This is a genomic window from Planctomycetota bacterium (genome assembly GCA_033763975.1).
Lineage (GTDB): Bacteria > Planctomycetota > Phycisphaerae > Phycisphaerales > UBA1924 > RI-211.
In genome coordinates this window covers 57672-173014 of the sequence record JANRJM010000013.1, presented here as the reverse complement: position 1 = coordinate 173014, position 115343 = coordinate 57672, and the positions used below count along the sequence as shown (strand labels likewise).

Sequence of the window (115343 nt, the reverse complement as noted above, 5' to 3'; positions counted from 1 at the left end):
GGCTACATGTTCGTCGCCGCCCTGGGGCTGCACCTGCCCGTGGCGCTGCGCGCCCGAAGCCTCGCGGCGTGGGGTGCGCGCCTCGCGCTGCTCCTCACCTGGGCGGGCATCTTCGCCACCGGCACGCGCGGCGCCATGATCTCGGGGCTGCTGCTCTGCGCGTTCGCGGGCGTCTTTGAGTTCTTCCGGCGCTGGCGCCTGGGCACGCGCCCACTCCGCGCCCGCCTCGCCGTCGGCGCGGGCATCACGCTCGCGCTCGCTTCCCTGGGCGCCACGCTCGCCGTCGCGTCCGAGCACCCGGGGCGGCGTATCCGCGAGGGCGTGGTCGAAGTCCGCCGCGTCATCGTCGAGCGCGACGTTTCCACCTTCACCGGCGCCCGCGTGCAGTTCGCCCTGTGGGCGTGGGAACTCTGGACGCAGCACCCCGTGCGGGGCGTCGGCGCGGGGGGCTACGAGCAGGCGGTGCGGTCGATGCTCGAGGCGCGCGCCGAAGCGCCCCGCACGCCCCACATCGCCCCGCAGGCGCACAACGGGCCGCTGCACGCCGCCGCCACGCTCGGGCTGGTCGGGCTCGCGCTCTTCGTCTCGATCGCGTTCATCGCGCTGCGCGCGTCGGTCCGCCTGGCGCACCTGCCCGGCGCGATCCCGCTCGACGCCTCGCCCGCATGGGCGCTCGTGGGCGTCGTGCTCATCCTGCCCTTCGACGTGCCGTACGTGAACTCTCCGCCCGCCGCCCTGCTCGCCGTGCTTTTCGCGCTCTCGCTCAGGGGCCCGGCGCGATAGCGGCCGCGGGCGATTCTCCGACGTGGGCTACTCGTCCCCGCCCAGGCTCTGCGGCCCGAACTTCCCCGCCACCCGCTCCATGTACCCCGCGCCCTTGCGCTCGTACTTCGTGAACCCCATGCGCTCCAGGTTCTTGTTCGACAGCGCCGCCTTCCCCTTGATGTCCGACCACTTCCCCGCGATCGCCGGCGCCACGATCGCGCGGCGGCACGGCACGCCCGTCTTGGGCTGCTTCGTCAGCGCCTTGTCCTTGATCGACTGCACGATCTCGAACGTTTCGCCCGTCGGCGTCCCGTCCTTGCCCAGCAGTTCGTACACGTACGTCGGCATGCCGCGATCGTAGCGAGCGGACCCGCCCGCTCCATCGCGCCCGCGGGCGCTCACACGCGCAGCACGCGCCCGGACTCCACGTCCATCATCCGCCAGCCCGTCAACTTGCACAGCTTCATCAGCACCGGGAACGCCGTCTCTTCGTCGTTCATCGTCGCGATGACCTGCGTCACCGGCTCCACGCTCGTGGGGATCTCCACCACCATCCCGGGGCCGTACAGCCGCTCGAGCCCCATCCCGCCCGGCGCGCTCCCGTCGCCCGACGTGTTGAACCCCGCCAGCGTGTCGCGCACCTCGCGCACCTTCCCCAGCGGCGGGGCATCGCCCGCGCCTTCCTTCCCCATCAGCACGATCTGTCGTGATTTCTTCCGCGCCACGAGAGGTTCCCGGCCGCGCTACTCCTCGTCGTCGGGCGTCGACGCGTCACGCGCGTCCATGATCTCCACCGCGGCGTCGAGCAGCTGCCCCAGCGGCACCGGCTTCTGAAGATAGCGGTCTACCCCCAGCGACGACGCGTACGCCTCGTGCCGTCGCCCCTCGTTCGCCGTCACCATGATCACCGCCGGCGCGTCCTCGTACCCCTTGATCTTCTCCAGCACCAGAAACCCCGACCGCCGCGGCAGCATCATGTCCAGCACCACCAGGTCCGGCACCTCGCCCTGGCAGATCCGCACCGCCTCGTTCCCGTCGGTCGCCACCTGCGTCAGCGCTCCCTCGGCCTGAAACGCCGCGTCCATCGACTCCAGCACGTCAGGATCGTCGTCCACGATCAGCACCTTCACGTCCGCCAATCGCCCGGTCTCGGTCATGGTCGATCCCCTTGCCGCGTCCTGCGTCCACACCGCCGCCGCGATGCAACGCCCCCGCGAGGTACCACACTCTACCACGCGGCCAATATTGAAGTTCCGTGTTAATCTCGTGAAGTCTGCAAACTATCGGGCCTCCTCCGTGGATTTTTCTTGGTTCCTCCAGGAGCTCCAAGTACCTTTGGAGGTGCCAGATGCGCCCGTGCGGAACAACCCGATTGGTGGCCGGCCTCGTCGCCTGCGTGGCCTCGTCCGCACGCGGGCAGTCGTTCCAGCTGGTGGGCCTGCCGCAGGGGTACACCGGGACGCTCAGCGCGGGTGTCTCTGCCGACGGGTCGGTCGTCGCGGGCTGGAGCACGAACTCGAACGGACGCGGGCCCGGATGGTCTTGGACCGCGGATGCAGGCCGCATCGATCTTACCGGTCCCGGGTTCCAACCCAACACCGGCGCACTCGGCATCAGCGGCGATGGTCGGTATCTCGTTGGGCGCAACGGCCCGTCGCCCTCCTCGCAACCCGCCACCGCGTACCGGTACGACCGCGAGACGGGGGTGCTGCACCAGTTGGGCGTGCTTGAGTCGTACACGCGCTCCGTCGCGAACGACGCGAGCTTCGATGGCTCGGTCGTCGTCGGCACGCTCGGCCGCGGCTCGACCATCGAGGGTGAGCAGGCGTTCCGCTGGACGCCCTCGGGCGGCATGCAGCCGCTGGGCTTCACGCGTCCCGGCGAGCACTTCATCAGCCAGGCCAACGCCGTCAGCGCGGATGGAAACACCGTCGTCGGCGAGAGTGCGGGCTTTGGGAGCGAGGCGTTCGTGTGGACATCCGAGTTGGGGATGCGAGCATTGCCACCTGTATCGATGCCAAACGCCGGGTCCTCCATCGCGTTCGGAATGAACGCCGATGCGAGCATCATCGTCGGGCTCGGCGGCACGTCCGGTCGACACCCGATTCGGTGGCAGGACGGCCTCGCGTCCAATCTCGGTCTGCCGACGGGATTTGTTCGCGGCTCCGCCCGCGCCACCAGCGATGACGGCTCGGTGATCGTGGGCCAGGTCGTCGGCGGCGCGAATGTGCAGGCCGCCATCTGGACGCCGCAGACCGGACCGATTGTGCTCAGCGAGTATCTTGGGGGAATAGGCGTGCAACTTCCGCCGGGCCTGACCCTGTACAACGCAACAGGTGTCTCCGCCGATGGCCTGACCATCGTCGGGTACACCACTGGTACCGTCGGTCAGGGTTTCGTCATCACAATCCCCGCGCCGACATCCCTGATCGTGTTCACACTTGTTCCCGCCTTTGTGTTCCGGCGGCGTTCCCGTTCATAGTTCATATCCGGAGACTCCCGATGCGATACGGCGGGTGGCATCAACCCCTGCACAGCTCGTGCCACTCACTTCCGTCCGGAAGTCAGTGTGCAGGGATCTCCCGCTGAAGCACGCACCGACATTTGCGTAGCGCGGACGTCAGTGGCACGGAATCATCGCCGAACTCTCGTTCCTACCGCTGCAATCTCGCCAAGTCCGCCCGATCCGCGTCGCTGCGATCAACGATTCCCCGCACCGCCTCCGGCGTCATCCACGGCAGGGCTTCCAGCTTCGCCCGCAGGTGCGCGGGGAACGGCTTCCCGCTCCGCTCGTGCAGCGGGCGGCTTCGCCACACGCGGTGCATCCAGAAGTACTGCTCGGGGGCGTTGCGCACCATGGTCTCGATGCCGCGCCGGTACCGGGCGGTGAGGTAGTACAGCGGGTCGGGCTGTCGCATGTAGTCGTCGGGCCCGAACGTGTCGACGATCTCGATGACGTAGCGCAGGCTGCCCTCGCCCCAGCGTTCGCGCGGGTCCGGGCCCGGGCACGTCTGCCACACGCCCGGGGGCGGGTCCTCGCCCTCGGGCAGGCGGCGCGAGGCCCCGCAGATGATCGTCGCCCCGGTCTGCAGCGCGAGCATGCCGATCGACTTGTACGTCGAGGTCAGGCGGCCGAAGAACGGCACGAACACCCCTCGGTCGCCCCCCGACTGGTCCGCCACCAGCCCGATCGGGAACCCCGCCCGCACCAGCGGCGGGAGTGCCTTGACCGCCCCGAACTTGCTCACCAGCGTCAGCCCGCGGCGCATGCGCGTCTCGCGCATCCAGCGGTCCAGCGGGCGCAGGTCCAGCGGGCGGTACACCGCGTGCATGGGAAAGCCCAGCATCGAGACGGCGTACCCCATGAGCTCCCAGTTGCCGCAGTGCCCGGTCACGAGGATGCACGGCCGCGTCGAGAGCATGTGCTCGAGCGCGCCGCCGATCTGCGTGAAGATCAGGTGTCGCGGGAACCCCTCGCTCGTGATGAGCCGGGGCGTATACATGAACTCGACGCCGAGCTGGAAGAGGTGCTGATAGGCGCCCACGGCCGTGCGCCGCACCTGCTCGTCGGACCACTCCGGGTACGCGTCCCGCAGGTTGCGCACCGCCCGCTGGAAGCGCGAGGGCTGCAGCCCCGGGTAGAGCGTGCCGAGCGATCGCGCGACGTGGCGAGCCGGGTCGAGGCCGATCACCAGCGGGCCGAACATCGCCGATCGGATGAGCGCCGCGGCCGGCCACTCGATCCACGGCGGGGCGTGTTTCTTGGTGCGGCCCACGCGGCGGGGCTCGCGGGCGCTACCGCGCCGCCTGCGAGGGCGAGGGGGTCTTGCCGACGAGGGTGTACAGGCGGTTCTCGTTCAGGATCGGCACGCTGGTCGCCTGCGCCTGACGCTCGAGGTCGCGGTAGCGCTGCACCTCGCGCTCGCGGCGCTGGAACTCGAGCACGACCTCCAGCGGGGCGTCGCTCGAGGGGCGCACCGGCGAGAGCGGGGCCGCACCCAGCACCAGGAAGTCGGCGTCGCCGGTGAGGTCGGTGATGACCTCCCCGCCCCACGCCGAGATCATCGCGGCGATGTCCGCACGCTCGAGCTCGGTCGCGAGCCCGTCGCGGTTCGCGTCGAAGTTGCCGAAGACGACGAACTTGTACTGCTTGTTGGGGTCGTACACGGCGTTGGCCACCACGTCGCCCTTCACCACCGGGTTCCCGCGCACCTCGCTGGTGATGCGCCCCGTCGAGGACGTCTCGCCGACGTTGATCACCTCGATCGTCGCCTTCCCGCGCGGGTAGTTGCCCTCGGCGTCCGGACGCAGCGCCTGGGGCGTGGCGTACACCGAGAACGTCATGCCCAGCACGACGTTGTTGCGGCGCCCGATCGACAGGAACACCTGGCGCGTGCCGGGCTCGACGCCGATGACCTCCGCGTCGACCAGCGCGTACTCATCGCCCGGGCGGACGACGCCCTGGTTGCGCTGCCCGCGCAGGGCCGCGAGCTGGTTCTCGAGGATCAGCTTCGACTCGGTGAGCTGCTGGATGGAGTCGGCGAGGCGCTTCTCCTCTTCCGCCGCCGCCTGCTTCACCTTGTCGAGCTCTTCGTCGACCTTCTTCTTGTACTCGTCGGTGCCCGCGCGGTAGGCCTCGATCTCGTCGCGGTACTGCGTCACCTGCGCCGTGAGCGCGTTCACCGTGTCGCGGTGGCTCTTCTCGATCGTTGCAACGCGGGCGACCTCGGCCTGCTGGTTGGCGATCGCCGCCCGCCGGGCTTCGTCGGCCTGGGCGAGCTGGCTCTGCAGCGTGTCGACCTGCCCGCGCTGCGCGTCCAGGAGCGTCAGCAGCGAGGACGACTCGGCCCCGGGCACGCCGGTCAGCTTGTTCGCCAGGTCCGAGGGCCGATCGCGACGCGAGCCCGTCACGCGGGCCATGATCGCCTCCTGGCTCTCGACCAGGTAGCCCACCAGGCTCTTGTTGCCGGCGCGCTTGGCTTCTTCCACCAGGTTTCGCACGTCGTCGCGGTTGCGCTCGTCGGGGCGGACGACGTCCGCCTGGTCCTGCTGGAGCTGCTGCACCTTCTGCAGGGCGCTGCTGTGCTTGCCGTAGAACACGACGAACGCCACGAAGAAGCCCAGGGACGCCAGCCCCAGAACTACCAAGGTCGCGACGAGTCCGAACGATCCGCTGGTCCTGGATGCCATGATCCGTGCTCCGATTCCGTGGTCGCGCCCCGCCCCGGTCGTCGCGCGAGCAGACGCGCATCTCCCGGAAAGGGGCCAGCATAGGCCGTCCGCACGAGAGCCCGTACGGGTTCCCGCCGTCCGCCGCGCCCGCCGGAACGCCGTCCGCCCGGGGTCGCGTAGTGTGCCCGAATCCCGCTCCGGCGTCAACCCGGCGCGCCAGGCCGCCGTTCCCGCGCCCGGCCCGCCCCGCCCCACCCGGGCGTTCTCCTGCCCGCACGCGGTATGCTCCCCCCTATGCGCGCCCTGTGGACAATCCTGCTCCTGTTCGGTTCCAACGCCTTCATGACCACCGCCTGGTACTACCACCTCAAGCAGGCGCGCTGGGGCATGCTGGTCGCCATCGCCGCCTCCTGGCTCATCGCCCTCCCCGAGTACTGCCTCCAGGTGCCCGCCAACCGGCTGGGGCACTTCCAGCACGGCGGGCCCTTCACCGCCCCGCAGCTCAAGGTCATCCAGGAGGCCATCACCCTCCTGGTCTTCGTCGCGTTCTCCACCATCGTGCTGCGCGAGAAACTCCGCTGGACCGACGCCGTCGGCTTCGCGCTCGTGTTCCTGGGCGTCGGGGTGTCCGTGCTCGGCCCGCGCCTGTTCGGGAGCGCGTCGTGACCGGGCACGAGCCTCGCACCGCGCGGGCCACCTTCCTCCGCGTGGGCGCGGGGGTCGTCGCCGGCGCGTTGGTCTACGCCCTGCTGGGCGCCGCGCTCTCAGAAGAAGGCCGGCGCGTTGCCGCCCTGGGCGTCTGCATCGCGCTCTGGTGGGTGACCGAGGCCCTGCCACTCGAGGCGACCGGGCTGGCGCCGATCGCGCTCTTCCCGCTCTTCGGCGTCGCGACCGTCGAGCAGGCCGCCGCCCCCTACGCCAACCCCGTGATCTTCCTCTTCCTCGGCGGGATGATCCTCGGGCAGGCGATGGAACGCTGGAACCTGCACCGGCGCGTCGCGCTGTGGGCCCTCGCGCAGGTCGGCGCCGCCCCGTTCATGCTCATCGGGGGCGTGCTGGCCATCACCGCGTTCCTGAGCATGTGGGTGTCGAACACCGCCGCCGCCGTCATGATGGCCCCCATCGCCGCCAGCATCGCGGGCATCATCGCTTCCCCCGCGCCCGGCGCCCGCCGCGGCATCCCCCTCGGCGCCGCCCTCCTCCTCGCCGTCGCCTACGGCGCCAGCATCGGCGGGCTGGGCTCGCTCATCGGCACGCCTCCCACGGCCCAGTTCGCCGCCTTCATGCAGCGCGAGCTCGACCGCCCCGTGTCCTTCGGCGAGTGGCTCCGCTTCGGGCTGTGCATCGTGCTCATCATGGGCGTCGCGGCGTGGGGCGTGCTCTCCCTCCTCTGCGCCGAACGCACCGACCCCTCCAGCCGCGCGGGCGTGCGCGACGAGATCGCCCGCCAACGCCGCGACCTCGGCGCCTGGACCATGGGCGAGCGCGTCGTCCTCGGCACCTTCCTCGTCGCGGCCTTCGGCTGGCTCGGCGCCCCCGCGCTCGCACGCGCCCCGGATCTCGCGGGCACGCTCATCGCCGACGTCTGCTCGCGGCTCAAGGACTCGGTCGTCGCCATCGCCGCCGCCCTCGCGCTCTTCATCCTCCCCGGCTCGCTGCGACCCTTCCGCCCCGTGCTCACTTGGCACGAGGCCGAACGCGTGCCCTGGGGCGTGCTCATCCTCTCCGGGGGCGGGCTGTCATTGGCCGACGCGCTGAGCCGGCACGGCGTGGACGCCGCCCTGGCCGGCGCGCTGGCGCCGCTCGCGGGCGCGCCGCTGCTGGTCTTGCTGTTCGTGCTCGCGTGCGGGGCGATCATCCTGACCGAGTTCGCGAGCAACACCGCGCTCGCCGCCGCCGCGTTGCCCGTCGCGCTCGCCGTCGCCCGCTCCATGGACGTCCCGCCGCCCCTGCTGCTCGTCACCATCGTCGTGGCGGCGAGCCTGGGCTTTATGATGCCCGCCGGCACGCCCCCCAACGCCATCGTCTACGCCACCCGGCGCGTCACGATGCGACAGATGATGAACGCCGGCTTCCGCCTCGACCTGCTCGCGGCCGCCCTCGCCCCCGTCGCCGTCTACGCCGCCTGGAAACTCGGCCTGCTGCCGGGAACCTGAGCGCCGTTCCTCAGCCTCTTCTCGATGCCTTGCTCTTCCGTGACCATCCCGCGCTTCCGAGCCGTTCCTGCTCTTACGGCTGGAACTCGATGTAGCCCTGCCGGTTCCCGCGGATCACACCCAGCCGCGCGCCGGGCCCGAAGTCGGACGAGCTCACGAGCTGCGCGAACTGCTTGACGTTGGTCACGGTGGTGCGATTCACCTGCACGATGATGTCGCCGGGCTCGAGCCCGGACCTCGCCGCGGGCGTGTTGGGGCGCACGTCTTCCACCAGCACGCCCCGCACGTTGCGGTACCCCATCTTGCGGGTCTCGTCGAGCGTCAGCGTGCGCGCGGTCATCCCCATGTCCCCGAAGTCCGCCTGGCCGAGCTCCGACACCGACGACGCGAAGTCGCCGACCTCCGCCGCGAGCGTCACCGTCTTGTCCGCCCGGCGCACTTCCAGTTCCGCCTTGGAGCCCGGGCGCGTCACCGCGATCGCGTTGCGCAGGCGCACCTCGTTCACCCACTGCCCCTGGTACCGCACGATGACGTCACCTTCCTTGAGGCCCGCCTTCTCCGCCGGGCTCTCCGCCACCACGCGGCTCACCAGCACGCCCCGCGACTGATCGCTCCCGCGCTGCGGGTTCATCGGCGCGTCTGTCAGCTCCACCCCCAGCCACCCGCGCACCACCCGCCCGTTCGCCAGGATGTTGTCCACCACCGCCCGCGTCGTCAGGCTGGGAATCGCGAACCCCAGCCCCTGGAACCCGCCCGACCGCGACGCGATCGCCGAGTTCACGCCCACCACCTCGCCCTGCAGGTTCAGCAGCGGGCCGCCCGAGTTCCCCGGGTTGATCGCCGCGTCCGTCTGGATGAAGTCCTCGTACGTCCGCCCCGTCTCCCGCGGCGTCAGCGACCGCCCCTTCGCCGAGACGATCCCCGCCGTCACCGTGTTCGAAAACCCGAACGGCGAGCCGATCGCCACCACCCACTCGCCCACCTCGAGCGCCTCGCTGTTCCCCAGCTTCAGCGGCCTCACCATCTGCGGCGTGTCGCCGAAGTTCACGCGGATCACCGCCAGGTCCGTGCTCTCATCCCGCCCGACCACCGTCGCGTCGTACTCGCGCCCGTCCGCCGCCTTCACGCGCAGCGCGTTCGCCCCCGCGATCACGTGGTTGTTCGTCACCGCCGTGCCCTGGTCGTCGATCAGGAACCCCGACCCCTGGCTCACCGGCACCAGTTGCGCCTCGCCGACCTCCATCGGCGTGCCGAACCAGTCGTACCGCACCCGGCGCTGCTTCGCCAGCGCCATGATGTGGATCACCGCCGGCTCCGCGTGCGACGCAACCGACTTGAACGCGTTCGACAGGCTGTTCGCGAACGCCAGGTCCGCCGCCGGCACCGGGGGCGTCATCTCCGGCTGCCCCCAGGCGCCCGTGCTCGTCAGAGCCGCGATCACCGGAATCATCCACCGAGTGTTCTTCGTCATGGTCGTTCCTTGGGAACCGGCCCGAGGCCTTGTCGCCCCGCGCGCCTCACCCTCTGATGCTTGTGCTCGCTGAGATGCGCTCTTCCTGAGACGCAGGCGGCGCGGAAGAGTTCGAAACCCATGAAAACCATTGGTATCTGATCACGTTCCGCGGACATTCCCGAACAGATCGATGTGCAGGCGTGGGCAGTACCGCCAACCGCGTTCCATACAGGCACTTGCGATCGCACGCCGCGGCGCGGCGTCCGTCGGGGTCACCCCTTCGGGCATGAGCAGGACGTCGTCGGGCGACCACCCGCGGAGGCGGGCGAGCAGGGCGTCGATCTCGGCCAGGTCCGCATCGAGCGAGCCCGGCGCGACGACGAACTTGAGTTGCCGCCCGGGGCACCGGTCGAGCAGCGCCTGGAGCACCGGCAGGTTGATGCGGCGTTGTTCGTGCAGGCGTCGCCACGTGCCGCCCGGATCACGCGGGTCGCCCTCGCGGGGCGTGGAGTTCGCGAGTTTCGGGCTGATGGACATCAGGTCGCACGCCACGGCGCGGTCGATGGTGCCGGCGGTCTCGATGGTGATGTGCATGCCATGCGCGCGCAACGCCGCGGCGAGGGGCTCGATCTGCGCGAACATCATGGGCTCGCCGCCGGTCAGGACGGCGTGGCGAACACCCGACCCCCGTGCTTCCGCGAGGAGATCATCGAGCATCCGGATGGACGGCTCGGGATTCCAGCTCGCGTACGGGGTGTCGCACCAGGCGCAGCGGAGGTTGCATCCGCTCATCCGGATGAAGAACGACGGCACGCCGGCGAGCTTCCCTTCGCCCTGGATGGAGCGGAACGTCTCGGAGATGGGAAGGGAAAGAGGCAAAGGGGCAAATGGCAAATGGGCAAAGGGGCAAATGGCAAACGGACAAATGGGCAAATGGTCAAATTGTCAAAGGTGAAATGATGCAAGTGCGGGGTCGGGGAGGCCGGCGTCGGCGAAGCCGCGGGCGCGGATGAGGCAGGAGTCGCAGTGCCCGCAGGGCCCGCGTGGCGAGGGGTCGTAGCAACTGGTGGTGAGCGAGAGGTCGACGCCGAGTTCGACGCCGAGGCGGATGATGTCGGCCTTGGTGCGCTCGATCAGGGGCGTGTGGACGCGGAACTGCCCGCCCTCGACGCCGCGCTTGGTGCCGAGGTTGGCGGCGTGCTCGAACGCGCGGATGAACGCCGGGCGGCAGTCGGGGTAGCCCGAGTAATCGATCGCGTTGACCCCGATGAACAGGTCGTCGGCGCCGAGCACCTCGGCGAGCCCGGCGGCGAGCGACAGCATGGTCATGTTCCGCGCGGGGACGTACGTGATGGGAATGTCCGAGGCTTCGTGGTGATGCGCGCCCGGCGCGTGGGCCCGGTCCTTGGGCACGGCGATGTCGCCGGTGAGGGCAGATCCGCCGACGGCCCGGAGGTCGAGCGCGATGGTGCGGTGCGAGGCGACGCCGCAGGCGTGGGCGATCTTCGCGGCGGCGGCGAGTTCGACGCGGTGACGCTGGCCGTAGTCGACGCTGAGCGTGTGGCAGGCGAACCCGTCGCGCCGGGCGACGCCGAGCGAGACGGCGGAATCGAGGCCTCCGGAGAGCAGGATGACGGCGGGGCGGGCGGTCACTGGGAGAGGGTACGAGGGCCGTGTTCGGAGTGCGGGGCTGCGAGTTTGCGGAGCGTGCAGGCGTTGGGGGGGCGGCCGTCGGCGCGGGTCTTGCGTTCGTAGTTGGTGCCGACGAGTTCGTCGTCGTCGACCCAGGTGGGCGCGGTGAAGGGCAGGCGTTCGAAGGGCGGGCGGTCGAGCGGGAGGACGGCGCGGACGCGCTCGTCGGGGGGGGCGGTCCAGCGGGCGACGAAGGCTTCGTACCAGGCCCAGAGGGCCGGGTGGTCGGTCACGAGGCGGAGTTCGCCGCCGGGAACGAGCACGCGCCAGGCGTCGGCGAGGAAGCGGTCCTGCACGACGCGGTTCTTGTGGTGGCGGGACTTGGGCCACGGGTCGGAGTAGTAAAGGTGGATGGTGCGGACGATCGAGTCCGGCACGCGCCAGCGGAGGAACTCGGTGGCGTCGGTGTGCAGCATGCGAACGTTGGAGAGGATGCGCCGGCGGACGCGGTCGGCGGAGTAGAGGTAGAACTCGCGGGCCCACTCGATGCCGAGGTAGTTGGTGGACGGGTGGGCGACGGCCTCGCCGAGCAGGAACGTGCCCTTGCCGCTGCCGATCTCGATCTCGAAAGGAGCGGCTGGGGACGGGAACCACGCGCGGGGGTCGAGGCGCCCGGCGAGCGGGTTGGTGATGGCCTCGTCGGGGAGCGGGGGGAGTTCGTCGCGCGAGATGCCCACGACGCCGGGGGCGTCGTCGAGTTGGCGGCCGTGTCCGAGCCCGAAGGACATGACGGAGGATACCGGGGTGCCCGGACGAAGCTCCCGATTCGGCGAAGCGGCTCGTGGGGGCGCGGAAAGCCGGAGAAGACGCGCGGCGCGCGGGTATGACCGGGGATGAGTGCTCGTGGGCAGGCCGTTGTGGTTCTGGGTGAGATCGAGCGACTCGATGCGCAGGATGTTGATCACGTCGAAGGCCGTTTCGCGGACAATGACGAGGTCGGGGTTCCGGATGCCGATGGTGCGACCGCTTTCGAAGGTGATACGGAACGGGCGGAAGGGCGGGAACCGGGGTACAAGACCCCGCACGGAGTGCGGGGGTACCCAAGCGGGGGTACCCAAGCGGGATAGCCAGGTACACGCAGGCACGGGGATCACGACATGTGCGGGATGCGGGCGCGTTCGATGACTTCGAGCGTCTCGCGGAGCATGCGCTCTTCGCGGAACATCGTCCACGCGCGCTCGCGGCAAGCGGCGCCGGCGGCGAGGCGCGCGGCGGCGCGGGGGCGTGGCGTGCGGGGCTACGCGGCGCGGGCGGCGCGGGCGCGTTCGTGCCAGTGAGCGACGAGGGCGATAAGTCGGGCGCGGTCGATGGGCTTGGTGGCGTGGTCGTCGCAGCCGGCGGCGAAGCACTCGTCGCGCTCTTCGACGCGGGCGTGGGCGGTGAGGGCGATGATGGGGCGTGCGTAGCCCTGACGGCGGAGGCGGCGGGTGGCTTCGTAGCCGTCGAGGTCGGGCATCTGCATGTCCATGAGGATGACGTCGAAGTCGCCGGCGAGGGCGGCGTCGACGGCGCGCTGACCGGTGTCGACGACGGTGACGGCGGCGCCCGCGCGCGAGAGGACGTGGGTGAAGAGGTGCTGGTTGTCCGGGCCGTCCTCGGCGAGGAGGACACGGGCGGCGAGGCGATCGGGGGTGCGGGAGGGGTCGGCGGGAGCGGCGGGGGGGTGGGTGAGGGGTTCGGCCTCGACGGAGAAGGAGAAGGTGGAGCCGGCGCCGGGGGTGCTGGAGACGACGATGTCGCCGCCCATGATGCGGGCGAGGCGCTGGGAGAGGGCGAGGCCCAGGCCCGTGCCGCCGAAGCGTCGGGTGGTGGAGTCGTCGGCCTGGGCGAAGGGGCGGAAGAGGCGTGCGATCTGCTCGGGGGAGAGGCCGATGCCGGTGTCGCTGATGTCGACGAGGAGGCGCCCGGGGGTGGCGAAGGAGACGGAGATGTCGACGCGCCCGGCGTGGGTGAACTTGATGGCGTTGCCGACGAGGTTCAGGAGGATCTGGCGGACGCGGACGGGATCGGCGGCGATGAGGGGGGGAACTTCGGGGGAGACGCTGGTGCGCAGTTCGAGGTGCTTCTGGGCGGCCGATGGAGCGAGGGCTTCGACGACATCGGCGAGAATGTCGCGTGGGTCCGTGGCGCGGCGCTCGATGCGGAGTGCGGCGGCGTCGGCCTTGGCGAAGTCGAGGAGGTCGTTGAGCAGGACGAGCAGGTGCGAGGCGTTGCGCCGGATGATCTGGGCGTAGTCGCTGCGCTGCGCGGGGGTGTGGGAGGTGTCGAGCAGGAGTTCGGAGAAGCCGACGATGGCGGCCATGGGCGTGCGGATCTCGTGGGAGATGTTCGCGACGAAGAAGGTCTTGGCGCGGTCGGCGGCGGTGGCGTCTCGTTCGGCGCGCCGGGCGCGCGCGACGGACGCGAGCAGGAGTTCGGCCAGGGCGGCGCCGGCGAGGACGAGGGCGGCGAGGAAGGCGATGTAGAGGATGACGGTGCGGCGTGCGGCGGCGATATGATCGGCCCAGAGGGCAGCTTCGAAGTCGACGCCCAGCACGGCGTCGACGGAGCCGTCGGGCGCGTACATCGGGTGATAGGCGCTGACCCACGTTCCCCATCGGTCGGAGGTGGGGTGGGGGTCGAAGAGCGACTCACCCTCGAAGGCGCGGCGGAGGGTGTCTTCGGCCTCGGGGAAGACCTCGCCGACGGGGGTGCGGGACTCGCGCGGGCCGCGGTGGACCCCGTCACGGTCGTAGTCGGTCTCGGAATCGGCGGCGAAGTAGATGACCTGGTCGGCGCGGCGTTTGAAGGTATAGATGTCGGCGACGCCGGGGTTGGCGCGGAGCCAGCGGACCTGCGCGTCGATGACGGCGAGGTAGGTGGGGTCGTCGGGCGGGGTGGAGTCGGTGAGGCGGTGGTGGCCGAGGCGTTCGAGTTCCTGGGCGTAGGTGGGGGCGAAGCCGCTGACCTCGCGCCGGATCTGATCCATCGCGACCCGGCCGGCGCGGGTGGTGAGGGGGAACCCGGCGGCGAAGACGAGCAGGAGGAGAATGGCGGCGGCGAAGCGGACGCGCCGGGTGGGGGGGCGCGGGAGCGCGCGGACCACCGCGCCCGCGACGACGGCGCAGATCCCCAGCAGGATGATGTAGTCGGCGTGCGGCTGCATGAGGTGCGGGTGAGGGAGTATCGGCGGCGGGTCGGGCGAGGGTGAGCAGGACCGGGAACCACAACCGGATCGGGGGTTCGTGCGTACAAGCATGGGTCGGGTATTCGGCGTGTCGGGGCGGAACGACTCTGGCCCGGCGGTGTGAACGGGCCGATACTTGACATGGTCGGATCGGGTTCTCGGGGCTGCGTTCCGGACCCCGGGGCATCGTGACAAGTGCGTGATCGACGGATCGATGGCTCGCACAGGAGCCCCTGGGGGCTCGCACGGGAGCCCGTTTGGGCTCGCACGGGAGTGCCGGAGCATGCAGGAATATCGCGCGAATCTGGGACGTGACGGCGGTGCACGGGACGCGGGCGGCGCGGGCGTGCCGGTGGCGGGCCGGGACCTGGCGGCGGCGGTGGAGTCGCGCCTGGACCGGCGCAAGTTCCAGGATCACCACTGGACGGGCACGTTCTGGGAATATCTGGACACGTGCGCGCAGAACCCGGGCGTGGCGCGCAACGCGTACCAGCGCCTGTACGACGCGATCATGAGCCACGGGAGCGAGCGGTACCGCGCGTTCAAGAAGGAAGTGGTGCGGTACACGTTCTTCACCGACCCGTTCGACAACGGCGCGGACGCGATCTTCGGGCTTGATTCGGCGCTGATGCAGCTGGTGGACTGCCTGCGCTCGGCGGCGGAGGGGTACGGGACGGACAAGCGCATCCTGCTGCTGCACGGCCCGGTGGGGAGCAGCAAGAGCACGATCGCGCGTCTGCTGAAGAAGGGGATCGAGCACTACTCGCGGACGCCCGAGGGGGCGTTGTACTCGTTCTCGTGGCTGCTGAACGAGCAGTGCGAGGTGTCGCCGATCGGCGCGGGGCAGCGCGAGGCGCAGAAGACGCACGCCTTCCCGTGCCCGATGCACGAGGACCCGCTGGTGCTGATCCCGCGCGAGGCGCGCGAGGACGTGCTGGCGCGCCTGAACGAGGCGTACCGCCCGGTGCACCACGGGGGGCGGCTGCGCCTGACGGGCGAGCCCGACCCGTTCTGCCGCAAGGTGTTCGAGGACCTGATGTCGTTCTACGAGGGCGACTGGCGCAAGGTGATGGACCACGTGCGGGTGCGCCGGATCGTGCTGAGCGAGAAGGACCGGGTGGGGATCGGGACGTTCCAGCCCAAGGACGAGAAGAACCAGGACAGCACGGAGCTGACGGGGGACATCAACTACCGCAAGATCGCGATCTACGGGAGCGACAGCGACCCGCGGGCGTTCAACTTCGACGGGGAGCTGAACATCGCGAACCGCGGGGTGTGCGAGTTCATCGAGATCCTGAAGCTGGACGTGGCGTTCCTGTACGACCTGCTGGGGGCGACGCAGGAGCACACGATCAAGCCGAAGAAGTTCGCGCAGACGAGCATCGACGAGGTGATCCTGGGGCACACGAACGAGCCGGAGTACAAGCGCCTGCAGAGCAACGAGATGATGGAGGCGTTCCGCGACCGGACGATCAAGATCGACGTGCCGTACAACATCCGCCTGGACGACGAGGTGCGGATCTACGAGAAGGACTTCTCGACGCAGCGGATCAAGGGGATCCACATCGCGCCGCACACGCTGGAGGTGGCGGCGATGTGGGCGGTGCTGACGCGCCTGGAGGAGCCCAAGAAGGCCGGGCTGACGCTGCTGCAGAAGCTGAAGCTGTACAACGGGAAGAGCATCCCGGGCTTCACCGAGGACAGCGTGCGCGAGCTGCAGGAAGAGACGGTGCGCGAGGGGATGAACGGGATCTCGCCCCGGTACATCCAGGACAAGATCAGCAACACGCTGGTGGGGCGGCAGGCGCTCGAGGACAAGGGGATCAACCCGTTCATGGTGCTGAACGAGCTGGAGCACGGGCTGTCGCACCACTCGCTGATCAGCGACGAGAACACGCGCAAGCGCTACCGCGAGTTGCTGTCGGTGGTGAAGGAGGAGTACGAGGACATCATCAAGGGCGAGGTGCAGCGGGCGATCAGCGCGGACGAGGACGCGATCCGCCGCCTGTGCGCGAACTACATCGAGAACGTGCGCGCCTACACGCAGAAGGAGCGCGTGAAGAACAAGTACACGGGGCGCGACGACGAGCCGGACGAACGCCTCATGCGCTCGATCGAGGAGAAGATCGACATCCCCGAGGGGCGCAAGGACGACTTCCGCCAGGAGATCATGAACTACCTCGGGGCGCTGGCGCTCGACGGGAAGAAGTTCGAGTACAACACGAACGCGCGCCTCTACCGCGCGCTCGAGCTCAAGCTCTTCGAGGACCAGCGCGACACGATCAAGCTCAAGAACCTGGTGAGCAGCGTCGTGGACGACGAGACGCAGAAGAAGATCGACGTGGTGAAGCAGCGCCTCATCAAGAACTTCGGGTACAACGAGACCAGCGCCACCGACGTGCTCAACTACGTCGCGAGCATCTTCGCACGCGGCGACAGCAAGGCCCGGTAGGACGCCCGTGAGCCCCCGCTCAGGCGGGGCGCGGGCGCGGGCTCATCGCCCGGGCGCACGCCCGGCGATGCATGCGCGTGCTCATCCTGGGAGGCGGGATCGGGGGGCTGGCGGCGGCGCTCGCGCTGCGGGCGCGGGGCGTCGGCGCGGGCGTCATGGAGCGGGCGAGCGCGTACCGCGCGGCCGGGGCGGCGATCACGCTCTGGCCCAACGGCGTGCGCGCCCTGCGGGCGCTCGGGCTCGACGGGGCGGTGCTGGCGCGCGGGTGGCCCCTGCGGGTGTCGCGCGTGCGGCGGGCGGACGGCTCGGTCATCTCGGTCACGCCGGTCGAGGGCGTGGGCGAGCGCGCCGGGGCGCCGACGATCGGCGTGCACCGGGCGGCGCTGCAGGACGTGCTGCGCGGGGCGTTGCACGACGGCGCGGTCGTCATGGGGCGACGGTGCACGGGGCTGCGCACCGACGACGCGCACGCGCACGCGCGGTTCGCCGACGGGGCCGAGCACGCGGCGGAGCTGGTGATCGGCGCGGACGGGCTGCGCTCGGTGGCCCGCGGGTTCGTCGCGGGCGACGAGCCGCCCCGCGACGCGGGGTATGCGCTCTGGCGGGGCGTGTGCGCGCTCGATGACGCGGGGCTGCGCGCGGGCGAGGCGTTCGAGACGTGGGCGCCGGGCGTGCGGTTCGGGATGTTCCAGATCTCGCGCGAGGACGTGTACTGGTACGCCGGGATGCGCGACGCGCCCGAGGGCGGGTACGCGGATGCGCTCCCGACGCTGCGCCGGGTCTTCGGCGGGTGGCACGAGCCGATCGCGCGGGCGCTCGAGATGACTGATCCGGAGCGGGCCGTGCGGACGCAGATCCGCGATCGCCCGGTGCCCCGCGTGTGGCATCGCGGGCGCGTGGTGCTGCTGGGCGACGCGGCCCACCCGATGACGCCCGACCTTGCGCAAGGGGCGTGCACCGCGATCGAGGACGCGGTGGTGCTGGCGGAGGAACTCGGGGCGGCGGGCGCGGGCGGGCCGGTGACGCGCGAGCGCCTCGACGCGGCGCTGACGCGGTACGGGCGGCGGCGGCGGGCGCGGTGTGCGCGCCTCTCGGCGCAATCGCGCCGGCTGAGCGCGCTCTCGCAGTGGGAGCACCCGCTGGCGTGCCGCGTGCGCGACATGGCGGCGGGGCTGGTGCCCGAGTGGCTCGCCGCCCGGGCGCTGCTGCGGGTGGTCGGGTGATGGGGCGGGCAGCGGCGCGGGTTCAGGCGGGGGGCGGGCCGGGGCTGTCGAGGATGATGGTGACCGGGCCGTCGTTCACGAGCGCGACGCGCATCTCGGCCCGGAAGACGCCCGTCTGCACGCGCACGCCCCGGGCGCGCACGAGGTCGGCGAGGCGCGCGAAGAGCGGCTCGGCGTGCTCGGGGCGCATCGCGCGGTCGAACGACGGGCGGCGGCCCTTGCGCGCGTCGCCCGCCAGCGTGAAGTTCGGCACCAGCAGGACGGCGCCGGCAACGTCGAGCACCGAGCGGTTCATCTTGCCCTCGGCGTCTTCGAAGATCCGCACGTGCGCGAGCTTTTCGGCGAGCCACGCGGCGTCGTGCTCGGTGTCGGCGATGTCGAGCCCCACGAGCACCAGCAGCCCGTGATCGATCGACGAGACGACGGCGCTCTCGACGGTGACGCTGGCGGAGAGCACACGCTGCACGACGGCCCGCATGGGGCGATTGTTGCGGGCGGGCGGGGTGCGGGCGGGCGGGGGGCGCGCTCGCGGTGCTCAGGGTTGCGGGCGGGCGGCTTCGCGGAGGGCGGCGTCGAGCACGGGGTCGCGCTTGGCGACGAGGTCGCGCGCGGTGGTGTTCACGGTGATGTCGGGGTCGATGCCGCGTCCCGGGGTGGCGGGCAGGCCGGTGACGGAGCGGATGGCGGGGATGCGGAGCTTGAACCCGCTGTGAGGGAGGGGGAGGAAGAGGATGACGCCGGCGGTGGGGCCTTCGACGGAGCCGCCGGTGGGCTCGCCGATGAGGGTGGCGTTGCGTCGGTCGCGCAGGCCGGCGAGGCAGAGGGTGGCGCCGGACTGGTTGGCGGGGCCGCAGAGCGCGATGACGCGGCCCGTGAAGGTGGGGAGCAGCGGGTCGAACGACTCGGGCTGGGCGTTGAGCTGGAAGTAGCCGTTGTCGAGGGGCGTGAACGCTTGGTCGGGGAGGGAGAGGACGGAGCGGTCCCAGGTTTCGAGGCGGTCGGTGAGGTCGCCGAAGCGGTAGGTGCGGACCCAGGCCTTGCCGGAGATGGTGAGGGGCTCGGCGAGGAGGAAGCGCAGGAGGTCGATGGCGGCCGAGTCGCTCCCGCCGCCGTTGTCGCGGAGGTCGATGATGAGCGTGCGGGCGTGCTCGTCGCGGAGGCGTTCGAAGAGCGGGCGGTAGATGTCGGCGGGCGCGATGTTCTTGCGGTAGGCGACGAAGGTGCCGATGCGGAGCAGGCCGACGCCGGGCGCGGGGAAGGAGAGGGAGACGGCCTCGTCGAGGTTGGCGGGGGCCGGGGGGCCGAGGAGTTCGGCGCGCCGGGCGCGCGTCACGAGCGGGACGTCGACGAGGCGCGACACGCTCTCGGACGGCGCGCGGACTTCGATGCGGGCCGGGTTGGCGATCGGCTGCACGAAGGGCGCGAAGTGGTCGAACTCGCAGTCGTCGAGGTCGCTCATGCCCCCGAGCGCGAACCAGCGGGACTCGTCGGTGAAGCCGTCGGCGGGCACGAGCGAGACGAGGCGGCCCATGAGCGTGACGCTGGGCACGCCGTCGATCGAGCGGATCTCGTCTCCCGGGCGGATGTCGGGCGTGGCGCTGGCGAGCACGACGGTGGCGCCCGCGGACGTTCCGAGGCGCAGCGGGAGGTAGGAGGGTGCGTCGGCGCGCCAGGCGGCCCACGGCGCGGACGGCTCGACCTTGGTGTGGCTGCAGCGGATGAGGGCGGTGATCTCGGAGAGGCGGGTGTAGAGGGCGCGCTCGTTCATGCCCTGCGACGCCTCGCGGGCGAGGCGGTCCCACGCCTCGTCGAGCGCGGCGCGGGGCGTGTAGCGGTCGTAGCCGGGGTGGATGGTCTCGAGTGCGCGGCGGGCGAGGGCGATGTCGTCGCCGGCCGCGGGGATGGGCGGGTCCGGGGGTTGGGCGATGGCGGGGGAGAGGAGCAGGACGAGGGACGCCGCCGCGGCGAGGAGGTGGAGCATGGCGGTGGGTTCGCCCGGCGCGTGCGTCGGATGCGGGGACGGTGCTAGCGGAGGCGCTTGCCGAGGATGCAGGAGCGGTAGTTGGTGTAGGGCCACTGCCAGTGCTCGATGAGGCGGTAGCCGCGCTTCATGTAGAAGTCGTAGAGCTCGCGGTCGGGCTCGGCCATGCTGCAGGCGAGTTCGGCGGCGTCGTTCTCGCGGGCGCGTCGTTCGACGGTCTCGAGGAGGAGGCGTCCGACGCCCCGACCCTGGATGTCGGGATCGACGCCGAACTGCGCGAAGTGGGCGACGTCGGGGCGGCGGAAGAAGGGGGGGAAGGTGACGTGCTCGTGCTCTTCGAAGAGGATGACGCCGGCGATGCGTTCGGGTGCGCCGGGGTGGTCGGTGATGAGGGCGAGGTAGCACTCGCTGTTGGCGGCGCGTTCGGCGGTGGTGCGGTCGTCCTGTCGCCCGGCGAGCGGGGCGAGGCCCATGGCGACCTGCTTGGCGTACGCGCGGTGCAGCAGTCGCGTGATCGCGGGGATGGAGTCGGTGGGGAGCAGCCGCCGCACCGTGACGGGCGGGGCCGGCAAACGCTGCCCGGCGGTCGCGCCGGATGCGTCGGACGAGGCGTGCGTCATGTGAGGGGATGATAGGGGTGGGCGGGGCGGTCCAGACAGTCAGCGCCGCCGGCGCAGGGAGGCGGCGACGAAGAAGATCCCGAGCGCGGCCGCGCTGTGCGGCGCGGGGACGATGACGCGGAATGCGGCGTACGGCTTCTCGTCCTGCTCCCAGGAGCCTGACTCATCCCCGCGCCACACGAGCGTGCCAACGTTGGTAACGCTGCCGATGTACCAGTCGGTGCGCTGCGCGAGGCTGACGATGGGCTGACGCACGACGAGGAAGTACGGGGATCCGCCGGACAGCGAGGGCCCATTGGCAATGTCGACGGAGGTGAACGAGAGCGAGCCGGGGGGCGTGACCGGGAGGTTGATCGGCCATTCTCCCAGGCGTGCGCCGGGAAGTCCCGCGTCGTCTGCGTAGAGCTGCACGACCGGCGCGGGCGTGAGGTTGTTGCGCACGGCGGACAGGGTGATGCGCTGAACGGGCCCGGAATCGCGGGAGATGAACCGGAACCCGATCTGCTCGACATTGGTGGAGTTGGTGTACGGCACGGCGTAGAACAGGTTGGTGCTGTGGGTGCCGGCGGGCGTGTACGTGTCGAACGCGACCTGCGCGCTCGAGAGAGTGGTACCGCATGCGAGCACGACGATGGCGGATGCGTGGCGCACAATCAGCTCCTCTGGGATGCTCGCCGGGGCGCGCAGTCGCGCAGGTCTACGCGACGCTCCCGGTCCGCCCGCGGTCACGGCTCCGGTGAGGAAAGACGCGACCGCGCCGGGAAGGTTCCCGGAGTTCGGCTATGTTTTTGGCGTGAAGGGCCATGCTCAACGCGCGCACGCGGCGGGCGAGATCCCCGCGGTGGCGCCCGCGACCAGCGGGGCGCTGCGCCTGCGCGTGCGGTACGTCGAGTGCGATCCGATGGGGGTGGCGCACCACGCCGCGTACGTGCCCTGGCTGGAGGCCGCCCGGACGGAGTTGCTGCGGACGTCGGGCGTGTCGTACGCGCAGCTCGAGGCGCTGGGCGTGTTCCTGGTCGTGGTGAAACTGGACGTGCGGTACCGGCGTCCGGTGCTGTACGACGACATCGTGGAGGTTCGCACGCGCGTGCGGGGCGCGGGCAGGGTGAAGATCGAGCACGAGTACGACCTGGCGGTGGTGGAGCGCGCGGGTGCGCCGCTCGACGAGGTCGTGGCGGCGGCGTTCACGACGCTGGCGTGCGTCGACCGCGAGGGGCGCGTGGCGGAGGTGCCGGCGTGGCTGCGGGGCGGGGCGTGAGCGGGTCGGTGTACGACGGACTGACGCCGCGCCACGCGGTGTGCGAGGCGTGCGGGCAGCACCTGGGCGGCACGGAGGTGAAGGGTGGCGCGCTGGTGTGCCCGGAGTGCGGGCACGCGAACGTGATGGGTCTCCCGCCGCCGGGCACGCACGCGGCACGCCTGCGCCGGGTGCGCGCCCGGCGGACGGTGGTGCGTGTGCTGATGATCGGCGTGCTGGCCGCGGGGCTGGTCGCGGTCGCGCTGCTGATGTGAATCGCGTCAGGTGAGGTGCTCGATCGCGCGGTCGACGTTCGCGACGGGGCAGAGTTCCAGCCCGCGCACGGTGTGTGTGATGCCCGGGGGGCAGAGCAGGCGGGCGTAGCCCAAGCGGGCGGCCTCGTGGACGCGTTGTTCCATGCCCGGCACGGGGCGGATCTCGCCCCCCAGGCCGACCTCGCCGACGCACGCCGTGCGAGGCGAGAGCGCGCGGCGCAGGTGGGCCCCGGCGATGGCGAGCAGGAGGGCGAGGTCGCTGGCGGGCTCGACGACGCGGACGCCCCCGACGCTGCTGGCGAAGACGTCGCGGTCGGCGAGGCGGAGGTCGGCGTGCTGTTCGAGCACGGCGATGAGCATGGCGAGGCGGTTGGGGTCGATGCCCGAGGCCTTGCGCTTGGCGGCGCCGAGAAAGCCGGTGGCGGTGAGCGCCTGGAGTTCGACCATCAGGCAGCGCGTGCCGGTGAGGACGGGGCAGACGCACGACCCCGGGCGGGCGGCGTCCATGGCGGCGGGGCCGGAGCCCTCGGGGGCGGGGCGCAGGCCGGCGCCGGTCATCTCGAACAGGCCGACCTCGAGGGTGGTGCCGAAGCGGTTCTTGACGCCCCGCACGACGCGGTGGGCGTGGTGCCGGTCGCCGTCGAAGGTGAGGACGCAATCGACGAGGTGTTCGAGGAGGCGCGGGCCGGCGAGCTGCCCGTCCTTGGTGACGTGCCCGACGAGGACGACCGCGACGCCAGAGGCCTTGGCGAAGTAGACGAGTTCGGCCGCGCAGCGGCGGAGTTGCGTGACGCTGCCGGGCCCGGCAGGGACGTCGGGCTTGTAGATCATCTGGACCGAGTCGATGACGAGCACGCGCGGGGCGACGCGCCGGGCCTGCTCGACGATGCGGGCGAGGTTGGTATCGGCCAGGACATGCAGCGAGATCGGGGCGCGGGTGCCCTGGGGCGCACTGTCGTCGCGCAGGCGGCGCGAGCGCAGCGCGACCTGCTGCGCCGATTCCTCGCTGGTGACGTAGAGCACGCCGCTGCCGGAGGCGGCCCAGGCATACGCGGCCTGGAGGAGCAGCGTGCTCTTGCCGATGCCCGGTTCGCCCCCCACGAGCACGACCGACCCGGGGACCAGGCCCCGGTTGTCGGCGGTGCCCCCGAGCACGCGGTCGAGCTCGCCGATGCCCGTGGGCAGGCGCCGGACGATCTCGCCCTCGGGGTCGATCTCGTCGATGCGGGCGGCGAGCGCGGGGGCGGTGTCGGCGTCGGGGGCCATGGACGCGGCGATGCCCTTGTGCGTGTCGTTGGCGGCGAGCGGGTCGAGGGTGGTTTCTTCGAGCGCGTCCCACGTGCCGCAGTCGGGGCACTTGCCGAGCCAGCGGGGATGAGCCGAGCCGCAGGAGCGGCAGAGGAAGACGCGTCGGGCCTTGGCCATGGCGAAAGCGTACGGGAGATGGGCGGGTAGCGGGAATGACGGTGCGCGGGGTGCAGTATCATGAGCGGTGGCCCGGGTGTGGGTGGAGGGCCGTTGGAACACCCCATGCCCGCGCGCGTTGAGCCCGAACCCGTTCGACCGCGTCGACGCCGCTGGCGCCGACGCGCGGCGTGGGCGGCGGGCCTGTTGATCGTGCTGGTGCTGGGCGGCTGGTGGCTGGGGCGAACGGTCGTCATCCGGGCGCTGGTGCTGCGCGACCTGGCGGCGTTGACGGGCGGCGAGGTGACGGCGGCGCGCGTGCGCCTGCACGCGGACGGGCGGGTGGTGATCGAGAAGAGCGAGGTGCGGGCGCCCGGGGTGTCGGGCGTCGGGGGCGTGGTGTTCTCGGCCGAGCGCGTCGAGGCGGATGTGGACTGGGGTTCGGTGCTGCGGGGCAGCCCGCGGCTGACGTCGGTGCTGCTGGTGTCGCCCGTGGCGCGCCTCAGCCAATCGACGCGGGACGGGTCACTGGCGGCGGCGGCGCTGAGCCCGACGTCGTCGCCGACGGGGCGCTTGTCGATCCCGACGGTGGTTGTGCGGTCGGGGACGGTGGAGCTGGGCGAGCACGACGGGCAGGGCGGGTATCGGATGCTGCGCCAGGTGCCGGTGGCGGGCGAGGTGGCGCGGGCGGAGGACCAGTCGGGCGGGATGATCATCGCGTTCAGCGAGCTGGGGGCCGATGGCCTGCCGGTGGCCGGGCCGGGCGGGCTGCAACTGACGGGCGCGATCACGGACGATGAGGTGCGGATCAGCCTGGGCGTGGTGTCGCTGTCGTCGTGGGACGCCGATTCGATGCCGGGCGCGTTCCGCGAGACGTTCCGCGCGCTGGCGATGGAGGGGCACGTCTTCGGCGGGACGCTGCGCTACGGGTTTGACGGGCGGGTGGAGGCGAGCGCGGCGTTGCGGGGCGTGGCGCTGACGCTGCCGGTGGGCGTGAAGCCCGGCGAGGACGCGGACGGACGGGACGTGCCGGTGCGCCCGGAGGACTCCGAGAAGCGGCTTCGGCTGGAGCAGGTGAACGGGACGCTGTCGTTCACGACCGAGGGGCTGCGGGCGTCGCTGAGCGGGCTGATGGAGGGGCTGCCGTACGACGTGACGCTGACAACCGAGGGGAACACGCCGGACGCGCCGTTCGTGTGCACGATCCGCTGCGTGGACCTGCACGTGGCGCAGAAGCCCGAGATCCTGAAGTTCGCGCCCGGGCTGGTGCGTCGGCGGCTCGAGCAGTTCTCCGACCCGACGGGGACGATCGACGTGGCGGTCACGATCTCGCGGGCGCGGAGCGCGGCGCCGGACGAGTTCTCCGTGAACGGATCGCTGCGCCTGCGGAACACGACGGCGGCGTTCGAGCGCTTCCCGTACCGCTTCCACAACATGCGGGGCGAGGTGGAGTTCGACGACCGGCGGATCGTGATCAAGAGCATCGAGGGGGAGGCGCCCGGCGGGGCGACGCTGCACGCGACGGGGCTGATCGAGTCGCTGACGGAAGAGGCCGCGGTGACGGTGGACGTGACGGCGAAGAACGTGCCGATCGACGGGGTGCTGCGCGAGGCGATGGGCCCGCGCGGGTGGATCCTGGACGAGCTGTTCTCGCGCGAGGCGCACGAGCGCCTGGTGCGCGAGGGGCTGCTGGACGCGTCCGCGCCGCTGCCCGGGGGCACGGTGGACGTGCGGGCCCAGGTGCGCCGTGAGCCGGGGCACGGGAACATCTGGCACGATCGCGTGACGATCGCGGTGCCCGAGGCGCGGGTGCTGGCGCCCGACCTGCCCGTGCCGCTCGTTGCGCGGGGCGTGACGATCATCAAGGACGATCAGGAGGCGACGGTCTCGGGCGGGACGATCGAGATCGTCGGCGGGGGCACGCTCACGCTCGAGGTCCGCGCGGACGTCTCGCGGATCAATCAGCCCGACGCGCCGCTGCGTCCCACGGCGCACGTCGAGGCCCGGGGCGTTGTGCTTACGCCCGCGCTGCTGGCGGCGGCGCCGGCGCAGGTGTCGCTGGGCGAGGTGTCGCTGCACGAGTTCCTCCGCCGCCTGAACCCGCGCGGGTCGATGGACGCGACGATCACCATGGGGGCCGACCCCGTCGGGTGGCGCGTGCGAGCGACCGCGACCGACCTCGCCGCGTCGCCCGCGTCCGAGGATGGGGCGGAACACGTGTCGATCTCCGGGGTGCGTGCGGCCATCGACGCCGACGCCGGGGGGATCGACGTCGAGGTCGCCGGGCTGCTGGGCCCGGCCGGTGCCGAGCCGGGCGCGTCGGCGACGCTGCGGGTGCGACGGCGCACGGGCGAGGGCGGGGGCGTGCTCGAGTTGCACGCGGGCGCGGCGGGGCTGGACCTTCGCACGCCCGTGGAGGAAGTGGTGGCGCTGGTCTCGCCCGACAGCGGGCGGACCATTCGTGAGGCGCGCCGAACCTATGACCCGCGCGGGCGGGCGGGGCTGCGGGTCGACGTTCGTCGGGCGCCGGGCGAGGCGCGTCCGGCGGTCTCGGTGCGCGTGGCGGAACTGGCGGGCGTGTCGGCGGTGCTGGACGGGCACCGGGTGAGCCTGGAGTCTTCGACGGGCGCGATCGAGGCGGCGCGGGCGGGCGACGACGCGTGGCGGGTGTCGTTCGCGGAGTTTGAGGCGGGGCTCGCGGTGGATGGCGAGGCGGACGGGACGCTGCGCGCGTCGGGGTCGTGCCGCATTGATGGCGCGAGCGACGACCTGCCCCTGACGCTGCGGTACACGGGCGCGCGGTTCGAATCACCCCTGGTGCGGACGATGCTGGGGAAGGGTGCCCCGCCCCGGCTGGCGGCGTTCTTCCGGGATTCGGACCTGCGCGGGCGCTTTGACCTGGACGCGGTGCTGGCGCCGCGCGCCGACGGCGGCTGGGACGCGACGGGCTCGGTGCGGCCCACGACGATGCGGGCGCGCTTCGACGACGTCGAGATCGACTTCCCGAGCGTCGAGGGCGTGATCGAGTTCTCTCCACGCCAGGGACGGATGCGCGGGGTGGTGCTGCGGGCGCCGGCGTGGACGGCCAAGGCCGAGGGCGGGTGGCTGCTGGCCGACGACGGCGGCGCGTCGATCGAGGCGGAGACGTCGCTGGAATCGAGCGGGCTGCCGCCCGACCTGGTGGCGCTGGCGCCGGGCGCGCTGCGCGCGGCGCTGGCGGACCTGCGGGTGCGCGCGGTGGGCCCGGTGCAGGTGGAACGGGCGCGCGTGGGGCTGACGACCGGGGCGGACGGGGCGCTGCGGGCGCTGGGGGTGGAGGGGCGCGCCCGGTTCGCGAGCCTGGGCATGCAGGCCGGGGTGACGGTCGAGGACGCGTCGGGCGAGGTGGAGTTCGTGGTGCAGCGCGATGCGCCCGAGTCGGGCGTGACGTTCGAACTGCTCGGGGTGTTTGATTCGGTGCGCGCCGGGGGCCTGGGGCTGACGGGCGCTCGGGCGAGGATCATGGGGCTGGCCGACGGGACGGTGCTGGTGCCCCACTTGGCGGCGTCGTGTCATGGCGGGCGCGTGGCGGGCGAGGTCGAGATTTCCGGGCCCGCGCCGGGCGGGCGGCGGTACGAGGCGACGATCACGGCGTCGAACGTGCGGTTCGCGTCGATGCTGCGCGACCTGGGGCGGACGAGCGCCGCGCCGGGGGACGACGGGGCGGGCGAGGCGGACGAGCCCGACGGCTCGCGCGGCGTGCTGGACGCGAACCTGTCGCTGGCGGGGCTGCTGAACGATCCGTCGTCGCGCCGGGGTCGGGGGACGGGGGTGGTGCAGGGCGGGCGGGTGGTGAACATGCCGCTGCTGGTGCCCCTGGTGCGGGTGTCGAACCTGCAGATCCCGATCGGCGAGCGCGTGGACTACGCGGGGGCGGAGTTCTTCGTGCTGGGCGAGTACGTGAACTTCGAGTCGCTGACGGCGTCGTCGCGGTCGGTGGAGGTCTTCGGGTTCGGGACGGTGCGCCTGCCGGGGATGGAGCTGGACCTGCGGTTCCGGCCCAAGGCGCGGACGCGCATCCCGATGGTGACGGGGCTGCTGGAGGGGATCCGCAACGAACTGGTAACGGTGCGGGCGGAGGGGACGCTGTCGGCGCCGGAGTTGAAGGTGTCGACGCTGGCGGGGACGACGCGGTTCATCGGGCAGTTGTTCGGGGAGGGGCCCGACGAGCAGGAGCGACGGCTGCGCCGGATCGAGGAGCGGGCGACGCCCGCGCGGGACCTGCGGCGGTCGCTGGACGAAGTGCGGGCGGAGTAGCGCTACACTCGCCTCCCATGCCGCTGGATGAACCACAGGATCGCCCGGAGGCGGTGGTCGACGCGATGGCCGAGGCCGCGGGCGGGCCGGTGAGCCCGGTCGCCCGGCGTGCGGACTCGCCCGAGGTGCTGCAGGCGATCGACCGGCTGATCGAGCAGACGGGCGGGCGGCCCGGGACGTTCGCGGCGCGTCTGGTGCGCGAGCTGGTGCAGACGTCGCTGAAGTTGATCCCCGACGGGCGGGACACGGGCGAGATCAAGCTCTTCACGAACGCGGTGAAGGAGCTTCGGTACGCGTACCGGGTGTTCGCGAAGTTCCGCGACCCGCACAAGGTGACGATCTTCGGGAGCGCGCGGACGCCCGAGGCGCACCCGGATTTCACGGCGTGCGTGGAGTTCAGCCGCCTGATGGCCGAGGCGGGGTGGATGAGCATCACGGGGGCGGGGCTGGGGATCATGCAGGCGGGGCACGTGGGGCCCGGGCGCGACGCGAGCTTCGGGGTGGCGATCCGCCTGCCGTTCGAGACGAGCGCGAACCCGGTGATCGCGGGCGACGAGAAGCTGATCAACTTCCGGTATTTCTTTACGCGCAAGCTGATGTTCGTGTCGCAGGCGGAGGCGGTGGCGCTCTTTCCGGGCGGGTTCGGGACACTGGACGAGGCGTTCGAGGCGCTGACGCTGGTGCAGACGGGCAAGAGCACGCCGATCCCGATCGTGCTGGTGGAGGGGGCGGGGGGCGACTACTGGCGCTCGTGGGACGGGTGGGTGCGGTCGCAGTTGCTGGCGCGCGGGTGGATCAGCCCGGAGGACCCGGGGATCTATCACCTGGCGCGCGACCCGCGCGACGCGGCGGAGCACATCTTCCGGTTTTATCGGGTGTACCACTCGTCGCGGTACCTGCGCGACCGGCTGGTGATCCGCCTGCGCGGGACGTTGACGCCCGAGGCGCTCGACGCGCTCAACACCGAGTTCGCGGTGCTCGTGAAGTCCGGGCGGATCGAGCAGAGCCCGGGCCCGCTGGAGGGCGAGGACGGCCCGCCGGGCCTGCCGCGCCTGCACTTCCACCACACGAAGCACAAGTTCGGGCTCGTGCGGGCGCTCATCGACCGGATCAACTCGTTCGAGCCTGCGTAAGGGGACAGCATGGGACGCGGAGCGAAGCCGGTGCGATCGGTGGAGCGTGTGCGCCGGGTGCGCGCGGGCGCGCCGGGTGTGCGCGCGGTCGTCCCGGCGGTGCTGGTCGGGGCCACGCTGGCGTGCGCCGGCCTGGGGTTGGGCGGCTGCGCCTCGCGCGAGCGGCCCGACCCCGTGCTGAGCGCGGGCTCGCAGGCGGAGACGGCGGGCGTCGAGGTCTCGTGGTGGCTGGTCGAGGAGCAGCCCGCCGCGCCCGGAGCGCCCAGCGCCCGCGAGGTGTTCGCCTCGCTCGAGCGACGCACGCCCCCGATCGACTGGCGCGCGCTCGAAGTGTGGCGGGCCAACGGGATGCGCGTGCTCGCGGTGCCCGCGGCGGAACTCTCGCGCGTGCGCGCCCAGCTCGGCGTGTCGGGCCCCGCGCAGTCGCAGTGGCTGGGCGAGGTCACGGTGTGGACCGAGGTCGCGCGCTCGCCCGAGGGGCGCCGCTCGACCGTGTGGCTCGACAACGGCGCGCTCACGCTGCGCGACGGGCGGCTCAGCCTGGCGCTGCGCTGCTGGTTCGCGCCCGACCGCCCGACCGACGGCGCCGCGAGCACGCAGCCGGGCGTGCTGGAGGTCGAGCTGGTCCCGCGGTTCGTACCCGCGGCGGACGACGCGACGCGCCTGCGCGCCCCGGCCCCGCGGGGCGGGGGAGAGGCCGACGGGACGCCCGGCGTCGCGGGCGCGGCGCCGATCGTGTTCGATCGGCTGCGGCTGGGCGCGTCGATGCGGGGCGGGGATGCGCTGCTGGTGGTGGCCGAAGCGCCGGAGACGGACTGGCAAGGGCCGCCGGGCAACGCGGGCGAACCGGGCGCGCGTCCGCTGGGCCCGCCGGTGCCGGGCGCGCCGACGCTGGGCGAGCACCTGCTGGGGTCGGCGGGGTCGGCGGGCTCGGGGCGGCGGACGCGGCTGGTGCTGGTGATCACGCCGTCGGTGCCCGGCGTGTTCCGCATGCTGTCGGACGCGGGCGGGCCTCGCGATCGTGTCGTCTATGACGTCCGATAGCGGGCGGTGCCGGCGCGCGACGCGGGACGCGGGCGGGCGAGCGGCGCGGGGCGCCGATGTACGCGGACCATGCTGCGGGTGCCGATCGTGGAAGCGCGCGAGGGGATGATCCTCGCCGAGCCGGTGCTGCACCCGGGCTCGGCGCGGACGGTGCTGCTCCGCACGGGGGCACGGCTGGAATCGCACGCCATCACGCGTCTGCGCGAGATGGGCGTGCGCGAACTCTGGGTGCGCGTGCCGGGGCTCGACGACCTGGTGCGGATCGTGGACCCGCAGTTCCGGGATTCGTGCCGCGAACTCACGCAGAGCCTGGCGGCGTCGATGGACGGCGCGATCGCGGGGTCGTCGGTCGAGGTGGATTTCCGGTCGTACCGGCGCACGGTGATGGGCATGATCGAGCGGCTGGTGATGAACCCGCGGGCGGGCGTGTTTCTCTCCGAACTGGGGGACCAGGCGCACCCGCCCGCGCGCCACGCGGGCAACGTGTGCGCGCTGAGCCTCATGATGGGGCTGAAGCTCGACTTCTATCTCGTGCGCGAGCGGGCGCGCTTGGCGGCGGGCGTGGCGCGCGACATCTCGCCCCTGGGCGTGGGCGCCTTGTTCCACGACATCGGCATGACGCGCCTGTCGCCCGACGCGCTGGAGCGCTGGAACCGGACGTTCGACGAGTCGGACCCCGCGTGGCGCGAGCACCCGGCGCTGGGCTTTGATCTGGTGAAGGACTCGCTGGAGCCGGCGGCGGCGGCGGTGGTGCTGCACCACCACCAGCGCTGGGACGGGGAGGGGTTCCCGTGCATCCCGACGCTCGAGGGCGCGTGCGTCCCGCCGCGGGCGTCGGGGATTCACGTGTTCGCGCGGATCGTGGCGGTGGCGGAGACGTTCGAGCGATTCCGCCACCCGGCGCACGCGCCGGGCGCGCGCGACGATCTGACGCCCCCGCGCCCGGCGGTGCGCGCGCTGGCGATGATGCGCCGGGCCGAGACGCGCGCGCGTCTGGACCCGGTCGTGCTGCGGGCGCTGGCGGAGGTGGCCCCGCCCTACCCGCCGGGCAGCCTGGTGACGCTGTCGGACGGTCGGCGCGGGGCGGTGGTGACGTGGACGGCGGAGGACCCGTGCCGCCCCACGGTGGAGATCCTCGGCACGCTGACGCCGTCGCGTCGTGCCGAAGCGCGGCGTGAGCGGATCGACCTGCGTGCGACGACGGACCTGCACGTGGCGGAGATCGACGGGCACGCGGTGGCGGGCGACAACTTCGAGCCGCTGGCCGAGGACATCAGCCTGTCGACGCTGTGCGGGCGGCTGGACGGGCGGCAGAGCGCGTCGGCGGGCGCCGGGTCGCCGAAGGCGGCGTGAGGCTACTGACGCTGCGTCGTGGGGGTCGGGGTAGGTGGCGTCGCGGCGGGGGTCTCCGCCGCGGGAGGCTCGGTGGTGGGCTTCTCGGCGACGGGCTTCTCAGCGGCGGGCTTCTCGGCGGCGGGCTTCTGCGGGGCGGGTCGGGCGCCGTCGCCGGCGCGGCCTTCGCGACCGGCACCTTCACGTCGGGCGCGGTCGGGGCGTTGGCCGGCGCCGGGCGGGACCATGCCGGGGGGCGGGCCGCCGGCGACGGGGCGGCCGTCGGCGCCGATCTTGTAGCCGAGGGTGGTGAGGACCTGGGTGTCCCAATCGCGGGTGAGGATCTCGCCGGGGGTGGGCTCGCGGATGAGCACGACGTCGCCGGGGTTGAGGCCCGAGATGATCTCGGCGCGGGTGTCGGAGCGGCGGCCGAGCTTGATGGGCGTGCGCTTGAAGCGCGAGCCCTCGGGCGTGTAGACGAAGTGGACGGGCCCGTCGCTGAACACGCCCTGGACGGGCACGGCGAGGGCGTCGGTGACGGTGTCGAGCGTGATGTTCGCCTCGCAGCGCATGGCGGGCTTGAGGTCGGAGTTGCCGGCGGAGTGGATCGCCAGGCGAACGGTGTACTCGCGGAGGTTGGGGTCGCGCCAGCCGCCGGTCTCGGCCATCACGCCGATGCCCTCGACGGTGGCGGCGAACGTGCGAGCCCCCGCCGCGTCGATGCGCACGGTCGCGGTCTGTCCCGGGCGGACGCGTCCGGCGAGGCTCTCGCTGACGCGGACGGCGGCCATCATCTCGGTGGTGTTGGGCAGGATCATGAGCAACTGGTTCGGGTAGACCTGCTGCCCGATCTGCAGGGGGCCCTCGCTCCCGCCCCGCCAGGAGTTGCGTTCCATCGAGGTGGCGTAGACGACCAGCCCGTCGCTCGGGGCGAGGATGGTGGCGGCGGCGCGGTTTTCCTCGAGCTTGCGCAGGCGGCGTTCGACGATCGTCGCCCGCTCCTTCTGCGCCTCGAGGCGCTGGCGCTTGTTCTCGAGTTCGTTCAGCGCGGTGAGGCGGATGCGCTCGAGGTTCGCGAGCGCCTCGTCGACGTCGGAGACCTTGCTCTTCTCCTCCATGACGAGCTCGTACTGCTCGTACACGTCGCGGGCGAGCACCGCGGTGTTGTACGCGGAGATCGCCTCGATGTACGACACCTCGTCGCGGTCGCACTCGTCCTTGCTGACGAAGCCCTCCTCGAGCAGCTCGCGGCTGCGGAGGAACCGCTCGGCGAGACGGTCGAGCTCGAGGCTGGCGCGGTCGATGGCGAGCGTCAGGTCCTGACGCTTCTTCTTGACGTCGCCCTCGCGCCACTGCTGCAGCGCGAGCTGCGCGAGATCGACCTTGAGCTGCCCCTGGCGGATGTTCGCCTCGTTGTCCTTCTCCTGGATGTTGAAGGCGGTCTGGGCGCTGCCGAGCTCGGCGGCCTCGGTGCGCAGTCGCAGCGACTCGTCGTCGATCTTCTGCTGCAGCGAGTCGGTGTTGAGCTGCATCAGCAGGTCGCCCTTCTTCGCCCAGATGCCCTCGGCGGCGATCTGCACGATGGTGGCTTCCTGGTCGAGCGGGCTGCGGATCTCGATGCGCTCGCGGGCCTCGAGTTCGCCGCTGGAGGTCGTCACGACGTCGAACGAGGTGCGCTCCGCGACGGCGCGATCGCCGGTGAGCGCCGCGCCCGCGCGCCCGCCGCCCGCGCGGGGCTGCGCGTTGGCGCCCCAGCCGGCCATGGCGGCGAGCAGGGCGGTGAGCGCCGCGGCGCCAGCGAGCACGCCCACGACGCGTCGGCGGACGCGGGCGTGGCGGGCCGTACGGGCGCGATCTGAGCCGGGGGCGCGGTGCGTCATCGGTCGCTCCTCTGCAAACGCGGGGCACATTGGGCGGGTGGCATAGGCAGCGTAGGAACCTCGGACGACGGGCGCGCACCCCGGGCGGGGCCCGTTCTATTCTCTGGGATGACCGTCGCGGCAGATTCCGTCACGGGCGATCGCGTGCTGATCGTTGTTGCGCACCCGCGCGAGGTGGCGGCGGTGTGCCGCGGGCTGGGCGGAAGGCCCGGCGAACTCTGGAAGATCGTGGCGGCGGGCGCGCACGCGGACGTGGCGTGGTGCGGGGTGGGGAAGGCGAACGCCGCGGGATGCGTGGGGCGCGTGTTTGATGGCGCGCGCCACGGGGCGGTGCTGAGCGTGGGCGTGGCGGGATCGCTGCCGTCGCCGGGCGCGCCGGGGCTGCGCGGGGTGATCCTGGCGACGGCGAGCGTCTTCGCCGACGAGGGGCTCGTGCATCCGGGCGGGTTTGATGATCTTGCGCGCATGGGGTTGGCGCCCGAGGGCGTGACGTTCCCGGTTTCGGAGGAACTAGGGCGGCGGATGGGGGCGCTCGCGGATATCCGGGCGCCGATCGCGTGCGTGTCGGCGTGCTCGGGCACCGACGGGGCTGCGGCGGAGGTCGCGCGGCGTACGGGCGCACTGGCCGAGGCGATGGAAGGGGCGGCGTGCGCGCTCGCGGCGGCACGCCTGGGCGCGCGGTTCGCCGAGGTGCGCGTGATCAGCAATACCACGGGCGACCGGGCGCGCCAGGCGTGGGATCTGGAGGGGGCGCTGGGGCGGCTGGAGGCGGTTATCGGCCCGGCGGTGGGCGCGCTGCGGTGATCCGATCGCCTGGGCGGTCTGCGCGGGGTGCGAAACTCCTGCTGCCTGCGACGTCCCTGAACCGGCGTGCTCCGGGCTCCGATGCTCTGCGGCGCAGGCGTCGCGGAGATCCGGTGCTATGGCCCTTTCCTCGTTCAAGAGCTTCGCGTCGCTGAACAAGCTGGCGGACAAGCTGACGCATCAGCTCGCCGGCGCGTCGGCGTCGCGCGTGACCTCGGGCCCGCCCATCGCGCTGGATTTCGGCGTGGGCTCGCTGAAGATCCTGCAGGTGGCCTCCGGCAGCCCGCCCCCGCTGGTGGCGGCGGCGTGCATGGAGACGCCCGAGGACCTGATCTACGACCACGCGAAGCGCCTGGAGTTCCAGCTCGGCGCGCTCCCGAAACTGATCCGGCACGGGGGGTTCAAGGGCAAGCGCGCGGTGTGCGCGCTTCCGTCGTGGCGCGTGGCGTGCCGGCACATGCAGTTCACCAAGGCCGAGGGCGTAGCGCTGGACGCGCTGGTGGCGGCGGCGGTCCCGACGCAGTTCCAGTGCGACCCGGGGGCGGTGGTCTTCCGCGCGTCGGAGGTGGACACGGGGCGGACGGGGGGCAAGGCGGAGGTGGTCGTGACGGCGGCGCCGCGCGACCTGGTGGACCGGCTGATGCAGGGGATGCTGGCGGCGAAGCTGGAGCCGGTGGGCATCCACGCGGAGTTCACGGCGATCCTGCGGGCGTTCGACATGACGCACCGGCGCGAGGGCGACCTGGCGCTGAACACGCTGTACCTGGACATCGGGACGAGCTCGACGAACGTGATGATCGCGCACGGGCTGTCGCCGGCGTTCGCGCGGGTGGTGCACGTGGGCGGGCGGACGTTCGACGACGCGATCGTGAAGCAGCTCAAGTGCACGCCCGAGGAGGCGACGGCGAAGCGCCGGGCGCTGGGGCAGACGATCGTGAACGCCGGGCAGCCGGGATCGCCCGCGGGGATCCCGGCGCCGGACCGGCGTCAGGGCGGGGGCGGGGCGGGATTCTCGACGGAGTTCCTGGCGCAGCCGGCGGCGATGGCGGGCCCGGAGGGGACGGACCTGCGCGAGCCGCTGGAGATGCTGACCGACGAGGTGTCGATGTGCCTGCGTTATCACGCGTCGCAGTTCCCGGAGCGTCGGGTGGAGCGTGCGGTCTTCATCGGCGGTGAGGCGCGTTCGCGCGGGTTGTGTCAGCAGATCGCGCGGGCCCTGAAACTGCCGGCGCAGATGGCCGATCCGCTGGCGCGGGTGGCGCGGACGGGGAAGGAGCCGGCGCTGGGCGTGGACCTGGCGCAGGCGCAGCCCGGGTGGGCGGTCGCGCTGGGGTTGTGCCTGAGCCCCACGGACCTGTGAGGGTCGGGCAGCACGAAGGACGTCGGAGGAACGCATGAGCAACCCGTACCGGCCCACGGGCCCAGGCAACACGAGCTTTCTCCCCGAGGACTACATCCGGTCGAAGGCCGAGGGGCGCGCGAACATCATCACGCTGACGCTGTTCGCCCTGGTGCTGGCGGGGGTGATGGGCGCGTTCGTGGTGACGAAGGCGTCGGTGGAGAAGATCGCGAAGCGCAAGGAGTTCGTGAACCAGCAGTTCCAGGAGGCGGAGAAGAAGATCGCGCAGCTCAAGTCGCTGGAGTCGCAGCAGGCCCAGATGATGGAGAAGGCCGAGATCACCTCGGCGCTGGTGGAGAAGGTTCCGCGCTGGGCGGTGCTGGGCGAGCTGACGCTGCGGATGCCCGCGGACATGCGGCTGGACTCGCTGGTGATCAAGAGCACGCGTCCGAAGGTGGAGGTGGCGCCCCCGCCGGGGGCCAAGCCCCCGGCGGTGAAGAGCCTGGCGGGCAAGTTCGCGGCGAAGGTGAAGCCCGAGGCCAAGGAGCCCGAGCGGGTGAAGCCGCAGGTCCCCCGGTTCACGTACGCGCTCACGCTCGAGGGGACGGCGGTCAAGAACCAGGACATCGCGGACTACCTGGCGTCGCTGAAGCAGTCGCCGGTGCTGGACAAGGTGGAGATGGCGTTCATCCGCGAATCGTCGGAGCGCGGGAGCGACTACCGCAAGTTCCAGGTGACCGCGCAGCTGCGGACCGAGCTGGACACGACCGGGCTGGCGCAGTCGCTGTCGCGCCTGGTGGCGGAGCGGACGCGGTGGGTGGCGGAGCAGGCCCGGGCGGACGGCGCGGCGAGCGCCGCGGCGTCGGAGAAGGAGTAAAGACATGAACGTCGGCATGCGGACGGTGTGCGTGCTGCTGGTGGTGGTCGGGCTTCCCGTGGCGAGCTATTTCCTCGTGTTCAAGCCCACCAACGCCAAGCTCGACACGGACCGGGAAGAGTGCGAGCAGAAGGAGAAGTACCTCACCAAGCTCGCCGAGATCGGGGACCGCGACGCGGACCTCGTGCGCGCGAACGAGGAGATCACGCGGAGCATCACGCTCATCGAGCAGCGTCTCCCCAGCGGGAAGGAGATCGACGGGCTCGTGCGGCGGGTCTCGGACCTGGCGGTGGCGGCGGGGCTGGAGCCCCCGGCGATCAAGTCGGCCAAGCCCGTGCCCAGCGGGATCTACATGGAGCAGCCCCTCGACATGGAGGTGTCGGGCTCGTTCCTGGGGTTCTTCACGTTCCTCGCGCAGATGGAGAAGCTCCCGCGGATCACCCGGATTCATGATCTCAAGCTGACCGGGCAGCCCAAGGACGGCGTGGAGCTGAAGGCGGAGTTCACGCTGAGCATCTATTTCCAGGACGGCGCGCCGCCCGTGGCGGCGGGCGTCAAGGAGGGCACGTCGCGATGAGCCAGGACACCCGATCGTTGGCGGTCCCGTCGGAGGCGCCGCGCGGGCCCGAGGCCGCGGCGCCGTTCGCGGGGCTCTCGCCCGAGGAACTCGCGGGGCAGCGCCCGCCGAAGCGTCGCGGCTCGACGCAGGTGGTGATCTTCGCGCTGGTGATCGGCGTGTCGGCGATCTCGCTCTGGTGGATGCGCCGCGAGGGCACGCGCGCGGGCGTCAGCTTCGAGGAGATCAAGGTCGAGTACACCGAGCCCGACGCCGAGAAGGCGCGCACCTACCAGCGCATCATGGCGGACCTGGCGCGCGTGCAGACCCCGCTGGACGTGGCGCTGGGCGAGTTCGGGCGCAGCCCGTTCATGCTCGACACGGGGACCGCGACGATCACCGAGCACGGGACGGAGGTTCCCGCCGGCCCGACGCCCGAGGAGGTCGCGGCGCGCGAGGCGGCGGAGCGAGCGGCCGCACGCCGGCAGGAGCTGGTCGACGCGCTGGCCTCGCTGCGTCTGCAGAGCGTGATGGGCGGGCGGTCGCCCCTGGCGCGCATCGACGACGAGACGGTGCGCGTGGGCGACCGGGTCGCGAAGCTGTTCACGGTCTCGGGGATCGAGGGGCGGAGCGTGACGCTCGAGGCCGACGGGCAGGTGTTCACGCTGACGATGGACGACCGTCGCACGGACCAGCCGCGCCGGGCGCCGGTCAAGATGGGCAAGCCGGGGCCGAAGAGTCCGCGGTAGAGCGCGACCCCGAGCAGGAGGCGGCGTGGGCAAGTACAACATCGACGACATCCTGAGCGAGCTCGGCGTCGACGACACGGGCGACGGGAAGGGCGGGGAGAAGCGGGGCTCGCCCCTCAAGAAGCCCCACCGCGTCGATCAGGCCGAGGAGAGCTTCTCGCCCCTGCCGAGCATGCCGGCGAACCAGCGGGCGTTCGGGGCGGGGGGCAACCTGCCGGTGCTGGCCGACCCGGCGTCGAAGAAGAAGCTGGCGTCGTCGGCGCCCAGCGTGGGCCCGGCGCTGGCGGAGATCTACCGCCCCGAGGAGCGCGAGGCCTCGAGCCGCGAGCTGGGTGAACTGCTCGTGACGCAGGGGATCATCACCCCGGAGAAACTGAACACGGCGCAGCAGGTGGTGAAGGCGAGCCCGGGGCGGCACCTGGCGGACGTGCTGATCGAGCAGGGCGCGGACGAATCCGGGGTGGCGCGGGCGGTCGCGGACCTGGCGGGCATCCCGTTCGAGCGGATCGACTTCGAGAAGGGGCTGGACGGCGGGTTCGACGGGAAGATGCTGCAGCGTCTGACGCCCGTGTTCTGCAAGTCCAACGCGCTGATCCCGCTGCGGATGGACGGGCAGCGCCTGGTGGTGGCGACGACGCAGCCGAACAACCCGTTCCTGCTCGACGAGGTCCGCCAGCGCTGCGGGGTGCCGGTCAAGTTCGTGCTGACGACGAACGACGACATCAAGGGCGCGCTGGAGATCGTGGGGGAGACGGACAAGTCCGAGGACGTGGACGTCTCGCAGATCCTGGCGGAGGTGCAGGAGGGCGACGTCCAGGTCGACGAGAAGAAGTCGGAGGAGGTCGACCTCGAGAAGGCGGCGGACGACGGGCCGGTCATCCGGTACGTGAACCACATCATCCAGCTGGCGATCTCGCAGGGGGCGAGCGACATCCACATCGAGCCCAGCGAGAAGAAGATCAAGGTGCGATTCCGCATCGACGGCGAGCTGTACGAGTCGCTGAACCCGCCGGGGGCGATGGCGGCGGCGATCACGAGCCGCATCAAGATCATGGCGGGGATGGCGATCGACCAGCGGCGCATCCCGCAGGACGGGCGCATCCGGTGCACGGTGCAGGGGCGCAAGGTGGACCTGCGTGTCTCGACGCTGCCGTGCGTGGGCGGCGAGAAGACCGTGATGCGAATCCTGAACGAGAAGTCGATCAGCGTAAACCTGGACGACCTGGGGTTCGACCAGGACACCCTGCACATCTGGAAGGGCCAGGTCGAGAGCCCGCACGGGATCGTGCTGGTGACGGGCCCGACGGGCTCGGGCAAGACGACCACGCTGTACGCGTCGCTGCGCCAGCTCGACCGCAACTCGATGAACATCTCGACCGTCGAGGACCCGGTGGAGTACACGCTCGAGGGGATCGTGCAGACGCAGGTGCACGAGAAGGCGGGGATGACCTTCGCGCTGGCGCTCAAGGCGCTGCTCCGCCAGGACCCGGACGTGATCATGCTGGGCGAGATCCGCGACCACGAGACGGCGATCACGGCGGTGCAGGCCGCCCTGACCGGGCACCTGGTGCTCAGCACGCTGCACACCAACGACGCGCCCAGCTCGATCACGCGCCTGGTGAACATCGGGCTCGAGCCGTTCCTGGTGGGCGCGGCGGTCAACGCGGTGCTGGCCCAGCGCCTGCTCCGCCGCCTGTGCGTGCACTGCAAGGCGACGGAGGCCCCGGGCGACGAGATGCGCGAGTTCCTCGCGATGCACGCGATGGACTCCGACGAGATCTGGGCGGCGAAGGGGTGCGACAAATGCCGCAAGTCCGGGTACTCCGGACGCGTGGGCATCTACGAGATGCTCGTCGTGGACGACCAGCTCCGCGATCTCATCGCGCGCAACCCGAACGTCGCCGAGTTCCGGCGGACGTGCATCGAGCGCGGGATGGTGACGCTCCGCGCCGACGGCATGCGCAAGGTGGCCAAGGGCGTCACCACCGTGCACGAGGTGCTGCGCGTCACCGAGGGTTCGCACTGACGCCGGGTTCGGTCCCCCGCGTCGGCGCTACTCCTGCACGCTCCAGGACAGGCTCGTGGTCTCGCGCAGGTCGGCGACATCGCTCTCGTTCATGTACACCAGCAGCGAGCCCTCGGGCACGTCCCAGCGCGCGAGGCGCCCCGGGCCGGCGGCGGCGAGGGCGGCGCCGACCTTCGCGTACAACTGCGAGAGCACGTCCCCGCTCTCCAGGTCCCAGGTCTCGCTGTTGGAGTTGATCTCGGCGGTGAACTGGAGCCCGCCGGTGTCGTAGTTCGTGCCGGCCGAGCCGTCGCCCATGGGCACTTCCTCGCCGATGAGGCGCTTGATGTGCGTGTAGGCGTCGGCGAGTTCGGCCTCGCCGGGCGCGTCGGACTTCTTGACGAGCACGACGTTGTTCGACCAGAACTCGCCGTACTCGCGCTCGGAGGCCATGACGAGCAGCAGCGCCTCGTACGGGCGCTTGCGGAAGGGATCGTCGAGCTTGCCCCGGACCATGTCGTAGTAGCCGTGCGGCTTGTTGATCACCAGCCCGCACCCGCGGAGCTTGTCGTACTGGGCCTTGCCCTCGGGCTCGCCGGCGGCGGGCTGCGCGCCGGTGCCGGTCGTGTTGCGCTTGTACGTGAACGAGAAGTCCATGCGTGCCTCCTGGCGGGTCGTCGGCGCGCGCGTCGCGCGCGGGCCGCGACGATCCTACCGCGCCCCGAGGGCGGCGCGAAGGCGCTCCCCGAGCGCCCGCGCGTCGTGGGCGTCCATCTTCACGAACACCGGCCAGAACGAGCGGGCGGGGTCCTGGACGATCATGGTCACCCGCCGAAGGGCGTCGGGCTCGCGGTGCGGGCTGCCCGGCGAGACCGTGACGGTGAGGCCGGCGTCGGCGAGTTCGATGGTGTCGCCCATGCCCTGGTACGCACGCGTGTACACCTCGAGGATCACGCGGGGCGAGGCGTGCTCGCCCGCGCGGGCGCCCGAGCCGAATCGCACGAGCGAATCGGCGGCCTTCATCATCGCCTCGCGCGGGAGGGCGATGGTCACCACGGGCGGCGCGCCGGGGGGGCCAAACTCCAGGGCCGGAGCGCCCGCGTCGGGCGTGCGCACGCGGCCTTCGGTGTCGTCGGGGGCGCGGACCCTGCCGTGCTCGTTGGCCGCCATCCCGCCGACGCGGAGCACGACGCGCGAGGATTCCGAGGCGCCGGGCAGGAGGAGGCCGGTGACCACGGCGCTGATCGCGCTCGGGTCGTGCTGTTCGTTGGTGATGACGAGCACGCAGGCGTCGGTGTCGAGCCAGCGCGTGAACACGACGCGGAAGCCCGCGACGCCCCCGGTGTGCGACGCGACGCGCCCGAGCGGGCCGGTGCTGATGGTCCAGCCGAGGGCGTAGTTGCCCAGCGCGGGCGTGAACATCGCGGTGCGCTGCGCGTCAGCGAGGAACTCCCCCCCGCGGAGCGCGCGGTCCCACGCGAACATGTCGCGCGCGCTGGTGACCACGCCCCCCGAGCCCCGGTAGCCCCAGGCGAACGGGTACGGGCACTGCCCGGCGTTGCCGACCGTGCGCCCGCGCGAGACGCGCACCGCGCAGCGAGAGAGGTCGAGCGTCGGGTCGGTCTGCGCGAACGTCGAGCCCATCCCCGCGGGGCGGAACACTTCGTCGCGCACGAACTCCTCGAACGAGCGGCCCGAGACACGCTCGACGATCGCCGCCAGTAGCCAGTACCCGGCGTTGCTGTACGCGAACGCGGCGCCGGGCGGCGACTTCATGCGCGGCCCGAGCAGCACGGGCACGACGCGCTCGCGCTCGTCGGCGTCGAAGCCGCCCTCGGGCTGCGGGATGCCCGAGGTGTGGGTGAGCAGGTGGCGGATGGTGACGCCCCGCTTGTCGTCGGGCACGCTCGCCAGGTGCATGGCGATCGGGTCGTCGAGCGTGAGTTTGCCCTGCATCTCAAGGCGGAGGATGGCGGCGGCGGTGAAGGCCTTGGAGACCGAGGCGAGTTCGAGCAGGGTGTCGCCGGTGATGGGCTCGAGCTCGTCGTTCGCGAGGGCGTAGCCCTTGGCGAGCACGATCTCGCCGTCCTTGGCCGCGAGCACGCACCCCCAGAACTGCCCGTAGGTGGCGCGGCGGACGGCGTCGTCGAGCTGCTTTCCGAGGTCGCCCGCGACGACGTCGCCGCCCTCGCCGCCCCGCCAGAAGGGCGCGGGCTCGGGCTGGCCCCACGCGCGTGCGGGCGCGAGGATGGCGAGGGCCGCCAGCACGAACGTGGCCCGGGCGAGGGATGCCGAGGCGAGGGACGCCGGGGCGAAGAGGCGGCGTGACGCGCGCATCCGGCGGCGTCGCGGGGCGTGGCGTGCGTGCATGGCGGAGGCTCCTTTCGGCCTGAGCGTACCGGCGCGCTTCGAGAACGGTTGCGGCGCCGGTATGCTGGGCGCCATGAGCGACACCATCCGTTCCGTGCTCACCGAGACGCGTTCGTTCCCGCCTTCGCGCGAGACCTCGCCGGTCATGCCCCATTGGCACGTCGCGTCCATGGAGCAGTACCGCGCCCTGCACGAGCGCTCGCTGCGCGAGCCCGAGGTGTTCTGGGCCGAGATGGCCCGCGAGATCTCGTGGTTCAGCCCGTGGGACCGGGTGCTGGAGTGGAAGGCCCCGGACGCGCGGTGGTTCGACGGCGCGACGCTGAACGCCTGCTACAACTGCGTCGATCGGCACGTCGAGGCGGGGCATGGCGAGGAGGTCGGCCTGATCTGGGAGGGCGAGCCGCTCTCCCGGCGCACCATGCACCCCGCCGCGACGTCGGTCTACGCGCCGATGCACGAGCTGCGCTGGCTGCGCTACCGCGAGTTGCAGCGTGAGACGGCCCGGGTGGGCAACGTGCTGAAGAGCCTGGGCGTCCGCAAGGGCGACGTCGTGACGATCTACATGCCCATGGTGCCGGAACTGGTCATCGCGGTGCTCGCGTGCGCGCGCATCGGGGCGGTGCACAGCGTGATCTTCGGCGGGTTCGCGCCGCACGCGATCGTCGAGCGCGTGACCGACGCCAAGAGCGCCGTGATCATCACGGCGGACGGCGGGTTCCGGCGGGGCGAGGTCGTGGATCTCAAGAAGAACGTGGACGAGGCGTGCGACGCGCTCTCGACCACGCCACAGAAGGTGCGCAGCGTGCTGGTGCTGCAGCGCACGGGCACGCGCGTGCAGTGGTTCGGCGGGCGCGACGTCTGGTGGCACGACGCGGCCGCGCAGGCGAGCGAGGATTGCCCGTGCGCTCCGATGGGCAGCGAGGACCCGCTGTTCCTGCTCTACACGAGCGGGAGCACCGGCAAGCCCAAGGGCATCTTGCACACCACGGGCGGGTACCTGGTCTACACCAACATGACCGCGCGCCTCACGTTCAACCTCGTGCCGGGCGTGGGGCAGGTCTTCTGGTGCACCGCCGATGTCGGGTGGATCACCGGGCACTCGTACGTGATCTACGGCGTGATGTCGAACCGCGTGCCGACGCTCATCTACGAGGGCGCGCCGAACTTTCCCGGCAACGACCGCTTCTGGGACATCGCCTCGCGCCATCGCGTCACGCAGCTCTACACCGCGCCCACCGCCATCCGCACGTTCATGAAGTGGGGCGACGACCACCCGGCCCGCCACGACCTCTCGCACCTGCGGGTGCTGGGCACCGTGGGCGAGCCGATCAACCCCGAGGCGTGGATGTGGTACCGCCGGCACATCGGGCGCGACGCGTGCCCGGTGGTCGACACGTACTGGCAGACCGAGACGGGCGGGCACGTGCTGACGCCGCTGCCCGGCGCGATTTCGACGAAGCCCGGCAGTTGTGCGCTGCCGATGTTCGGGATCGACGCCGCGGTGGTGAACGAGCGGGGCGAAGAACTCCCGCCGAACGCGGGGGGTCTGCTGGCGATCCGCAAGCCCTGGCCCGGGATGCTGCGCGGGGTGTACGGCAACCGGGACCGGTACATCGCGGGGTACTGGTCGCGCCTCAAGGACCCCGCGACCGGCGAGGCGTATTACTTCTCGGCCGACGGCGCGCGGCGCGACGAGGACGGGCACTTCTGGGTCATGGGGCGCGTCGACGACGTCATCAACGTGTCGGGGCATCGCCTGGGCACCATGGAGGTGGAGAGCGCGCTGGTGAGCCACCCGGGCGTCGCCGAGGCCGCGGTCGTCGGCATGCCGCACGAGATCAAGGGCACGGGCATCTGCGCGTTCGTCACGCTGCGCCCCGCGTGGCTCGCGGCGAACGGCCGGGCGCCGGACGAAGGCCTGAAGAAAGACCTGGCGGCCCACGTGGCGCACGAGATCGGGCCCATCGCGCGCCCCGATCAGGTGCGCTTCGCCGAGGGGCTGCCCAAGACGCGCAGCGGGAAGATCATGCGCCGCCTGCTGCGAGACGTCGCCGCGGGCGTGGAGAAGATCACGCAGGACACGACCACGCTCGAGGATTTCAGCGTCGTGGCGAAACTGCGGGGCGACGAGGAATAGTCGCGTTACCAGAGCCGCTGCGCGATGCCCGTCAGCAGCGGGATCCCCAGCGTGATGTTGAACGGGAATGTGACGCCCAGGGCGAGCGAGATGTAGAGCGCGGGCTTGGCCTGGGGCACGGCGAGGCGCAACGCCGCGGGCGCCGCGATGTACGACGCCGACGCCGCCAGCACGCCCAGCAGGATCCCGTCTCCGAGCGCCACGCCGCACGCCCGGGCAGCGCCCAGCGCGATGACGCCGGAGGTTACCGGGGCGGCGATTCCGAAGACGAGCAGGGTCTTGGGGATCGCGAGGATGTCTCGCCGCCGGGCCGCCGCGAGCAGTCCCATGTCGAGCAGGAAGAAGGCGAGGACGCCGGGGAAGACGTCGGTGCAGAGGGGCTTGAAGGCGCGGTAGCCGTGCTCGCCGGTGAGCGCACCGATGGTGAGGCTGCCCAGCAGCAGCAGGACGGGCCCGTTGAGGAGCGACTCGTGGAGCAGGAACCCCCACCGCCGGGCCGGGGCCTGGCCGGGCGCGGGCTGTTCACCCATGCGGAGCAGCGCGACGCCCACGACGATGGCGGGAAACTCCATGAGGGTCATCGCGGCGACCATGTGCCCGCCCGATTCGATGCCTTGCTCATGGAGCATGGCGACCGCGGTCAGGAAGGTCACGACGCTGACGGACCCGTAGACCGCCGTCAGCGCCGCCGCGTTCGCGCGGTCCGTCAGCCGGCGCAGCACGGGGAAGCACCCGAGCGGGACCAGGAACGCGAAGGCCAACGCGAGCGCGATGGAGACGAGCCCCTGCGTGGACAGCCCGTCGCGGGCGAGCTCCACACCCCCCTTGAAGCCGATGGCCCACATGAGGTAGAGCGACAGCCCCTTGGTGATGGCCTTGGGCATCCGCAGGTTCGATCTCACCAGGGACGCGAGCACGCCCAGCGCGAAGAACAGGACCGGGGGGCTGATTCCAAGGATGCCCGACCCGTCGCCGGCCACCGGCACGGCCGCAGCCATCCACGAGCATGGAAATCCCACGATGCGTGCTACCCCCGCGTTACATCCCCGCCTCGATGAACACGTCGACCGCCTGCCCCGGGTACACCGGGCGGCCGGGCGAGCCCACGACCTCGTACACCACGTCGATCACGCGCGTGTCCACGCGCTCGAGGTTGTCGCCGGTAAGGTCCGACTTGGGCCGCGCGTACGGCTCGATGCGCAGCAGTTTTAGCGGCAGGTCGATGGGCAGGGCGCCGCGGGTCTTCGCGACCGCCGGGCTCTGCGCGGTCACCAGGGCGATGTCCTCTTCGTCGACCTGCGCCCGCACCGCCAGGCGCCCCAGGTCGCCGACGATGAGCGCCGGCTGGCGGGCGTCGACGTTGACGTAGTCCCCGGGCTCGACGGAGCGACGGAGCACCGTGCCATCGCGGGCGGCCCGCACGGTGAGACGATCGACGAGCATCTCGAGGGCCAGCACCTCGGCCCGCCGCTGGTCGAAGAGCGCGGTCGCGATCTGCAGATCGGGCTTCCACCCGCCCGCGCGGAGCTTGGCGAGGTCGGCCTCGGCGCGGGCGAGTTCGGCCTGCGCGACGTCGACCGCGAACTGCGCCGCGAAGATCTCGCGCTCGTTCCCGCTCCCGCGCTGCGAGGCCTCGCGCGTCCGGGCGAGCGTGTCCTCGCGGTCTTTCAGCAGCGCGCGTGCGCGGCTGACATCGGCCTCGAAGGCGGGCACGTCCTCGACGCGCGGCAGCGCGTGCCACCGGTCGATCTCCGCCTGCGCCGCCGCCACCGCCGCCCGTGCGCGGACGAGATCGGCCTGCAGCGCCCGCTGGTCGAGCTCGAAGAGCGCCTCGCCGGCCCGCACCTGCTGCCCGACCTCCACGTGCACCTTGACGACCAGCCCGGGCTCGGGGGGCAGCACGCCCACGTCGCGGCCCGCGGGCTCGACGATGCCCAGCGCCGCCACGCCACGGTCGAACGGGTTCACCGACGCGGGACGCGCGAGGGGAAGTTGCGGGGGCGTCTCGTCCGCCGTCGCGACGGCGTAGACGCCCACGCCCAGGCCGAGCACCGACAGCACGATGGTGAGCCAGCGGATCACGCGCCAAGCGTAGGGAACGCGCGCCGAGCACGCGTGCGCCGCTACGACGAGAAGACCGTGCCCGGCGAGACCGTGATCACCCGGCGGATGCTCAGCAGGCTGCCCACGCCGATGGTCAGCAGCGTCGCGAAGAACGACCCCACGAGCAGGGGCCAGGGGAAGTACGTCGAGAGGTCGCTGTCGGCCTTGCGCGACAGCAGCGTGAACAGCCCCGCGACCCCCGCGCCGATCCCGAACCCGATGACGCCCACCACCAGCGCCTGCATCAGCACCATGCCCACCAGACGCAGGGTGGAGGTGCCCATCGCCTTCAGCACGGCGAAGGACCGGAGGTTCTCGAGCGTGAACTGGTAGAAGATCGCCGCGGAGAGCAGCAGCCCGACGACGAAGCCCAGCGTGATGGTGATGCCGAAGTTCACGCCGATGCCGGTGGCGACGATGATGAACCGTGTGGAGCGCGCGCGAAACTCGCCGGGCGTGAACGCCGCCACGTCGCCCAGCGCGCTGATGCGTGATTGCACCTCGGCGATGTCGAACCCGTCCTTCACCTTCACGAGCACGTAGCTGATGGTCTCGCGACCCGTGGGGCTGAACTGCACGGCGTTGTCGAACGTCGTGTAGATGATGCCGTTGCTCTCGAAGCCGCGCTTGGCCCGTGCGATGCCGACGACGACCGCGCGCTGGTCGTTGATCTTGATGACGTCGCCCATGCGCACGCCGCCCATCAGCACCGCCGAGTTCTCCTCGACGATGATCGCGTCGGGCTGCCAGAGGTTCTCGACGCGTCCTTCGATCATCTCCTCGGGGCGTCCGACGAGCGTCGTGCGCGCGATGCCGATGATCTGCACGCGCTTGAAGTTGTTGTCGGGCAGCTCGGTGACGGCGTAGGCGTTGAACAGGGGTTCGGCCCACCTGACGCCCGGGACGCTGCGCACCCGCGCCAGCTTCTCGTCGGAGAGCGCCCTGTACTCCGAGATCCACTGGATGCCGGGGTCGGCGACCCACAGGTCCGGCTGGCGGATGTTCTGGAGCGGGCCGGTCGCCTGCGTGAGCAGCCCCAGGAAGATCGCGCCCTGCTGGCACATGAGCAACGCGGCGAACGCCAGGCCCGCCACGAGCGTGGCGTACTTGGAGCGATCACCAAAGAGCATGCGCATCGCGACGTGGAGCACGGGCGATCGTACCGCGCGCGGGCGTGCGAATTCGCCGGCACCGGCGCGCGTCAGGGCGGGGCGATGCGCACCGTGGGCGCGACGAGCGTGCCCCCGGGCTCGACGAGCAGGCTGGTGGCGTGGACGCACCCTTCGACGCAGCCGCGGCTGGAGACCCGGACCGAGCCCCCGCTGGCGACATCGCCCCGCACGGTGCCCTGGACGTCGACATCGCCCGAGGCGCGGAGCCCGCCCCGCCCGCCGCACGAGGCGCCGCGCGCGACGGTGACGTTGCCCCCGGTGGCGACCGGGCCGGACCAGGCGCCCCGCACGACGGTGTCCTCGAGGGTGACGCCCTTGTAGCACGAGGCGCAGGTGGTGCTCATGGCGCGTCGGGCGACGGTGAGGACGCGCCGGCAATGCGGGCAGACGACCTGTCGCCCCGGGTGCGCGGGGGCGAGCAGTTCGCGCGTGCTCACGGCGCGACGCTCCCGCCGCCGTTCACCCCGCCGTTCACCCCGCCGTTCCAGCGGATCGATTCGGCGCGTGTGGTCTTGAGCGCGTCGGCGAGCCAGTCGTCGGTGCCGGCGGCGGCGGGGGAGAGCGAGGCGCCGGCGGGCGCGTGGCGCGCCGCGGCGGGCTTGCTCGCCGGGACGACGACCTCGGGCAGCGGGCGCCGCTCGGGCGAGGCCGGGGCGGGCGAGAACGTCCGCACCGCGTCGGGCCCGACGCAGACGCGTCCCTCGAAGGAGGCGCCCTCGCTGACGGAGAGCGCCCCGGCGATGACGTCACCCTTCACCCGCGCGTCGCGCCCCAGGTGCAGCGACGTGCGCGCGACGACGTCGCCCGACAGCACGCCCTCGACGACGACGCGGTCGGCCTCGATGCGCGCGTTCGTGGCGCTCGACCCCTCGATGCGGACCTCGCTCGGCGCGTCCTCGCCCGGGGCGGGCTCGGCGCGGATCGAGCCCTCGAGCGTGCCCAGCACGCGGCATGCCCCCGAGATCACGAGTTCGCCCTTGAACGTGCAGCCGCGCCCGATCACGGTGGTGGTGTCTGTCATCACGGTCTCCGCTGCTCACTCGGGGCGGATCCCCCGCCCCCGACCCGGCGTTATCGGACAACTGAGGAATCGTCGTTCACACTTCTCCGCCGAACCAGCGTCGCAGACGCCCATCCCCGAAACAGCCGATGGATAGGCCGCATGAACGGCATGAGCGTCACGATCGATCAGCCGCCGCCGCACGCGCGGGAAGGGTCTCCCGAGCGAGAGCGCGCGGGGGGCGCACGGGGCGCGGTGCTGGGGCCGCTCGTGGGCGGGTGCCTCAAGCACGCCGTGCTCGCGCTGCAGGACGGCCGAGGTGCGGACGCCGTCGAGGCGATCGCCGCGGCGGCCGTGGCGGACATCCAGCAGTACTCGCAGGCGTTCCTGCGGGGCGTGCCCGAGGCGGCGGCGCTCGGGAGCCTGTACGAGCGGGCCTTCGCGCAGGCGGGGCTTTCCCCGGGCGTGCGAGAGGCCGCGCCGATCCCGCGCGGGCGCCCGGCGCGCCTGGTGTACGTGGTGGGGTCGGTGGTGGAAGGACAGGCGGCGAGCGCGACGATCGCGCGGCTGGTCGCGTTGCACGATCGGCGGGCGTTCGATCCCGTGGTGGTCGTGGCGGAAGAGGCCACGCGGCGCGACCCCGCGCTGACGTTCCTGCGCCAGCCCGACGCGCCCTCCGAACGCGTGGGCGCTCCGACGCTCGCGCGACTCCGCGCGCACGCCCCGGTGCGCGTGCTGCACGCCGGGGGCACCTTCGTCGACGGCGCGCGCGACGGCGTGGCGCTCATGCGCGATCTGGCACGCGAGGCGCCGATCGACCTGGCCGTGTTCGTGGCGAGCAGCGCCTGCCCCGTGCAGGCGGGGATGGCCTGGGCACGCGTCGCGCCGACGCAGTGCGTGCTGAGCGTGGGCTCGCCCCTGGTGCTGCGGGGCGTGGACGCGGTGATCTTCAACAACCCGCGCCGGCGGCGCGCCGATGCGCCGGGGCTGGCGGCGATGGGCATCCGCGACGCGGGCGTCGAGACGAGCGGGGGCGACGCCGGCGGGGCGGCCCAGGCGCTCGCGTGCACCCGGGCGTCGCTCGGGCTGCCCGCGCGGGCGGTGGTGCTGGCGAGCGTCTCGAACGCGCTCGAGCGCCGCATGCTCGCGACGACGTTCGCGCGCGACCTGGGCGCGTTCCTGGCGCGCACGCCCGACGCGTGGTGGGTGGGCGTGGGCGCCTGCGAGACAGACGGGCTCACGCGGGCCATCGCGGCGGGCGCGGGAGACCGGGCCAATGACGTGGCGGCCCGCTGCGTGTTCCTGGGGGCGCGGCGCGACGTGCCCCAGGTGCTCAAGGCGTGCGACCTGCTGCTCAACGAGTACCCCGAGGGGGGCGGGAACAGCGTGATCGAGTCGATGGGCGCGGGCGTGCCGGTGGTCGCGGTGCGTGCCGGCCCGCGCCACGCCGAGTGCATCGGCGCGGACCTGGCGGGCGATGACCCCGCCTGGGGCGGCGTGGACTCGCTGGACGACTACTGGCGCCTGGCGACGCGCCTGGCGACGGACGAGGCGGCACGCCGCGAGGCCGGGCGGGCGCAGCAACGCCGCGCCCTGGAGCGACTGGACTACCCGGTGATCGCGCGGGCGTACGAGCGGATCTTCCGCGGGCTCATGCGCGCGGGCGAACGGCGCTCCTGAACAGCGAGCCGATCAGCCCGCGAGCTTGGCGCAGGTCGAGGCGACGGCCTCGGCGATGCCCTCGGCCGCGGCGCGGGTCTTCTCGTCCTTGATCGAGCCGTCGGGCGCGAAGGCCTCGTGCGACTTCGAGAGGGCGAACTGCTGCGGGAGCACGATCACCCCGATGTTGCCCAGGATGCTGCGCAGGTGCACCAGCCCGCGCAGCCCGCCCAGCGCGCCGGGCGACGCGGCGAGCAGCCCCGCGACCTTCCCGTTGAAGCACGAGAGCGGGGGCTGGTCGTTCTCCGGGCGGCTCGCCCAGTCGATGGCGTTCTTCAACGCCGCGCTGATCGAGCTGTTGTACTCGGGCGACGCGATGAGCACGCCGTGGGCGGCACGCAGCGCGTCCTTGAATCGCCGGACGCCGGCGGGCAGCCCCTCGCGCTTCTCCAGGTCTTCGTCGTACATCGGCAGCGCGAGGTCGCGCAGGTTCAGCACGGTGACCTGAGCGCCCAGTCGCGTGGCGCCGGCGCTGGCGGCCTTCACGAGCATCGTGTTGTACGAACCGTCGCGGGTGCTCCCCGAGAACGCGAGAATGCGGACCTGCTGTGCCATGGACGAACCTCCCGCGACGAGGGTACGCCCGCGGCGCGGGCCCGCGCGCCGCCCGCTACGCCGCCTGCGCGCGGGGCGGGGAGACCCCCGGGATCAGCATCGCGCGGAAGCGTTCCACGGTTTCACCGGGGCGCTGGGCGAACTCGAGCTTGTCGAGCACGCAGAGGGCGCCGGCGGCCTCGCACGCGGCCCGCATCGCGGGGTCGGCGTCGGAGGTCATCGCCACGAACTTGGCCGGGCGCCGGGGCAACCCGGCCAGGAGCAGGGCCGCGTCGATGAACACGAGCGACGCTGATTCGTCGGGCGCGAGCGTGGGCGTCGCGGTGACGCGGAACCGCGTGAGCAGCGCCCCGGCGATCAGCCGGCGCGCGAACGGGTCCGGGTCGACGACGGCGACCGTCGGCGCGAGATCGGCCGGCGCGGGCGCGGCGGCCTTCTCGGGCGACGGTGCGCCGGGGTCGGCCCAGCGCACGCAGTTGCGACCGGCGGTCTTGGCGGCGTAGACCGCCTCGTCCGCGAGTTTCGTCAGGTGCTCGGGCGTCCACGACCCGCTCGCGTTCGCCGGGTCGCTCGTCGCCACGCCCAGGCTGATCGTGCGGGGAAGCACGATCCCCGGCAGGTCGTAGTGCGCGAGGTCGAAAGGCGACCGCTCGATGGCCCGCCGCAGCAGTTCCGCGATCCGCTTGCCCTTCTCGAGGTCGATCTGCGGAAGGATCGCGACGAACTCTTCCCCGCCGTAGCGGCACAGGGTGCCCACGCGCCCGATGGCGTCGCGCAGACGCCGGGCCGTCTCGATGAGCACGGCGTCGCCGGCCTGGTGCCCGTGGGTGTCGTTCACGCCCTTGAACTTGTCGGCGTCCAGGAAGATGAGCGTGATGGGGTGGCGTGCGGCCCGGGTCTTGGCGAGCTGCTCGCGCAGTTCGCGATCGAAGAACGCGCGGTTGTGCAGCCCGGTCAGCCCGTCGGTGTTCGCGCGGCGCGCCAGTTCCTCGTTGTCGCGACGCAGGGCCGCCGACTCGGCCGCGATCTCCTCCTGCGTCTCGAGCATCCGCTCGTGCGCCTCGGCAAGGATCGAGCCCACGTCGGGGCGCCGGCCCGTGGAGATGTCGAGCAGTTTCGAGAGTTCGGCGGCCCCGGCGGCGGTGGACTCCACCAGCGACTTGGACGTCGCGGAATCCACCTCGAACCACCGGCGCGCGCTGACGATGAACGCGCCCAGCTTCGACTGCGGGCGCGCCACCGTGAGCGCGGACGCCACCATCCCGCCCAGCGCCACCGTCCGCACCATCCGCGCGTGCGGGCCCGAGGCGTGCTCGGCGGCGTGGTGATGCGCGACGGCCTCGACGAGCTGCTCGGGCAGGCGCCAGCGCTCGGCGAGCTGCCCGCCCACGCCCGCGTGATCGAACCCCAGCGTCGCGCGCTCCACGCCCGCCGATTCGTCGTGGTCCTCGCCCACCTTCGCGATGACGGCGGCGTACTCGCCCCGCAACGCCGTGAAGCACGCGAGCATCCCGATGTCCTGGAGCAGCGCCCCGACGAAGGCCTCGTCCGGGTCGCACGCGCGGGTGTGCTGGGCGATTGCGCGCGCGGCGGCGGCGCTGTACACGGCACGCCGCCAGTAGGATTCGAGATCGAACGCGCCGTCGAGCCCGAGCTTGCTGGTGGTGTCTACCAGGCTGAAGCTGAGCACGATCGACTTGACGGTGTTCAGCCCCAGCAGGCTCATCGCGCGCCCGATGTTGGGGCAGGGCGTGCTCAGCGCGTAGTAGCTGGAGTTGACGGTGCGGAGCACCTTGCTCGCGAGCGCCGGATCATTCTGCACCGTCTGCGCAATCCGCGCGATCGATACCCTCGGATCTTTCGTCAGTTCCAGCACCTGCAGCGCCACCGCGGGGAGCGAGGGGAGCGTGGGGCAAGACAGAACTCGGTCGAGAGTGGGTTTGGCCATGAAGCAGACCGCAGGTCGGGAACACCGTCGATTCACCGCTCGGCTCAGAGCATCGGGTGAGATGACGAATCACATTGCCCCGTCACGCAAACCCACAATCGGGTGGTACTACCTATGCCGGTGTCTTTTCGCAAGCGTCGGCGTGCTGCGGGCTTGGGGAGACGGCGGGCCCCCCGAGCCGGCTCCCGGCGCGATGTTCGAGGCGGAATCCGGCATCCGCGCGTCCGCGAACATCGAAGAGTTCTGCGACGTACCTACGGAGGAACATGTCGGACGCGTGTGCGTCCGATCAGGAATGGAGGGAGCGTTCGAACATGAATACGAACCCTCGCGAAGAGATTAGTCCGGAACGTCTGGTCGAGGCCGCGGTCGCCTGCCTGCGTGCGACGCAGGAGTACGCCGCCGAGTTCGGGAAGACGATCTACCCGACGGACCTGCTGGGCAGCCCGGAGCAGCCTCGCGACCTGTGCGAGTTCACGCGATACGAGGTCGAAGAGGCCGCCGCGTTCCTCGTGCGCATGGGGTACATCGAACCTCGCCCGCGCGCCACGCACGGCCTCTAGACCCTTTGACCAGCCACACTCCGGTCCCTCAGGCCGGACACACCCCACGACGCCCCGTTCCTAGTGGACGGGGCGTCGGCGTTTGGTGAGATCGAACCGGCGGGGGCACCCGCGGGAGGGGACGGCCCCTCGACGCGTCGGGCGCCGCGATCAGGGCGTCGCGCTGAGAATCTCCGGATTCAGGAAGAAGCCGACGATCAGCGCGACCAGCGACACGACCCACATCCACTTCAGCAGCACGTTCTCGGCCTCGACCAGCACCCAGTAGAGCTCGTACAGCCACAGAATCCCGAACACCCACGAGATCAGGATCAGGATCCCCTTCCACGTCTCGTCCTGCCACGCGGCGAACAGCGCCCACACCCGCGACGCCAGGTACATCACCCCCGCGAGGATCAGGTACAGAATGTGAATCTCGGGCACGACCATGACGCCCGCGCCCAGCGCGCCGAAGACCAGCAGCATGCCCAGCCCGACGAGGTGCGGCTGATCGCTGAAGAAGTTCCCGCCCCGTGACGACTCGGCCTTCTCGCCCGGCGCGGGCTTGGCCTTCTCGACCTTCACCTGCGTCCGCTTGTTCGTCTTGGTGTTGAACCCGCAGCCGACGCACACGACGGTGCCATCCACGAGCGGACGCCCGCATTCCGGGCACGGGGTCGTGCCCTTCTCCGCGACCGACGACTTCCCGCCGATGTTGAGGAGGAAGGTGTTGTCGTCGTCGGCGCCGGGAGCCGCGGCGCCGGGGCGCGCGGGAGGGGCCGGGGGCTTGGCGGTCTGCGCGCCGCGGGCGGCCTTGGCCTTGGCCACGCAGTCCTGGCAGAGGTACCGTCCGGCGGAGTCCTTGACGCGCGGCTTGCCGCTGACGTCAATGCCGCACACCGAGCACGTCTTCTGTACAGCGTCCGCCATGGAATGCCACCCCGCCCTCAACGCCCGCACCACGGGCGTGCCCCAGGGGCGAAGCGTACCACGCGGCCCGCGGTCCGTCTTTGCCGGCGGCCCCCGCGGGTTCAGAGCATCAGCGAGAAGATCGCGAGCGTGACCCAGACCAGGAGCGCGGTGCAGAACGTGACGATCGCCGACTCCTGCAGGTCAAGGTCCTGCATGTCGGCGAGGTACCACGCGTAGATGACCCCGCAGACCATCCCGGTCGCCCACCACGGGATGGGCAGGGGGATGAGATCGACGGTGACGCGGATCGCGAGGGCGACGGCGACGAGCCCCGCGACGTTGAGGAGCATCTTGCGGAACGTGGTGGAGACGCCCGTCCACATGACGCCGAGCAGGGCCGTCACCCCGAAGGCGACCAGCGTCGCCCACGCGTAGACCAGCAGCCCGCCGAGCACCAGTGGCCCGGCCACGCCGAGCCCGCGCTGCCCGGGCGGCCGGACCCAGCCGAGCGCCGCCCCGCGGATGCCTCCCTGAACCCATCCGTTGGCGAACATGACGCCCACCACCACGAGCAGCCCGCCGGCGATCATGAACACCGGGCGCAGCACCGACCATCGCGCGACCTCCGCGGAAAGCTCGTCGTACTCGGGCTTGCGGTACGACAGTCGCTTCGTTGTGCCGCATTCCGGGCAGGTCACGTCCCCCTGCGCCGAGGTGGGGACGCCCGTGAGCACGTACCCGCACGCGCCGCACGTCGGCTGTGCAACCGCGGGCGCGGGCTTGGCCTTCTTGGGTCGCCGCTGGTCCGCCGGGGTGGCGTCGGGGTCGAAGTCGCCGAGGATCTGGCGGACCTTCTCCGGGTCGAGCGGGAGTGCGGCCGGGTTGAACCCGCAGACGCACGCGGGCACGCCCGGGCGCATCGCGGCGCCGCACTTGGGGCAGGGCGCGCGCGATTTCCCGGCGAACGTGTCATCGCTGAGTTGCAGGACATCGTCGGCGTGGCCGGTTGTGCCGGCGGCGGGGGCGTTGGCGGGCTCGCGCCGTGGCTCGCCCGCGGAGGTGGCTTCATTGGGCGCCTTGGGGCGTGGGCGGGCGGGCGCCGCGCTCTGCCGCTGGCCGCCCGCGTCGGGCCGCACGGGGCTCGCCGGAGCATCCGGCGCCTGGCGCGGGGCGACAGTGGCGGAGGCGGACCAGCAGGCGTCGCACCACGGGCGGCCTTTCGTGTCGAGGCGCGTGCCGGCGCCGTTGCCGCAGCGCACACACGGTTGGACTGACGCCGCCGTCATGCTGCACCCCCCGCGGCCGCAGCCTACCGCGCCCGGGCCTTGCCGGTAGGCTGGCGCCATGATTCGGTGGACGACCGTTGTTGTGGTGCTTCTACTCGGGGCGTGCTCCCCGGTTGCGAACCGTCGGCCGGACGAGTCGTCTGCACGTGAGCGTGCGAAGGCCGCGCCGGGGTTGCGCGTGGTGTCGAGCGGTGCGGTGCGCACGGGATCGACGCCCCCGGAGATTCCGGCGCGCGAGGCGTTCCGCCCGTCGGTGCACGGGCTTCGGTTCGTCAACCGATTCAGCGGCTCGCCACTGCCCGACGCGCTGCGGGGTTCGTCGCTGGCGCGCGGGAAGGTGGTTCCCGCCGAGTTCGGGCTGTGCGGGGGCATGTCGCTGCTCGTGGCGGATTACTACCTCGCCGGGCAGCGCCCTCCCGACGACACGACCCCGCCCGCCCCCGGCACGCCCCTGTACGACGCCATCGCGGCCCGACAACTGGAGTCGTTCGGCGAGGGCGGCGTGATGGTGCTGGCGTTTCGCCGCTGGATGAGCCTGCCGGATGATGGCGGGGCCGACGAGGAGAGCACGGCGTCGCTGACGCGTGCCGAACTGGCCGGGATTCTGCGTCGTTTGGACCGGGGCGAGCTGGTCCCGCTCGGGTTGGTGTACGTGCGTTCGCGGACGAACTCGCGGGCGCCGCAGAGCCGCGTGGGCGTGCTGTGGCAGAACCACCAGGTGCTGGCGTACGGGTACGAGCCCGGCGAGGCGGGCGTGCGAGTGCGGGTGTACGACCCGAACTACCCGGGTGATGATGGCGTGGTGATCGCACCCGCGCAGGGCGTGTGGGAACGACGCACCGGGACGGGCAAGGTGACCCGTGTGCGGGGCTTTTTTCCGATGCCGTACGAGGCACGCCCGGCGGGCGGATGAAGGTTACGAGCCGGCGGGCTTCTTGTGGATCTGCATGAGCCGCTCGTTGACCTTCTTGGACTCTTCCAACTGCTGGAGGCCCTCTTCGCCGAGGGTCTGCTCGAGCGTGGGGGGCGGCGTGGGGGGCGAATCGAACACGCCGTAGAAGTACGCGAGGAACGCGCAAGCGCCGACGAGGGCGACGATGGCGACGACGAGCTTGATGGTGCCGCTCTTGTCCGGGCCGCTCCCCGTCGCCTTGACACCCTTCGCGGAATCATCGAACGACTTGCGCTTCTGGGCCACGGGAAGATCCCCTTGTCATTGCGTGCGCGAAAACTGAACCGGGCGTGAACACACCGGACGGGAGATCGTACCCCGCCCGCGGAAGGATGGACGGGTGCTCAGCCCACGTCGCGGCGTTGGAAGAGCAGGACGGCGAGGCTGAGAAACACGCCGACCTGGCACGCCGCATACAGCGATACCAGCCCAACATACGCAGCGGGTACCCGCCGGTTCTGCGAGACGGCGTCGAGGAGCCAGAAGAACTGGAGGTTGGGGATGGCGCCCCAGGCGGCGAGCGCGACCGGGCGGATGGAGGTGGGGCGGCTGAAGACATAGTCGTCGGGCTCCGGAGCCCGGGTGATGGCGAGGGGGCGGCCGCCGATGTGACGCACGCGCAGGGTGGCGCCGGACGAATCAAGCACGATGATCGCCGGGGGCTGTTCGGAAGCGAGCTGTTCGGTGAGTTCGTTCAGAGCGCCCGAGAACCGGGCGTAGTCGGTCGGCGCCAGCATGGGGAACCCGCTGGGGCCGGGCGAGAAGTACACGGGGTCGCCGGGGCGCGGGCGTTCCAGTGGCTCGCGCGAGAGTCGCACGACGAGGGTGTCGCCCAGGTTCCGGAAGCTGGCGCGCTCGGGATCTTCGGGCGAGACCGACTGGATGCGTCCCAGGGCGGCGTTGTCGAAGACGTGCTGGCCGATCATGTGGTTGGAGAGCAGGGCGCCGACGAAGACGCCCATGCTGACCACGAGCGTCATGACCTGCCCGAGGCGGGTGGACGCGGCGAGGGCCACGCTGGTCAGGACGAGCACGGCGAGCCCCAGGCACAGCGACGCGACCATGACCTGGTCCTTGAAGTCGGTGAGCGGGGGCTGGAGGTTCCACTTCTTGCCGACGAAGAGGACCAGCACGTAGGCGAGGATGGAGAGCGGCACGAGGAGCGTGACGAGCGTCTGCGGGAAGTTCCAGCCGTAGAAGAAGTTGCACCAGCCGGCGATGAAGAGGGAGAGGGCGACGAAGCCGACGCCGAAGAAGATGACTGGCCCGTCGAGCTCGTCGGCGGCGGTGGACATGACCCCGTGCCGGACGGCCAGGAGCAGGAAGACGAGCATCACGACCAGGGCCGCCAGCATCGCGCCGGCGACCCCGGCGAACTTGCCGAGCACGAGCACCGGGCGCGGGATGGGCTTGCTGATGACGGTGAGGACGGTCTTGTTCTCGATCTCGCGCGAGATGACGGCGGTGGCGATGAACCCCGCGAGCAGCGTGGAGATGACGAAGATGGTGCCCAGGCCGATGTCGAAGAGGAGCTTGGTATCGCCCGAGACCTGCGAACTTTCGACATCGGCCATGCTGAACGCGGCGTTGAAGGTGTTGAACACCTGGATGATGCCGGCGAGCAGCACGAGCGTGAAGAGCACCGGCTGGCGGACGCTCTCGACGAACGCGTTCTTGGCGATGGCGATCAGCTGCGTGATCATGGAGAAAGGTGAGACCCGGTCGGGACGATCAGCGTCCCTGGATGGTGGGCGCCTCCGGGAGGGCACACGGGCGAGAGATTCCCGGCGGGAGAGACGAACATAGCGTGGGGGGCGTCGTACATCAATCCGCTGGGAGGCGAGAGCGTGGACGGTGCGCCGTCGACGAGGCGAACCTTGGAGACGGTGAGGCGGTAGTACGACGGTGGAACCGAAGGCGTTCGCCGCCGCAGGACGGAATGTGCCGGGGCCCGCGCGGGCCCGAATCGGGTGTGCGGGGGCGCGGGCAGGACGGCGGGCGGCGGGGTCTGGACAGATGATCGCGGGGGTCGGGACGGGCGATCAACCGGGTTGCAGGGCGGGGGCGGGTGGAAAGAAGGATGGGAACGTGGCACAATACGCCCCCCGGGGCCGAGGGTGCCCGGAACAGCGTGAGCGGGCGGCGCCGTTCTGGCGTGCGGGCCTGCCGGGCGACGGATGCCCGGTCGAACAGGTCTTGGATGGACTGGGCGGCGCGGGTCGCCCGAGAGTTGCGCACGCCGCTCGGGGCGTGAACAATCGGGAACAGGCATGAGAGCTGACTTACAGGCCTATCGCAGCGCCGCGTCGGCGGCATTCAAGGGCCTCGCCTTCCAGATCGTGCTCGCCGTTGCGACGGTGACGTACTCGATTTTCTCGAAGGACTACGCGGCCTTCTCGGGCATGCTCTTCATGCTCGCGGGCATCGTCGCGTGGCTGGTCCTGGGCATCGTGTACGACCAGCACCGGCGCGAGCGCGTCGAGGCGATGGAGAACGAAGCGCTCGCCGCCGGCGGGGGGGCGGGCACCTCGGTGTTCGAGGGGCGCGACGAGTTCCGCCCTGCGGCGGCCCGCCTCGCGGGGCTGTACAAGTTCCTCTTCCCGTTCGCCGCCCTGCTCATCGCGGCGATGCTCATCGGCCTGGGCATCTGGCGCGTGACGCAGGCGCTGGAGATGCTCCGCACGCGGATGGTCATGCCCACGCAGCCCGGCTGGGCGCTGGGCCTGGGCGTGACGTTCGCGGCGTTGGGGTTCGTCGCGGCGCGGTACGCCGCGGGGCTGGCCAAGCAGCCCGTGTGGCAGAACCTGCGCGCCGGCGCGTCGTTCGCCGTGGGGTCCTCGCTCATCTGGCTGGCGATCGCCGTGGCCCACCTGGTGGACTACGTCGGCACCGACGCGCTTGTCCGGTGGATGCCCGCGATCATCCCGGGCTTCATCATCCTGATCGGCGTCGAGATCGTGCTGCACATCGTGCTGGGCGCGTACCGACCCCGCCGAGCGGGCGAGATGCCCCGGGCGGCGTTCGAGTCGCGTCTGCTGGGCTTTGCGGCGGCGCCGGACCGGCTGGCGCAGTCGATCAGCGACGCGATCAACTATCAACTGGGGTTCGATGTCACCGGCGGGTGGGGCTACCGCCTGCTGAGCCGCTGGATCGCGCCGCTGCTGGTCGTGGGCGTGGTGGTGATCTGGCTGATGAGCGCGGTGGTCGTGGTGCAGCCGCACCAGCGGGCGACGGTGCTGCGGTTCGGTGCGCCGGTGCGGATGAACATCGAGCCGGGGTGGCATTTCAAGTGGATGTGGCCGATCGAGACGGTGTACATCCCGGAGTACTACACGCGCGACGACAAGGGGCGCCTGACGCTGCAGGACCGCACGGCGACGGGGCTGCGCCGGCTGGAGCTGGGCACGATGCCCCCGGCGACGACCGAGCCGATCCTGTGGACGAACGACCACATCGGCGAGGAAGTCTGGCAGTACGTGCGGATGACGCAGGGGCGCTCGCAGGGCGGGCTGGCGGACGTCGCGGCGATCTCGATCGAACTGCCGATGCAGTACACGATCAGCGACGTGTTCGTGTACGACCAGCTCGGCCCGCCGGAGAATCGCGACGAACTGCTGCGGGCGGTGGCGCGCCGCGAGGTGACGCGGTTCTTCCAGACGCTGCACCTGGACGAGGTGCTGGGGGGCGACCGCGCGGTGCTCTCCGGGCGCCTGCGCACGCGCGTGCAGGCGGCGTTCGACGCGCTGAACCCCGGGCCCGACGGGAAGCCGCTGGGCGCGGGCGTGCAGATCGACTTCCTGGGCATCACGGGCGTGCACCCGCCGAAGGAGACCGCGATGGCCTTCGAGGCGCCGGTGCAGACCACGCAGCGTCGCGAGGCGCGCCTGGCCGCGGCGGAGACCGACGCGATCGAGGCGCTCACCGGGGTGGCGGGCGACGTGGAACTGGCGCGGCGCATCGTCCGCGAGATCGAGGTGCTCGACCGGCTCCGGGCCGGCCGGCGCACGGGCGACCAGGAAGCCAACGCGGTGAAGATCGTCGAGCAGGAGATCGCCGTGCAGCGCCTGCTGGAAGACGCCGGCGGGGCGGCGGCGGCGGCGCTGGCCGAGGCCGGGGCCGACCGCTGGCACCGGCACATGGGCGCCCGGGCGGAGGCGGCCCGGTACCGCGGGCAGGTGGCGCTGTACGAGGCGCAGCCGGATCTCTTCCGCGTGACGCGGTTCTTCGAGGCGCTCGGCGACGCGACGCGCGACATCCGGCTGTACGTGGTGTCGGACTCGGTGCGTGACCTCAACGGCGTGATCGACCTCAAGGACGTCAACATGGGCGTGGACGTCTTCGACACGAAGGAAGACGGGCAGTAAGAACGATGGGCTAGCCCGCGCCGGGCGGCGCGGTGGTCAGGAGTTGACTTGTGCGAACGTTCATCCGGTTCCTGGTCGCGGGCGTCTTCCTGCTCGCGCTCTTCGCCTTCGCCTGCACGTACACGGTGCGCTTCACCGAGGCGGGGGTGCTCACGATGTTCGGGCGCGCGGGCGAGGACGCCGTGAAGCGCGAGCCCGGGCTGTACTTCAAGTGGCCCTACCCGATCGAGTCGGTCACGAAGTACGACACGCGGGTGCGGACGCTCACGCTGAAGCTCGAGACGCAGCAGACGGCGGACGCGAAGCAGGTCGCGGTGGAGGCGTTCTGCTCCTGGCGGGTGAACGATCCGCTGAAGTTCTTCCGGAAGTTCTCGAACGCGGGCGAGCGCCCGGAGGACCACTACCGCAAGGCCGAGGACTCGCTGAGCACGGCGATGCGTTCGGCCCTGGGCGTGGTGAGCAAGTACACGATGGACGACCTGTTCACGACCGGGGCCGAGGGGTCGCAGCTCTCCGAGCTGGAGGCGCAGATCCTCGCGGGGCTGCGCTCGCCCGAGGACAAGAGCAACGTGGACCTGTCGGAGCTGGGCGTGGAGGTGGCGAGCGTCGGGCTGATGCGGGTGGTGCTCCCCGAGGAGACGACCAAGGCGGTGTTCGAGCGGATGAAGGGAAGCCGCGATCGCCTGGCGAAGGAGATCGAGTCGCGGGGCGAGGCCGAGGCGCAGGCGATCCGCGCGAAGGCGGAGAGCGACGCGAAGAAGATCCGCGAGTTCGCGCAGTCGCTGGCGAACGAGCTGCGGGCGCGGGGCGAGCGTGAGGCGACGCCCTTCTACGCGATGATGAGCGAGCGCCCCGAGCTCGCGGTGTTCCTGTCGGCGACGGACTACCTCCGCAGCAGCACGGCGAAGCGCACGACCCTGGTGGTCTCGGAAGAGGTGCCCGGGCTGAACCTGCTGTTCCCCAGCGCCTCGCGGGCGGCCCAGGCGGGGACGATCCCGTCGGTGCTCGTGCCCCTGCCCCGCGTGCCCGCGGGCGCGGCGCCGGTCGAGGAGGCCCCGAAGGCGAACCTGCCGGCGGTGCTGGAGGGTTCCAAGTGAGCGACTTCCACCTCCCGCCGGAGATGTCTCCGACGCCGCCGCCGCCGGACGCGCCGCGGCGCGCGGGGTCCGTCACGCTCCGCACGGACCGCAACACGGACGATCCCAACGCGATGCTCGACCCGGCGAACCAGTCGCTGGCCGACGCGCTGCGCATCATGCTGCTCCTGCTGAAGGGCGCGATGCTGGTCCTGGCGGGGCTGTACGTGATCAGCGGGCTGCAGTCCGTGAAGGAAGGCGAGCGGGGCATCCGCCTGCTGTTCGGGCGGATCGAGTCGGCGTCGCTCGAGCCGGGCTTCGCGTTCACCGCGCCGTTCCCGCTGGGCGAACTGGTGAAGGTCGACCAGGGCTTCCGCGAACTCGTCATCGACAAGGACTTCTGGCCCTATTACCAGGACGGGCAGGACCCCAGCCCCGACAAGATGGCGGCGACGGCGTCGCTCAAGCCCGGGCAGGGCGGGAGCGTCCTGACGGCCGACGGCAACATCGCGCACACCAAGTGGCGCGTCGGCTACCGGCGCAACGGCGCCGACCAGTACGCCAAGAACATCCTCTCGATGGAAGAGGAAGACCGGCTGGTGAAGGCGGCGGTGAAGCGCGGCATCGTGCACGCCTGCGCCCGCGTCACCATCGACGAACTGCTCACGCAGAGCGCCGACCAGATCGGGTCGGTGCGGGCGCACGCCAAGCGCGTGGCGCAGGAGACGCTCGACAGCGTGCAGAGCGGGATCGTGATCGAGCAGCTCGACCCCACCATGACCATCCCGCCCCTGTACGTGCGGGCGGACTTCGCACGCGTGCAGGCGGCGGTGAGCAACGCGCGCAAGAACGTCGAGAACGCCGAGGGCGAGGGTGACCAGACGCTGCTGGGCATCTCCGGGCGCGCCGGGCCGTACCTCGTCGAACGCATCCGCGCCTACGAGGACGCCGCCGCCCGGCGCGGGGCGGCGGAGCAGGCCGGCGACGCGGGCAAGGTGGCGGCGGCCGACGGCGAGATGAACGCCATCCTGGCGACCATCGAGGGGCTGCTCCTGGGCGAGGCGGTCGAGGTGCCCGGGGGCACGATCGAGGTCAGCGGCCGCCCGCGCGATCTCGCGCCCGGCACGGTCGAGGGGCTCTCCGGGGGTGAGGTGGCGCGCCTCCTCGCCGACGCGGCGGCGTACCGCTCGGGGATCGTGAACCGCACGCAGTCCGACCTGCGCCGCTACCAGGCCAAGCTCGAGCAGTTCCGGGTCAACCCCAGCGTCATGCTGCAGCGCGAGCTCGCCGACGCGCGCCTTGCGTTCCTCGCGCGGCCGACCGTGCAGCAGTTCATGATGCCCCCGGGCACCACGACCATGTCGCTGCTGCTGAACAACGATCCGGACGTGATGCGCGAGATCACGCGGGCGGCGAACGACGAGAAGCGCCGGCGGACCGACGAGGAACGCATGCGGCTTCTCCGCGAGCAGCAGTTCAAGACCGAGCTGGGGCTGACAGAAACGCCCGGGTGAGTTCCCCCGGGGCGACGGGAGCGACACGATGACGCAGGCGGCGCCCAGCGCGGGCTCGATCGGCAACGCGACGCGGGGCGACAGCGTCGTCATCTGCCAGCACCTCACGAAGGTGTTCAAGGACTTCTGGCGGCGCGACCGCGCCCGCGCGGTGTCCGACCTCTCGATCGAGATCCGCCCCCGCGAGATCTTCGGGCTCCTGGGGCCCAACGGCTCGGGCAAGTCCACGACCATTAAGATGATTCTGGGCCTGCTGCACCCCACGTCGGGGCGCGTCGCGGTCTTCGGCAAGCCCGCGACGGACGTCTCGGTCAAGGCCCGCATCGGCTACCTGCCCGAAGAGTCGTACCTCTACGGGTTCCTCAACGCGCGCGAGACGCTCGAGTACTACGCGAAGCTGTTCGAGCTCGACTACAAGACCCGCCAGCGCCGCATCGACGAGCTGCTCGACATGGTGGGCCTCACCGGCGCGCAGTTCCGCCCCGTGCGCGAGTACTCCAAGGGCATGCAGCGCCGCATCGGCATCGCGCAGGCGCTCATCAACGACCCCGATTTCCTGATCCTCGACGAGCCGACCACCGGCCTGGACCCCATCGGCACCCGCCAGGTGAAGGACCTCATCATCCAGCTCGGCCGTCGCGGGAAGACCATCCTCCTGTCCAGCCATCTCCTCGCCGACGTCGAGGACTGCGTGGACCGCCTGGTGATCCTTTACGGCGGGCAGGTCCGGGCCGAGGGCACGTGCGACGACCTGCTCGTCACTCGAGGCCGCACCACGATCGAGACCGACGAGCTCGACGACGCGACCATCGCCGAGGTCGACCGTGTCATCCGCGGACGCACGGGGAACCACACGGGCGTGGACCGGGTCTCCAAGCCCCGCCAGACCCTGGAACAACTGTTCCTCGACATCGTGGAGAAGGCCCGGGCCGAGCAGCTCTCGACCAGCGGCGCCACCGCGGGCGGGCGTACGGCGTCGTTCCTCGCGGGCGAGGAGCCCGAGCGGGGCGAGGTGCTGATCGAGAACCTGGTGCGTGCCGCGGAGGCGCCCGCGGCGCCCGCCGAGGGCGCACCGCCCGCACTCCCCCCGACGCCGCGCCCGGAGGAAGACCTGCTGGCCTCGCTGGTGCGCGACGAGTCCCCCGGCACGGGTCGGGCTGCGGACACGGGCCCCGAGTCAGACAAGGGATCCGGCGCGGGCACGGTTTCGGGCACGGGCAACGGGCCTGCGGGCGGGGCGGCGGCGCCGGGCGCGCCAAAGAGCGTGGACGCGTCGGTGATCGACTCGCTGCTGGGCGGGGGCGATGACGACCGCGCGAAGGGAGGCGCCCGGTGAACCCGCGCGCCCTGCTGGGCCGTCTGAACCTGCTGCAGCAGCAGCGTCTGTTCAAGTGGATCGCGACGGCGGTGATCGCCGCCGCGGCGGTGGCGGGGTGCCTGGCGTACGGGGCGATGATCGCCGCCCCGCGCACGCCCGAGGTCGCGACGACGCCCGCGACCCCGGGGGCGCCGGGCACGGGGCTCGAATCGACGGACGCGTCGGAGCAGGCGGCCCGCGCGATGGTGCAGGAGATCGTCGCCGCGGGGAGCGACCCGTGGAGCGTCTTCGTCATGATCGTCCTGGGCGCGCTCGTGCTCGTGGGGGCGGCGTGGCTCGGGCTGGGGCTCACGTACCTGGCGGTGCTGGCGGCGGGGGCGGCGGTGACGGGCGTGGCGCTCGCCACCGGCTGGCGGTCGTCGGTCGTGCCGGTCTCGATGGGTGTGCTGGCGCTGACGCTCGCGTTCGTCACGCTCATGCGCCTGGTGCGGGCTGGGCTGGATTCGTCGAACCCCGTGTTCGCGATCGCGCGGAACGTGCTGGCGGAGGCGGTGCGCCTGCGCCTCTCGCTCGTGTTCATCGTCCTGCTCATCTTCATGCTGGCGGCGCTGCCCCAGTTGCTCGACGAGACCCAGCCCCTGCGCTACCGCGTGCAGGCGTTCATCCAGTGGGGCACGGGCGGGGCGTTCTATCTCATCGCGCTGCTCACCGTGGTGTTCGCCGTCGCGACGGTGACTTTCGACCAGCGCGACAAGACGATCTGGCAGACCATGACCAAGCCGGTGGCGGCGTGGCAGTACGTGCTGGGCAAGTGGCTGGGCGTCTGGGTGCTCTCGGGCGTGCTGCTCGCGGTCGCCGGGTCGGGGGTGTTCCTGTTCATCGAGTACCTGCGCCACCAGCCGGCGGCGGGCGAGCAGGACGCGTACATGACCCGCGAGGGGCGCGTGAGCGAAGATCGCCTGCTGCTGGAGCGGCAGATCCTGACGGCCCGGGAATCACGCGACATCGATCCCTTCCCCGTGGACGAGGCCCAGTTCGAGCAGAACCTGATCGCCCGCGCCGAGGCCGAGGTGCAGCGCCTGCAGGAATCGCTCAGCACCACGACCACGCGCGAGATCCTGCGCGAGGAGATGATCGCGTCGCTCCGCAAGGACCTGCGCAAGAGCGTGCAGATGGCGTACCGCAACATCCCGCCCGGGCTGGGGCAGCACTACACGTTCTCCGGGCTGGGCGCGGCTCGCGAACGCCCCGACCCGCTCTTCCTGCGATTTACCGTGAACGCCGGCTCGAACGCGCCCGACGCGCTCTACCGCCTGACGTTCAAGATCGGGAACTCCGAGCCCCAGGTGCAGGAGGTCGTGCTGGGCCAGCCCCAGACGATCCCGCTGCTGCCCGGCTCGATCGGGCCGGACGGCACGCTCGCGGTGCAGGTGATCAACGGCGACGTGTACCAGGAGACCTCGAACCCCGAGAGCATCTCGTTCCCGCCCGACGGGCTGCGCGTGAGCTACGCGGCGGGGTCGTTCCGCTCGAACTACGTCCGCGTCATGGGCGTGCTGTGGGTGAAGCTGGGGTTCCTCGCGATGGTGGGGGTGTTCGCGGGGACGTTCCTGAGCTTCCCGGTCGCGTGCCTGGTGTCGCTCACGATCTTCTTCGCCGCGGAGGGGGCGACCTTCCTGCGGGCGGCGCTCGACAACTACTGGACCGCCGACAAGGAGGGCAAGACCCTGTACCTGAACCTGGCGATCTCGGCGATCGGCGAGGTGGTGGCGTGGGTCTTCCAGGTGTACGGCGGGCTGCGTCCGACGGCGAAGCTGGTGGAAGGGCTGCGCCTGGCGTGGCGAGACGTGGCGCTGGGCACGGGCGTGACGGCGTTGTGGACGCTGCTGCTGTTCGCGGGGGGCACGCTGGCGCTCCGCCGGCGCGAACTCGCGACGTATTCGGGGCAGTAGGAGCGTGGGAGACGTATGAGCCGCGACACCCGGGTCCAGATCATCGCCGCGATCTTCCTGCTCTCGTTCCTGACGGGATCGGGCGCCCTGGCCGTCGCGCTGACGGGCGTGGCGGGGCGGGCGAAGCTGACGTACACGGACCGCCCGGAGGAGGGCCAGCCGTGGGAGGTGTCGGTCGGCATCGCGATGGGCGCGTTCCGCGGGATCTTCGTGAACTTCCTGTGGATGCGCGCCAACGACATGAAGGAGCAGGGGAAGTACTACGAGGCGATCCAGCTGGCCGACGCGATCACGCGTCTGCAGCCGCGGTTCCCGCGGGTGTGGGTCTTCCACGCGTGGAACCTGGCGTACAACATCTCGGTCGGCACGAACACGCGCGAGGAGCGCTGGCAGTGGGTGAACGCGGGGATCAACCTGCTGCGCGGGCAGGGCGTGCCGGCGAACCCGAACGACATGATGATCCACAAGGAGCTCGCGTGGATCTTCCTGCACAAGATCGGCGGGTTCACGGACGACGCGAACCCGTACTACAAGCGCCAGCTCGCGCGTGAGTGGACGATCCTGCTGGGCCCGCCGCCGCTGGCGGGGCCCGAGGACCGCGACCGCGACGTGGCGATCGAGAAGTACGTGGGCTGGCTGACGCCGGTCGCGGAGGCGCCCGACACGCTGGAGGGGCTGTTCGAGTCCGACCCGCGGGCGCGCGAGCTGCTGGACCAGGTGCGGGGGGTGGGGCTGTCGACGGACCTGGAGCTGCTGACGCGGTACGAGATGTGGAAGGCGCTGCAGCGCTCCAGCCAGCGCCGGGTGTGGGAGAAGCAGGCGGGGGACCGGACGCGCGCGTTCGGGGCGATCGTCGACAACCCGGCGTACGCCGAGACCTGGCCGAAGGTCGTCGCGTACTTCCGGCGGCAGATGCTCGTGCGCCGCTACCACATGGAGCCGGCGCGGATGATCGCGTACACGCGCCAGTACGGGCCGATCGACTGGCGCCACCACGCCGCCCACGGGCTGTACTGGGCGCAGAAGGGCGTGGACGCGGCGAAGGAACGCTGGACCGAAGAGAACAAGCGCGACTTCGACTTCATCAACACCGACCGCGTCGTGGCGCAGTCGGTGCAGGACCTGTTCCGGTCGGGCGAGCTGTACTTCGACTTCTTCGCGAGCAACTTCCCGGGTATGTACACGATGTGGCAGGGCGTGCCCAACCCGCACTTCGTCGAGTCGTACCAGAGCATCCTCGACCCGATGCGCGCGCGATCATGGGCCGACGACGCCGGGCGACGGGGCACCACCCCGCTCTCGAGCGGGTACGAGAACTTCCTGAAGGACGCGGTCTGCTTCTTCTACGCGCGGGGCGACATGCGCAACGCCGAGAAGTGGCGCACCGAGCTGCTGACGTACCGGTACTCGAACCTGCACGACGCCGAGCGGCGTGACCTCATGACGCTCCCGCTCGACGAGTTCTTCGAGCGCGAGATGCGGGGCGAACTCACGCGACCGGCGATCGCGATCCAGCAGACCGCCGCGGGCCTGCAGCAGGCGTTCGCGTCCGGGCTCCTGGGCGGGCAGCCCGAGGTGTTCGTCAGCGGGCTGAACTACTCGAAGAAGGTGCACCGCATGTACTTCGAGGAGCAGAAGCGGCGTGTGGCGGTGGACGTCACGACCGCGCGCATGGAGCAGATGCCCGAGAACTTCCAGATGCTCGCGGGCGAGCAGTTCGCGGGGTTCATGACGACGCTCGGGCTCGACGACGCCGAACGCGTGTACGAGGCCGCCCCCGACGACCTCAAGGCCTTCGCCTACGACATGCTGGCGGAGCGATTCCGCCCGGAACTGGAAGAAGCGGCCCAGGCGGGCGCGGGCCCCGAGCTGCGCTCGTTCGACCAGATGTTCCCCGAGCCCGAGGCGCTCGCCTCCGTGCGTGCCGCGGTCAAGGCGTACGTCGAGTCGCGCAGCCGCCTGAACACGAACCTCGAACAGAAGTGAGCGCCGTCGTGCCGCAGCGCGAGGCGGCAACGCCTCGGAACTACGCCAGCAGTCGGTCGCGCGCCTCGCGGTAGCGGTCGAGCGTGGCGCGGACGATCTCGTCGGGCAGTTCGGGCCCGGGCGACTGCTTGTTCCACGCGCCCGACGCCACCAGGCGTTCCAGGTACTCCCGCAGGTACTGCTTGTCGAAGCTGCGCTGCGGGCGTCCGGGCTCGTACCCGGCGAGGGGCCAGAACCGCGAGCTGTCGGGCGTGAGCGCCTCGTCGACCAGCATGATCGAGGCCGGCGGCATCGCCGCGCGGGGGTCGTCCGCGCCCCCGCCGATCGCGGCCGGGCCGGAGTCCGACGCGGACTCGAACCCGAACTCGAACTTGGTATCGGCGATGATGATCCCGCGATCGCGCGCGTACGCGGCGGCCTCGGTGTAGATCGCGAGCGTGACGCCCCGCAGGTGTTCCATCAGCGGGCGTCCGGCGATGGCGCAGGCGCGGTCGAAGTCGATGTTCTCATCATGGCGCCCGAACGCCTCCTTGGTCGCGGGGGTGAAGATCGGGCGGGGGAGGGCGTCGCACTGGCGCAGGCCCGGCGGGAGCGCCACGCCGCAGATCGCGCCGGTGCGCTGGTAGTCCTTCCAGCCGGATCCCTCGATGTAGCCTCGCGCGACGCACTCGATGGGCACGACCCGCGCCCGCCGGACGATCATGACGCGTCCGCGGAGGTCGTCGCGCGTGGTGCCGCCGGGGCGGAAGGCGCTGTCGGGCACGTCGGCGGCGTCGGTCGAGAGCAGGTGTGTGCGGCAGAGCCCGCGCGCCCGGACGAAGGCGAGCCAGAACGCCGCCATCTCGGTGAGGAGCGCGCCCTTCCCGGGGATGGGGGTGGGCATGACGACGTCGAAGGCGGAGATGCGGTCGGTGGCGACGATGAGCAGGCGCGGGTCGCCGGTCGCGGGGTCGGGGGGCAGGTCGAAGACGTCGCGGACTTTGCCCCGGCGCAGCCCCGGCAGGAGGAGGTCGGCGGCGGCGAGCGGCGCGGGCGAGGTCGCTGGCATCCGGATAGCGTACCCGTGACGGGTGAAGCGGGGACGCGCCTCGACTTCGCGCGCCGACCGCCGAACCATCCCCCTGCGTCCCGGAGGGTCCCCCGCACGTGCTGAAGTTTGTCGTATTCGAGCCGGACGGGGTGGAAGCGGGGACGTATCCACCGCGGCACGCGCTGCTCATCGGGCCCGACGACATCCCGCACCAGGGCACGGTGACGATCACGCCCGGGCACGTGGTGGGTGAGAAGGGCGCCCCGCAGGCGGGGGCGCTGGGCGTGCAGGTGCCGGTGGGGCGGTCCGAGACGTCGATCGTGGGCCCCAACGGGCTGGGGCTGCTGGCGATCCAGACGTGCCTGCTGCCCGACAAGCCCGGGGCGTACTGCCTGTCGATCGAGCTGGCCCGCCACCGGATCATGATGTTCCTGAACAAGCTCGAGGACTGGGGCCTGGTGGACCTGGACCCCGAGACCCCCGCGATGCAGCAGTTCGAGGAAGCGCGGGCGCAGTTCACGTCCGCGCTGGTCGCCCAGTACGACCCGCCGCCGAGCGGGCAACTGGTGGACGGGTACAACCCCGGCGCCGGGCACGCCGCGGCGCGGGCGCTCGCGCTGGCCATGCACGCGGGCGAGAACCTGACGATGATCCAGGCGGAGCGGCAGTTGGCGTCGCGCGTCACGGGGCGCGAGTACGCCGGCGCCCGCGCGCACCTGACCCGGTTGACGCCCGAGACCCCGCCCGCGGGCGCGCCGGTGGTCGCGCCCGGCTCGGGGCACGTCACGCTCGCGGGCGCCCCGCAGATCGGGTGCGCCGTGAGCCCCGCGCAGTTCGGCGAGGGGCTGCAGAAGGCGCTGGCGGCGTCGTGCGACTTCCTGACCATGCCGATGCGCTGGGTCGATATGGAACCCGTCGAGGGCAAGTACGCCTTCGGCCCGACCGACCGGTGGATCGAGTGGGCGGTGCGGACGGCGAAGATGCCCGTGGTGGCCGGGCCGATTATCGATTTCCGACCCCAGGCCGTGCCCGAATGGCTGTTCATCTGGGAGAACGACTACGAGACGCTGCGCGATCTGGTGTTCGAGCACGTGCAGGCGGTGGTGACGCGCTATCGGCGCACGGTGACGCGCTGGACCGTCGCGAGCGGGCTGCACGTCAACACCAACTTCAAGATCAGTTTCGAGCAGATCATGGACCTGACGCGGGTCTGCGTGCTGCTGGTGCGCAAGCTGCACCCGACGGCGAAGATCCAGGTCGAGATCGCCCAGCCCTGGGGCGAGTACCACGCGACGAACCGCCGGTCGATCCCGCCCTACCTGTACGCCGACGCCGTGGTGCAGGCGGGGCTGAACGTCGACGCGCTGGGCCTGCGCGTGCAGATGGGGCACGCCGAGCCGGGGCTCTCGACGCGCGACCTCATGAGCTTCTCGGCGCTGCTCGACAAGTACGCGGCCCTGGAAAAGCCCATCGCCATCACCGCGATCGGCGCGCCCAGCCAGCCCGTGCCCGTCAAGCCCTACCGCCCCCGCGCCGGCGCGGACGCGGAAGACGCGTACGAGCCCGGCTACTGGCGGACGCCCTGGAGCGAATCGGCGCAGGCGTCGTGGGCGCAGCACATGCTCGCCATCGCGTGCTCCAAGCCCTACGTGCAGAGCGTGTGCTGGCAGGAACTGGCCGACGTCGCGGCGGGGGGGAACGCGCCGGAGATGCCCTTCGGCGGGCTGCTGGCCCCGAACGGCGCGCCCAAGCCGATCTTCGCGCGCCTGGTCGAACTCCGCCGCGCGCTGCGCGAGGGGAAGGTCCCCCCCCTGCCCGCGCTCTAACGGGCCGAGCCCGCCGCCGGGTATGCTGGACGCATGGAACCGGTAGGGACTGGAACCAGCGTGCGTGCGCTCGCGGGCCCGGCGAAGTGGGCCGCGGTGTCGATCGTCGCGGGCCTGGCCGGCGCGGGGCTGACGTACTCACTGGTCACGCGCGGCCCGGACCCGCAGCGCGTCGAACGCCCCGCGGGTGCGTTCGGCGAGTTGAACCCGCCGGTGTCGCCGCCCGGGGTGATCGCGCTTCCGCCGCCCGCCCCCTCGACAGTTTCGCCGCCCGCCCCGGTGCAGCAGGTGCCGCCGACGCCCCCGCCCGTTGGCGACGCACCGCCCGACGCGAGCGCGCCGGCAGTGGTTGCGGCGCCCGCGCCGGTGCCGGCGGCCCCCGCGCCGTCCGGGCGGCTCAACATCAACCGCGCGACGCAGGCCGAACTCGAACTGCTCCCGGGCATCGGCCCGGCGATGGCACGGGCGATCCTCGAGCATCGCGCTGCGCACGGGCCGTTCCGATCGATCACGGACCTCGACAAGGTCCGGGGCATCGGGCCCAAGACGCTGGAGCGACTGGCCCCGCTCGTGACGGTTGACTAGCCCCCGCCGACTCGGGCGATAGGATGGCGCTTGCACGCCGACGCCTGCCGCCCGGGCCCATGCCCGACGGCGCGCTCGGGAGTTCCGCGGGCGCCCACGTGATCACCGACCTCGTCTCGCTCTTCACCGCTTCGCCGGCGGTCGGCGCGCTCGCGTCGGCCCTGCGCGATGGGCGACGCATCGTCTGCACGGGCGTGGCGGGGTCGTCCACCGCGCTGGCGGCGGGAGCGCTCGCGCGCACCCTCGATCGCCCGGTCGTGCTCGTGCTCGCGCACCTCGACGACGCGGACGAGGCGCACGACGAACTCGCCGGCGCGGGCGTTGACGTCCGGCGCCTGCCGGCGCTGGAGGTGCTGCCCGGCGAGAGCGACCCCGTCGCCGACCTCGTGGTCGAGCGTCTCGCACGCGTGCGCGAGGCGGGCGATGCGCCCGGCGGACGCGTGATCGTCGCGCCCGTGCAGGCGCTCATGCAGCGCGTCCCCCGACCCGACGATCTCGGGCGGTTCCTGCGCCGTGTCCGCGCGGGCGAGGACGTGCACCTCACGAGCCTCACGAAGTGGCTGCTCGACGCCGGGTACACGCGCGTCGAGGCGGTGGAAGAAGTCGGGCAGTTCGCGCTGCGGGGCGGCATCCTGGATGTCTTCTCTCCCGGGGCGCCGGGCGCGCCGGTGCGCCTCGAGTTCTTCGGCGACACCGTCGAGCGCCTCGCGGAGGTCGATCCGGATTCCATGGCCAGCGACCGCACGATCCCGCACGCTGATCTCGTGGGCGTTGATCTCGACCGGCTGCGTCCCGCCGACGGGGGCGTGAACTTCCTGGAACTGCTCCCGGCGTCGTGCGTGGTGCTGCTCGCCGAGACCATGGAGATCGTCGAGCAGGCGCGGGGGTACTACGAGCGCCTGACCGAGCCGGTGGGCATCGACGGCCCGCCGGCGGTGCTGAAGATCGCCGAGTCGCGCTTCCACGCGCTGGCCGAGATCAACCAGTTCTCGGCCGGGGCGTCGGGCGCCGACGTCCGCCTCGACCTGCCGGCGCGCGCGATGCCGACGTTCCCGGGCGACGCCCCCCAGGCGATCGCGGAGCTGGGCGAGATGTCGCGCGCCGGGTCGCGGGTGGTCGTCGCGTGCCAGAACGCGGGCGAGCGCCAGCGCCTGGGCGAGCTGCTGGGCGCGCTCGACCCGCCCGCGCGCTGCGAGATCGCGCAGGCGTACCTGCACCGCGGGATGCAGTGGGACGAGGGTGGCTCGACGCTCGTGCTCGTGCCCTATCACGAACTGCTGTCGCGGTTCTCGGTGCGTCGGCGCGTCGCAAAGGTCCGTGCGTCGCGCGCGATGGACACGTTCCTCGACATCGAGCCGGGGGACTACGTCGTGCACGCCGAGCACGGCATCGCGCGGTTCGTGGGGCTGAAGGTGATGACCCCGCGCGACTTGCCCGTCAAGAGCGTGCCCGGGGCGGCCCGCATCGCGCCCGAGTCCGAGGAGTACCTCACGCTCGAGTTCGCGGGGCAGTCGCGCCTGCACGTGCCCGCGACGCAGGTCGACCAGGTGCAGAAGTACGTCGGGGGCTTTCACGGCAAGCCGCCCCTCTCGACCCTGGGCGGGCAGAAGTGGCGCGCGCAGACCCAGCGCGTCGCGGAGAGCGTGCGCGACCTGGCGGCCGAGCTCATGCGCGTCCGGGCCGCCCGCGAGCACCTGCCGGGCACGGCCTTTCCCGCCGACACCGCCTGGCAGCGCGAGTTCGAGGAAGAGTTCCCGTACGACGAGACCGAGGACCAGCTCGCGGCCCTGGCCGAGATCAAGAAAGACATGCAGCGCGCCCGCCCGATGGACCGCCTGCTCTGCGGCGACGTGGGGTTCGGCAAGACGGAACTGGCGATCCGGGCGGCGTTCAAGGCGGTCGAGTCCGGGCGACAGGCCGCGGTGCTCGTGCCGACCACCGTGCTGGCCGAGCAGCACGAGCGGACGTTCCGGTCGCGGTTCGCGGGGTACCCGTTCCGCGTGGAGAGCATCTCGCGCTTCAAGAGCGACGGGGAGGTGCGTGCGGTGCTCGAGGCGCTCGCGCGCGGGCACGTGGACGTCATCATCGGGACGCACCGCCTGCTGAGCAAGGACGTGCGCTTCGCGGACCTGGGGCTGGTGGTGATCGACGAGGAGCAGCGCTTCGGGGTGGAGCACAAGGAGTCGCTGCTGCGACTGCGCCTGACGGTGGACGTGCTGACGCTCTCGGCGACGCCCATCCCGCGGACGCTGCACATGGCGATGCTGGGGATCCGCGACATCTCGAGCCTGACGACCCCGCCGCTGGACCGGCGCGCGATCGTGACGGAGGTGATCCCGTACAACGAGCGTCGCGTGCGCCAGGCGATTCTGCGGGAGCTCTCGCGCGAGGGGCAGGTGTTCTACGTGCACAACCGGGTGCACGACATTCTGAGCCGCGCCGACGACGTGCGAAAGCTGGTGCCCGAGGCGCGGGTGGTGGTGGGGCACGGGCAGATGGCGCCGCACGAACTGGAAGAGGTGATGCTCGCGTTCATCCGGCGCGAGGCCGACGTGCTCGTCGCGACGACGATCATCGAGAGCGGGATCGACATCGCGAGCGCGAACACGATGATCATCGACGACGCCGACCGCTTCGGGCTCTCCGAGCTGCACCAGCTGCGCGGGCGCGTGGGGCGGGGCAAGCACCGCGCGTACTGCTACCTGCTGCTCCCCCCCGAGCGGACGATCCGCGAGGTGGCGCAGAAGCGGCTCAAGGCGATCGAGCAGTACTCGATGCTCGGGGCGGGGTTCAAGATCGCGATGCGCGACCTGGAGATCCGCGGCGCGGGGAACATCCTGGGGCAGGAGCAGAGCGGGCACATCGCGCTCGTGGGCTACGAGATGTACTGCCGCCTGCTCGAGCGCGCGGTGCACGACCTCGCGAACGACCGTCCGCCCGCGCCGCCGTCCTCTACGAGCATCGAGCTGGGCGTCGGCGGCATGATCCCCAAGGCGTACATCCCCTCCGACCGACGCCGCCTCGAGGCCTACCGGCGACTGGCCACCGCGGCGACGCCGCAGGGCGTCGACCAGGCCCTCGCCGACCTCACCGACGCCTACGGCGAGCCCCCGGAGATCACGCGGCGGCTCGCGGAAGTCGCGCACCTGCGGGCCGCCCTGGCGCCGCTGGGCGTCCGCACGCTCACCATCCGCGAGAAGGACGTTGTCTTCCTCGCGCCCGACCCCGCGCCGCTCGCCGCGCTCCTGCGGAGCACCCAGCCCCGGAGCGACACGACCGGCGTGCGGGTGCTGCCCCCCAAGGAGGGCGAGTCGCTCGCGGAGATATACCTGCGCCCGCACCCGGGAACGCTGCAGGATCCTCGGGCGCTGCTGGCAACGCTGCGCCGGCGCCTCGGACAGACGCCGCCGGCGGAGAGCGCCCCAACGACGCATAGAATCCCGGGAAAACCATCGGAACCACAGCCGACGACCCGGCCGGGGCCGCGCGCCGGTCGGAAGCCTTCATCATGACCGATCCTGATCCCGCCGCCGCCCGCCCCTCACGCCCCGCACCCGCCTCGGAGCACGCGCCGGCCACCGACCGCAAGGTGACGATCCTGAAGCGCCGCCTGGTTCGGGAAGCCACGGTCGCCGTCGCGATGCTGGAGCAGGCGTTGTCCGCGCTCTGGACGCTGGACGTGGAAACGGCCAAGGCCGTGCGCCAGCGCGATGACCAGATCGACTCCGAAGAGGTCGAGATCGAGCAGGAGTGCTACGAGGTGCTGGCGCTGCGCGCCCCGTACGCGCACGACTTTCGCATGGTGACGTTCGTGCTGCGCGCGAACGCGACGGTCGAGCGCGTCGCGGACCACGCCAGCTCCATCGCCAAAGTCGTGCAGCGCATCGCCGACCACACCGGGCACGACGCCCCGCGCTGGCCGACCGCCCTGCTGGAACTGGGCCAGCGCATCCCCGCGGCGTGCCACGAGGCGCTCCGCACCGTGCTCGTGGAAGACATCGTCGCCGCCCGGAGCCTCGTTTCGAACGATGTCGTGATCGACCGCCTCGAACGCCGCCTCTTCGAAGAGACGGTCGAACTCATGAACGACGGCTCGGCCGGGGTCGGCCCGGAGATCGGCCTGCTCATCTACCGGGTGGGGCGCGAGCTGGAGCGCGTCGGCGATCTCATGGCCGGGCTCGCCGAGGACGTGGTGTACGTCGGCACGGGCCAGATCATCCGGCACGAGAAGCGCCGGCTGCGCGGCAAGCAGTAGCCGCAACGCGTCGGCGCGCCCCCGACGCCCCTCCCGCCCGGATCGTGTAGATTGGCCCGCTCACGAAGGAGGATCCATGCCCCACACGGTCGCGATCATCGTCGCCGGTTCGTGCCTGACCGCGGGCGCGCTCGGGCAGAGCGTTCCCGCCGACGCCGTCTCGCTCCGCGACGACGCGGCGTGGCGCACCAGCCGCCTGGCCGACGAGGGGGGCGGGTGGGACAAGGGCAGGTTCTTCATCACCGACGGCGGCGCCAACCGCCTGAACATCGGCGGGTTCATGCAGTTCCGGTTCCTCTCGAACTGGCGCGACGAGGGCACCACGCCCGACCCCGCCGACTTCACGCAGGGGTTCCAGATGCGCCGCGCACGCCTCTCGCTGAGCGGCACCGTCTGGAGCAAGGACCTGTCCTTTACCCTGCTCACCGACGCGTCGCGGTCCTCCGGCGCCGTGGGGTTCCTCGACGCGTTCGGGGAGTACGCCATCACCGACGATGTCTCCGTCCGCTGGGGTCAGTTCAAGCTCCCGTACAACCGCGAGGAGCTCGTGAACGACAACCGCCAGCTCGCGATCGAGCGCTCCACCGTCAACAGCGTCTTCGGGTACACGCGCACGCAGGGCGTCATGGTGTCGTACACGACCGACTCATTCCGCCTTTTCGGCATGGTCTCCGACGGCGGGAACGCCCTGAACAACGACTTCACGTCCGCGGCCGAGGCCGACATCGCCTTCACCGCCCGCGCCGATTTCCGATGGGGCGAGGGCGACTCCAAGCGCTTCGAGGACCTCACCTCCTGGCGCGAGAGCGGCGTGGGAGCGCTGCTCGGGGGCGCGGTGCACGTGCAGACCGGGGGCGAGACCGGGGGCACCGCCGACGTCGACCTGTACAGCGCCACCGTCGATTTCTCGCTCGAGGGCGACGGCTGGAACCTCTTCGCCGCCGCCCACTGGTTGCGCACCGAGCCCGCCTCCGGCGCCGAGACCGACGACTTCGGGCTGCTGCTCCAGGGGGGCGTGTTCGTCACCGACCAGGTCGAGCCCTTCGTGCGGTACGACGCCATCATCGCCGATGACGCCAACGGCGAGGACTTCCACACCATTACCGCCGGCGTCAACTACTACGTCTCGCCCCGCAGCCACGCCTTCAAGCTCAGCGCGGACGTGCAGTACTACCTCGACGCCGAGGGCGAGAACGCGCTCGTCTCGCCGACGACGGGCTCGAACCTGCTCGCCGACCCCGACGACGGGCAGGTCGCGGTGCGCGTGCAGGCGCAGATCATCTTCTAAGGCACGCGCCGGCACGCACGCGCCGGGTTCATCCCGCCGCCGGGCGCACCGCGAGGATCGAGGTCGGCGCCTCCCGCACCACACGCTCCGCGGTGCTCCCCAGCAGCACATCGCGGAGGTTCGTGCGCCCGCGCGTGCCGAGCACCACGAGGTCCGCCCCGCTCGCCCGCACGAACTCGGCGATTCCCACGCCGTGCTTGTCGTGCTCGACGAGTTCGAACCGCGGGCGGGCCCAGGTCGCGGGCGGGTCCTTGCCGGGCTGGCAGAACGCCTCGAGTTTCTGCAGCAGCAGGTCGCGGTAGCGGGCCTGGGCGCCGGGGTCGTCCTTCGCCGCCGACGGGCGGAAATGAAACCCGCGCCAGGGCGCGCGGTAGACGTGCAGCGCGATCACCTGCGCGCCGTCGGCCGCCGCGAACGCCACGGCCCGGTCCAGCGCCCGGCGCGACGTCTCCGAAAAGTCGATGCACGCGACGATGGTGCCGAACTTCCCGGCCTTTCCCTCCTCGACCAGCAGCACGTCGGCGGGCGCGCTGCGCACCGCCTGCCCGGCGAGCACGCCCGCGCCGCGGTGGGGCGATTCGCCGTGCACGCCCAGGACCAGCATCGAGGCGTGGTGCTTCGTGCACGACTGCACGATCCCGTGCAGGGGCCCGCTCAGCACCACCTCGAACGCGACGTGCTGCGTGCCCGGCATCGTCTCGGCCAGGCGCTTCCACGCGTCCTGCGCCTCGCGCGTGAAGTCATCCAGCGCCGTCGGCAGCATCGTCGCGAACGCCATCTCCAGGTCCGCGAGCGCCATGGTGTCGATCACGTGCACCGCGTGCACCGGCGAGGTCGTCCAGGCGCCGATCCGCACCGCCTGCGACAAGGCCGCGCTGGAACACGCCGAGAAATCAACCCCTACCACGATCGAGCCGGTGTCGGACATGCCGTGCTCCTTTCCAGCCGCTCGCACGTCATTCTATTCGAGCCGACGCCTCTCTCGCCGCCCGCTATCCTCCGCCGATGACCAGGCGGTGCACCGTCGGACGCGTTGAGATCGGCCCGGATCGCCCGCTCGCGATCATCGGCGGCCCGTGCGTGCTCGAATCCCTCGAGTTGGGGCTGCGCATCGGCGAGACCCTCCGCGAGGCCTGCCTGCGGCTGGGCCTCTCGTACATCTTCAAGGCCTCGTTCGACAAGGCCAATCGCTCGAGCATCCGCTCGCCCCGCGGCCCGGGCCTCGAGCAGGGGCTCGAGTGGCTCGGCGCCATCCGCGAGCGTCTGGGCGTGCCCGCGACGACCGACGTGCACGAGCCCGCGCAGTGCGAGCCCGTGGCGCGGGCGCTTGAGTTGCTCCAGATCCCCGCGTTTCTCTGCCGCCAGACGGACCTGCTGCACGCCGCGGGCGTGGCCGCCGCCGCGCACGGGCGGGGCGTGAACGTCAAGAAGGGCCAGTTCCTGGCGCCGCACGAGATGACGCACCCGGTGCGCAAGCTCGCCGAGGCGGGGTGCACGAACGTGCTGCTCACCGAGCGTGGCACGACATTCGGCTACGGGCGCCTGGTGAACGACTTCCTGGGAATGGGCGATCTTCTGGCCCTCAAGGCCGAGGGCGGGAGCCCGCCCGTGTGCTTCGACGCGACGCACTCGACGCAACTCCCCGGCGCGGGCGAGACGACCGGCGGCCGCCCGGACCGGGCGCCGCTGCTGGCCCGGGCCGCGGTCGCGGCTGGCGTGCACGCGGTCTTCCTGGAGACCCACCCGCAGCCCGCCCAGGCGATGAGTGACGCGAGCACGATGCTCCCGCTCGAATCGGTGCCCGAACTTCTGGCGAGCCTCGCGCGACTGCACGCGGCGGTGAACGCCCCGGCACGCTGAAGAATCAGAACACTGAAGCAGACAGAGTTGGAGCGGGAGAAGGACCTCGCCGAGCGCACGCCCGCCGCGGCTCGACCATCAGAACGCAGAGGAAGGCAGAGCCAGACTGCTTCTGTCTCTATCTCTGTCTCGCTGCCTCGCTATCTCGCTATCTCGCTATCTCGCTGCCTCGCTGCCTCGCTGCCTCGCTGCCTCGCTGTCTCGCTGCCTCGCTGCCTCGCTGTCTCGCTGTCTCGCTGCCTCGCTGTCTCGCTGTCTCGCTGTCTCGCTGTCTCGCTGTCTCGCTGTCTCGCTGTCTCGCTATTCCTGTCTTGTCTCACTTTCCTCGTCTGCGTTCTACCCCTCCTCATGCCCGCGAGATGCTCTCCTGCTGGATCATGACCTCGAGCGCCTTGACGACGTGGTCGATCTCGGTGGGCGTCAGGTCGTTGTGGAACGGCAGCGCAATGGTGCGCTGGCTGACGCTTTCGGCGATGGGGAACATCCCCTCGCGCAGCCCGAACTGCTCGCGGTAGAAGGGCTGGAGGTGGATGCAGGGGAAGTAGTCGCTGGCCCCGATGTCCTGGCGGCGCAGCCCGTTGATGATCCTGTCGCGTTCTTCGCCCGTGTACGACGGGGCGAGGCGCACGACGAAGACGAACCAGCTCATGATGCTGTCGGGATCGACGGTGGGCACGACCAGCGACGGGTGCCCGCCGAGCCGCCGGATGTAGTGGAGCGCGACGGTGTGCCGCTTCTCGATGATCTCGTCGAGGCGTTTCATCTGCGCCACGCCGAGGGCCGCGTTGATCTCCGCGAGGCGATAGTTGTACCCGAGGCGCTCGTGCCGCAGCCACGAGCCGGTGGGCGACCCCCCGGCCGTCGGCCCGGCCGGGAACCCGACGGGCCGCCCCTGGTTGCGCATCGAGCGGCAGAGTTCGGCGAGGCGGTGGTCGTCGGTCACGATCATCCCGCCCTCGCCGGTGGTGATCTGCTTGTTCGGGTAGAACCCGAAGACGCCGACGCGCCCGAAGTGCCCCGCGGGGCGCCCGCGCAGCTCCGCGCCCAGCGCTTCGCAGCAGTCCTCGACGACCGGCACCTCCTGCTGCATCCCGATGGACGCGTACTGGTCCATGTACGCCGGGTTGCCGAAGGTCTCGACGGCCAGGATCGCCTTGGTCCGTGCGCCCAGGGCCGCCCGCACCTTCGACGGGTCCATGTTCAGCGTGCGCGGGCAGATGTCGACGAACTTGGGCTTCGCCCCGACGAAGAGGATCGAGTTGGCCGAGGCGATGAACGAGAAGGGCGTGGTGATGACCTCATCGCCCGGCCCCACGCCCAGCGCCGCCAGGGCCAGGTGCAGGCCCGACGTGCCGGAGTTCACCGCGACGCCGTAGCGGCAGCCGGCGCGCGTCGCCACCAGTTGCTCGAACTGCTCGACGAACGGGCCGATCGACAGCCGCCCCGAGCGCAGGGCCCGCACGACGAGCTGGACCTCGAGGTCGGTGATGTCCGGGCGGGAAAGCGGGATTTCGCTGGGCATGCGCAGAGCGTAGAAGCCCCGGGCGCGGGTCGGGCCGTCGCGCTGTCGGAACCCGCCCGCCTCAAGCCTGGGCCTTGCGCATCATCGCCTCGTACACCTCGCGCAGGGTCGACCCGGCGTACGCCCCCGCCACGTCCGACGTCAGCGGGCGCCCGGGGTCGTCCGCCACCTGCTTGTCCAGGCGCTTCTGCGCGGTGATCACGGTCGAGTGGTTGCTCCGCCCCATCGCCCGCGCGATCTCGGGGAAGCTCATCGTCGTGAGGCGGCGCGAGATCGACGCCACCAGGCTCCGCGCGAGCACCACGCGCTTGTGGCGCCCCTTGCCCATGAAGTCGTGCAGGTCCACGCCCAGCTCGCGGCAGATCTCGCCGATGATCGTCTCCGCCGTCACCGGGCGGCGGAGGCGGGCCGGGCTCGGCGACGCCGGCGTCGGCGCGTTCGCCTCGTCCAGCCCAAGGGCCTTGCGCACGAGCATCACCCCGATGCACCCGTCGTGGCGTCCCAGTTCGGGCAGGAGGCGCGCCACCGCGTCGATCTGGTTCAGCAGCCCCTCGATCTCGCGCACGCTCCCCCCGAACCCGCCCAGCGAGCCCATGGAGCGGGCCGAACGCTCGGCCACCAGGTCCGCCGCGCCCTCGTCCAGGGCCAGCCCGCGCCGGTCCGCCAGGTGACGCACGAGCCGGGACCGAAGTTCCGGGTCGGGCAGGTCGAGCTTCACCACCGCCCCGGCCATGAAGCGAGAGACCAGCCGCTCGCTCAGCTTCGCGATCTCCTTGGGGTGCTCGTCGCTCGCCAGCACCAGGCGCGCCCCGTCGATGCCGACGGCGTCCAGCGTGTGGAGCAGCTCGGCCTGGGTCGCGTCCTTGTTCGAGAAGAAGTTCACCTCGTCGAGGCACAGCAGATCGACCCGGCGATAGACGCGCCGGAACGAGTCGATCTTGCCCGCCCGCACCGCCTGGATGAACTCGTTCGTGAACTGCTCGCCCGTCGTGTAGCGCACCGTCGCGCCCGGGCGACGCTCCAGGAACCGCGACGCGCACGCGCGCAGCAGGTGCGTCTTGCCCAACCCGCACGACCCGTGCAGGAAGATCGGCGGCACCGACGCGTCGTCCTCGGCCACGCGCTGGCACGCGCTGAACGCCAGCCGGTTCGAGCGGCCCACCAGGAAGGTGTCGAACCGGTAGCGGCTCGTCTCGGGCGCGCGGACGATCGGCGTGGCGCGGGGCGCGACAGGCCGCGCTTGCGCGCGTGACGCCGCCTCGAACGCCGCACGGTCGACCTTGAACTCCACGCCCTGCGCGCACCCGTTCGCCGCCCGGCGGATCTGCTCGCCAAACCGGCGGTTGAGCAGTTCGGCGAGGAATCCCGAGGGGACGGTCACGCGCAGGTGCCCGTCGGCCAGCGAGACGCGTGCCTGCCCCTGAAAGTACCGCTCGAACTGTGCCGCGCCGACCTCGCGCGAGAGACGCTCGAGGATCGGACCCACGCCGTCGCCGCCCAAGACGGGCGCGGCCGACGCGGCGGGCGTGATCGCCTCGGCCCGCACCTGCCCGGGACGGTTCGCGCTCCGGGCGGGGCGATCGCCCGCATCCCGCCCCACGATCGCCTCGACAACCCGCGTTCGCGCCCCCGCGTGAGTGATGCCCGTCTCCACAGGCGTCCGCCCTTCTCCGGAAAGCACTGGTGTCTCGCGGGGATGCGGTGCTCGGCAGCGCCCGCGCGCACCGATACCGCACTCGGTCGGCGCGGTCCGTCTGCGCGCCGAGAGCCTGCCCCCACGGGCCACGTTCTCAATCCGCCGAGTCCTTCACGTTCGCCTCATGCACCGGATTCGACCGCGCCGGAGCGCAGAGAACGCCCCTTCACCCGCGATTCGATTGCACACGGTTGCCCGTGATTGATGCACGCTGCGCCGGTCGATCCGTGACCGAGCCAATCTCCCGCACCCTGCCGATCCAACTGCCAGAAAGCCTCTGCAAACAAGACGTTATGAACTTCTGCCGCGCCGGCCGCCCGGCCTGTCTGCTTCGTTGATCGTCCGTCCAATGCACTGTCCGCCCGCGGCCCGTCGCGCTGTCCGCGCCGGGCTCGTGAGCGATGAGAGAACGTACGGAACTGCGCTCCGGGGAGCAAGACGGCGAGACCCAGCCTCAACGTCGCACGCGTCGGCGCAATGACTTGCGCGGCGCGTTTTTTTTTCTCCACCGAATCATCAACATCGCATGCGAAGATTGTGCAAAACTCGTGAACAGCTCGCTAAGTCGCCCGGATATCAGACGATCCGAGCCGGCGCACCAACGCACAGCGCCGGGCGCTCACCTCGAACCCCAACGACTCGTACACGCGCAGCGCGGGCGTGTTGCGCTCGTCGACCGCGCAGGTGACGGCCCAGGCCGGGTGTGTCCGGCGCACGCGAGCCATACCCATCGCCAGCAAGCGACGCCCCAGCCCGCGACGCCGCAGCGCCGGCGACAGGCCCAGGTACACGAGTTCCACGCTGAACTGGTCCGGGCAGCGGTTGAGCAGCAGGGCGCCCTCGGGACGCCCGTCGAGCCACACCAGATGCCACAGGCTCGGGTCGTACGTGCCGGTCGAGCGGTGCGAGTCGAGCACGTCGTGCAGGTCGCGCAGCCCGCACAGCTCCGGGCAGTCGAGCGTGTCGACGTACGTCGCTTCGAGCGCCCGCATCAGGTGCTCGTCGGCCGCACGACGGTCGCTGGGCGTGCCGGACCCGCCGATGTCGCTGAGCCGATCCACGCGGACGCCGGGCGGCCACACCGGCTGGTCGGTGCCGGACGGGGCGCCGGGGGCGTCCGCCTCGGCGCGCAAGTACGCGAGCGTGCCGACGTCGACGAACGACGCGCTGCGGAAGGCGTCCAGGGCCCACGCGTGGTCGGGCTCGGGCAGCGCCTGGGCGAGGCGGACCCGCTCGGGCAGGGCGTGCTCCAGGTGATCGCACACCGCCTCCAGGCACGCCACGCGTTCACCGAGATCGTCGGGCGTCTCGGGGCGGCGCGGGTGCGGCTCGCTCAGGAAGAACATGGCGGTGCGCCCCGAGCCGGGGACGGCCAGGCACGCCTGACGCACGAGCGGCCCGCGCGGACCGGGGCGCTCGTCCAGCACCACGAAACACCGGGTAAGGTCGATCCCGTGGCGCGGGGCGGAATCCACCAGCCGGCGCGCCGCCGCCTCGACGTCGTGCCCCTCTTGCGCCACCAGGCGACGGGCCGCGGGCATGAACAGGTCACGGTCGACCCGGACGGCCCTGGGCGAGCCGTGGTTCCCGTCGGCGCGGCTGGGGGCGGTTCGGGTCACGTGCGGAACCGTACGCCCGCCCGGTGCGCATCGGTCGGCACGTGAACGGTTTGACCCCGGCGCGCCGGCAAGTACACTGTCTCCCCGTACCCGAAAGGATCCCCGATGCTCTCACGCGCGTTCGTGCTCGCTGTCACTTCGCTCGCCGGCTCGTCGCTCGTGGCCCTTGCCCCCGAGCCCGACCCGATCCCGCGTCGCTGGCAGTTGAGCGTGGACGTCGGCCCGCTGCGGGTCGCGAGCGTTTCGGTCGAGGGCGTGGGCGTTCGCCCGTATTACTTCCTGACGTACAAGGTGACGAACGCGACCGACCAGGACCTGCTCTTCACCCCGATGTTCGAGCTGGGCACCGACGAGGGCGAGCTGCTCCGGTCCGGGCGCGACGTGCCCGAGGCCGTCACGCGCGACATCCTGCAGCGCCTGGCGAACCCGTTCATCCAGGACCAGACGAGCATCGTGGGCGTGCTGCCCCAGGGCGAGGCCAACGCGAAGGAAGGCGTGGTGATCTGGCCGGTGACGGACGCGCACGTGGGCGAGGTCGTGGTCTACGCGGCGGGGTTCAGCGGGGAGACGCGGGCCGTGGAGTTCGCCGGGGCGGACGGCCGCCCGCAGAAGGTGCTCCTGCGCAAGACGCTCATGCTCCGGTACCCCACGCACGGCGAGCTGCGCGACCAGGGGAGCCGCCCGATCGAGGTCGACGAGAAGCGCTGGATCATGCGGTAGGCCCGGGCCCGGGAATCACCGTTCTTTTCGCGAACAACCGGGGGTTTGGGGCGTCGTACTAGGATGGCGGCCGCGGGCCGGGCGGGGCGGGTGTCGCCGCCGGTTCGCACGCGATGTTCCCGAGTGGAGGATCCAAGTGATGCGTCACGCACGCCGGTCAGCAGCACGGTCGTTTGTCCTCTGTGCCGGGGTGGCGGCGGGGCTCGCGTCGTGGGCGCACGCGCAGGTCGAGCCGTCGATCATCCGCGAGGGCGAGGGCCCGCGCCGGGCCGAACTGAACACGCGCGAACTCAAGGCGTTCGACTTTGCGGCGTTCGCCTCGCTGAAGGACTGGACCAACGGCGCGGCGCTGACGGCGGGCGACGCCGCCGGCAAGCCCGTGCTGATCCTCACCTGGACCGACTACGTCCCGCAGAGCAAGCGGGGCCTGGTGATCGCCCGCCGGATGGCGGAGCAGCACGCGGCCAAGGGCCTGATCGTGGTCTGCGTGCACGCGCCGTCGGGGTGGGACAAGGTCGCGAAGGGCGCGGCCCCCGAGGGGAGCACGTTCCTGCTCGCGCACGACGCCGACGGTGGGTTCCGTCGCGCACTGTCCTCGGACGTCGACCCTGATTTCTACGTGATCGACCGCGCGGGCCAGCTCCGCTACGCCGACATCGCGACCGAATCGGTCGAGGCGGCGTGCGCCGCGGTGGTGGCCGAGTCGCGTGAAGACGCCGCGGCGATCAACGATCGGCTCAAGGCCGACGCCGCCAAGCGCGACGCGGACCTTCGCCGGACGGCGGGGCTCCGCGAGCGGGTGGACCTGACCTCGCTGCCCGAGATTCCCTTCACCGAGCCGACGCCCGACGAGTACAAGAAGGCGAAGTGGCCCGCGCCGCCCAAAGACCCCAACGAGCAGCCCTCGGCGACGGGCGAGCCCGTCGAGCCGGACCTGCCCCGGGTGGCGCTGTCGGACTCGAACTTCTTCCCCGCCAAGCCCCAGCTCAAGGGGCGGATCACGCTGCTGTACTTCTGGCACCCCGAGTCGCGGTTCACCTTCCAGGGCATGGACCGCTTCGACCTGCTCCAGCGCCAGCGCGGGCGTGACCTCAACGTCGTCGGCTGCCTGTCGCCCCTCAAGGACAACAGCGGCGGCGAACTCAAGATGGAGACCGACCCCAAGAAGCTCCGCGAGAAGCTCGAGGAGTTCCAGAAGGCCCGCGTGCAGGGGCACTCGATCTTCATCGACGCCGACGGCGGGATCTTCCAGCAGGCCCAGAAGTTCTACAACAACAGCGCCCTCCCGCTCCCCTGGGTCGCGATCCTCAGCTCGGACGGCGTCATGCGCTGGTGGGGCTGGATCGCCGACCCCAAGGGCCAGGCCGCGTTCGACCGGATCTTCGAGGTCGACCCCGGCGTGTTGGCTCGGCGCGCCGCCGAGGCCGCGTACATCCGCTCGAAAGAAGGTCAGTGACTCGGGCGGCCCACGTGGGACGTTCCCCCCTGTTCCGCGTGGTGCTCGTCGAGCCCGAGATCCCGAACAACACGGGCAACATCGGGCGCACCTGCGTCGCGACGGGCTGCGCCTTGCACCTGATCCACCCGCTGGGCTTCGACACGAGCGAAAAGGCCTGCCGCCGCGCGGGGCTCGACTACTGGCCCCGGCTCGGCGTGCGCGAGCACGACTCGTTCGACGAGTTCACGCGCGAGCACCCGGCGACGCGCCTCTGGCTGTTCTCGACCCACGCCCGGCGCCTGTACTTCGACGCCGACCTGCGGGCCGGCGACGCGCTGGTCTTCGGCAAGGAGACGCGGGGGCTCGGGCCCGACCTGCTCGCGCGGTACGCGGACCGCACGCTGACGATGCCGATGGTCGTGGGCGAGCGATCCCTGAACCTGGCGACGGCGGTGTGCGCGGTGGTGTACGAAGGCGTGCGGCAGGCGTGCGCGCGGGGCGAGATCACGATCGACCCGAACGGCCGCCTGACATAGAAACAATTCAAGCAGAATCGTCCGAGAAGTGCGGCACCACGTGTGAACCTTTCGTTCGGGCGGGCGTAAGGATGTATGGTGAGGCGCGAACGCGCCGTACCGGTCTTCTCTCTCTCCTCCGGTGTGCCGCCCGCCTTGTGTGGGCGGTACACTGTTTTTGGGCGCTGTCGGGGCGATGTGACCCCGCGGCCCCTTTTTCGTGAGGGCGGCGTCGATGCAAGCACGGCGGAGCAGGGGCGGGGTGTGGGTGATGGTCGGGGTGGGGCTGCTGGCGGCGTCGGTGGGCGGGTGCGGCAAGCCGCTGCTCTCGGAGAACGAGCCCCGCAGCCAGTACGACCGCAACGACGCGGCGCGTGACCGCCGGGCGCCGACGTACGTGTGGGACCAGAAGGGCAACCGTCTCCCGAACGTGCGCGGTCGATTGCTCGGCGCGCAGGAATAACAGCGCGGCGGACGCGGCGTCTGCTTGACTGTGCGGGCGTGCGCGGCTGAAGATCAGTGATCGGCGGCCGAAAATGCGGCGCGGGTTGAACATTCGCGCGTGAATGTGACGATTGAATGGGCGCAGGTGCGCGGACGTCGTACAGTCGTCCGCGCGCGGGGCGCACGCGAGGGTGAACGGGAGTGGCCAGGAACACGTCGAAGTCGAAGCGCGGCACGCGGGGCGCGGGCAAGGCCCGGGCTTCGGTGGCGTCGCGCTCCCTCTCGTCGCGCACGCGGGTTGTCTGGGGCGCACTGCTCGCCTCGATGACGGTCGTGGGCGGCGGGCTGGTGATGCTCGACACGGGTGAACGCTCGACCGGCGAGGGCTTCTCCCTCCCGCCGCTGGCCGTCATGGCGAGCGCGGGCGGGCTCGAGTCCATCCTCTCGACGCCGACGCCGATCGAGAGCGGACGCTGGCAGGCGATCGTGATCCACGACAGCGGGACGCTCTCGGGAAGCCCGGAGAGCCTCGACGAGCAGGCACGCCGTCTGGGCCTGCGCGGCCTGGGGTACCACTTCGTGCTGGGCAACGGCTCGGGCCTGCGCGACGGGCAGGTGCACGTGGGCGGACGCTGGCTTCGCCAGAACCCCGGGGCGCACGCCGCGGGCAAGAACGCGGATTGGCTGAACCGCAACGCGATCGGGATCTGCGTCGTGGGCGACGGGGAGCGGGCGACATTCACCGAGGCCCAGCGGGTGCGGCTTGCGCAGCTCGTCGAGATGCTGATGCGCGAGTGCCAGATCCCCGCGGACCGCGTGTATCTCCATCGCGAAGTCGCCTCGACGCCCAGCCCCGGGAAGTTCTTCCCCGAGGCGTCGTTCCGCCAGGCCATCGCCGGCGTGCGGTAGCGACGGGCGCGGGCGGGTGTGCGATCCATCCATGTGCGAGCGTCCGGTGGCCGGCCCCGCGGGGGCCGGGATGTTCTGTGCCGCGCAGCCCGGGCCCGTTCGCGGCATCGAACCTTGGGCGTGTGCGTCGGGGCGTGGTTCGGCACGCCTATCGTGGATGCTGCCGGGGCGGGGGCCGCCGGCGAGGTCTGGAGCGGCCGGGAATTCCCCGCATCTCCAGCGCAGCGGGAGACGTCGGCCGCACCCGCCGCCACGGGCGGGACGGATCGGTATTTGAACGTGCGTGCCGGGAGTTCTTCCCGGCGACGCTGAGGAGCGGGCAGAGCAGCGCATGTCGGACGAACTCGTCCATTACAAGGCCAACGACGAGGTGGAGGGTCTTCGGATCCTCACCGAGCTCGGGCAGGGGGCGGCGTCGGTCGTGTACCTGGCGCAGGACCCGCGGAACAAGCAGATCTGGGCGCTGAAGCACGTGCATCGGGGGAGCTCGAAGGACGACCGCTTCCTGCAGCAGGCGATGTACGAGTACAAGATCGCCAGCCAGCTCGACCACCCCAACATCCGCAAGATCGTGCGCCTCGAGAAGAAGACGCGGATGTTCGTGCACGTGACGGACGTGTTCCTGGTGATGGAAATGCTCGACGGGGTCTCGATGGACCGCAAGTCGCCGAAGAACTTCGACGACGCCGTCACGATCTTCATCCAGGCGGCCGACGCGCTGGGGCACATGCACGCGCGGGGGTTCGCGCACGCGGACATGAAGCCGAACAACATCCTGGTGGTGCCCACGCCCCAGGGCCCGATGGCGAAGATCATCGACCTCGGCCAGTCGTGCCCGCTCGGCACGGTGAAGGAGCGGATCCAGGGCACGCCGGACTACATCGCCCCCGAGCAGGTGCACCGGCGCGCGATCACCGAGCGGACCGACGTGTACAACCTGGGCGCGACGATGTACTACACGCTCACGGGCAAGGCGGTGCCCAACGCGCTCTCGACCAAGCCCGACGCGCTCGTGAGCCGCCTCGACGACGCCCTGATCCCCAGGGCCCCGGCGGCGTCCAGCCTGAACTCAGCGATCCCCGCGCGCCTCAACGAACTCATCATGCACTGCGTCGAGGTGAACCCCGACGATCGCCCGCAGAGCATGTCGTACGTCAAGGACAAGCTCGAACTCATCCTCGGGCAGTTGCGGTACCGCAACGAGCAGTCGGACGCCGCCGCCCGGGCGAACAGCGCCTCCTCCGCGGGGCTGCCCGTGACGCGGGGCGGGTCGGCGGGCGGCGTGCGCGTCGACGCGGACCGCGCGGACGGGGCGGCGTAAACGGCGGTGGGGGCGCGCATGCAGGATGACTCGGCGTCCAGCGGCGCAGACCCCGGCGCGACGATCGACATGCGCGATCCCGGCGCGGTCGAAGCGGCCCTGCGGGACGGGGCCGCGGCGAACCGCGGGGCGCGGTGCCGGCGGGGATCGATCGATGTGGTGGACGCGACCGGCGCCGGGAGTGACGAACGCCCGGCGCCTGAACGCCCCCGCCCCGACGAGAGCCGCCCGGAAGAAGGGCGCCCCGCAGACACGGCGCTGCGTCTGATCGCGACGGGCGACCTGCACGACAACCCGCTGCACTTCGAGATCCTCGTGCGTGCCGCGGGAATGGACGGGAGCGCCCGGCGCGCTGGGAATGGCGGCGTCGGCGCGGCCCCCGCGCACCTGACGCTGCACGAGATCATCCACGGCGACCGGCTGCTGCACGGGATGGACTTCTCCTACCGCGTGCTGGCGCGCGTCGCGGCGCTCAAGGCGGCCTACCCGGAGCACGTGCACGTGCTGCTGGGCAACCACGAGCTCGCGCAGATGCAGCGGTCGGGCATCCTCAAGGACGGCGTCCGCTGCGTCGACGCGTTCAGCGAGGGGCTGGCGTACGCCTTCGGCGAGGACGCGTCGCGCGTCGAGGCGGCCATCGACGACTTCGTGCTGTCGATGCCGCTGGCGCTGCGGGTGCACACGCGCCGGGGCGATATCTTGTGCGCGCACAGCGTGCCGCCCGCGGCGGTGATGGGCAAGTTCGACACAACCGTGCTCTCGCGCGAACTGACGATCGCCGACTACGCGCCGCGACAGGGGGCGGCCCACCTCATGGTGTGGGGACGCGGCTACGACGAGGAAGGGCTGGAAGACCTCGTCGAGGCGTGGGGCGTGTACATGTTCGTGCTGGGGCACGAGAAGGCGCCCGAGGGTTCGAAGTTCGTCGCGCCCAACGCGGTGGTGCTGAACAGCGACCACGAGAAGGGCGTCTACCTGCCGCTGGACCTCACGAACCCGCCGACGCCCGCGCAGGCGATGGGCCTCGTACGACGGATCATGGCGCCGTGACCAGACCGGCGTGATCGCGCTGCCCCGTCGTATCTTCACCCGCATGGAACTCACCCCGCTCCGGTACTTCTCGGCCATCGCCGCGGCCGGGCACATGACGCGGGCCGCGCGCGAGCTCGGCGTCACGCAGCCGGCCCTCTCCGCCGTCGTCCGCAAGCTCGAAGCCGAGGTCGGCGCCCCGCTGCTCGAGCGCACGAGCAAGGGCGTGCAGCTCACCGAGGCCGGACGCCTGTTCCTCCACAGCGCGCAGCAGGCCCTCCGCGCGGTCGAGGAAGGGCGCGAGTCCGTGCGCGAACTGCTCGGGCTGCAGCGCGGCGTCGTGCGCGTCGGCGGCGGCGCGACCGCGGTAACGTACCTGCTCCCGCCCGTGATCGGGGCGCTGCGGCGCGCGCACCCGGGGCTGCGGTTCTTCATCCGCGAGGCCGGCAGCGCGGGCGTGGCACAGGCCGTGCTGTCGGGCGAACTCGAGCTGGGCGTTGTCACACTCCCGCTCCCGCCGGGCGTGGAGAGCGACCTGCTCGTCGACCCGCTGGTCGAAGACGAACTGCGGCTCATCGTGCCGCCCGGTCACCGCCACGCGAAGCAGGTCGGGCGCGCGCGGCGTGCCGCGACGTTCCGCTGGGAAGACCTGCGGGGCGAGCCGGTGGTCGCGTTCGCCGCGGGCGCGGCGGTGCGCGATCTCATCGACCGGGCCGCCGCCCGCGCGGGCGTCACGCTGGATGTGGCCGTGGAGGTGCGCTCGATCGAGGCCGTCAAGGCCATGGTGGGCGCGGGCATCGGCATCGGCTTCGTGAGCCGCCTCGCGCTGCGCGAGGGCGAGGGGCTGGCCTGCCGCGATGATCGGCTGTCGCGCACGCTCGCGCTCGTGCGGCGACGCGCCCGCGCGCTCGGGCCCGCGGCCTCGGAGTTCGCCCGCGCCCTGCGCGCACGCAAGGCCACCGAGAAGTAACGACGCCCCGACGCCCGACCCCCACGAACGCGCCACGACTTGACGTAACTTGACATGACCGTGGCGCCCTTGACTCCCGCGGGTAACACGCGAATCATCAGCCCCCCAAGCCCGGCATTGCGCCGGTTTCCATTGGGGCCGGAGCCCGCCGTGTTGCACCATGCGACCAAGCCGAACTCCCGAGAACGCGTGCCGATGTGCGCGCGCGGGCTGTGGCGCGGCTCTGATCGAAGCCTCGCCGGCTAACCCGGCGAGGCCGATCCGTTCATCCATCTATTCGAATATTCGAAGTCGCGCATGGTGGGGCCATTCCATCACCGTGATAACGGCCGATCTGACCGCGATTGATCCGTCTATTCGGATGCACGCCATCCGCGAGACAACCTTGGAGCGTCCGGGCCTTCACCGGGCGAACGTGACACCGTGAACGAGAACGTACTGACGATGGTGTTCGACCAGGTGCCCGGGCGCGTGGACGCGGCGCTGCGGGCGCTGGAGTTCTTCCGCGAGATCGAGAACCCGTGCGCGTACTGCGAGGCGACGCGTCATGCGCGCGACCTGACCACGCGCGAGCAGGCCACGTACAACGTCGCGCTGGCGACGCTGACGCGGTACCTGTCGGGCGAGGTCGACATGGGCGGCCCGGCGATGAACATGCGCATCGAAGACGCGGCGCCCGAGCCCGCGGCGGGCGCGTCCGGGCCTGGGCCCGGGCCCGCGGGGTTCGTGGCGAGCATCGTCGGGCCGCGCCTGCCGGAGTTCGCGGGCGAACGTCCCGAGGGCCCGGGGTGATGTGGCACGCGCACGCCGCGGTGCCGCGTTGCCGCGTTGCCGCGTTGCCACGTTGCCGCGGTGCCGCGGTGCCGCAACCGCGCTCCGGCCTGCCACCTCGCGCCGGTCGGCGCGGCAGCACCCGACCTGTTCACCGGCCCGCGCTCACCGGCGCGGGTCGGTGATTTTCTGCGATGAAAGATGCCGCGGAGCCTTACAGCCCGTGCTTGAGGATGCACCACAGGGCCGCGACGCCGTCCTGCCAGCCGATCTTCTTGCCTTCTTCGTACGTGCGTCCGTCGTAGGAGACGGCGACCTCGTACACGCGGGCGCGTCGGGGGGGTGACTGCGGCTCGTCGGCACGCGCCAGGCGCACCTGCGCGACCTTCGCGACCATCTCGATCTCGATGCCGAAGCGTTCTTCGGTGAGCGTCATGGCGCGGAGGGCCGGGGCGGTGAACGCCTTCGTGCAGCACTCGACGTCGGTGAGGTTCAGGTTCGTGACGGCGTTGCAGCACGTCGTGATGAACCGGTTCGCCAGGTAATGCCAGTAGTAGAGGACGCGGTGAGTGTGCCCGATGAAGCGCGAGCCGACGACGGCGTCGGCGCGGCCGTCGAGGATCGGGGCCAACGCCGCGGCGTGGTCGCGCGGGTCGTACTCGAGGTCGGCGTCGTGCACGAGGATGATGTCTGCGCCGAGGTCGAGCGCGCGGGCGAAGCCGGTGCGGAGGGCGGCGCCCTTGCCGCGGTTGGCGTCGTGGAGGACGGCGACAACGCGTCCGCTCGCGCCGAGTTCGCGGACCTGGTCGCGCGTGCCGTCGGTGGAGCCGTCGTCGACGAGGATGACGGTGCGTTCGACGGGCGAGCCGCCGGGAGGGGCGGGGGGTGCGGTGGCAAGGAGCCGGTCGATTCCCGGGCGGAGCCACCGGAGTTCGTTGTAGACGGGGATGACGACAGCGAGCTTCACGCCGCCGAGCGTAGGAACTTGCGGGCGAGCGCGGGCGAGGGGGCGGGGAGGAGCCACGAGGGAGGCCGCCGGGGGAAACGACGAAAAATCGGGCGGGGGCGGTGAAGGGCGTCGCGGCGTACTTCACGAAGCGCGATGGCACAAACATGTGTGCGACATCGAGTAAGCGAAGGGTCTTGACACAACCCAAATATAAAGACTGTACGAAGAGCGCGTGATCTCTCACTGAAACACAGTGGGGAGGGCTTCAAATCTGGAGAGTCGTGCGCTATCCTCTGGGCTCACTCGAACGATCCGTGGCGGGGGCCGGGGGGCATCACCGCGCGGGCGAACCGGAGATTCCCATGCGAAGCAAGGGCGGCCCGCGTGCCTTCACCCTGATCGAGCTGCTGGTCGTGATCGCGATCATTGCGCTGCTGATCGGGATTCTGTTGCCCGCGCTGGGGAACGCGCGGTCGACGGCGCGGATGATCAAGTGCGCCGCGAACAACCGCAGCGTGCTGCAGGGCGTGATCGCGTACTCGACGGACGCGAAGCAGTACTACCCGCCGCACTATGTGTACGGGTCGGACGACAGCACGACGAACTGGCAGTTCGAGCAGCAGTTGCTGAGCAACCCGAACCCGTCGACGGGGTACGTGCACTGGTCGTACGCGTTGTTCAACACGGGCGCGGTGAACGAGGACTCGTTCAAGTGCCCGTCGATGCCGCGGGGCGGGGCGCCGGCGACGAACCCGGGGCCCGACCAGGCGAACTGGGAGCCCGAGCAGGTGAACGACCTGGGCCAGGGGGCCGGGGCCTCGACGCCGACGGACCGGCAGGTGAAGCGGATCGCGTACACGGGGAACGCGGCGATCTTCCCGCGCAACAAGTTCTCGACGGCGTTCGGCGGCGCCCGCAAGAACAAGCTGGTGAAGGACTCGGACATCAACAACGCGTCGAACGTGATCCTGGTGACGGAGTTCACGCCCGACAAGGACTACCGGGCGATCCAGACGGGCGGGCTGTTCAAGAGCCACCGCCCGGTGACGCCTTTCTACGGCATCTCGTCGGGCGTGGACGTGTACAACGAGCCGCTGGGCGCGAGCGCGTTCCCGCGCTTCGTGTACCCGCTGCTGGACGAGATCCTGCCGGTGGCCGATGTGCCCGAAGGCGCGATCGACGGCGGGACGAACACGACGCTGAACGCGGTGGCCCGTCACCACCCGGGCTCCAAGAACGCGAAGGGCGGACAGGCGAACTTCGGGTACGTGGACGGGCACGTGGAGCAGTCGAACATTGAAACGACGATCGAGAAGCGCAAGTGGGGCGACCGGTTCTGGAGCCTGACGGGCGACAACCGGGTGAACACGCAACCGCGCTAAGAGACTGTGAGAAGCGCACCGCGAGCCGAACTCGGAGGGGTTCGGTTCGTTTTCAAACCTGGCGCAGGCCGCGCGTTTCGACAACACGACAACTGAAGACGGTCGAGAGACCGGCAAACCAATGCGTGCATCCGCATGCCAACGGGGTGTGGCTCGTTCCTGACCACAACGTCCTCGCTCCGGGGCATGACGGCTGTCGGTCCGTCCATCGTGCCCCAAACGCCTTTTTCGGAGAGAAGATCCATGAAGAACAATCGTGCGTGGCTGCTGCTCGCGGCGGCCGGAACCTGTGCGACGGCCCTCCCGGCCATGGCGCAGCTGCAGCAGGGACGTGTTGTGAACATCTCGGGCGCCACGCTGCTCCAGAACTGGAGCGCCAGCCGCGCGTCGACGAACGACTTCATCGACGCTGACGGCGACGGCATTAGCGGGTACCTGGGCACCACCATCGGCGGCGTGCCGGACCAGCTCGCGCCGAGCGGCGTGCAGGGCTTCGGCACCTCGGGCAGCCTGACGGCCCAGGAACTCGTCGTGCAGTACCGCGTGACGGGCTCGGTGAACGGCTTCAACGAGCTGCTCCGCTGGGGCCCCCCGCAGTTCCTCACGAACGACGCGAACGCCACGACGGCGACGGGCATCCCCGGCGCGTCGCCCGCGACCGGCCTGCCGAACCCCGGCCAGGCCACGGGCGCGTACCACAACCGCGATCTGTACATCACGATCGGCACGAACTCGGGCGTGCGCACCGGCGCGTACAACCAGGGCAACCCCGGCGGCGCCCCGAACCGCGCGGCCGATCAGTCCTCGTACCGCGCCACCTACGCCACCCCGGACATTGGCAGCGCGGGCGGGATCCAGATCGACGTCTCCCCGCTTGACGTCTCCACGTTCCTCGCCGTGCAGAAGCCCGGCGTCGCGAAGTGGGATCGGGCCCCCGCCGAGGGCGGCTACGGCACGAACCCGCGCAACAGCGTGAACAAGCAGGGCGGGACCTCGGGCGCGAACCTGTCGAGCCAGCTCCTGACGCTCCAGGGCCGCAACCTCTTCGACCCCACCAACCCCGGCGCCGCGGACGCGAACACGATCTTCGACACGCAGCTGCTGTTCGCCCCCATCGCGCCGGTCGTCGGCCTGGGCACGGGCATCACGCAGCTCAAGATCACCGAGATCCAGCACCTCTTCGTGACGGGCCGCGCGAACACGGGCGAGAACTTCGTCGTCGTGACGCGCGACGTCGGTTCGGGCACCCGCAATGCGTTCAACAACTGCACCGGCGTTGACCCCTCCTGGGGCAACGGCGACAACATCGGGCCGCGCTCCTCCGGCGGCACGCAGAACAACCTCGGCGCGGGCTTCATCCCCACGAACAAGAACGGCAACGGCGACGTTGAGGCGACCATGCTCAACATGCGCCTGGGCGTGGGCTACATCGGCACCGAGCGCGGCGTGACGGGCTCGGGCACCGGCTCGTGGCTCAGCAACGGCTGGCTCGAGATCGCCGACGTGCAGAATGACATCTACGGCGGGACGGCGTACACCCGCCCGACGACCGACAACATCCTGAACAACGGCGTGGACGGCTGGCTCATCGGCGGGCAGGCCGTGCTCGCCACCATCGGCGACCCCCGCGCGTGCGAGCTCTTCGTCGACGGCAGCAACGGCTTCCCGGCCGACAGCGCGTTCAACTTCACCGACAGCAACGGCAACGGCTTCATGGACGTGGGCGAGCCGAGCGAGTCGTTCACCGATGAGAACGGCAGCATGGTGCGCGAGTGCGCGCTGGGCGGCATCGGCTGGACGGGCGCGTTCGATCCCTTCGTCGACACCAACAACAACAACGCCTACGACATGGGCGAGCCCTTCACCGACCTGAACGGCAACGGGATGTGGGACGCGACGAACGCCGAGGCCGGCCTCACGAACACCAACCCGCCGATGCGCAACACCGCCGCGGCGCTGTACATGAACAACATCTCGCGCTCGATCGCGGCGTTCCAGTCGGTGCCCGCGGACGTCGCGAACTTCGGCATGCCCGGCGAGTTCGCGGCGAGCCAGTTCCTCTCGCTGGCCGCCCTCGACAACCTGCACAGCGACCTCGACTACACCGTGCTGACCCCCAACCCCACCTTCAACCAGAAGGTCCAGGACTACATCGGCAACCCCGCGAACGGCAACGTTCACTTCAATGCGGCGTTCGTGTCGTTCAACAGCGCGTCGCGCGGGCGCGTCCCGGGCCGCACCACCGGCGTCGTCTACTCCGACGGCGTCGCGGGCGGGCAGAACTACATCGACCAGGCCGGCAACGCCGTGACCTACACCACGCTGGTCACGCCCCGCAACAAGATCGTGTTCGACTTCAACGGCGACGGCGTGCGCAGCACGGCCGACGCGACGGACGCGATCCGCGCGTGGAGCCAGCGCAACGGCGGTCCCGCCTGGTCGGCGCCGGACGGCATCTACGGCGCCGGCGCGGGCCAGCAGGCCGTCATCGAGATCCTCGGCGACGTCGAGGGCAACGGCTCGTTCGACCGGCTCGACATCCGCTACTGGGCCGACGGCCTGGCGCTGGTGAACGGCCAGCTCGATCGCCGGGCGGGCTTCCTGGCGGTGGACAACGCCTCGCAGACCGTCCTGGGCAACGTCAACTTCTTCGGCACGATCCTGTCGAACGCGGGCGAGACGTACGCGGCCGGCGACTCGCGCGCCGACGTGGCCAACGCCTCGAACGCCGTCGGCGCCGCCGCCGCGATCAACGGCTGCATCACCACCATCAACCCCACGACCCGCGGCTGGGCGCCCATCGGCGCTGACGGCAACGGCGACACCAACACCAACAACGATCGCGTGATCGACTGCGTCGACGTGTCGTACGTCGTCCGCCAGTTCAACCAGGCCGGCATCACCGGCGCCGCGAACTGGAGCGACCTCGACGAGGCCGCCCTCTTCGACATCTCGGCCGACATGGACGCCGACCTCGACGTCGACGCCGATGACGCCGTCGAGATCATCGTCAACATCCTGAACACCCAGGTCGGCGACGTGAACCTCGACGGCTCGCGCGACGCGGCCGACATCGCCATCGCGATGGCCAACATGGGCACCCCCAACGCCACCTACTGCTGCGGCGACGTCGACTTCGACGGCGATGTCGACCAGGACGACCTCAACATCATCACCGGCAGCACGCCCTGCGACCCCGACTTCAACCAGGACGGCAACGTCGACCAGGACGACATCTTCTGCCTCGCGCAGGTCGTCGCGGGCGATCCCTCCTGCTCCTCGGTTGATCCTGACTTCAACCGCGACGGCAACGTCGACCAGGACGACATCTCGATTCTCGAGCAGGTCGTCGCCGGCTCGCCCTGCCCGTAAGGCCGCGGCGGTTGTCGGTCTGATCGTTCTGTGAAGTTGTGCTGAATCCGCCCCGGGGGCCTTCCCCCGGGGCTTTCTTTTTTGTGCGATGGGCGGCAACACGCGCGCGGCCCGGGCGTTGGGCCCCCGGGCTGAACGGGGAGTGCGGGCGATGGTTCGCCGGATGCCGGCGGCGGGCGTGTGGGTGGGGCTGGCCGCGTGCTGCCACGCGCAGCCGACGTTCAACGACGTGGTGATCGGCGCGGTGCCGCGGGACGACGGCGGCACGGTCACGCTCATGATCGACGTGTACACGCCGGCGGGCGCGCCCGGGCCGACGCCGGTGGTGCTGTGGGTGCACGGCGGTGGCTGGCAGGGCGGGACGTACAACCAGGTGCCGACGTTTGTGCTCGAACTGCTCGGGGAGGGTGTCGCGGTGGCGAGCGCCCGGTACCGGCTGAGCGGGGAGGCGATTTTCCCGGCGCAGATCCACGACGTGAAGGGGGCCGTGCGGTTCCTGCGCGCCCGCGCGGGGCAGTTCAACATCGATCCGGCGCGGATCGCGTGCTGGGGGTCATCGGCCGGGGGTCACCTGGTGTCGCTGCTGGGCACGAGCGCGGGGGTGGCGGCGGCGGAAGGGACCAGCGGGGGAAACGCCTCGCATTCCAGCGGCGTGATGGCGGTGGTGGACTACTACGGGCCATCGGACCTCATCAACATGCAGCTCGACGTCCGCACGCCGCCCGGCTCGGCGATCAACCACGATGCGCCCACATCGGCGGAGTCGAGGTTGCTGGGGTTCGACGGTGCGGGCGAGGGGATCGGGGTGCTGCGTGCCAACCTGACGAACCCGAACCCGCCGTTCCCGGCGCTGGTGGCGCTCGCGACGCTCTGCAACCCGATCACGCACGTGACGCCCGACGATCCGGCGTTCCTGGTCGTGCACGGCACGGCGGACACGACGGTGCCGATCGGGCAGAGCGAGCGCATGGCGGGCGCGCTGAGCGCGGCGGGGGTGGCGCACGAGTTCATCCAAGTGGCGGGGGCGGGGCACGGCGGATTCTCGTTGAGCGTGCACGAGTCGGCGCGCGCGTTCCTGATCGCGCAGTTCACGCGCTGCGACGCGGACTACACGGGCGACGGCAACGTCGACCAGGACGACGTCGCGTGCATCGCGCAGGCGGTGGCGGGCGATACGTCGTGCACGGCGCGTGACCCGGACTTTTCACGGGACGGCAACGTGGACCAGAACGACATCGAGGCGATCGCGCAGGTTGTCGCGGGCGGCGCGTGCCCCTAGTGCTCGCGGTTTCGCGGGTTGTGTCGCATTCGGTCGATGGAACGTGAGATCGGCATTGGCGCCGGATGAGAAATGGGTATCGTGAAATAGGTGACGGACCCGGGCGTTGAACCGCTGGCTGTCCGAAAACAACCGCACGACAAGCGAGGCATCCATGAGCCAGACCGTGGAGCGAGAGCCGGGTCGAATGCAGGCGGCGCGTCGGGAAGTGGGCCTGTCGCGGCGCGGGTTGCTGGCGAGCGCCGGCATGCTCGCGGCGCTCGCCGCGGGGATGCGGACGGCGAAGGCGGCCCCGCCGCCCGCGTCGGCGGATGTCGATCCCTCGAGCCTGCTCAACCGGCTCGTGCGCCGGCTGACGTACGGCGAATCGCCCGAGGAGATCGCGCTCGCACGGACGCTCGGCTACCAGGGGTACCTGGAATACCACCTGAACGCCGGCGCGATCGACGACAGCGCGATGAACACGCGCCTGGCGGCGTACGCGACGCTGCCGATGACGTACCAGCAGATGCTCGGCGTGGCCGACACGCAGGTCGCCAACGAGTGCATCGAGGCGGCGATCATCCGGGCGGCGTACTCGAAGCGCCAGTTCTTCGAGCGCATGGTCGAGTTCTGGACCGACCACTTCAACATCGAGATGAACGGGGGGCGCCTCCGCCGGCTGAAGTCGATCGACGACCGCGACGTCATCCGCCCGCACGCGCTGGGCAACTTCGCCGACATGCTGGCGGCGAGCGCCCGCAGCCCGGCGATGCTCGACTACCTGGACAACAACATCAGCACCGCCGGCAACCCGAACGAGAACTACGCCCGCGAGATCATGGAACTGCACACCATGGGCGCGGACGGCGGGTACACCCAGCAGGACGTGGCCGAGGTGGCGCGCTGCTTCACCGGGTGGCAGTTCTACAACGACAACAGCGGGGCGCTCTCGGGCACCTTCCGCTACAACCAGGGGCAGCACGACACCGGGCAGAAGGTGGTGCTGGGGCAGGTCATCCCGGCGCGCCCCGCGGCGAACGGCATGCAGGACGGGATCGACGTCATGGCGATCCTGCTGGCCCACCCGAGCACCGCGCGCTACGTCTCCTCGAAGCTCTGCCGCTGGCTGCTGGGCGACGCCGTGCCCGCGGGCGTGGTCGACCAGGTCGCCGCGGCGTTCACGTCGACCGGCGGGGACATCAAGTCGATGATCCGGGCGGCCCTGGCGCCCAACAACCTGGCGATGGCGGCGCCCAAGTACAAGCGTCCGTGGCATCACTTCATCTCGTGCCTGCGCGGGGCGCCGTCGGCGATCACCAGCACGACGACGTTCCGCACGCGCCTTTCGGCGGCGGGGATGCCCCGCTTCGGCTGGCCGACGCCGGACGGCTACCCCGACGCCACGGACTACTGGGTGGGGCTGATCATCCCGCGCTGGAACTTCGGCGCGGACCTCATGAACAGCGGGATCTCGGGTCTCTCGATCGACGCGGGCGCGTTCTTCGCGGGCCTGTCGACGGCTGACCAGATGGTCGAGAAGATCAACCAGTCGTTCTACGCGGGCGAGATGCCCGCGGTGGAGCGCGACCGGATCCGCAACTACATGCTGCCGAATGTTCCGACGCTGACGCGCCAGCGCGAGGCGCTGGGGCTGGCCATGTCGTCCCCGTTCTTCCAGTGGTTCTAGTCCTGACCCGCCGAGCGACCGAGCCGGAGAACACCCGATGAGCACCCAGCCCCCGCCCGCGCCCCAAGCCGACGCCCCGTCCGGAGGTCCGAGCGGCTGCCCGGAATATCTCGCCCTGTCACGCCGCCGGTTCATCGCCGCGAGCGGGGTCACCGCCCTGGCCGCCGCCACGCCGGCGTGGCTGCCGCGCGTCGCGGTGGCGCGAGAGTACCGCTCGTCGATGCGCGACGTGATCGTGTCGATCTATCTGCGCGGCGCGAACGACGGGCTCAACATGGTGGTGCCGCACGCCGACCCGGCGTATTACACCGCCCGCCCCAATCTCGCGGTGCCCGCGCCCTCGAGCGGGCAGGCGAACCGCGCGACCGACCTGGACGGGTTCTTCGGCCTGCCGCCGGCGATGACCGCGCTCATCCCGGCGTACCAGTCCGGGCAACTGCTGTTCGTGCACGCCACGGGCTCGCACGATCCGTCGCGCTCGCACTTCGACGCGCAGCGCTTCATGGAGGTGGGCAAGCCCGCGGACCCGACGCTCGCCACGGGCTGGCTGGGTCGCCACCTGGCGAACATCGACCCGATGATGCCCGGCGCACTGCTGCGGGGCGTGGGCATCAGCACGGGGCTCATGCGCACGCTGGTGGGCGCGCCGCAGACGCTGCCGATCCCGAACCTCGACACGTTCGACCTGGGCGGGGCGTCGGGCACGCGCCCGGCGCGTCGGGGCGCGATCGAGGACATGTACGAGGACCAGCCCGACCCGATCCACGCCGCCGCGATCACGACGCTGCAGACCATCGACCTGCTGAACACGATCAACTTCGCGGGGTACGTGCCCACGGGCGGGGCGGTGTACCCCACCGGCACGTTCGGGACGTCGCTGAAGTCGACCGCCGCGCTGCTCAAGGCGCAGGTGGGCGTCGAGGCGGTCGCCATCGACCTGGGCGGGTGGGACACGCACGCCAACCAGGGCACGCTCACGGGCACGATGGCGAACCTGATGGCGCAGGTCGCGCAGGGGCTGGCGGCCTTCCACGCCGACCTCAACAGCGGGGCCGTCCAGCCGAGCCACATCGTGGTGTGCATGAGCGAGTTCGGGCGGCGCGTGCAGGAGAACGGGAGCCTGGGCACCGACCACGGGCACGGCAACTGCGCGATCGTCATGGGCAACGCGGTCAACGGCGGGCGCGTGCTCGCCCAGTGGCCCGGCCTGGCGCCCGACCAGCGCTACGAGGGCCTGGACCTGAACGTCACCATCGATTACCGCGACCTGCTGGCCGAGATCCTCTCGCAGCGCCTGGGCGCCACCGATCTCGGCACCATCTTCCCGAGCTTTGTCCCCACCGACCGCGGCGTGCTGCTCTGATCGCCCCCATGATTCGCCGACCCTGATGCGGAGTCCGACCGTGCGAACCACCCTCCTGCTCGTTGCCGCGTCCCTCCCCGTTGCGCTGGGCGCCCTCGCCCGCGCCGAGCCCCTGCTGAGCAACGGGAGCGCGAACCCCGCGTCGCCCGCGCTGGGCGCCGCCTCGGCCACGCAGTCCGGCGTGCCCGCCCCGACGGCGTCGTTCTGGAGCGAAGCGCCCATCGCGGGGCTGCACGCCGACGCGGTCGGCGGGTTTGCCTCGCACGCCATCGGCGCGGACGGCGCGTTCCGCTTCGCCGACGACTTCAGCGTGCCCGCGGGGGGCTGGACGCTGCAGGGCGTCACGGTGTACGCGTACCAGCCCGGGGCCGCCGGGCCGATGTCGCCCTTCGTCGGCCTCACGCTGCGGATCTGGTCCGGGCGTCCGGGTGATGCGGGTGCGGCGGTGGTCTTCGGCGACGATGTCACGAACCGCATGGGCTCGTCGCAGCCGACGAGCATCTACCGCGTCTTCAGCACGACCGCGCAGCCCCTGCCGCAGGCCCCCGACACGACGCGTCTCGTGTGGGCCACCACGGCGTCGCTGCCCTCGGTGTATCTGTCGGAGGGGCAGTACTGGCTCGACTGGCAGTACGTGTGCCTGGATCCCAACACGCCGGCGTACTCGCCCGCGGTGACGGTGCCCGGCGTGCGGTCCGTGGGCAACGCGGTGCAACTGCGCCAGGAGGCGGGGCGCGCACACGCCGGGTGGTACGCGGTCGTCGACGCGGGCAAGCCCGCCGAGGCGGCCGATCTAGGCAAGGACCTGCCGTTCCTGCTCGACGGCGTTCCCGGGGTGGCGTGCGAGCCGGACTTCAACCAGGACGGGAATGTGGACCAGGACGACGTCGGCTGCCTTGCGCAGGTCGTGGCGGGCGATCCGTCGTGCTCGGCGCAGGACCCGGACTTCAACCGCGACGGCAACGTCGACCAGGACGACCTGAGCGCCCTGGCGCAGGTGATCGCCGGCGCGCCCTGCCCGTAGGCGTGAGCGTGCGGGCCGCGGCAAAGGTCGCTCGAGGCGAGAGGGGCGCCGCGAGCGACGTTGGGGTGTGTACCCGCCGGAGCGGGCACGAGGTCTACCGAGGGTGCGACGCGCGGGTTGCGGCAACGTGCGCGGAGCGCGGGCCGACGGGACGCGATCCCGAAGAAAGTCCGTACGGGGCGGAACCCGCGAGCACGCAGAATCGGATTTGATGCTATGCTGGGGGCCTTTGCGCTCCCGGGCTGTGAACGTGGCACGGGGGCGCTGCTCAGACGCGTAACGTGGAGTTCGCCATGGACAAGATGTTCTATTCGCTCGAAGAAGCCGCCCAGAAGCTCGGCAAGTCCGTGGAGGACGTGCGTCAGATGGCCGCGCGCGGGCAGTTGCAGGAGTTCCGCGATCGCGACAAGCTGATGTTCAAGCGCGAGCAGGTGGACCTGCTGGCGGGAGGCGACGACGACGGGATGATCCCGCTGGCGGCCGACAGCGGCGAGCTCAAGCTCTCGTCCAGCGGCACCGGGATGACGCTCGACCAGCCCAAGGGCGGGCGCAAGGACAGCGACGGCAGCGCGATCGGGATCTTCGAGGCCGACGCGACCGACGACGCCGATGCCAACGCCGTCACGCGGGTGAGCACGAGCCCCACGGCCGGGTTCGACGATCCCGGGCGCAGCGGGTCGGGCTCGGGCGGGCTGCTCGATCTCAAGAAGGAAGCCGATGACACGTCGCTCGGCCAAGGCCTGATGGACGACGTCTACGGCTCGGACACCGTGGCGCAGCAGACCACGGCGGACATCCCCGGCGCCAGCGACGGCGGCGGCGCACTCTTCGAATCGCCCGGCGCGTCCGAGACCGAGGTCGCTGCTCCCGTGATGGTCGCGGCCGAGCCCTACGACGGGACGTGGTCGGGCATCGCGGGCGGGCTGGCCGTGGGCATGGTCGTGGCGCTCATGCTCGGCATGGCGACGCTGATCCTGGGCTTCACGAGCGCGGCCGGCGGCGGGACGCTGCAGACGATCGGCGAGAACTTCTTCATTCTGGTCGGCGTCGCCGCGGGCGTCACTGTCATCGGCGCGGTCATCGGGATGGTGCTGGGCAAGCGTTCGTAGCCCGGGCCTCGGGCGTGCGCAGGCGTGCGATCTCGGCCCTTCCGCCGGGCACGCCCAGGCCTCGCAGCATCGTCGTGCGGGCGTACAGCACGCGCCCGTCGCTCGCGTCGAAGCTCGCCACCAGCGAGCCGTCATCGGTGTGCGCGTGCACCTGGTCGAATCCGTCCCGCGTGATGCGCACCGGCGCGTCGTGCAGCACGCTGGACCCCGCGGGCCCGACAACGCGGCACGTGGCGCGCGCCGAAGGTTCGGACAGGGGCACGTCCCACACGACCTCGCACGCGACGCCGCCGGGGCACCACGGGCCCGCGCCCACCTGCCACGCGACGCACGCGTGCCGCGGGGGCGCGGCCTCTGGGTGTGCCGGGCCGCACTCGGTGCGGGTGCGCGTCACGCGACGTCCTCCCGGCCCTCCTGCGGACGCGTCGCGGACAGCAACACCGCGGCGGCCTGGAGCCCGCGTCCCGCCGGGCTCACGAACGTCTGGGCCAGCCCTTCCAGGATCTTGAAGAACTCCACCATGGAATCGAGCCGCGCGTTGTGCGCCTCGAGCAGCGCCCGGTCGGCCTCGGACAGCGCCTCGCCCTTGGCCCGGCGCCGCTCGCCGGGCGACATGTCGCGGATCTCGTGCAGGCTCGCGAGCAGCGGGTCCACCTCGCGCGTGAGCCGCCCGCGGACGATCGCGCGGAAGAGCGCCCAGACGTCCTGCTCGCCCCGGAAGTACTCCTTGCGGTCGCCCCGGCGGTGCGTGCGCTCGACGATGCCCCAGTCGAGCAGCGCCCGCAGCGACATGCTCGCGTTGCCGCGCGAGATCTGCAGGCGGTCCATCACCTCGTCGGTGTTCATCGCCTCGCCGGTGATGTACAGCAGCGCGTGCACCTCGGCCATCGTGCGGGAGACGCCCCACGCGCCGGCCATCTGGCCCCAGACCGCGATGAACCGGTCCTGAGCGGCGGCGAGTTGCTCGCGCGTGTCGGGCATACCTCCAGTATCCCGGCGAGCGGGCGCCGGTTCAACGTGCTTTCAGAATATTCTGAAAGAATCCGCTGGTGAGCCGGCAGAGCTTAGCATGCCAAGTGTTTTCATTGGTTCAGCACGCGCCCGGCCTCGTCCAGAATCGAGCGGGCCGCCGCGGGCGTGGGGGCCTCGGCGATGAGCCGCAGGATCGGCTCGGTGTTGCTCGCCCGCACGTGGAGCCAGGCCCGTCCGGCGAGGGGCCCGTGCGTGAAATCGACCCACACGCCGTCGCGGGTGTCGAGGCGCTGGGCGCGGAAGGCGTTGGCGACGCGCTCGAGGCCCGGGGCGGCGTCCTCGCGTCGCGGGAGATCGACCTTGCGCTTCTCGATCGCGTACGCGGGGATCGACGCCACGAGGTCGGAGACGCGCCGGCGATCGGGGCCGTCGCGAAGCAGCGCGAGGATCATCGCCATCGAGGAGAGCGAATCGCGGACGTAGGTGACGCGGGGCCAGATGAGCCCGCCGTTGCCCTCGCCCCCGGCGAGCACGGGGGTTCCCGCGGCGGCGAGGCGCTTCATCGTCTCGACGACGTGGGCCTCGCCCACGGGCGTTCGTTCGACGCGCGCCCCGAACCGGGCGGCGACATCGTCGAGCATGCGCGAGGTGCTGAGGTTCGTGACGAGCACGCAGCCCTGCGTGGGCTCGGCCCGCCGGCGCCGGGCCTCCAGAAGCGCGAGCGCGCCCAGCGCGAGCGTGTACTCCTCGCCGATGTAGCGTCCGCGCTCGTCGATGATGGCGAGCCGATCCGCGTCGGGGTCTTGCGCGAAGCCCACGTCGCTCGCGCTCTCGCGCACGGCGTCGCACAGCCCGCCGGGCAGGCCCAGGTTCTCGCTCGTCGGCTCGGGCGGGTGGCGGAAGATCCCGTCGCCCTCGGCGCCCAGGTGCAGGATCTCCTCGCACCCGACGGCCTCGAGGAACGCGCGGGCCGCCTCGGCCCCCGACGCGTTCACCGAATCCAGCGCGACCTTCAGCCCCTCGCCCAGCGTGCTGGGGTCTTCGGCGAGCCCGGCGGCCTCGAGCGCTTCGGCCAGGCGCTCGACGTGCTCGTCGTGCGCGCCCGCGAGTGGCTCGATGGTGCCGATGGCGTCCCATGAGGCCGTCCCGGGCTGGGCACGCTCGAAGCGGTCGATGATGAGACGGGCGAGGTCTGCGGGCGGGGCGCAGGCGGCGGAGCCGAACTCGCCCCCGTCGGCGAGGAGGCACTTGAGCCCGCACCAATCCTGCGGGTTGTGGCTGGCGGTGACGACCATCCCAGCCGCGGGCGGGCGGGCGCGGGCGAAGACGTCGGTCTCGACCGCGACGGTGGGGGTGGCGGCGACGCCGAGGTCGATGACGCGACAGCCGGCGCCGGCCAGCCCGGCGCAGGCGGCGGCGGCGATGACCTCGCTCCCGCGCCGCCCGTCGCGTCCGAGCACGACGGTGACGGGCCGCCCGGCGGATCGCTCGACGAGGAAGGCCCCGAAGCACCCGGCGAAGCGGGCGGCGACCTCGGGCGTGAGCGTCCGCCCGATGACCCCGCGACACCCCGACACCGACAGCATCAGTCTGCTCATGCGAGGGCAAGCGTAGCGACAACGGCGGGCCGGCCTTTCCGCTACGCTGGGTTCATGTTCGAGATCTCGGTCGAGCACGTCTTCTCCGCCGCCCACGCGCTCGCCATCGCCGGCACGCGCGAGCCCGTGCACGGGCACAACTGGCACGTGACGGCGATCATCGTCGGCGACGCGCTGGACAGCGACGAACTGGTGTGCGACTTTCACACGGTGCACGCGGCGCTCGAGGACATCACCGGCGCGTTCCACAACCGATCGCTCAACGACGTGGCGCCGTTCACGACGATCAACCCGAGCGCGGAGCGTGTGGCGCGTCACATCGCCGATGAACTGGCGTCGCGCCTCGACGCATCGCTGGCGCCGCACGCGCGGGTGCGGTCGGTGCGCGTGACCGAGGCGCCCGGGTGCGGGGCGACGTACATCCGCCCGCGGTAGGTGTACGGATTTTGGAAGGGATCTCCATGGAACCCGCGCACGAGGGCACGACGCCCCCAACGATCCGCGTGCGTCCCGGCGGACCCGCGGACGTTCCGATGCCCCAGACAGCGCGCAAGAACGTGAGCAGGATCCCCGGAGCGCCGTTCATCGGCGATGAGCAGGCGCGGTTCTTCAACCGCGATCTGTCGTGGCTGGAGTTCAACCGGAGGGTGCTGGCGCAGGCGGGGGATGAGACGCTCCCGCTGCTGGAGCGGCTGCGGTTCCTGAGCATCTTCACGAGCAACCTGGACGAGTTCTTCATGAAGCGCGTGGGGCTGCTGAAGCGCCAGGTGCACGCGGGGGTGAGCGCTCCCGGGCCGGACGGGCTGACGCCCCGCCAGCAGCTGAACGGGTGCCGCGAGTTCGTGACCGCGCTGCAGGGGGAGCACGACGCGCGGTACAGGGAACTGGTCCCGCTGCTGGAGCGCGCGGGGATCGTGATGCTGCGGTACACGGAGCTTTCGGCGAAGGAGCGCCGGTGGTCGGAGGACTGGTACCGGGCGAACGTCTTCCCGGCGCTGACGCCCCTGGCGGTGAACCCGACGCACCGGTTCCCGTTCATCTCGAACCTGTCGGAGAACCTGGCGGTGCTGGCGACGCCGCCCGAGCCCGCGCCGGCGCAGACGCTGCCCGGGGCGGGGCCGGAGGCGAGCTTTGCGCGCCTGAAGTTCCCGCAGACGATCCGGCACCTGGTGCGCCTGCCGTCGGGCGAGCGGGAAGCCGGGGCGCGGTACGCGCTGCTGCAGGACATCATCCGGCACAACCTTGACGATCTGTTCCCCGGGCTGCGGGTCGAGGAGCACGTGCTGTTCCGCGTGACGCGCTCGGCGGGCATCCAGCGCGACGATCTCGACACGGCGAACCTGCTGCAGTCCATCGAGGCCGACCTGAAGCAGCGCCGCTTTGCGCGGGTGGTGCGCCTGGAGATCGAGGAGAGCGCGGGCGAGGAGCTGCGCCGGCGCCTGGTGGACAAGCTGAACATCGATTCGCAGGACGTGTATGAGCGTCCGGCGCTGTCGAGCGCGCAGCTCGTCGCGGAGCTGGCCGACCTGGAGCGCCCGGACCTGCGCCACAAGCCCTGGAAGGGCGTGACGCCGCCCCGACTCGCGACGGCGATGGCGGCGTCGGGCGAGAAGTCGTCGGCGGCGTTCTTTGCGGCAATCCGCAAGCAGGACATCCTCGTCCACCACCCGTACGAGAGCTTCCGGATGAGCGTCGAGCGGTTCATCGCGGCGGCCGCGGCGGACCCGGACGTGCTCACCATCAAGCAGACCCTCTACCGCACCTCGCCGGACTCGCCGTTCATCGAGAACCTCGTGAGAGCGGCCGAGAGCGGGAAGCAGGTCGCGTGCCTCGTCGAACTGCGGGCGCGCTTCGACGAGGGGCGCAACGTGCGGTTCGCGCGCCAGCTCGAGAAGGCCGGCGTGCACGTGGCGTACGGGGTCGCCGGGCTCAAGACCCACTGCAAGACGAGCCTGGTGGTGCGGCGCGAGCGTCACGGGCTGCGCTGCTACGCGCACCTGGGCACGGGCAACTACCATCCGCGCACCGCGCAGCTCTACACCGACTGCGGGCTGTTCACGTGCGATCCGGAGATCACGGCGGACCTCGTGAACCTGTTCAACTTCCTCACGGGCATGGCCGCGGCGCCGTCGTACCCCAACCTGCTCGTCGCGCCCTTCACCATGCGCACGCGGTTCAACCAGATGATCGAGCGCGAGATGGAGTTTGCGCGGCGTGGTCGCCCGGCGCGGATCCTGGTGAAGGTCAACGCGCTCGAGGACCGGGACATCACCGAGCGGCTGTACGCGGCGAGCGCGGCGGGCGTGCAGATCACGATCGTCTGCCGCGGGTTCTGCTGCCTGCGTCCGGGGGTGCCGGGGATGTCGGAGAACATTCGCGTGCTGTCGGTGGTGGGGCGGTTCCTCGAGCACTCGCGGATCTTCCACTTCGCGTCCGGGCAGGAAGACCCGCTGGACGGGGACTGGTACTTCGGGAGCGCGGACTGGATGTACCGGAATCTGTCGAACCGGGTGGAGGTCGCGGTGCCGGTGCGCGATCGCGAGGCGCGGGAGCGCCTGCTGCGGATCATGCAGGTGCACCTGGCGGACCACCGGAACGCCTGGGACCTGACCGGGGAGGGGCACAGCGTGCGGCGCGCGCCGCCGCGCGACGCGTCGCCGGACAGCGTGGAACTGCTCGGCACGTTCGAGACGCTGATGCGGGAGGCGGGCGGGCAGCCGACGGCGTGAACGGGGCCCGAGGCGGGAAGATCCGCGAGAGTTCGTCCGAACACAACACGAACTCAATGCGAAGATTGGTCATGGGTTCCATCGGCTGGGGCGCACGAGACTTAGGGTGAGGGGGATTCTCGGACGCCCGTGCCGGAGCCGCACGGACGTCGGGTCGGGACGGTGTGCTGGGGCGGGGCTTCGAACAATGGGAGACGCAGGCATGACTCGCGTGCTCGGATGGGCGGCGGTGGTGGCGGCGGCGTGTGTGGGCTGGATGTCGGGGTGCGGGGAGTCGCCGCAGGGCGGGGAGAAAGCGCCCGCTGGCGCGACGGCGCCGGCGACCGGCGAGGCGCCCAAGGGGGCCCCGGGCTCGGACGCGCCCACGGGCGAGGCCACGTCGAACGTGGTGAAGACGGACGGCTCGAGCACGGTGTTCCTGATCTCGCAGGCGGTGGCGGAGGAGTTCCAGATCGCGAACAAGGGGCTGCGCGCGACGGTGGGGAACTCCGGGACCGGGGGCGGGTTCAAGAAGTTCGCGCGGGGTGAGATCGACGTGGCGAATGCGTCGCGCCCGATCTCGAAGACCGAGATCGAGGACTGCGCGAAGGCGGGGGTGGAGTTCATCGAGCTGCCGGTGGCGTACGACGCGCTGACGGTGGTCGTGAACAAGGAGAACACGTGGGCCCGCTCCATGACGGTGGCGGAGCTCAAGAAGGTCTGGGAGCCGGAGGCCAAGGGCGTCATCACGAGGTGGAACCAGGTGCGTCCGGAGTGGCCCGACGCCCCGATCGACCTGTTCGGCCCGGGCGCCGACTCGGGCACGTTCGACTACTTCACCGAGGCGATCGTCGGGAAGGCGAAGGCCTCGCGCCCGGACTACACGCCCTCGGAAGACGACAACACGCTCGTGACGGGCGTGGAGCGCAGCAAGAACGCGCTGGGCTACTTCGGCATGGCCTACTACCTGGCGCACCAGGAGCGACTGACGCCGGTGGCGATCGCCTGGGACAAGAACACGGCGACGAAGGACCCGGTGACGCCCAGCCCCGCGACGGTGCTGAACGGCACGTACGCGCCGCTCTCGCGCCCGCTCTTCATCTACGTGAACAAGAAGAGCGCGGACACCCGCGCCGAGGTGCGCCAGTTCGTCGAGTTCTACCTGGCCAACGCGGGGAAGCTCGCGACGGAGGTTCGCTACGTGCCCCTGCCGGACGCGGCGTACCAGCTCGCGGCGTCGCGGTTCGCGCAGCGCAAAGCCGGATCGGTCTTCGCGGGCGAATCGCCGGTGGGCATCAAGATCGAGGACGTGCTGGCGCGCGAGGCCGAGTGAGTCGCGGGCGGGAAGCGCCCAACGCGGAACGGGTTCATTCCCCGAGAGTGGAGCACGATGTCGGCAGCGGTAGCACGACCGGTCGATCCTCTGCCCCTGCCGGCCACGGTGGGCGCGCGCCCCGTGGAGCGTCTGCTGGAGGTCGGGCTGCTGCTGGCGGCGGTGTTCTCGATCTTCGTGACGGCGGGCATCGTGTACGTGCTCGTGTACGACTCGATCCTGTTCTTCCGCCAGCCGCAGGTGACGGTGCGCGAGTTCCTGACGGGGCGCGAGTGGACCCCGCTGTTCGAGCCCCAGCAGTTCGGGATCATGCCCCTGGTGAGCGGGACGCTGGTGACCACGGCCGTGGCGCTGGTGGTGGCGATGCCCGTGGGGACGATCATCGCGATCTGGCTGTCGGAGTTCGCGCCCCACCGCGTGCGCGAATCGGTGAAGCCGGTGCTGGAACTGCTGAGCGCGGTGCCGACGGTGGTGTACGGGTACTTCGCGATCAGTTTCGTGGGCCCGGGGCTGCAGTCGATCTTCCCCGGGCTGCCGGCGTTCAACATGCTGATCGCCGGGCTGGTGATGGGCGTCATGATCGTGCCGTACGTGTCGTCGCTGAGCGAGGACGCGATGCGCGCGGTGCCGATGATCCTGCGCGAGGGCTCGTACGCGATGGGCGCCAACCGGCTGACGACCGCGCTGCGGGTGGTGTTCCCGGCGGCGATCTCGGGGATCGCGGCGGCGTACACGCTCGCGATGTCGCGCGCGGTGGGTGAGACGATGATCGTCGCGATCGCCGCGGGCGGGAAGCCGAACCTCACGATCGATCCGACCGAGGCGGCGGCGACGATCACCGCGTACATCGTGCAGGTCTCGCAGGGCGACCTGCCGCACCGGAGCGTGGGGTACGAGTCGATCTTCGCCGCGGGGCTGACGCTGTTCGTCATGACGCTGGGCTTCAACCTGCTGGGCGCGTTCCTGCGTCGGCGGTTCCGCCAGGTCTACTAGCCATGGACGATCTGCACACCATCATCCGGCGCGGGCAGTTGTGGGACCGGGCGTTCCGCTGGACGGGCGCGGGGCTCACGGTGCTCTGCCTGGGCGTGCTGGCGCTGCTCCTGGGCGACCTGGTGTACGAGGGCGCGCGCCGCCTCGACTGGTCGTTCATCACCAACTATCCCTCGTACCGCCCCGAACGCGCGGGCATCCTCTCGCCCCTCGTGGGCTCGCTGCTCGTCATGATCGTGACGGGGCTGACGGCGGTGCCCCTGGGGATCGCGGCGGGGGTGTACCTCGAGGAGTACGCGCGCAAGAACTGGTTCACGACGATCATCGAGATCAACATCTCGAACCTGGCGGGCGTGCCGTCGATCATCTACGGGCTCATGGCGCTGGGCCTGCTCGTGTACCAGTTCCGCCTGGGCACGTCGATCCTGACCGGCGGGCTGACGCTGGCGATGCTCATTCTGCCGATCGTGATCGTCGCGACGCGCGAGGCGCTCCGCGCGATCCCGCAGTACATCCGCGAGGCGGCGTACGCGCTGGGGGCCACGCGCTGGCAGGTCGTGTCGAACCATCTGCTGCCCTACTCCATGGGCGGGATCGCGACGGGCGTGATCATCGCGCTGTCGCGGGCCATCGGCGAGACGGCCCCGCTGGTGACGATCGGGGCGCTCACGTACATCGCGTTCCTGCCGCCGGCGCCCTTCAGCGTGACGCGCGAGGGCGCCAGCGTGGGGCCGACGGAGTGGCTGATGTCGCCCTTCACGGTGCTGCCGATCCAGATGTTCAACTGGGTGAGCCGCGCCGGGACGGACTTTGCGGCCCACGCGGCGGCGACGGGCATCGTGCTCATGGCCATCACGCTCACGATGAACGCCGTGGCGATCGCGGTGCGATACCGTGTGCGCCGGAGGATCAAGTGGTGACAGACGCTCCCCCGAAGCCCGCCCCCGGCAAGGCGCCCGGCGCGTCCGAGACGCCCCGCCCGTCGCCGGGGGTCCCCCGCCCGCCGACGCCCGACAGCGCGCCCATCAAGGCCGAGGTCAAGGACTTCTCGTTCTACTACGGCGCGTTCCAGGCGGTGAAGCACGTGAACGGGGTGTTCCGCGAGAAGGCGGTGACGGCCCTGATCGGCCCCTCGGGGTGCGGCAAGACCACGCTGCTGCGCTGCTTCAACCGCATGCACGACCTGTACCCGCACAACCGCTACGCGGGGCAGATCCTGCTGCACACGCGGGGCGACGGGGGCGCGACGCGCACGCTGGACATCGCCGACCACCGCACGAACCCCGTCGAGATGCGCATGCGCATCTCCATGGTCTTCCAGAAGCCCAACCCGTTCCCCAAGTCGATCTTCGAGAACGTCGCGTACGGGCTGCGCCTGCGGGGCGTGCGGGGCCGGGGCACGCTGGGCGACCGGGTGGAGCAGGCCCTGCGCGGGGCGGCCCTGTGGGACGAGGTCAAGGACCGGCTCAAGGACAACGCCTACTCGCTCTCGGGCGGGCAGCAGCAGCGCCTGTGCATCGCCCGCGCCCTGGCCGTCGAGCCCGAGATCGTGCTCTTCGACGAGCCCACCAGCGCGCTCGACCCCATCGCCACCAGCAAGATCGAGGAACTCATCGACGACCTGCGCACGCGCGTGACGATCCTGATCGTGACGCACAACATGCAGCAGGCGGCCCGCGTGAGCGACTACACCGCGTTCATGTACCTGGGCGAGATCGTCGAGTTCGCCCGCACGCCCACCATCTTCCAGAACCCCGCCAAGCCGCTCACCGAGCAGTACATCTCCGGACGCTTCGGCTAAGCACGGCGCGGGCCCGCCGGAACGGGAGCAGGGACAAAACGCGAACACGGGACCGTTGCCGGTCCCGTGCGCTTCGCCGAAGTGGAGGCAAGGGGACTCGAACCCCTGACCTCATCCATGCCATGGATGCGCTCTACCAAAACTGAGCTATGCCCCCGGCTGTCTGGCCTCGGACCATCGACCGGGCCGATGGTCCGCTGAAATGTCTTCGCCCGGGCGGTCGCCCAAGGCGAGGGCAAGTCTAGGGAGCGGGTCGGGCGGCGTCCAAGGGCGTCCGCGAGGCGGCCCTCCCGCTTGCCCCCAGCACCCGCGACACCGATTCCCGGACCCGGGGCTCGTGGATGCGGTCGATGGCGCAGCGTTCGGGGTGGTCGTTGGCGAGTTGGTCGTCGGGCAGGGTGGGGTCGGCCAGAACGATCGCTTCCGGCGCGTCGGGGCGCGTGGGGATGGTGGTCCAGCGGTGGTCGGTGGGGCCGAAGAGCGTGACGACGGGCACGCCGAACGCCGCGGCGATGTGGCGCGGGCCGGTGTCGTTGGTCACCATGAGCCCGGCCCGCGCGACGATGGCCTTGAGGCTCGACAGCGTGACGCCCGACGCCGCGAGATCGCCGACACCCGCGCCGGGCGCGAGGCGGCGGACGTCGGACGCGATCGCGCCGGTGAGATCGCGCTCGCCGGGCGAGCCGTTGACGAGGATGTCCATCGCGTGGGCGTCGGCCAGCCAGGCCCCGAGGCGCGCGAAGCGGTCGGCCGGCCAGCGCTTGGCCGGGTTGTTGCCCCCGGGATTCAGGATCGCCAACGAGCGGGCCGCGTTGCGCCCGGCCAGGGCCCGCTCCAGCAGCGCGTTTCCCGCGTCCCGCTCGGCGTCGGTCAGCCCGAGTTGCAGCGGGCCCATCGCCGCCCCGCCCACGCGCGAGAGCGGCAGGAGGAACCGCTCGGCGAGCGTCCAGTAGTAGTCGACGGCGGGCACGGGAGACCACGAGCCGTCGGGTCGCGTGGGGGCCTTGAGCTTGTCGGTCAGCAGGATGCCCCGCGCGTCGCGGTCGTAGCCGATGCGGCGGGGGATGCCCGCCATGCGGACGGCGAGGGCGGTGCTGAACGAGTTGGTGAGCAGCAGGGCGGTGTCGTAGCGCGCGTGGCGCACCCGGGCCGCCGCGTGCTTGGGGCCCATGACGCCCGACGCCCGCTGCACGTGCAGGTCGTCGAAGAACCCGCAGCCCGCGAGCAGGTCGTCGATGCCCGGGCGGCACAGGCCCCCGATCAGGATTCCCGGGAACGCCTGGCGGATCGCGCGGAGCGTGGGCGTCGCCATGCAGACGTCGCCCACCCAGCTCGGCAGCACGACGAGCAGGCGGCCCGGGGCGGACGCGCCTCGCGTGCCCGGCGGCGGCGGCGTGGGGGGGGTGGGGGGGGTGGCGTCAGTCATGCGCACCTCTCCACAGCGGGCCCTCGCCGCGCGAGGCGCGCCAGCGGTCG

General features: G+C 71.3%; 96 protein-coding genes and 1 tRNA gene (2 of these 97 cut by a window edge). 56 read left to right on the top strand and 41 right to left on the bottom strand.

All coding sequences use genetic code 11. The features are described from left to right. Positions 1 to 783, top strand: the 3' portion of a protein-coding gene (locus tag SFY69_08095; GenBank protein ID MDX2131997.1) for an O-antigen ligase family protein. Its footprint begins 621 nt before the window's first position; the window shows 783 of its 1404 coding nt (coding positions 622-1404); its start codon lies off the left edge, out of view; its stop codon occupies positions 781 to 783. A gap of 27 nt (positions 784 to 810) precedes the next feature. Here SFY69_08095 and SFY69_08090 read toward each other — a convergent pair whose 3' ends face one another. From SFY69_08090 to SFY69_08080, 3 genes are read right to left on the bottom strand one after another with little or no spacing between them, the layout of a single operon-like run. Then, complete coding sequence (locus SFY69_08090) at positions 811 to 1113, bottom strand: FmdB family transcriptional regulator (protein ID MDX2131996.1); 303 nt, start codon at positions 1111 to 1113, stop codon at positions 811 to 813. Between the two features lie 50 nt (positions 1114 to 1163). Continuing rightward, positions 1164 to 1490, bottom strand: a complete 327-nt coding sequence (locus SFY69_08085) for a hypothetical protein (GenBank protein ID MDX2131995.1) — start codon at positions 1488 to 1490, stop codon at positions 1164 to 1166. 18 nt (positions 1491 to 1508) lie between these two features. After that, positions 1509 to 1922, bottom strand: a complete 414-nt coding sequence (locus SFY69_08080; GenBank protein MDX2131994.1) for a response regulator — start codon at positions 1920 to 1922, stop codon at positions 1509 to 1511. Positions 1923 to 2140: 218 nt separating this feature from the next. Between SFY69_08080 and SFY69_08075 the strand changes: the two genes are divergently transcribed. Next, on the top strand, positions 2141 to 3247 hold the full coding sequence (locus SFY69_08075) for a hypothetical protein (GenBank protein ID MDX2131993.1): 1107 nt from the start codon (positions 2141 to 2143) through the stop codon (positions 3245 to 3247). 172 nt (positions 3248 to 3419) lie between these two features. On the opposite strand, the gene SFY69_08070 is transcribed toward SFY69_08075, so the two are convergent. Together SFY69_08070 and SFY69_08065 are read right to left on the bottom strand one after the other, a co-directional pair. Then, positions 3420 to 4541 (bottom strand): lysophospholipid acyltransferase family protein, encoded by a 1122-nt coding sequence (locus tag SFY69_08070; protein ID MDX2131992.1) that lies wholly within the window; start codon positions 4539 to 4541, stop codon positions 3420 to 3422. A 19-nt stretch (positions 4542 to 4560) separates the two neighbouring features. Next, complete coding sequence (locus SFY69_08065) at positions 4561 to 5955, bottom strand: hypothetical protein (protein MDX2131991.1); 1395 nt, start codon at positions 5953 to 5955, stop codon at positions 4561 to 4563. A gap of 276 nt (positions 5956 to 6231) precedes the next feature. Here SFY69_08065 and SFY69_08060 point away from each other — a divergent pair, with 276 nt between their 5' ends. Together SFY69_08060 and SFY69_08055 are read left to right on the top strand one after the other, a co-directional pair. Beyond that, positions 6232 to 6603, top strand: coding sequence for a DMT family protein (locus SFY69_08060; protein ID MDX2131990.1), 372 nt, complete (start codon positions 6232 to 6234; stop codon positions 6601 to 6603). Next, positions 6600 to 8093: a DASS family sodium-coupled anion symporter gene (locus SFY69_08055; GenBank protein MDX2131989.1), complete on the top strand. Its 1494-nt coding sequence runs from the start codon at positions 6600 to 6602 to the stop codon at positions 8091 to 8093. Before SFY69_08060 ends, SFY69_08055 begins: the two co-directional genes overlap by 4 nt. A gap of 73 nt (positions 8094 to 8166) precedes the next feature. Here SFY69_08055 and SFY69_08050 read toward each other — a convergent pair whose 3' ends face one another. The 5 genes from SFY69_08050 to SFY69_08030 all read right to left on the bottom strand — a co-directional run bounded on the left by SFY69_08050 (position 8167) and on the right by SFY69_08030 (position 14383). Beyond that, entirely contained in the window at positions 8167 to 9564 is a 1398-nt protein-coding gene (locus tag SFY69_08050) for a trypsin-like peptidase domain-containing protein (GenBank protein MDX2131988.1), read from the bottom strand. 141 nt (positions 9565 to 9705) lie between these two features. Next, the gene (locus SFY69_08045; GenBank protein ID MDX2131987.1) at positions 9706 to 10425 is read right to left on the bottom strand and encodes a 7-carboxy-7-deazaguanine synthase QueE; all 720 of its coding nucleotides are present in this window, start codon (positions 10423 to 10425) and stop codon (positions 9706 to 9708) included. A gap of 66 nt (positions 10426 to 10491) precedes the next feature. Further along, positions 10492 to 11199: a 7-cyano-7-deazaguanine synthase QueC gene (queC, locus tag SFY69_08040; protein MDX2131986.1), complete on the bottom strand. Its 708-nt coding sequence runs from the start codon at positions 11197 to 11199 to the stop codon at positions 10492 to 10494. Then, positions 11196 to 11966, bottom strand: coding sequence for a hypothetical protein (locus tag SFY69_08035; GenBank protein ID MDX2131985.1), 771 nt, complete (start codon positions 11964 to 11966; stop codon positions 11196 to 11198). Before SFY69_08035 ends, queC begins: the two co-directional genes overlap by 4 nt. A gap of 509 nt (positions 11967 to 12475) precedes the next feature. Then, complete coding sequence (locus SFY69_08030) at positions 12476 to 14383, bottom strand: ATP-binding protein (GenBank protein ID MDX2131984.1); 1908 nt, start codon at positions 14381 to 14383, stop codon at positions 12476 to 12478. A 304-nt stretch (positions 14384 to 14687) separates the two neighbouring features. Here SFY69_08030 and SFY69_08025 point away from each other — a divergent pair, with 304 nt between their 5' ends. Further along, positions 14688 to 16856 carry a serine protein kinase gene (locus SFY69_08025; GenBank protein MDX2131983.1) on the top strand — a complete coding sequence of 723 codons (2169 nt, stop codon included), beginning with the start codon at positions 14688 to 14690 and terminating at the stop codon, positions 16854 to 16856. A 71-nt stretch (positions 16857 to 16927) separates the two neighbouring features. Further along, complete coding sequence (locus SFY69_08020; GenBank protein MDX2131982.1) at positions 16928 to 18079, top strand: FAD-dependent monooxygenase; 1152 nt, start codon at positions 16928 to 16930, stop codon at positions 18077 to 18079. Positions 18080 to 18101: 22 nt separating this feature from the next. Here the strand turns inward: SFY69_08020 and dtd are convergent, their stop codons facing one another. The 4 genes from dtd to SFY69_08000 are packed head-to-tail and all read right to left on the bottom strand — an operon-like array spanning position 18102 to position 21331. After that, entirely contained in the window at positions 18102 to 18557 is a 456-nt protein-coding gene (gene dtd, locus SFY69_08015; protein ID MDX2131981.1) for a D-aminoacyl-tRNA deacylase, read from the bottom strand. A 57-nt stretch (positions 18558 to 18614) separates the two neighbouring features. Next, positions 18615 to 20060, bottom strand: a complete 1446-nt coding sequence (locus SFY69_08010; GenBank protein MDX2131980.1) for a S41 family peptidase — start codon at positions 20058 to 20060, stop codon at positions 18615 to 18617. Between the two features lie 44 nt (positions 20061 to 20104). Further along, the gene (locus SFY69_08005) at positions 20105 to 20680 is read right to left on the bottom strand and encodes a GNAT family N-acetyltransferase (protein MDX2131979.1); all 576 of its coding nucleotides are present in this window, start codon (positions 20678 to 20680) and stop codon (positions 20105 to 20107) included. A 39-nt stretch (positions 20681 to 20719) separates the two neighbouring features. Beyond that, positions 20720 to 21331: a hypothetical protein gene (locus SFY69_08000; protein MDX2131978.1), complete on the bottom strand. Its 612-nt coding sequence runs from the start codon at positions 21329 to 21331 to the stop codon at positions 20720 to 20722. A 142-nt stretch (positions 21332 to 21473) separates the two neighbouring features. Here SFY69_08000 and SFY69_07995 point away from each other — a divergent pair, with 142 nt between their 5' ends. Together SFY69_07995 and SFY69_07990 are read left to right on the top strand one after the other, a co-directional pair. Continuing rightward, positions 21474 to 21938 carry a thioesterase family protein gene (locus SFY69_07995; protein MDX2131977.1) on the top strand — a complete coding sequence of 155 codons (465 nt, stop codon included), beginning with the start codon at positions 21474 to 21476 and terminating at the stop codon, positions 21936 to 21938. Further along, on the top strand, positions 21917 to 22192 hold the full coding sequence (locus SFY69_07990) for a hypothetical protein (GenBank protein ID MDX2131976.1): 276 nt from the start codon (positions 21917 to 21919) through the stop codon (positions 22190 to 22192). The genes SFY69_07995 and SFY69_07990 overlap by 22 nt, the downstream gene beginning before the upstream one ends. Before the next feature lie 6 nt (positions 22193 to 22198). On the opposite strand, the gene radA is transcribed toward SFY69_07990, so the two are convergent. After that, complete coding sequence (gene radA, locus SFY69_07985; protein MDX2131975.1) at positions 22199 to 23617, bottom strand: DNA repair protein RadA; 1419 nt, start codon at positions 23615 to 23617, stop codon at positions 22199 to 22201. Between the two features lie 105 nt (positions 23618 to 23722). Here radA and SFY69_07980 point away from each other — a divergent pair, with 105 nt between their 5' ends. The 4 genes from SFY69_07980 (at position 23723) to SFY69_07965 (ending at position 31422) form a co-directional block, all read left to right on the top strand. Then, positions 23723 to 27892, top strand: a complete 4170-nt coding sequence (locus SFY69_07980) for a hypothetical protein (GenBank protein ID MDX2131974.1) — start codon at positions 23723 to 23725, stop codon at positions 27890 to 27892. Positions 27893 to 27909: 17 nt separating this feature from the next. Then, on the top strand, positions 27910 to 29025 hold the full coding sequence (locus SFY69_07975; GenBank protein ID MDX2131973.1) for an LOG family protein: 1116 nt from the start codon (positions 27910 to 27912) through the stop codon (positions 29023 to 29025). A 9-nt stretch (positions 29026 to 29034) separates the two neighbouring features. Beyond that, positions 29035 to 30069 (top strand): hypothetical protein, encoded by a 1035-nt coding sequence (locus tag SFY69_07970; GenBank protein ID MDX2131972.1) that lies wholly within the window; start codon positions 29035 to 29037, stop codon positions 30067 to 30069. A 69-nt stretch (positions 30070 to 30138) separates the two neighbouring features. Beyond that, complete coding sequence (locus tag SFY69_07965) at positions 30139 to 31422, top strand: HD domain-containing protein (protein ID MDX2131971.1); 1284 nt, start codon at positions 30139 to 30141, stop codon at positions 31420 to 31422. 2 nt (positions 31423 to 31424) lie between these two features. Here SFY69_07965 and SFY69_07960 read toward each other — a convergent pair whose 3' ends face one another. Continuing rightward, positions 31425 to 33281: an HlyD family efflux transporter periplasmic adaptor subunit gene (locus tag SFY69_07960; protein ID MDX2131970.1), complete on the bottom strand. Its 1857-nt coding sequence runs from the start codon at positions 33279 to 33281 to the stop codon at positions 31425 to 31427. A gap of 108 nt (positions 33282 to 33389) precedes the next feature. Between SFY69_07960 and mqnB the strand changes: the two genes are divergently transcribed. The 6 genes from mqnB to SFY69_07930 all read left to right on the top strand — a co-directional run bounded on the left by mqnB (position 33390) and on the right by SFY69_07930 (position 39632). Next, entirely contained in the window at positions 33390 to 34085 is a 696-nt protein-coding gene (gene mqnB, locus SFY69_07955; GenBank protein ID MDX2131969.1) for a futalosine hydrolase, read from the top strand. A 118-nt stretch (positions 34086 to 34203) separates the two neighbouring features. Further along, positions 34204 to 35445, top strand: coding sequence for a pilus assembly protein PilM (gene pilM / locus SFY69_07950; GenBank protein MDX2131968.1), 1242 nt, complete (start codon positions 34204 to 34206; stop codon positions 35443 to 35445). A gap of 34 nt (positions 35446 to 35479) precedes the next feature. Next, a complete protein-coding gene (locus SFY69_07945) occupies positions 35480 to 36301 on the top strand; it encodes a PilN domain-containing protein (protein MDX2131967.1) in 822 nt (273 codons plus the stop codon). Between the two features lie 4 nt (positions 36302 to 36305). Continuing rightward, complete coding sequence (gene pilO / locus SFY69_07940) at positions 36306 to 36878, top strand: type 4a pilus biogenesis protein PilO (GenBank protein ID MDX2131966.1); 573 nt, start codon at positions 36306 to 36308, stop codon at positions 36876 to 36878. Then, positions 36875 to 37606, top strand: a complete 732-nt coding sequence (locus SFY69_07935; protein MDX2131965.1) for a hypothetical protein — start codon at positions 36875 to 36877, stop codon at positions 37604 to 37606. The genes pilO and SFY69_07935 overlap by 4 nt, the downstream gene beginning before the upstream one ends. A gap of 25 nt (positions 37607 to 37631) precedes the next feature. Next, a complete protein-coding gene (locus tag SFY69_07930; GenBank protein MDX2131964.1) occupies positions 37632 to 39632 on the top strand; it encodes an ATPase, T2SS/T4P/T4SS family in 2001 nt (666 codons plus the stop codon). A gap of 27 nt (positions 39633 to 39659) precedes the next feature. Here the strand turns inward: SFY69_07930 and SFY69_07925 are convergent, their stop codons facing one another. Then, complete coding sequence (locus SFY69_07925; protein ID MDX2131963.1) at positions 39660 to 40268, bottom strand: hypothetical protein; 609 nt, start codon at positions 40266 to 40268, stop codon at positions 39660 to 39662. A 54-nt stretch (positions 40269 to 40322) separates the two neighbouring features. Next, the gene (locus tag SFY69_07920; GenBank protein ID MDX2131962.1) at positions 40323 to 41981 is read right to left on the bottom strand and encodes a serine hydrolase domain-containing protein; all 1659 of its coding nucleotides are present in this window, start codon (positions 41979 to 41981) and stop codon (positions 40323 to 40325) included. Between the two features lie 73 nt (positions 41982 to 42054). Between SFY69_07920 and acs the strand changes: the two genes are divergently transcribed. Next, positions 42055 to 44118, top strand: coding sequence for an acetate--CoA ligase (gene acs / locus SFY69_07915; GenBank protein ID MDX2131961.1), 2064 nt, complete (start codon positions 42055 to 42057; stop codon positions 44116 to 44118). Positions 44119 to 44123: 5 nt separating this feature from the next. Here acs and SFY69_07910 read toward each other — a convergent pair whose 3' ends face one another. Genes SFY69_07910 through SFY69_07890 form a run of 5 tightly spaced genes read right to left on the bottom strand, consistent with a single transcriptional unit; the run spans position 44124 to position 48414 of the window. Beyond that, complete coding sequence (locus SFY69_07910; GenBank protein ID MDX2131960.1) at positions 44124 to 45116, bottom strand: sodium-dependent bicarbonate transport family permease; 993 nt, start codon at positions 45114 to 45116, stop codon at positions 44124 to 44126. A 40-nt stretch (positions 45117 to 45156) separates the two neighbouring features. Next, complete coding sequence (locus SFY69_07905) at positions 45157 to 46200, bottom strand: HlyD family efflux transporter periplasmic adaptor subunit (protein ID MDX2131959.1); 1044 nt, start codon at positions 46198 to 46200, stop codon at positions 45157 to 45159. Positions 46201 to 46241: 41 nt separating this feature from the next. Beyond that, entirely contained in the window at positions 46242 to 47372 is a 1131-nt protein-coding gene (locus tag SFY69_07900) for an ABC transporter permease (protein ID MDX2131958.1), read from the bottom strand. Between the two features lie 50 nt (positions 47373 to 47422). Further along, on the bottom strand, positions 47423 to 47830 hold the full coding sequence (locus SFY69_07895) for a polymer-forming cytoskeletal protein (GenBank protein ID MDX2131957.1): 408 nt from the start codon (positions 47828 to 47830) through the stop codon (positions 47423 to 47425). Continuing rightward, a complete protein-coding gene (locus tag SFY69_07890; GenBank protein ID MDX2131956.1) occupies positions 47827 to 48414 on the bottom strand; it encodes a polymer-forming cytoskeletal protein in 588 nt (195 codons plus the stop codon). Before SFY69_07890 ends, SFY69_07895 begins: the two co-directional genes overlap by 4 nt. A gap of 141 nt (positions 48415 to 48555) precedes the next feature. Here SFY69_07890 and SFY69_07885 point away from each other — a divergent pair, with 141 nt between their 5' ends. Further along, positions 48556 to 50073 carry a glycosyltransferase gene (locus tag SFY69_07885; GenBank protein ID MDX2131955.1) on the top strand — a complete coding sequence of 506 codons (1518 nt, stop codon included), beginning with the start codon at positions 48556 to 48558 and terminating at the stop codon, positions 50071 to 50073. A gap of 12 nt (positions 50074 to 50085) precedes the next feature. On the opposite strand, the gene SFY69_07880 is transcribed toward SFY69_07885, so the two are convergent. Further along, entirely contained in the window at positions 50086 to 50667 is a 582-nt protein-coding gene (locus tag SFY69_07880) for an NAD(P)H-dependent oxidoreductase (GenBank protein MDX2131954.1), read from the bottom strand. Between the two features lie 55 nt (positions 50668 to 50722). Next, complete coding sequence (locus SFY69_07875) at positions 50723 to 52615, bottom strand: GGDEF domain-containing protein (GenBank protein ID MDX2131953.1); 1893 nt, start codon at positions 52613 to 52615, stop codon at positions 50723 to 50725. A 314-nt stretch (positions 52616 to 52929) separates the two neighbouring features. Here SFY69_07875 and SFY69_07870 point away from each other — a divergent pair, with 314 nt between their 5' ends. Then, positions 52930 to 53178 carry a hypothetical protein gene (locus SFY69_07870; GenBank protein ID MDX2131952.1) on the top strand — a complete coding sequence of 83 codons (249 nt, stop codon included), beginning with the start codon at positions 52930 to 52932 and terminating at the stop codon, positions 53176 to 53178. A 150-nt stretch (positions 53179 to 53328) separates the two neighbouring features. Here the strand turns inward: SFY69_07870 and SFY69_07865 are convergent, their stop codons facing one another. Then, a complete protein-coding gene (locus SFY69_07865; protein ID MDX2131951.1) occupies positions 53329 to 54087 on the bottom strand; it encodes a hypothetical protein in 759 nt (252 codons plus the stop codon). Positions 54088 to 54188: 101 nt separating this feature from the next. Further along, positions 54189 to 55355, bottom strand: coding sequence for a hypothetical protein (locus tag SFY69_07860; protein MDX2131950.1), 1167 nt, complete (start codon positions 55353 to 55355; stop codon positions 54189 to 54191). Between the two features lie 196 nt (positions 55356 to 55551). Here SFY69_07860 and SFY69_07855 point away from each other — a divergent pair, with 196 nt between their 5' ends. Next, the gene (locus SFY69_07855; protein MDX2131949.1) at positions 55552 to 56268 is read left to right on the top strand and encodes a hypothetical protein; all 717 of its coding nucleotides are present in this window, start codon (positions 55552 to 55554) and stop codon (positions 56266 to 56268) included. Between the two features lie 3 nt (positions 56269 to 56271). On the opposite strand, the gene SFY69_07850 is transcribed toward SFY69_07855, so the two are convergent. Both SFY69_07850 and SFY69_07845 read right to left on the bottom strand, forming a co-directional pair. Next, complete coding sequence (locus tag SFY69_07850; GenBank protein ID MDX2131948.1) at positions 56272 to 56553, bottom strand: hypothetical protein; 282 nt, start codon at positions 56551 to 56553, stop codon at positions 56272 to 56274. A 98-nt stretch (positions 56554 to 56651) separates the two neighbouring features. After that, the gene (locus tag SFY69_07845) at positions 56652 to 58010 is read right to left on the bottom strand and encodes an ABC transporter permease subunit (GenBank protein ID MDX2131947.1); all 1359 of its coding nucleotides are present in this window, start codon (positions 58008 to 58010) and stop codon (positions 56652 to 56654) included. Between the two features lie 567 nt (positions 58011 to 58577). Between SFY69_07845 and SFY69_07840 the strand changes: the two genes are divergently transcribed. Genes SFY69_07840 through SFY69_07815 form a run of 6 tightly spaced genes read left to right on the top strand, consistent with a single transcriptional unit; the run spans position 58578 to position 68517 of the window. Continuing rightward, on the top strand, positions 58578 to 60671 hold the full coding sequence (locus tag SFY69_07840; GenBank protein MDX2131946.1) for an SPFH domain-containing protein: 2094 nt from the start codon (positions 58578 to 58580) through the stop codon (positions 60669 to 60671). Between the two features lie 50 nt (positions 60672 to 60721). Then, positions 60722 to 61768: a protease modulator HflC gene (locus SFY69_07835; protein ID MDX2131945.1), complete on the top strand. Its 1047-nt coding sequence runs from the start codon at positions 60722 to 60724 to the stop codon at positions 61766 to 61768. Continuing rightward, complete coding sequence (locus tag SFY69_07830; GenBank protein MDX2131944.1) at positions 61765 to 63261, top strand: SPFH domain-containing protein; 1497 nt, start codon at positions 61765 to 61767, stop codon at positions 63259 to 63261. Before SFY69_07835 ends, SFY69_07830 begins: the two co-directional genes overlap by 4 nt. A gap of 28 nt (positions 63262 to 63289) precedes the next feature. Then, entirely contained in the window at positions 63290 to 64597 is a 1308-nt protein-coding gene (locus SFY69_07825) for an ABC transporter ATP-binding protein (protein ID MDX2131943.1), read from the top strand. Next, a complete protein-coding gene (locus tag SFY69_07820) occupies positions 64594 to 66531 on the top strand; it encodes a hypothetical protein (GenBank protein ID MDX2131942.1) in 1938 nt (645 codons plus the stop codon). Before SFY69_07825 ends, SFY69_07820 begins: the two co-directional genes overlap by 4 nt. A gap of 15 nt (positions 66532 to 66546) precedes the next feature. Then, positions 66547 to 68517 (top strand): hypothetical protein, encoded by a 1971-nt coding sequence (locus SFY69_07815; GenBank protein MDX2131941.1) that lies wholly within the window; start codon positions 66547 to 66549, stop codon positions 68515 to 68517. A gap of 40 nt (positions 68518 to 68557) precedes the next feature. On the opposite strand, the gene SFY69_07810 is transcribed toward SFY69_07815, so the two are convergent. Further along, positions 68558 to 69565 carry a phosphoribosylaminoimidazolesuccinocarboxamide synthase gene (locus SFY69_07810; protein ID MDX2131940.1) on the bottom strand — a complete coding sequence of 336 codons (1008 nt, stop codon included), beginning with the start codon at positions 69563 to 69565 and terminating at the stop codon, positions 68558 to 68560. Between the two features lie 98 nt (positions 69566 to 69663). Between SFY69_07810 and SFY69_07805 the strand changes: the two genes are divergently transcribed. The 5 genes from SFY69_07805 to SFY69_07785 all read left to right on the top strand — a co-directional run bounded on the left by SFY69_07805 (position 69664) and on the right by SFY69_07785 (position 77501). After that, on the top strand, positions 69664 to 71373 hold the full coding sequence (locus tag SFY69_07805) for an endo-1,4-beta-xylanase (protein MDX2131939.1): 1710 nt from the start codon (positions 69664 to 69666) through the stop codon (positions 71371 to 71373). Positions 71374 to 71406: 33 nt separating this feature from the next. Beyond that, entirely contained in the window at positions 71407 to 71958 is a 552-nt protein-coding gene (locus SFY69_07800) for a helix-hairpin-helix domain-containing protein (GenBank protein MDX2131938.1), read from the top strand. Between the two features lie 23 nt (positions 71959 to 71981). Beyond that, positions 71982 to 75470, top strand: coding sequence for a transcription-repair coupling factor (gene mfd / locus SFY69_07795; protein ID MDX2131937.1), 3489 nt, complete (start codon positions 71982 to 71984; stop codon positions 75468 to 75470). Then, on the top strand, positions 75467 to 76213 hold the full coding sequence (locus SFY69_07790; protein MDX2131936.1) for a PhoU domain-containing protein: 747 nt from the start codon (positions 75467 to 75469) through the stop codon (positions 76211 to 76213). The genes mfd and SFY69_07790 overlap by 4 nt, the downstream gene beginning before the upstream one ends. Before the next feature lie 76 nt (positions 76214 to 76289). Next, positions 76290 to 77501 (top strand): porin, encoded by a 1212-nt coding sequence (locus tag SFY69_07785; GenBank protein ID MDX2131935.1) that lies wholly within the window; start codon positions 76290 to 76292, stop codon positions 77499 to 77501. A 28-nt stretch (positions 77502 to 77529) separates the two neighbouring features. Here SFY69_07785 and SFY69_07780 read toward each other — a convergent pair whose 3' ends face one another. Then, positions 77530 to 78429, bottom strand: coding sequence for a universal stress protein (locus SFY69_07780; protein MDX2131934.1), 900 nt, complete (start codon positions 78427 to 78429; stop codon positions 77530 to 77532). Positions 78430 to 78506: 77 nt separating this feature from the next. On the opposite strand from SFY69_07780, the gene kdsA reads away from it, so the two are divergent. Next, on the top strand, positions 78507 to 79361 hold the full coding sequence (gene kdsA / locus SFY69_07775) for a 3-deoxy-8-phosphooctulonate synthase (GenBank protein ID MDX2131933.1): 855 nt from the start codon (positions 78507 to 78509) through the stop codon (positions 79359 to 79361). Between the two features lie 346 nt (positions 79362 to 79707). Here the strand turns inward: kdsA and SFY69_07770 are convergent, their stop codons facing one another. The 3 genes from SFY69_07770 to SFY69_07760 all read right to left on the bottom strand — a co-directional run bounded on the left by SFY69_07770 (position 79708) and on the right by SFY69_07760 (position 84198). Next, positions 79708 to 80883, bottom strand: a complete 1176-nt coding sequence (locus tag SFY69_07770) for a DegT/DnrJ/EryC1/StrS family aminotransferase (GenBank protein MDX2131932.1) — start codon at positions 80881 to 80883, stop codon at positions 79708 to 79710. A 61-nt stretch (positions 80884 to 80944) separates the two neighbouring features. Beyond that, complete coding sequence (locus SFY69_07765) at positions 80945 to 82537, bottom strand: DnaA/Hda family protein (GenBank protein MDX2131931.1); 1593 nt, start codon at positions 82535 to 82537, stop codon at positions 80945 to 80947. Positions 82538 to 83139: 602 nt separating this feature from the next. After that, positions 83140 to 84198 (bottom strand): GNAT family N-acetyltransferase, encoded by a 1059-nt coding sequence (locus tag SFY69_07760; protein ID MDX2131930.1) that lies wholly within the window; start codon positions 84196 to 84198, stop codon positions 83140 to 83142. Positions 84199 to 84303: 105 nt separating this feature from the next. On the opposite strand from SFY69_07760, the gene SFY69_07755 reads away from it, so the two are divergent. The 9 genes from SFY69_07755 (at position 84304) to SFY69_07715 (ending at position 92336) form a co-directional block, all read left to right on the top strand. Beyond that, positions 84304 to 84918 carry a hypothetical protein gene (locus SFY69_07755; protein ID MDX2131929.1) on the top strand — a complete coding sequence of 205 codons (615 nt, stop codon included), beginning with the start codon at positions 84304 to 84306 and terminating at the stop codon, positions 84916 to 84918. 139 nt (positions 84919 to 85057) lie between these two features. Beyond that, positions 85058 to 86374, top strand: a complete 1317-nt coding sequence (locus tag SFY69_07750; protein MDX2131928.1) for a hypothetical protein — start codon at positions 85058 to 85060, stop codon at positions 86372 to 86374. 14 nt (positions 86375 to 86388) lie between these two features. Beyond that, positions 86389 to 86892 carry a tRNA (cytidine(34)-2'-O)-methyltransferase gene (locus SFY69_07745; protein MDX2131927.1) on the top strand — a complete coding sequence of 168 codons (504 nt, stop codon included), beginning with the start codon at positions 86389 to 86391 and terminating at the stop codon, positions 86890 to 86892. Between the two features lie 214 nt (positions 86893 to 87106). After that, entirely contained in the window at positions 87107 to 87334 is a 228-nt protein-coding gene (locus SFY69_07740) for a hypothetical protein (GenBank protein MDX2131926.1), read from the top strand. A gap of 182 nt (positions 87335 to 87516) precedes the next feature. Further along, positions 87517 to 88224 carry a peptidoglycan recognition family protein gene (locus SFY69_07735; protein ID MDX2131925.1) on the top strand — a complete coding sequence of 236 codons (708 nt, stop codon included), beginning with the start codon at positions 87517 to 87519 and terminating at the stop codon, positions 88222 to 88224. Between the two features lie 331 nt (positions 88225 to 88555). Beyond that, positions 88556 to 89545, top strand: a complete 990-nt coding sequence (locus SFY69_07730) for a serine/threonine-protein kinase (protein MDX2131924.1) — start codon at positions 88556 to 88558, stop codon at positions 89543 to 89545. 18 nt (positions 89546 to 89563) lie between these two features. Next, on the top strand, positions 89564 to 90595 hold the full coding sequence (locus tag SFY69_07725) for a hypothetical protein (GenBank protein ID MDX2131923.1): 1032 nt from the start codon (positions 89564 to 89566) through the stop codon (positions 90593 to 90595). Between the two features lie 43 nt (positions 90596 to 90638). Continuing rightward, positions 90639 to 91544 carry a LysR family transcriptional regulator gene (locus tag SFY69_07720; protein ID MDX2131922.1) on the top strand — a complete coding sequence of 302 codons (906 nt, stop codon included), beginning with the start codon at positions 90639 to 90641 and terminating at the stop codon, positions 91542 to 91544. A gap of 423 nt (positions 91545 to 91967) precedes the next feature. Beyond that, complete coding sequence (locus SFY69_07715; protein ID MDX2131921.1) at positions 91968 to 92336, top strand: hypothetical protein; 369 nt, start codon at positions 91968 to 91970, stop codon at positions 92334 to 92336. A 193-nt stretch (positions 92337 to 92529) separates the two neighbouring features. Here SFY69_07715 and SFY69_07710 read toward each other — a convergent pair whose 3' ends face one another. Beyond that, the gene (locus tag SFY69_07710; protein ID MDX2131920.1) at positions 92530 to 93282 is read right to left on the bottom strand and encodes a glycosyltransferase family 2 protein; all 753 of its coding nucleotides are present in this window, start codon (positions 93280 to 93282) and stop codon (positions 92530 to 92532) included. Between the two features lie 344 nt (positions 93283 to 93626). On the opposite strand from SFY69_07710, the gene SFY69_07705 reads away from it, so the two are divergent. From SFY69_07705 to SFY69_07675, 7 genes are all read left to right on the top strand, one after another. After that, positions 93627 to 94646, top strand: a complete 1020-nt coding sequence (locus SFY69_07705) for a prepilin-type N-terminal cleavage/methylation domain-containing protein (protein ID MDX2131919.1) — start codon at positions 93627 to 93629, stop codon at positions 94644 to 94646. Positions 94647 to 94889: 243 nt separating this feature from the next. Further along, on the top strand, positions 94890 to 98018 hold the full coding sequence (locus SFY69_07700; protein ID MDX2131918.1) for a hypothetical protein: 3129 nt from the start codon (positions 94890 to 94892) through the stop codon (positions 98016 to 98018). 151 nt (positions 98019 to 98169) lie between these two features. Beyond that, positions 98170 to 99297: an alpha/beta hydrolase fold domain-containing protein gene (locus tag SFY69_07695; protein ID MDX2131917.1), complete on the top strand. Its 1128-nt coding sequence runs from the start codon at positions 98170 to 98172 to the stop codon at positions 99295 to 99297. 154 nt (positions 99298 to 99451) lie between these two features. Then, the gene (locus SFY69_07690; GenBank protein MDX2131916.1) at positions 99452 to 100966 is read left to right on the top strand and encodes a DUF1800 domain-containing protein; all 1515 of its coding nucleotides are present in this window, start codon (positions 99452 to 99454) and stop codon (positions 100964 to 100966) included. 37 nt (positions 100967 to 101003) lie between these two features. Then, positions 101004 to 102329 carry a DUF1501 domain-containing protein gene (locus tag SFY69_07685; protein MDX2131915.1) on the top strand — a complete coding sequence of 442 codons (1326 nt, stop codon included), beginning with the start codon at positions 101004 to 101006 and terminating at the stop codon, positions 102327 to 102329. 40 nt (positions 102330 to 102369) lie between these two features. Continuing rightward, complete coding sequence (locus tag SFY69_07680; GenBank protein ID MDX2131914.1) at positions 102370 to 103353, top strand: hypothetical protein; 984 nt, start codon at positions 102370 to 102372, stop codon at positions 103351 to 103353. Positions 103354 to 103646: 293 nt separating this feature from the next. After that, complete coding sequence (locus SFY69_07675) at positions 103647 to 104462, top strand: helix-turn-helix domain-containing protein (protein ID MDX2131913.1); 816 nt, start codon at positions 103647 to 103649, stop codon at positions 104460 to 104462. Here SFY69_07675 and SFY69_07670 read toward each other — a convergent pair. From SFY69_07670 to SFY69_07660, 3 genes are all read right to left on the bottom strand, one after another. Continuing rightward, positions 104431 to 104856 (bottom strand): hypothetical protein, encoded by a 426-nt coding sequence (locus SFY69_07670; protein MDX2131912.1) that lies wholly within the window; start codon positions 104854 to 104856, stop codon positions 104431 to 104433. The two genes, SFY69_07675 and SFY69_07670, sit on opposite strands and share 32 nt — an antisense overlap. Beyond that, the gene (locus SFY69_07665) at positions 104853 to 105443 is read right to left on the bottom strand and encodes a hypothetical protein (GenBank protein ID MDX2131911.1); all 591 of its coding nucleotides are present in this window, start codon (positions 105441 to 105443) and stop codon (positions 104853 to 104855) included. Before SFY69_07665 ends, SFY69_07670 begins: the two co-directional genes overlap by 4 nt. A 101-nt stretch (positions 105444 to 105544) precedes the next feature. Next, entirely contained in the window at positions 105545 to 107032 is a 1488-nt protein-coding gene (locus tag SFY69_07660) for a phosphoglucosamine mutase (GenBank protein MDX2131910.1), read from the bottom strand. A 54-nt stretch (positions 107033 to 107086) separates the two neighbouring features. Between SFY69_07660 and SFY69_07655 the strand changes: the two genes are divergently transcribed. From SFY69_07655 to pstB, 6 genes are all read left to right on the top strand, one after another. Continuing rightward, entirely contained in the window at positions 107087 to 107467 is a 381-nt protein-coding gene (locus tag SFY69_07655; protein MDX2131909.1) for a 6-carboxytetrahydropterin synthase, read from the top strand. Between the two features lie 98 nt (positions 107468 to 107565). Further along, positions 107566 to 109761 carry a polyphosphate kinase 1 gene (gene ppk1 / locus SFY69_07650; GenBank protein MDX2131908.1) on the top strand — a complete coding sequence of 732 codons (2196 nt, stop codon included), beginning with the start codon at positions 107566 to 107568 and terminating at the stop codon, positions 109759 to 109761. A 202-nt stretch (positions 109762 to 109963) separates the two neighbouring features. Then, a complete protein-coding gene (locus SFY69_07645) occupies positions 109964 to 111073 on the top strand; it encodes a PstS family phosphate ABC transporter substrate-binding protein (GenBank protein MDX2131907.1) in 1110 nt (369 codons plus the stop codon). Between the two features lie 57 nt (positions 111074 to 111130). Continuing rightward, positions 111131 to 112066, top strand: coding sequence for a phosphate ABC transporter permease subunit PstC (pstC, locus tag SFY69_07640; protein MDX2131906.1), 936 nt, complete (start codon positions 111131 to 111133; stop codon positions 112064 to 112066). 2 nt (positions 112067 to 112068) lie between these two features. Beyond that, entirely contained in the window at positions 112069 to 112986 is a 918-nt protein-coding gene (gene pstA, locus SFY69_07635; GenBank protein MDX2131905.1) for a phosphate ABC transporter permease PstA, read from the top strand. A gap of 104 nt (positions 112987 to 113090) precedes the next feature. After that, positions 113091 to 113867 (top strand): phosphate ABC transporter ATP-binding protein PstB, encoded by a 777-nt coding sequence (pstB, locus tag SFY69_07630; protein ID MDX2131904.1) that lies wholly within the window; start codon positions 113091 to 113093, stop codon positions 113865 to 113867. An 82-nt stretch (positions 113868 to 113949) separates the two neighbouring features. On the opposite strand, the gene SFY69_07625 is transcribed toward pstB, so the two are convergent. The 3 genes from SFY69_07625 to SFY69_07615 form a co-directional block, all read right to left on the bottom strand. Further along, positions 113950 to 114024 (bottom strand) — tRNA-Ala (locus SFY69_07625). 84 nt (positions 114025 to 114108) lie between these two features. Then, positions 114109 to 115293 (bottom strand): glycosyltransferase family 9 protein, encoded by a 1185-nt coding sequence (locus SFY69_07620; GenBank protein ID MDX2131903.1) that lies wholly within the window; start codon positions 115291 to 115293, stop codon positions 114109 to 114111. Next, positions 115286 to 115343 carry the 3' portion of an HAD-IIIA family hydrolase gene (locus SFY69_07615; protein ID MDX2131902.1) on the bottom strand. 857 nt of this gene lie beyond the right edge of the window, so the window shows 58 of its 915 coding nt (coding positions 858-915); its start codon lies beyond the right edge, outside the window — the gene reads right to left on this strand; it ends in the stop codon at positions 115286 to 115288. The genes SFY69_07620 and SFY69_07615 overlap by 8 nt, the downstream gene beginning before the upstream one ends.

Coding starts and splice junctions, on each gene's coding strand:
- pilO (MDX2131966.1), top strand. CDS start 36,306: ATGAACGTCGGCATGCGGACGGTGTGCGTGCTGCTGGTGGTGGTCGGG.
- dtd (MDX2131981.1), bottom strand. CDS start 18,557: ATGCGGGCCGTCGTGCAGCGTGTGCTCTCCGCCAGCGTCACCGTCGAG.
- SFY69_07705 (MDX2131919.1), top strand. CDS start 93,627: ATGCGAAGCAAGGGCGGCCCGCGTGCCTTCACCCTGATCGAGCTGCTG.
- SFY69_07660 (MDX2131910.1), bottom strand. CDS start 107,032: ATGAGCAGACTGATGCTGTCGGTGTCGGGGTGTCGCGGGGTCATCGGG.
- SFY69_08030 (MDX2131984.1), bottom strand. CDS start 14,383: ATGCAGCCGCACGCCGACTACATCATCCTGCTGGGGATCTGCGCCGTC.
- pstC (MDX2131906.1), top strand. CDS start 111,131: ATGTCGGCAGCGGTAGCACGACCGGTCGATCCTCTGCCCCTGCCGGCC.
- SFY69_08005 (MDX2131979.1), bottom strand. CDS start 20,680: ATGACGCACGCCTCGTCCGACGCATCCGGCGCGACCGCCGGGCAGCGT.
- acs (MDX2131961.1), top strand. CDS start 42,055: ATGAGCGACACCATCCGTTCCGTGCTCACCGAGACGCGTTCGTTCCCG.
- SFY69_07965 (MDX2131971.1), top strand. CDS start 30,139: ATGCTGCGGGTGCCGATCGTGGAAGCGCGCGAGGGGATGATCCTCGCC.
- SFY69_07690 (MDX2131916.1), top strand. CDS start 99,452: ATGAGCCAGACCGTGGAGCGAGAGCCGGGTCGAATGCAGGCGGCGCGT.
- SFY69_08060 (MDX2131990.1), top strand. CDS start 6,232: ATGCGCGCCCTGTGGACAATCCTGCTCCTGTTCGGTTCCAACGCCTTC.
- ppk1 (MDX2131908.1), top strand. CDS start 107,566: ATGCCCCAGACAGCGCGCAAGAACGTGAGCAGGATCCCCGGAGCGCCG.
- SFY69_07890 (MDX2131956.1), bottom strand. CDS start 48,414: ATGACAGACACCACCACCGTGATCGGGCGCGGCTGCACGTTCAAGGGC.
- SFY69_07865 (MDX2131951.1), bottom strand. CDS start 54,087: ATGGCGGACGCTGTACAGAAGACGTGCTCGGTGTGCGGCATTGACGTC.
- SFY69_07655 (MDX2131909.1), top strand. CDS start 107,087: ATGTTCGAGATCTCGGTCGAGCACGTCTTCTCCGCCGCCCACGCGCTC.
- SFY69_08035 (MDX2131985.1), bottom strand. CDS start 11,966: ATGTCCTTCGGGCTCGGACACGGCCGCCAACTCGACGACGCCCCCGGC.
- SFY69_07920 (MDX2131962.1), bottom strand. CDS start 41,981: ATGCACGCACGCCACGCCCCGCGACGCCGCCGGATGCGCGCGTCACGC.
- SFY69_07730 (MDX2131924.1), top strand. CDS start 88,556: ATGTCGGACGAACTCGTCCATTACAAGGCCAACGACGAGGTGGAGGGT.
- SFY69_08010 (MDX2131980.1), bottom strand. CDS start 20,060: ATGCTCCACCTCCTCGCCGCGGCGGCGTCCCTCGTCCTGCTCCTCTCC.
- pstA (MDX2131905.1), top strand. CDS start 112,069: ATGGACGATCTGCACACCATCATCCGGCGCGGGCAGTTGTGGGACCGG.
- SFY69_07860 (MDX2131950.1), bottom strand. CDS start 55,355: ATGACGGCGGCGTCAGTCCAACCGTGTGTGCGCTGCGGCAACGGCGCC.
- SFY69_07800 (MDX2131938.1), top strand. CDS start 71,407: ATGGAACCGGTAGGGACTGGAACCAGCGTGCGTGCGCTCGCGGGCCCG.
- SFY69_07910 (MDX2131960.1), bottom strand. CDS start 45,116: ATGGCTGCGGCCGTGCCGGTGGCCGGCGACGGGTCGGGCATCCTTGGA.
- SFY69_07975 (MDX2131973.1), top strand. CDS start 27,910: ATGCCGCTGGATGAACCACAGGATCGCCCGGAGGCGGTGGTCGACGCG.
- SFY69_07780 (MDX2131934.1), bottom strand. CDS start 78,429: ATGTCCGACACCGGCTCGATCGTGGTAGGGGTTGATTTCTCGGCGTGT.
- SFY69_07685 (MDX2131915.1), top strand. CDS start 101,004: ATGAGCACCCAGCCCCCGCCCGCGCCCCAAGCCGACGCCCCGTCCGGA.
- SFY69_07725 (MDX2131923.1), top strand. CDS start 89,564: ATGCAGGATGACTCGGCGTCCAGCGGCGCAGACCCCGGCGCGACGATC.
- pilM (MDX2131968.1), top strand. CDS start 34,204: ATGGCCCTTTCCTCGTTCAAGAGCTTCGCGTCGCTGAACAAGCTGGCG.
- SFY69_07665 (MDX2131911.1), bottom strand. CDS start 105,443: ATGCCCGACACGCGCGAGCAACTCGCCGCCGCTCAGGACCGGTTCATC.
- SFY69_07790 (MDX2131936.1), top strand. CDS start 75,467: ATGACCGATCCTGATCCCGCCGCCGCCCGCCCCTCACGCCCCGCACCC.
- mfd (MDX2131937.1), top strand. CDS start 71,982: ATGGCGCTTGCACGCCGACGCCTGCCGCCCGGGCCCATGCCCGACGGC.
- SFY69_07925 (MDX2131963.1), bottom strand. CDS start 40,268: ATGGACTTCTCGTTCACGTACAAGCGCAACACGACCGGCACCGGCGCG.
- mqnB (MDX2131969.1), top strand. CDS start 33,390: ATGACCGTCGCGGCAGATTCCGTCACGGGCGATCGCGTGCTGATCGTT.
- SFY69_08020 (MDX2131982.1), top strand. CDS start 16,928: ATGCGCGTGCTCATCCTGGGAGGCGGGATCGGGGGGCTGGCGGCGGCG.
- SFY69_08050 (MDX2131988.1), bottom strand. CDS start 9,564: ATGACGAAGAACACTCGGTGGATGATTCCGGTGATCGCGGCTCTGACG.
- SFY69_07700 (MDX2131918.1), top strand. CDS start 94,890: ATGAAGAACAATCGTGCGTGGCTGCTGCTCGCGGCGGCCGGAACCTGT.
- SFY69_07675 (MDX2131913.1), top strand. CDS start 103,647: ATGGACAAGATGTTCTATTCGCTCGAAGAAGCCGCCCAGAAGCTCGGC.
- SFY69_07980 (MDX2131974.1), top strand. CDS start 23,723: ATGCCCGCGCGCGTTGAGCCCGAACCCGTTCGACCGCGTCGACGCCGC.
- SFY69_07875 (MDX2131953.1), bottom strand. CDS start 52,615: ATGGCCAAACCCACTCTCGACCGAGTTCTGTCTTGCCCCACGCTCCCC.
- radA (MDX2131975.1), bottom strand. CDS start 23,617: ATGGCCAAGGCCCGACGCGTCTTCCTCTGCCGCTCCTGCGGCTCGGCT.
- SFY69_07970 (MDX2131972.1), top strand. CDS start 29,035: ATGGGACGCGGAGCGAAGCCGGTGCGATCGGTGGAGCGTGTGCGCCGG.
- SFY69_07740 (MDX2131926.1), top strand. CDS start 87,107: ATGCAAGCACGGCGGAGCAGGGGCGGGGTGTGGGTGATGGTCGGGGTG.
- SFY69_07620 (MDX2131903.1), bottom strand. CDS start 115,293: ATGACTGACGCCACCCCCCCCACCCCCCCCACGCCGCCGCCGCCGGGC.
- SFY69_07720 (MDX2131922.1), top strand. CDS start 90,639: ATGGAACTCACCCCGCTCCGGTACTTCTCGGCCATCGCCGCGGCCGGG.
- SFY69_07750 (MDX2131928.1), top strand. CDS start 85,058: ATGCGTCACGCACGCCGGTCAGCAGCACGGTCGTTTGTCCTCTGTGCC.
- SFY69_07840 (MDX2131946.1), top strand. CDS start 58,578: ATGAGAGCTGACTTACAGGCCTATCGCAGCGCCGCGTCGGCGGCATTC.
- SFY69_07880 (MDX2131954.1), bottom strand. CDS start 50,667: ATGGCACAGCAGGTCCGCATTCTCGCGTTCTCGGGGAGCACCCGCGAC.
- SFY69_07645 (MDX2131907.1), top strand. CDS start 109,964: ATGACTCGCGTGCTCGGATGGGCGGCGGTGGTGGCGGCGGCGTGTGTG.
- SFY69_07785 (MDX2131935.1), top strand. CDS start 76,290: ATGCCCCACACGGTCGCGATCATCGTCGCCGGTTCGTGCCTGACCGCG.
- SFY69_08080 (MDX2131994.1), bottom strand. CDS start 1,922: ATGACCGAGACCGGGCGATTGGCGGACGTGAAGGTGCTGATCGTGGAC.
- SFY69_07825 (MDX2131943.1), top strand. CDS start 63,290: ATGACGCAGGCGGCGCCCAGCGCGGGCTCGATCGGCAACGCGACGCGG.
- SFY69_08090 (MDX2131996.1), bottom strand. CDS start 1,113: ATGCCGACGTACGTGTACGAACTGCTGGGCAAGGACGGGACGCCGACG.
- SFY69_07870 (MDX2131952.1), top strand. CDS start 52,930: ATGAATACGAACCCTCGCGAAGAGATTAGTCCGGAACGTCTGGTCGAG.
- SFY69_07755 (MDX2131929.1), top strand. CDS start 84,304: ATGCTCTCACGCGCGTTCGTGCTCGCTGTCACTTCGCTCGCCGGCTCG.
- SFY69_07945 (MDX2131967.1), top strand. CDS start 35,480: ATGAGCAACCCGTACCGGCCCACGGGCCCAGGCAACACGAGCTTTCTC.
- SFY69_07810 (MDX2131940.1), bottom strand. CDS start 69,565: ATGCCAGCGACCTCGCCCGCGCCGCTCGCCGCCGCCGACCTCCTCCTG.
- SFY69_07935 (MDX2131965.1), top strand. CDS start 36,875: ATGAGCCAGGACACCCGATCGTTGGCGGTCCCGTCGGAGGCGCCGCGC.
- SFY69_07815 (MDX2131941.1), top strand. CDS start 66,547: ATGAGCCGCGACACCCGGGTCCAGATCATCGCCGCGATCTTCCTGCTC.
- SFY69_08025 (MDX2131983.1), top strand. CDS start 14,688: ATGCAGGAATATCGCGCGAATCTGGGACGTGACGGCGGTGCACGGGAC.
- SFY69_07960 (MDX2131970.1), bottom strand. CDS start 33,281: ATGACGCACCGCGCCCCCGGCTCAGATCGCGCCCGTACGGCCCGCCAC.
- SFY69_07695 (MDX2131917.1), top strand. CDS start 98,170: ATGGTTCGCCGGATGCCGGCGGCGGGCGTGTGGGTGGGGCTGGCCGCG.
- SFY69_07845 (MDX2131947.1), bottom strand. CDS start 58,010: ATGATCACGCAGCTGATCGCCATCGCCAAGAACGCGTTCGTCGAGAGC.
- kdsA (MDX2131933.1), top strand. CDS start 78,507: ATGACCAGGCGGTGCACCGTCGGACGCGTTGAGATCGGCCCGGATCGC.
- SFY69_07885 (MDX2131955.1), top strand. CDS start 48,556: ATGAACGGCATGAGCGTCACGATCGATCAGCCGCCGCCGCACGCGCGG.
- SFY69_07770 (MDX2131932.1), bottom strand. CDS start 80,883: ATGCCCAGCGAAATCCCGCTTTCCCGCCCGGACATCACCGACCTCGAG.
- SFY69_08065 (MDX2131991.1), bottom strand. CDS start 5,955: ATGGCATCCAGGACCAGCGGATCGTTCGGACTCGTCGCGACCTTGGTA.